The organism is Enterobacter sp. Bisph1 (assembly GCF_000814905.1).
Classification (GTDB): domain Bacteria; phylum Pseudomonadota; class Gammaproteobacteria; order Enterobacterales; family Enterobacteriaceae; genus Kosakonia.
On sequence record NZ_JXAG01000027.1, the window covers coordinates 1 to 94833 of the forward strand.

General features: G+C 53.7%; 93 protein-coding genes, 2 tRNA genes, 1 other RNA gene and 1 pseudogene. 40 read left to right on the plus strand and 57 right to left on the minus strand.

Translation table 11 applies throughout. The features are described 5' to 3' along the window. The first annotated feature begins 222 nt into the window (after positions 1-222). The 5 genes from RW65_RS03575 (at position 223) to arsA (RW65_RS03595) (ending at position 4031) form a co-directional block, all read left to right on the plus strand. The gene (locus RW65_RS03575) at positions 223-546 is read left to right on the plus strand and encodes an ArsR/SmtB family transcription factor (RefSeq protein WP_000423544.1); all 324 of its coding nucleotides are present in this window, start codon (positions 223-225) and stop codon (positions 544-546) included. Between the two features lies 1 nt (position 547). Next, complete coding sequence (arsH, locus tag RW65_RS03580; protein ID WP_000145398.1) at positions 548-1261, plus strand: arsenical resistance protein ArsH; 714 nt, start codon at positions 548-550, stop codon at positions 1259-1261. Positions 1262-1269: 8 nt separating this feature from the next. After that, positions 1270-1815 (plus strand): sigma-70 family RNA polymerase sigma factor, encoded by a 546-nt coding sequence (locus RW65_RS03585; protein ID WP_001286343.1) that lies wholly within the window; start codon positions 1270-1272, stop codon positions 1813-1815. Between the two features lie 75 nt (positions 1816-1890). After that, complete coding sequence (locus RW65_RS03590) at positions 1891-2253, plus strand: arsenic metallochaperone ArsD family protein (protein ID WP_000034287.1); 363 nt, start codon at positions 1891-1893, stop codon at positions 2251-2253. Between the two features lie 20 nt (positions 2254-2273). Continuing rightward, a complete protein-coding gene (arsA, locus tag RW65_RS03595) occupies positions 2274-4031 on the plus strand; it encodes an arsenical pump-driving ATPase (RefSeq protein WP_001057013.1) in 1758 nt (585 codons plus the stop codon). Positions 4032-4061: 30 nt separating this feature from the next. Here arsA (RW65_RS03595) and arsC read toward each other — a convergent pair whose 3' ends face one another. The 10 genes from arsC to actS form a co-directional block, all read right to left on the minus strand. Then, positions 4062-4487, minus strand: coding sequence for a glutaredoxin-dependent arsenate reductase (gene arsC / locus RW65_RS03600; RefSeq protein WP_000065761.1), 426 nt, complete (start codon positions 4485-4487; stop codon positions 4062-4064). A gap of 12 nt (positions 4488-4499) precedes the next feature. Continuing rightward, complete coding sequence (arsB, locus tag RW65_RS03605) at positions 4500-5789, minus strand: arsenite efflux transporter membrane subunit ArsB (RefSeq protein WP_016538086.1); 1290 nt, start codon at positions 5787-5789, stop codon at positions 4500-4502. A gap of 46 nt (positions 5790-5835) precedes the next feature. Beyond that, positions 5836-7587, minus strand: coding sequence for an arsenite efflux transporter ATPase subunit ArsA (gene arsA / locus RW65_RS03610; RefSeq protein ID WP_016538087.1), 1752 nt, complete (start codon positions 7585-7587; stop codon positions 5836-5838). 17 nt (positions 7588-7604) lie between these two features. Then, positions 7605-7967, minus strand: coding sequence for an arsenite efflux transporter metallochaperone ArsD (gene arsD, locus RW65_RS03615; RefSeq protein ID WP_000855179.1), 363 nt, complete (start codon positions 7965-7967; stop codon positions 7605-7607). 47 nt (positions 7968-8014) lie between these two features. Continuing rightward, positions 8015-8368, minus strand: coding sequence for an As(III)-sensing metalloregulatory transcriptional repressor ArsR (gene arsR / locus RW65_RS03620; RefSeq protein ID WP_001135895.1), 354 nt, complete (start codon positions 8366-8368; stop codon positions 8015-8017). Positions 8369-8560: 192 nt separating this feature from the next. Further along, on the minus strand, positions 8561-10336 hold the full coding sequence (locus RW65_RS03625) for an ATP-binding protein (protein ID WP_000022894.1): 1776 nt from the start codon (positions 10334-10336) through the stop codon (positions 8561-8563). Beyond that, positions 10333-11481, minus strand: a complete 1149-nt coding sequence (locus RW65_RS03630) for an SIR2 family protein (protein ID WP_000460992.1) — start codon at positions 11479-11481, stop codon at positions 10333-10335. Before RW65_RS03630 ends, RW65_RS03625 begins: the two co-directional genes overlap by 4 nt. A gap of 206 nt (positions 11482-11687) precedes the next feature. Next, positions 11688-12881, minus strand: coding sequence for a tyrosine-type recombinase/integrase (locus tag RW65_RS03635; protein ID WP_000778549.1), 1194 nt, complete (start codon positions 12879-12881; stop codon positions 11688-11690). 164 nt (positions 12882-13045) lie between these two features. Beyond that, positions 13046-13119: transfer RNA gene (locus RW65_RS03640), tRNA-Gly, on the minus strand. 168 nt (positions 13120-13287) lie between these two features. Next, entirely contained in the window at positions 13288-14037 is a 750-nt protein-coding gene (gene actS / locus RW65_RS03645; RefSeq protein WP_502685541.1) for an amidase activator ActS, read from the minus strand. 292 nt (positions 14038-14329) lie between these two features. On the opposite strand from actS, the gene idi reads away from it, so the two are divergent. Beyond that, positions 14330-14881: an isopentenyl-diphosphate Delta-isomerase gene (idi, locus tag RW65_RS03650; RefSeq protein WP_039055304.1), complete on the plus strand. Its 552-nt coding sequence runs from the start codon at positions 14330-14332 to the stop codon at positions 14879-14881. Between the two features lie 45 nt (positions 14882-14926). On the opposite strand, the gene lysS is transcribed toward idi, so the two are convergent. From lysS to xerD, 5 genes are all read right to left on the minus strand, one after another. Beyond that, a complete protein-coding gene (lysS, locus tag RW65_RS03655) occupies positions 14927-16444 on the minus strand; it encodes a lysine--tRNA ligase (protein ID WP_039055305.1) in 1518 nt (505 codons plus the stop codon). Positions 16445-16453: 9 nt separating this feature from the next. After that, a protein-coding gene (gene prfB / locus RW65_RS03660; protein WP_156123961.1) for a peptide chain release factor 2 occupies positions 16454-17552 on the minus strand; the annotation gives its coding sequence in 2 pieces (ribosomal slippage) (positions 16454-17476 and positions 17478-17552; 1098 coding nt in all). Between the two features lie 91 nt (positions 17553-17643). Then, positions 17644-19377, minus strand: a complete 1734-nt coding sequence (gene recJ / locus RW65_RS03665) for a single-stranded-DNA-specific exonuclease RecJ (protein WP_039055306.1) — start codon at positions 19375-19377, stop codon at positions 17644-17646. A 5-nt stretch (positions 19378-19382) separates the two neighbouring features. Beyond that, positions 19383-20096 (minus strand): bifunctional protein-disulfide isomerase/oxidoreductase DsbC, encoded by a 714-nt coding sequence (gene dsbC / locus RW65_RS03670; protein ID WP_039055307.1) that lies wholly within the window; start codon positions 20094-20096, stop codon positions 19383-19385. Positions 20097-20120: 24 nt separating this feature from the next. Further along, the gene (gene xerD / locus RW65_RS03675; RefSeq protein WP_039055308.1) at positions 20121-21017 is read right to left on the minus strand and encodes a site-specific tyrosine recombinase XerD; all 897 of its coding nucleotides are present in this window, start codon (positions 21015-21017) and stop codon (positions 20121-20123) included. Positions 21018-21116: 99 nt separating this feature from the next. Between xerD and fldB the strand changes: the two genes are divergently transcribed. Further along, positions 21117-21638, plus strand: a complete 522-nt coding sequence (fldB, locus tag RW65_RS03680; protein WP_039055309.1) for a flavodoxin FldB — start codon at positions 21117-21119, stop codon at positions 21636-21638. Between the two features lie 15 nt (positions 21639-21653). Here the strand turns inward: fldB and RW65_RS03685 are convergent, their stop codons facing one another. Next, positions 21654-22070: a protein YgfX gene (locus RW65_RS03685; RefSeq protein ID WP_039055310.1), complete on the minus strand. Its 417-nt coding sequence runs from the start codon at positions 22068-22070 to the stop codon at positions 21654-21656. Beyond that, entirely contained in the window at positions 22051-22317 is a 267-nt protein-coding gene (sdhE, locus tag RW65_RS03690) for an FAD assembly factor SdhE (RefSeq protein ID WP_039055311.1), read from the minus strand. Before sdhE ends, RW65_RS03685 begins: the two co-directional genes overlap by 20 nt. A gap of 236 nt (positions 22318-22553) precedes the next feature. On the opposite strand from sdhE, the gene ygfZ reads away from it, so the two are divergent. Next, complete coding sequence (gene ygfZ, locus RW65_RS03695) at positions 22554-23537, plus strand: tRNA-modifying protein YgfZ (RefSeq protein ID WP_039055312.1); 984 nt, start codon at positions 22554-22556, stop codon at positions 23535-23537. 50 nt (positions 23538-23587) lie between these two features. On the opposite strand, the gene trhA is transcribed toward ygfZ, so the two are convergent. Then, on the minus strand, positions 23588-24247 hold the full coding sequence (gene trhA, locus RW65_RS03700) for a PAQR family membrane homeostasis protein TrhA (protein ID WP_039055313.1): 660 nt from the start codon (positions 24245-24247) through the stop codon (positions 23588-23590). Positions 24248-24483: 236 nt separating this feature from the next. Between trhA and RW65_RS03705 the strand changes: the two genes are divergently transcribed. Together RW65_RS03705 and RW65_RS03710 are read left to right on the plus strand one after the other, a co-directional pair. After that, positions 24484-25212 carry a MurR/RpiR family transcriptional regulator gene (locus tag RW65_RS03705; protein WP_039055381.1) on the plus strand — a complete coding sequence of 243 codons (729 nt, stop codon included), beginning with the start codon at positions 24484-24486 and terminating at the stop codon, positions 25210-25212. 116 nt (positions 25213-25328) lie between these two features. Beyond that, positions 25329-26762, plus strand: a complete 1434-nt coding sequence (locus RW65_RS03710; RefSeq protein ID WP_039055314.1) for a 6-phospho-beta-glucosidase — start codon at positions 25329-25331, stop codon at positions 26760-26762. A 37-nt stretch (positions 26763-26799) separates the two neighbouring features. On the opposite strand, the pseudogene RW65_RS21580 reads toward RW65_RS03710, so the two are convergent. The 8 genes and pseudogenes from RW65_RS21580 to RW65_RS03745 all read right to left on the minus strand — a co-directional run. Continuing rightward, positions 26800-26958, minus strand: a pseudogene (locus tag RW65_RS21580) (SDR family oxidoreductase); the annotation flags it as partial. An 88-nt stretch (positions 26959-27046) separates the two neighbouring features. Beyond that, a complete protein-coding gene (gene gcvP / locus RW65_RS03715; protein ID WP_039055315.1) occupies positions 27047-29920 on the minus strand; it encodes an aminomethyl-transferring glycine dehydrogenase in 2874 nt (957 codons plus the stop codon). Positions 29921-30068: 148 nt separating this feature from the next. Then, positions 30069-30458 carry a glycine cleavage system protein GcvH gene (gene gcvH, locus RW65_RS03720; protein WP_039055316.1) on the minus strand — a complete coding sequence of 130 codons (390 nt, stop codon included), beginning with the start codon at positions 30456-30458 and terminating at the stop codon, positions 30069-30071. 22 nt (positions 30459-30480) lie between these two features. After that, complete coding sequence (gcvT, locus tag RW65_RS03725; protein ID WP_039055317.1) at positions 30481-31575, minus strand: glycine cleavage system aminomethyltransferase GcvT; 1095 nt, start codon at positions 31573-31575, stop codon at positions 30481-30483. Positions 31576-31997: 422 nt separating this feature from the next. After that, entirely contained in the window at positions 31998-33200 is a 1203-nt protein-coding gene (ubiI, locus tag RW65_RS03730; RefSeq protein ID WP_039055318.1) for an FAD-dependent 2-octaprenylphenol hydroxylase, read from the minus strand. An 18-nt stretch (positions 33201-33218) separates the two neighbouring features. Next, positions 33219-34397, minus strand: coding sequence for a 2-octaprenyl-6-methoxyphenyl hydroxylase (gene ubiH / locus RW65_RS03735; RefSeq protein ID WP_039055319.1), 1179 nt, complete (start codon positions 34395-34397; stop codon positions 33219-33221). Further along, positions 34394-35707, minus strand: a complete 1314-nt coding sequence (pepP, locus tag RW65_RS03740; protein ID WP_039055320.1) for a Xaa-Pro aminopeptidase — start codon at positions 35705-35707, stop codon at positions 34394-34396. The genes ubiH and pepP overlap by 4 nt, the downstream gene beginning before the upstream one ends. 24 nt (positions 35708-35731) lie before the next feature. Continuing rightward, positions 35732-36310: a YecA/YgfB family protein gene (locus RW65_RS03745; RefSeq protein ID WP_156123962.1), complete on the minus strand. Its 579-nt coding sequence runs from the start codon at positions 36308-36310 to the stop codon at positions 35732-35734. Between the two features lie 227 nt (positions 36311-36537). Here RW65_RS03745 and zapA point away from each other — a divergent pair, with 227 nt between their 5' ends. From zapA to RW65_RS03755, 3 genes are all read left to right on the plus strand, one after another. After that, positions 36538-36867 carry a cell division protein ZapA gene (zapA, locus tag RW65_RS03750; protein WP_039055322.1) on the plus strand — a complete coding sequence of 110 codons (330 nt, stop codon included), beginning with the start codon at positions 36538-36540 and terminating at the stop codon, positions 36865-36867. A 43-nt stretch (positions 36868-36910) separates the two neighbouring features. After that, a non-coding RNA gene (gene ssrS, locus RW65_RS21590) (6S RNA) lies at positions 36911-37094 on the plus strand. Positions 37095-37112: 18 nt separating this feature from the next. Then, the gene (locus RW65_RS03755; protein ID WP_039055323.1) at positions 37113-37709 is read left to right on the plus strand and encodes a 5-formyltetrahydrofolate cyclo-ligase; all 597 of its coding nucleotides are present in this window, start codon (positions 37113-37115) and stop codon (positions 37707-37709) included. 34 nt (positions 37710-37743) lie between these two features. On the opposite strand, the gene serA is transcribed toward RW65_RS03755, so the two are convergent. After that, positions 37744-38976, minus strand: coding sequence for a phosphoglycerate dehydrogenase (gene serA / locus RW65_RS03760; protein ID WP_039055324.1), 1233 nt, complete (start codon positions 38974-38976; stop codon positions 37744-37746). 267 nt (positions 38977-39243) lie between these two features. Beyond that, positions 39244-39903 carry a ribose-5-phosphate isomerase RpiA gene (gene rpiA / locus RW65_RS03765; RefSeq protein ID WP_039055325.1) on the minus strand — a complete coding sequence of 220 codons (660 nt, stop codon included), beginning with the start codon at positions 39901-39903 and terminating at the stop codon, positions 39244-39246. 164 nt (positions 39904-40067) lie between these two features. On the opposite strand from rpiA, the gene argP reads away from it, so the two are divergent. Continuing rightward, entirely contained in the window at positions 40068-40961 is an 894-nt protein-coding gene (gene argP, locus RW65_RS03770; protein WP_039055326.1) for a DNA-binding transcriptional regulator ArgP, read from the plus strand. Positions 40962-41002: 41 nt separating this feature from the next. On the opposite strand, the gene RW65_RS03775 is transcribed toward argP, so the two are convergent. The 8 genes from RW65_RS03775 to tkt form a co-directional block, all read right to left on the minus strand. After that, on the minus strand, positions 41003-41806 hold the full coding sequence (locus RW65_RS03775; RefSeq protein WP_052250267.1) for an oxidative stress defense protein: 804 nt from the start codon (positions 41804-41806) through the stop codon (positions 41003-41005). 97 nt (positions 41807-41903) lie between these two features. Next, positions 41904-42539: an arginine exporter ArgO gene (gene argO / locus RW65_RS03780; protein ID WP_039055327.1), complete on the minus strand. Its 636-nt coding sequence runs from the start codon at positions 42537-42539 to the stop codon at positions 41904-41906. A gap of 145 nt (positions 42540-42684) precedes the next feature. Beyond that, positions 42685-43545 (minus strand): small-conductance mechanosensitive channel MscS, encoded by an 861-nt coding sequence (mscS, locus tag RW65_RS03785; RefSeq protein WP_039055328.1) that lies wholly within the window; start codon positions 43543-43545, stop codon positions 42685-42687. A gap of 189 nt (positions 43546-43734) precedes the next feature. Next, the gene (gene fbaA, locus RW65_RS03790; RefSeq protein WP_039055330.1) at positions 43735-44814 is read right to left on the minus strand and encodes a class II fructose-bisphosphate aldolase; all 1080 of its coding nucleotides are present in this window, start codon (positions 44812-44814) and stop codon (positions 43735-43737) included. Between the two features lie 141 nt (positions 44815-44955). Continuing rightward, positions 44956-46119: a phosphoglycerate kinase gene (gene pgk / locus RW65_RS03795; protein ID WP_039055331.1), complete on the minus strand. Its 1164-nt coding sequence runs from the start codon at positions 46117-46119 to the stop codon at positions 44956-44958. 48 nt (positions 46120-46167) lie between these two features. Further along, a complete protein-coding gene (gene epd / locus RW65_RS03800; protein ID WP_039055332.1) occupies positions 46168-47187 on the minus strand; it encodes an erythrose-4-phosphate dehydrogenase in 1020 nt (339 codons plus the stop codon). Positions 47188-47531: 344 nt separating this feature from the next. Beyond that, positions 47532-48281, minus strand: a complete 750-nt coding sequence (locus tag RW65_RS03805) for a phage antirepressor KilAC domain-containing protein (RefSeq protein WP_039055333.1) — start codon at positions 48279-48281, stop codon at positions 47532-47534. 302 nt (positions 48282-48583) lie between these two features. Beyond that, on the minus strand, positions 48584-50575 hold the full coding sequence (gene tkt, locus RW65_RS03810; RefSeq protein WP_039055334.1) for a transketolase: 1992 nt from the start codon (positions 50573-50575) through the stop codon (positions 48584-48586). 279 nt (positions 50576-50854) lie between these two features. On the opposite strand from tkt, the gene loiP reads away from it, so the two are divergent. After that, positions 50855-51613 (plus strand): metalloprotease LoiP, encoded by a 759-nt coding sequence (gene loiP, locus RW65_RS03815; protein ID WP_039055335.1) that lies wholly within the window; start codon positions 50855-50857, stop codon positions 51611-51613. Between the two features lie 114 nt (positions 51614-51727). Here the strand turns inward: loiP and speA are convergent, their stop codons facing one another. The 3 genes from speA to yqgG form a co-directional block, all read right to left on the minus strand. Then, positions 51728-53704: a biosynthetic arginine decarboxylase gene (speA, locus tag RW65_RS03820; RefSeq protein ID WP_072037693.1), complete on the minus strand. Its 1977-nt coding sequence runs from the start codon at positions 53702-53704 to the stop codon at positions 51728-51730. Between the two features lie 8 nt (positions 53705-53712). Next, positions 53713-53895: an acid stress response protein YqgB gene (gene yqgB / locus RW65_RS23315; protein ID WP_156123963.1), complete on the minus strand. Its 183-nt coding sequence runs from the start codon at positions 53893-53895 to the stop codon at positions 53713-53715. 92 nt (positions 53896-53987) lie between these two features. Next, positions 53988-54131, minus strand: coding sequence for a small protein YqgG (yqgG, locus tag RW65_RS23320; RefSeq protein WP_502685540.1), 144 nt, complete (start codon positions 54129-54131; stop codon positions 53988-53990). A 437-nt stretch (positions 54132-54568) separates the two neighbouring features. Between yqgG and metK the strand changes: the two genes are divergently transcribed. From metK to ruvX, 8 genes are all read left to right on the plus strand, one after another. Continuing rightward, positions 54569-55723 (plus strand): methionine adenosyltransferase, encoded by a 1155-nt coding sequence (gene metK / locus RW65_RS03825; protein WP_039055337.1) that lies wholly within the window; start codon positions 54569-54571, stop codon positions 55721-55723. A gap of 404 nt (positions 55724-56127) precedes the next feature. Continuing rightward, complete coding sequence (locus RW65_RS03830) at positions 56128-57522, plus strand: sugar porter family MFS transporter (RefSeq protein WP_039055338.1); 1395 nt, start codon at positions 56128-56130, stop codon at positions 57520-57522. Between the two features lie 77 nt (positions 57523-57599). Next, positions 57600-58106, plus strand: coding sequence for a SprT family zinc-dependent metalloprotease (locus RW65_RS03835; protein ID WP_072037695.1), 507 nt, complete (start codon positions 57600-57602; stop codon positions 58104-58106). Positions 58107-58193: 87 nt separating this feature from the next. Continuing rightward, a complete protein-coding gene (endA, locus tag RW65_RS03840) occupies positions 58194-58892 on the plus strand; it encodes a deoxyribonuclease I (RefSeq protein WP_039055340.1) in 699 nt (232 codons plus the stop codon). Between the two features lie 81 nt (positions 58893-58973). Next, positions 58974-59705 (plus strand): 16S rRNA (uracil(1498)-N(3))-methyltransferase, encoded by a 732-nt coding sequence (gene rsmE / locus RW65_RS03845; RefSeq protein WP_039055341.1) that lies wholly within the window; start codon positions 58974-58976, stop codon positions 59703-59705. A gap of 13 nt (positions 59706-59718) precedes the next feature. Further along, positions 59719-60666 (plus strand): glutathione synthase, encoded by a 948-nt coding sequence (gene gshB / locus RW65_RS03850; RefSeq protein ID WP_039055342.1) that lies wholly within the window; start codon positions 59719-59721, stop codon positions 60664-60666. 121 nt (positions 60667-60787) lie between these two features. Next, complete coding sequence (locus RW65_RS03855) at positions 60788-61351, plus strand: YqgE/AlgH family protein (RefSeq protein ID WP_039055343.1); 564 nt, start codon at positions 60788-60790, stop codon at positions 61349-61351. Beyond that, on the plus strand, positions 61351-61767 hold the full coding sequence (gene ruvX / locus RW65_RS03860; protein WP_039055344.1) for a Holliday junction resolvase RuvX: 417 nt from the start codon (positions 61351-61353) through the stop codon (positions 61765-61767). Before RW65_RS03855 ends, ruvX begins: the two co-directional genes overlap by 1 nt. Positions 61768-61911: 144 nt before the next feature. Here ruvX and RW65_RS03865 read toward each other — a convergent pair whose 3' ends face one another. After that, positions 61912-62613 carry an IclR family transcriptional regulator gene (locus RW65_RS03865; RefSeq protein WP_039055345.1) on the minus strand — a complete coding sequence of 234 codons (702 nt, stop codon included), beginning with the start codon at positions 62611-62613 and terminating at the stop codon, positions 61912-61914. A gap of 67 nt (positions 62614-62680) precedes the next feature. On the opposite strand from RW65_RS03865, the gene RW65_RS03870 reads away from it, so the two are divergent. Next, the gene (locus tag RW65_RS03870; RefSeq protein WP_039055346.1) at positions 62681-64939 is read left to right on the plus strand and encodes an FAD-dependent oxidoreductase; all 2259 of its coding nucleotides are present in this window, start codon (positions 62681-62683) and stop codon (positions 64937-64939) included. Here RW65_RS03870 and RW65_RS03875 read toward each other — a convergent pair. Then, complete coding sequence (locus tag RW65_RS03875; protein ID WP_039055348.1) at positions 64936-65916, minus strand: type IV pilus twitching motility protein PilT; 981 nt, start codon at positions 65914-65916, stop codon at positions 64936-64938. The genes RW65_RS03870 and RW65_RS03875 overlap by 4 nt on opposite strands. A gap of 17 nt (positions 65917-65933) precedes the next feature. On the opposite strand from RW65_RS03875, the gene RW65_RS03880 reads away from it, so the two are divergent. From RW65_RS03880 to hemW, 5 genes are read left to right on the plus strand one after another with little or no spacing between them, the layout of a single operon-like run. Then, positions 65934-66638, plus strand: a complete 705-nt coding sequence (locus tag RW65_RS03880) for a YggS family pyridoxal phosphate-dependent enzyme (RefSeq protein ID WP_039055349.1) — start codon at positions 65934-65936, stop codon at positions 66636-66638. An 18-nt stretch (positions 66639-66656) separates the two neighbouring features. Next, positions 66657-67223, plus strand: coding sequence for a YggT family protein (locus tag RW65_RS03885; protein WP_039055350.1), 567 nt, complete (start codon positions 66657-66659; stop codon positions 67221-67223). After that, positions 67220-67510, plus strand: a complete 291-nt coding sequence (yggU, locus tag RW65_RS03890) for a DUF167 family protein YggU (RefSeq protein WP_039055351.1) — start codon at positions 67220-67222, stop codon at positions 67508-67510. The genes RW65_RS03885 and yggU overlap by 4 nt, the downstream gene beginning before the upstream one ends. A gap of 8 nt (positions 67511-67518) precedes the next feature. Then, positions 67519-68112, plus strand: a complete 594-nt coding sequence (locus tag RW65_RS03895) for an XTP/dITP diphosphatase (RefSeq protein WP_039055352.1) — start codon at positions 67519-67521, stop codon at positions 68110-68112. Then, positions 68105-69241 carry a radical SAM family heme chaperone HemW gene (gene hemW, locus RW65_RS03900; RefSeq protein ID WP_039055353.1) on the plus strand — a complete coding sequence of 379 codons (1137 nt, stop codon included), beginning with the start codon at positions 68105-68107 and terminating at the stop codon, positions 69239-69241. Before RW65_RS03895 ends, hemW begins: the two co-directional genes overlap by 8 nt. 88 nt (positions 69242-69329) lie before the next feature. Here hemW and RW65_RS03905 read toward each other — a convergent pair whose 3' ends face one another. Genes RW65_RS03905 through trmB form a run of 3 tightly spaced genes read right to left on the minus strand, consistent with a single transcriptional unit; the run spans position 69330 to position 71149 of the window. Further along, complete coding sequence (locus RW65_RS03905; RefSeq protein WP_039055354.1) at positions 69330-70049, minus strand: YggN family protein; 720 nt, start codon at positions 70047-70049, stop codon at positions 69330-69332. 54 nt (positions 70050-70103) lie between these two features. Continuing rightward, positions 70104-70430 carry a YggL family protein gene (locus RW65_RS03910; RefSeq protein WP_039055355.1) on the minus strand — a complete coding sequence of 109 codons (327 nt, stop codon included), beginning with the start codon at positions 70428-70430 and terminating at the stop codon, positions 70104-70106. Beyond that, positions 70430-71149, minus strand: coding sequence for a tRNA (guanosine(46)-N7)-methyltransferase TrmB (gene trmB, locus RW65_RS03915; RefSeq protein ID WP_039055356.1), 720 nt, complete (start codon positions 71147-71149; stop codon positions 70430-70432). Before trmB ends, RW65_RS03910 begins: the two co-directional genes overlap by 1 nt. Positions 71150-71291: 142 nt before the next feature. Here trmB and mutY point away from each other — a divergent pair, with 142 nt between their 5' ends. The 5 genes from mutY to RW65_RS03940 all read left to right on the plus strand — a co-directional run bounded on the left by mutY (position 71292) and on the right by RW65_RS03940 (position 76324). Beyond that, the gene (gene mutY, locus RW65_RS03920) at positions 71292-72341 is read left to right on the plus strand and encodes an A/G-specific adenine glycosylase (RefSeq protein WP_197058859.1); all 1050 of its coding nucleotides are present in this window, start codon (positions 71292-71294) and stop codon (positions 72339-72341) included. Between the two features lie 27 nt (positions 72342-72368). Next, positions 72369-72641: an oxidative damage protection protein gene (locus RW65_RS03925; RefSeq protein WP_039055357.1), complete on the plus strand. Its 273-nt coding sequence runs from the start codon at positions 72369-72371 to the stop codon at positions 72639-72641. A gap of 109 nt (positions 72642-72750) precedes the next feature. Further along, positions 72751-73833 (plus strand): membrane-bound lytic murein transglycosylase MltC, encoded by a 1083-nt coding sequence (mltC, locus tag RW65_RS03930; protein ID WP_039055358.1) that lies wholly within the window; start codon positions 72751-72753, stop codon positions 73831-73833. Positions 73834-74071: 238 nt separating this feature from the next. After that, positions 74072-75325, plus strand: coding sequence for a nucleoside permease (locus RW65_RS03935; RefSeq protein ID WP_039055359.1), 1254 nt, complete (start codon positions 74072-74074; stop codon positions 75323-75325). 555 nt (positions 75326-75880) lie between these two features. Then, on the plus strand, positions 75881-76324 hold the full coding sequence (locus RW65_RS03940; protein ID WP_039055360.1) for a lysozyme inhibitor LprI family protein: 444 nt from the start codon (positions 75881-75883) through the stop codon (positions 76322-76324). Positions 76325-76551: 227 nt separating this feature from the next. Here RW65_RS03940 and citG read toward each other — a convergent pair whose 3' ends face one another. From citG to RW65_RS03980, 8 genes are read right to left on the minus strand one after another with little or no spacing between them, the layout of a single operon-like run. Continuing rightward, entirely contained in the window at positions 76552-77379 is an 828-nt protein-coding gene (gene citG / locus RW65_RS03945) for a triphosphoribosyl-dephospho-CoA synthase CitG (RefSeq protein ID WP_039055361.1), read from the minus strand. Then, positions 77357-77896: a citrate lyase holo-[acyl-carrier protein] synthase gene (gene citX / locus RW65_RS03950; RefSeq protein ID WP_039055362.1), complete on the minus strand. Its 540-nt coding sequence runs from the start codon at positions 77894-77896 to the stop codon at positions 77357-77359. Before citX ends, citG begins: the two co-directional genes overlap by 23 nt. Beyond that, positions 77893-79419, minus strand: a complete 1527-nt coding sequence (citF, locus tag RW65_RS03955; protein ID WP_039055364.1) for a citrate lyase subunit alpha — start codon at positions 79417-79419, stop codon at positions 77893-77895. The genes citX and citF overlap by 4 nt, the downstream gene beginning before the upstream one ends. Before the next feature lie 10 nt (positions 79420-79429). Beyond that, a complete protein-coding gene (gene citE, locus RW65_RS03960; RefSeq protein WP_039055365.1) occupies positions 79430-80305 on the minus strand; it encodes a citrate (pro-3S)-lyase subunit beta in 876 nt (291 codons plus the stop codon). After that, positions 80302-80595, minus strand: a complete 294-nt coding sequence (gene citD / locus RW65_RS03965; RefSeq protein WP_039055366.1) for a citrate lyase acyl carrier protein — start codon at positions 80593-80595, stop codon at positions 80302-80304. The genes citE and citD overlap by 4 nt, the downstream gene beginning before the upstream one ends. Before the next feature lie 17 nt (positions 80596-80612). Next, entirely contained in the window at positions 80613-81632 is a 1020-nt protein-coding gene (citC, locus tag RW65_RS03970) for a [citrate (pro-3S)-lyase] ligase (protein WP_039055367.1), read from the minus strand. Positions 81633-81648: 16 nt separating this feature from the next. Next, complete coding sequence (locus RW65_RS03975; RefSeq protein WP_039055368.1) at positions 81649-82512, minus strand: fumarylacetoacetate hydrolase family protein; 864 nt, start codon at positions 82510-82512, stop codon at positions 81649-81651. A gap of 21 nt (positions 82513-82533) precedes the next feature. Continuing rightward, positions 82534-83898 carry a 2-hydroxycarboxylate transporter family protein gene (locus tag RW65_RS03980; RefSeq protein ID WP_039055369.1) on the minus strand — a complete coding sequence of 455 codons (1365 nt, stop codon included), beginning with the start codon at positions 83896-83898 and terminating at the stop codon, positions 82534-82536. 335 nt (positions 83899-84233) lie between these two features. Here RW65_RS03980 and RW65_RS03985 point away from each other — a divergent pair, with 335 nt between their 5' ends. Both RW65_RS03985 and RW65_RS03990 read left to right on the plus strand, forming a co-directional pair. Next, the gene (locus RW65_RS03985) at positions 84234-85871 is read left to right on the plus strand and encodes an ATP-binding protein (protein ID WP_039055370.1); all 1638 of its coding nucleotides are present in this window, start codon (positions 84234-84236) and stop codon (positions 85869-85871) included. Beyond that, entirely contained in the window at positions 85861-86550 is a 690-nt protein-coding gene (locus RW65_RS03990; protein ID WP_039055371.1) for a response regulator, read from the plus strand. The genes RW65_RS03985 and RW65_RS03990 overlap by 11 nt, the downstream gene beginning before the upstream one ends. 40 nt (positions 86551-86590) lie before the next feature. Here the strand turns inward: RW65_RS03990 and RW65_RS03995 are convergent, their stop codons facing one another. Then, positions 86591-88726 (minus strand): ornithine decarboxylase, encoded by a 2136-nt coding sequence (locus tag RW65_RS03995; RefSeq protein ID WP_039055372.1) that lies wholly within the window; start codon positions 88724-88726, stop codon positions 86591-86593. A gap of 394 nt (positions 88727-89120) precedes the next feature. On the opposite strand from RW65_RS03995, the gene RW65_RS04000 reads away from it, so the two are divergent. From RW65_RS04000 to RW65_RS04015, 4 genes are all read left to right on the plus strand, one after another. Continuing rightward, positions 89121-89837: a DUF554 domain-containing protein gene (locus RW65_RS04000; protein WP_039055373.1), complete on the plus strand. Its 717-nt coding sequence runs from the start codon at positions 89121-89123 to the stop codon at positions 89835-89837. A gap of 105 nt (positions 89838-89942) precedes the next feature. Further along, positions 89943-90018: transfer RNA gene (locus tag RW65_RS04005), tRNA-Phe, on the plus strand. A 261-nt stretch (positions 90019-90279) separates the two neighbouring features. Beyond that, on the plus strand, positions 90280-90681 hold the full coding sequence (locus tag RW65_RS04010; RefSeq protein WP_039055374.1) for a BPSL0067 family protein: 402 nt from the start codon (positions 90280-90282) through the stop codon (positions 90679-90681). Then, the gene (locus RW65_RS04015; RefSeq protein WP_039055375.1) at positions 90668-91036 is read left to right on the plus strand and encodes an STY0301 family protein; all 369 of its coding nucleotides are present in this window, start codon (positions 90668-90670) and stop codon (positions 91034-91036) included. The genes RW65_RS04010 and RW65_RS04015 overlap by 14 nt, the downstream gene beginning before the upstream one ends. Positions 91037-91146: 110 nt before the next feature. On the opposite strand, the gene RW65_RS04020 is transcribed toward RW65_RS04015, so the two are convergent. From RW65_RS04020 to RW65_RS22845, 4 genes are all read right to left on the minus strand, one after another. Beyond that, positions 91147-91704, minus strand: coding sequence for a hypothetical protein (locus tag RW65_RS04020; RefSeq protein ID WP_039055376.1), 558 nt, complete (start codon positions 91702-91704; stop codon positions 91147-91149). 188 nt (positions 91705-91892) lie between these two features. Then, positions 91893-93167 (minus strand): KPHS_23130 family T6SS system protein, encoded by a 1275-nt coding sequence (locus tag RW65_RS04025; protein WP_052250268.1) that lies wholly within the window; start codon positions 93165-93167, stop codon positions 91893-91895. Positions 93168-93169: 2 nt separating this feature from the next. Then, a complete protein-coding gene (locus tag RW65_RS04030) occupies positions 93170-93433 on the minus strand; it encodes a PAAR domain-containing protein (RefSeq protein ID WP_039055377.1) in 264 nt (87 codons plus the stop codon). Positions 93434-93675: 242 nt separating this feature from the next. Next, positions 93676-94833, minus strand: a 1158-nt coding sequence (locus tag RW65_RS22845) for an SEL1-like repeat protein (RefSeq protein WP_039055378.1), incomplete at its 5' end; no start/stop codon positions are given.

Genomic DNA, 94833 nt, shown 5'->3' on the forward strand with positions numbered 1-94833 from the left:
AATGATGGATGAATATCTGCTATTTACCGGCCACTAATATCAGTTCCGATCTGTGCCTAACCGTTTTACTCCTGGGAAAAAGAGCAGAGCTACTCCCCACTTTTTCTCAATGATGCTCCCCCTTTATCCAAAATGTTCAGGGGCAAGGCCCATTCACTATTGGTATTTATTGGAAGATACGATATTATTCTATAATTCCGGAAATATAGAAATGAGATATAAATGGAGCTTTCGAAAGCAGCAGAAACCCTGAAAGAGCTGGGTCATCCTACGCGCCTAAGCGTATACAGAGAGCTGGTTAAAGCCGGGCATGAAGGGCTACCGGTTGGCGAACTGCAGAAGCGGCTCGAAATCCCAGCGTCTACGTTGAGCCATCATCTTTCCTCGTTGATATCAGTTTCTTTGGTACGCCAGGAACGTCAGGGCAGAACGCTTTTTTGCCACGCTCGATATGAAAACCTTGAGGCTCTGATTGCCTTCCTGACAGAAGAATGCTGCTCAGGGACTAACGACTGCCTCCCCCTGCCCCAGAAGACGGAGAAGTAAAATGACAGGTGATCTTAAGAATGTTGATTCGGGTTTGTTCGACACCTCAATCACAGAGGCAAGATTCGGTGTTCCTGCCGTTCCCCATCCTCCACGTATCCTCATGTTGTACGGCTCTGTGCGCGAACGTTCCTACAGCCGACTGGCAACGGAAGAAGCGGCAAGGTTACTGACCGCCATGGGCGCAGAAGTGCGGATCTTCAATCCTTCTGGCTTGCCTCTTCCTGATGATGCGCCTGACTCGCATCCTAAAGTCATGGAACTGCGCGAGCTGGTTCGTTGGTCCGAAGGGATGGTGTGGTGTTCCCCTGAACGCCATGGTGCGATGACCGGCATCATGAAAGCCCAGATTGATTGGATACCGTTATCAGAAGGCGCTGTTCGCCCTTCGCAGGGTAAGACTCTGGCCGTTATGCAGGTCTGCGGTGGCTCTCAGTCTTTCAATGCCGTAAACCAGATGCGCATTCTTGGCCGCTGGATGCGGATGATCACCATCCCGAATCAGTCCTCTGTGGCAAAAGCCTGGCAGGAATTTGATGAAGATGGACGAATGAAACCGTCGTCTTATTACGACCGGATCGTGGATGTGATGGAAGAACTGGTGAAATTTACTCTGCTGACCCGAGGTAACTCAGCCTATCTCGTTGATCGCTACAGCGAACGAAAAGAGTCTGCAGAAGAACTTTCACGGCGGGTTAATCAGAGCAAAATTTGAGGGCTGGTATGAGTGATGTAACGGCATTCAACAACTGCATGAGCGTGTTCTGGCGGCAACATGAAGCCGAACTCTCTCGCTTTCTGACATCTAAGACAGGTGATAGCGAAAAAGCAGCAGACCTTCTGCAAGAGCTATTCCTGCGTGCCCGCGCTCATTCAGACAGTTTCTGCGAAATGGAGAATCCGCGAGCCTGGCTGTATCGGGCGGCGAGGAATCTGCTGATTGATGAGTACCGCACCACCAGGGAATTCGTTGAGCTGGAAGATGATGCCCCATTCACTGATGCATCCCCTGATGCAATCTCAACGCTGGATATTTGCCTGCCTGAAACATTGCAGGCATTACCTGAAGATGAGCGGTGGTTGATTGAAGAATCCGACCTTAACCGGCGTCCCCAGCAGTCCCTGGCCGATGAACTGGGAATCACGCTTACGGCGTTTAAATCCCGACTACTTCGGGCCAGAAAACACCTGAAAGAGACGATGACAGAACTTTGTCAGATTGAGGCGGATGACACGTCTTCCGTCTGCTGCCACAAAAAAATGAATTAATCGCGCATCTTTTCCCCACCACCTTCGTTTACCTCAGTGTAAAGCCAAATGACTAAACACTGAGGTAAACAGTCCATGTCAAAAATTGAGATCTTTGAAGCAGCAGGCTGCTGTGCAACCAGCAGCGTTGTAGTCAGTGACGAAGCCGTCAAATGGAACGCCAGCGCCGAATGGGCGAAAAAGAATGACGTTGATATACAGCGCTACAGCCTTGCGAAGAACCCGCAGCAGTTCCTGAATTCGCCGGTCATTAAAGAGTTTCTGAACACATCAGGGATGGAGTCTCTCCCTGTCACCTTGCTCGACGGCAAACTCGTGATGGCAGGCAAACTCCCGACTCGTGAAGATATCGCCCGTTGGGCAGGTATTCCGCTTAGTCAGGACTGGAGTGAAGACAGCACGCAACCACGCTGCTGCAGCATTCCACGTATGCCTTAATTCCAGAGGAGCAATCACTGATGAATATGCCATTTTTAAAAGACATTCCCCCGTTCATCTTCTTCACTGGCAAAGGTGGCGTGGGTAAAACATCCCTGGCCTGTGCTACTGCGGTATGGCTGGCCGATCAGGGTAAGAGAACGCTTCTGGTGAGTACCGATCCGGCTTCCAATGTCGGCCAAGTCTTTAGCCAGACTATCGGCCACCGAATCACAGATATCAGTACCGTAGAAAATCTTGCCGCGATGGAAGTTGATCCGATGGCTGCAGCACAGGCATATCGTGACCGAGTACTCGACCCGGTTCGCGGGCTGATGCCAGCCGATGTGGTCAGCAGCATTGAAGAACAGCTCTCCGGTTCATGCACTACGGAAATCGCGGCATTTGATGAGTTTACTGGTCTTCTTACCAACCATGAGTTGCGGGAAAAGTATGACCATATCGTATTTGATACTGCGCCAACCGGTCATACCATCCGTATGCTTGAGTTGCCGGGGGCCTGGAGCGGTTATCTCGAAGCGAACCCTGATGCCGCCGCTAACCTCGGGCCGCTGGTGGGGCTGGAGAAACAACAGCACCAGTACTCAGACGCGGTTAAGGCGCTGTCTGATGCAGCTCTCACGCGCTTGGTTCTGGTTGCCCGAGCCCAAGCTTCAACACTGAAAGAAGTCTCTCATACGCACGATGAGCTTTCTGCTATCGGTTTGCAGCATCAACACCTTGCCATTAATGGCGTGCTGCCGCCGTTTGCGGGTGAAAATGATCCACTGGCGCAAAGTATTCTGGCTCGAGAAGAAAAAGCATTACAGGCAATGCCAGAGAACCTGGCGAACCTTCCCCGCTCGCAGCTGTATCTGAAGCCATTTAATCTGGTCGGTCTGGAAGCGCTGCGTCAGTTATTTACGGAGAACAAAGCCTCGCTGCCGCTCCCTGCTACCACGCTGAATACTTTGGATTTACCGAAACTTGCCTCACTGGTAGATGAACTCAGCCTGACAGGTAAAGGTCTGGTAATGGCAATGGGTAAAGGTGGCGTGGGCAAAACGACTGTTGCAGCTTCGATCGCGGTATCGCTGGCAAAACGCGGTCATAAAGTCCATCTGACGACGTCCGATCCGGCAGCACATCTGTCTTATACGCTGGATGGCTCGCTGCCAAACCTTCAGGTCAGCCGTATCGATCCGAAGGTGGAGACAGAGCGCTATCGCCGCTTTGTGCTGGAAAATCAGGGCAAAGGATTAGACGCTGAGGGACTAGCAGTGCTGGAGGAAGATCTCCGCTCGCCATGTACTGAAGAGATCGCCGTGTTTCAGGCATTCTCGCGGATCATCAAAGAGGCAGACGATCATTTTGTTATTATGGACACCGCGCCAACAGGTCACACACTTCTGCTACTGGATGCAACAGGAGCCTATCACCGGGAAATGGTGCGTCAGATGGGGCAAACACATGACCATGTGATGACGCCAATGATGCAATTGCAGGACCCGGAGAAGACAAAGGTTATTATCGTGACGCTTGCCGAAACGACACCGGTACTTGAAGCGGCGAACCTACAGCAGGATTTACGTCGCGCTGGCATCGAGCCATGGGCATGGGTTGTGAATAACAGCCTGGCGGCAGCTGAACCGTCTTCACCTTTCCTGAAGACCAGGGCGAACCGCGAGTTGCCTCTCATCTCTGATGTGGAAGAGCAGTATGCAAAGCGTATTGCATTAACTGCGTTACAGAGCGAAGAGCCGGTAGGTATTGACCTACTGAAAGAAATGGCTAAGTAACCATGAAGGGGGCATTTGCCCCCTTCATTTTTATTTCAGTCTTTTACCTGCATCATTAACGACTTTTTCACCATCTTCTTTGGTGAAAGCCCCTTTCTGAGATTCTGGCAGGATATCCAGAACGACTTCAGAAGGACGGCAAAGTTTAGTTCCCAGTGGCGTCACTACAATCGGACGGTTAATCAGGATCGGATGTTGCAACATAAAATCGATTAGCTGGTCGTCAGTAAATTTATCATCTGCAAGACCCAGTTCCTCATACGGTTCGACGTTCTTACGCAGCAAAGCCCGGACGGAAATGCCCATATCTGCAATGAGTTTGACCAGCTCATCGCGTGAAGGTGGGGTCTCAAGGTAAAGAATAACAGTCGGCTCATTACCGCTGTTGCGGATCATCTCCAGCGTGTTACGCGACGTGCCGCAGGCCGGGTTGTGATAAATAGTGATGTTGCTCATATCAGTATCTCATTACAAAGTGAAAGAGAGACGTAGCGCCAGCGCTGCCAGCGTTACAAACAGCACAGGCAGAGTCATGACGATCCCGGTGCGGAAATAGTATCCCCAGGTGATGGTCATATTCTTCTGTGAAAGGACATGCAGCCAGAGCAGCGTTGCCAGGCTACCAATAGGTGTAATTTTCGGGCCCAGATCGCAGCCAATCACGTTGGCGTAGATCATCGCTTCTTTGATAACGCCTGTTGCAGTGCTGCCATCAATAGAGAGAGCGCCAACCAGCACGGTAGGCATGTTGTTCATGATGGAAGACAGGAAAGCCGTCAGGAAGCCAGTACCAAGCGTCGCAACCCAGAGTCCTTTATCCGCCAGTACGTTCAGCACACCTGAAAGGTATTCGGTTAGCCCAGCGTTGCGCAGACCGTAGACCACCAGGTACATCCCCAATGAGAAGATGACAATCTGCCATGGCGCACCGCGAAGCACTTTGCCAGTGTTAATGGCATGGCCTCGTTTCGCCACCGCAAACAGAATGACAGCTCCTACAGCAGCAATCGCGCTGACCGGGATACCCACCGGCTCAAGGACAAAAAAGCCAACCAGAAGAAGGATCAACACTATCCATCCGGTTCTGAAGGTTGCCAGATCTTTAATAGCTTTTGCAGGTGCTTTCAGGAGAGCCAGGTCGTAAGTCGGCGGAATATCTTTGCGGAAGAACAGATGCAGCATCACCAGCGTGGCGATAATAGCGGCAATATCCACCGGCACCATTACCGACGCATACTCAGTGAAGCCCAGCCCAAAGAAGTCTGCAGAAACGATGTTAACCAGGTTGGACACGATAAGCGGCAGACTGGCCGTATCGGCAATAAACCCGGCGGCCATGACAAATGCCAGCGTAGTACCTTTACTGAAACCTAATGCAAGCAGCATGGCGATGACAATTGGAGTAAGAATCAATGCCGCACCATCGTTGGCAAACAATGCCGCCACCGCTGCACCTAGCAGGACGATATACGTAAAGAGCAAACGGCCACGACCGTTACCCCAGCGTGAAACATGCAATGCCGCCCATTCGAAAAAGCCGGATTCATCGAGCAGCAGGCTGATGATAATCACCGCAATAAAGGTCGCTGTCGCGTTCCAGACGATATTCCACACCACCGGAATATCGCTTACATGCACAACGCCAGATATCAAAGCCAGTCCTGCGCCTAGCATTGCACTCCAGCCGATCCCTAATCCCTTCGGTTGCCAGATAACCAAAACAATGGTCAGGACAAAAATAGCGCCTGCCAGTAACATACATCCTCCTGACAGGGCGGTTCTACCGCCCTGTAAAAACAAAAAATTAACTCGCCAACTCTCTGAGTTTTTCAATACCGGCTGGCTCAGAAGCCAGTACCGGAACGAGCGCTATACGGTTAGCGTGCTGATTCTTAACAGCCTCAATCTGAGGCTGTTCCTGCTGGGCGCGCTGGCAAAGCAACGGAGAACTCGTATCCGCAATGGAAAGGCTGTTATTGATAATCCAGCCCCACGGATGAATCCCCGCACGCTCAAGATCGGACTGCAGGTTTGCCGCTTCCAGTACCGGTGTGGTTTCAGGCAGAGTGACCAGCAGGACTTTGGTGCGTTCCGGGTCCTGAAGCTGCATCATTGGGGTAGTAAAATGACCTTTACTCCCCATTTTTTTGGCAATCTCTCGGTGGTAAGCCCCGGTCGCATCAAGCAGTAATAGCGTATGCCCGGTAGGTGCCGTATCCATGACCACAAACCGTTTGCCTGCTTCACGGATTACGCGTGAGAACGCCTGGAACACCGCAATCTCTTCCGTGCAAGGAGAACGTAAATCCTCTTCGAGCAGCCGTTTCCCTGCCTCATCCAGATCCCTGCCTTTCGTCTCAAGAACATGCTGACGATAGCGTTCAGTTTCATCGTGAGGGTTGATTCGGCTGACCTGCAGATTTTTGTGGCTGCCATTCAACGTTGTACTCAGGTGTGCAGCAGGATCTGAGGTAGTGAGATGCACATCAAAACCCTTATCTGCCAAACTGACGGCGATAGCCGCAGCCATTGTGGTTTTACCCACACCGCCTTTACCCATCAGCATAATCAGACCGTGTTCACTGCGAGCGATATCATCAACCAGGCCAGAGAGCGATAAGTTTTCAGGCGTGTACTGGATGTTCGTTACCGGGAGCGGTAATGCCTCAGAACCGGTATCCAGAAGTCCCTTCAATGCTGAAACACCAACCATATTGACTGGCTGTAGTAATAGGGTATCTGTCGGTAGCCCAGATAAACCGGCAGGAAGATTTGCCAGTGCCTCCTGCTCACGTTGCCATATCGCAGCGGCCAGGGCGTCATGTTCAGCTTCGGCTTTAGGCAGCACACCATTAATCACCAGGTATTGGTTTTTCAGGCCAATTGCGGCGAGTTCTTCATGGGTGCGGGCGACTTCCTGCAGCGTAGATTTTTGCAGTCGCGCAACCAGAACCAGGCGGGTACGTTCAGGATCGGATAACGCCTCTACCGCATGAGCATACTGCTCACGCTGCTTTTCCAGCCCGGCCATTGGGCCAAGACAGGAAGCACCATCCGGGTTACTTTCAATGAAGCTACTCCAGGCACCGGGAAGCTGGAGAAGGCGAATCGTGTGGCCCGTCGGCGCTGTATCAAAAATGATGTGATCGAAGCGGGTCAGCAGGGAAGCGTCTGTCAATAAGCCGGTGAACTCATCAAACGCCGCAATCTCAGTGGTACAGGCTCCTGAAAGCTGCTCGCTGATACTGTTAACAACGTCATCAGGCAAAAGACCTTTGATAGGATCAACGATTCTGGAGCGGTATTGTTTGGCGGCTTCCTGCGGGTCGATTTCCAGAGCGGAAAGTCCAGGAACTGCTGCCACAGGGCGAATGGTATTACCGATAGCCTGATCGAACACCTGACCGACATTGGAGGCTGGGTCAGTACTGACCAGCAAAACCCGCTTACCCTGTTCAGCAAGGCGGATAGCCGTCGCGCAGGAAATAGAAGTTTTTCCTACACCACCCTTGCCGGTAAAAAACAGGTAAGGCGGGATATTCTGTAAGAATTTCATATGTCCTCCTGACATATTCAGCAACAGGAAGTATTACCACCACAGCAGCTGGTGGGAGCTAACCCTACCTTCTCCAGCGGAATACCGAACCAGCGAGCCAGCTCAGCGCGTTTTGGGTATCGCCCTGCCATCACCGTTTCACCGTCCAATAGCAGTAACGGAAGACCTTCTGCTCCAGATGCTTCGAGGAATGCTTTCGCTTTCTCATTCTGAACAAAGCTCATGGGCTGCTGCGCCAGGTTGTAACGTTCAACCTGTACACCACGTCCTTTCAGCCACTGCACATCAGCAGAAAAATCAACCAGAACCTGATCGACATCTGAGCCACATACGCCGGTACTGCAGCACATTGCCGGGTCAAACACCGTTAACGTCTTCATTCTGAATACCTCACATTTGGAAAAACATATATGTTCAGGCAAATTTTTTAGATGCAAACAGCCTTACCGCTACCAGAGCAGTTTGCCGATGCCAGCTTACGGGCGATGGCCTGTACATCGTCCTGTTGGCTTAACCAGGCCTGCTCAATCACCTGAGCAGCCCAGAATGGAATATGCGGGGATAAGCGATAATGAACCCATTTCCCCTGCTTGCGATCCAGCAATAGACCGCTTTCCCGGAGCATTGCCAGATGGCGGGAGATCTTGGGCTGCGACTGATCCAGCGCTGTACAGAGATCGCACACGCACAGCTCTCCCATCTCTCTGAGCAGCAACACGATGCCCAAACGGGTTTCATCGGAGAGGTTTTTGAAGAGTTGTAATGCTGATAATTGTGGCATAAGCCCTCCTGCTATTATCTCGCAGTTTCTCTCTATAACAGTGCAATGTCAAAAAATATATTTGAATTTCCATATATGAAAGAAGCAAAGCTTCTCTCTACGTCTAGTATGGACAGCGAGATAATCTAGAGTAACCTCTTATACTAGGAAGCCCTGAAGACATCCACAGGGCACATTCTGTTAGAGTTAATATTAAGCTGGAGGTAGCGCCCAAAGTTCTTCAAGGTTCACATCGTCGCTGCTGGGTCGATGCTGTTTCAGCAGCGGGTCAATTTTCAATATCATTGGAAGATCAAAAGCGGTTCCAGTGACTACGCAGCAGCCCTTGGCTAGAGTCGGTATGAGAGCCTTAGAACTGGAATCTAACGTGCTAATTGTATTGTCTAATAGCATAAGGTCGCGATCGTTAACCAATCGGTGTATGAAGAAATTGTGAATCTGGGAAACAATAGTAGGTGAAATATCTGCAGGCCGCTGACTAGATAGTGTGAGGTATACGCCATACTTGCGTCCCTCCTTAATTATTTCTTCAAAGAGTTCAAGCCGGTAGTCTTTCCAGATTTCATGCTCACGGGTGGACTGCTCTGACAAAATATTGTGTGCCTCATCAATGATAAGGTGCAGAGTCCGGCTTGGAGGGCTTTTAAGATTCTCTGCATCTTTATGATTTGTGTAGAAATTTTTGGCTACAAGCAGTGGCAAGATCTTTTTTATCTCATTCTTGCATTTCTTTAAAGAGATGACATGTAAGAGATGCGGAGGTTGTGGCACATCAACGATTTCAAGAACATTACGCAGAGCCGATATAGATGATTTGGCCCTAGCTAGCACCGGTTGAATGTGTTCGTATTGGGCATAGCCAAATACAACATCTGAACAGAGTTGGAGGTAGCACCGCAATATTAGTTCGTCGAATTGATCAATTCCATCTAAATTAACACTCTCATCAATAATGGGTTTGATATTCGCGTCAAATCCATTGCCATTTGAATTATAGTACGTGCCGCTGGCATGCTTAAAATACTTATCTTTATTGTAATAAATAATTCCTTTTAAATGTTCTTGAAGCAATTCGCAGTCAATCATGCGTGCAATTTCACGGCTCAAATCCAAAGCATCTGATTTCGCTTCACCTGTACTAAAAACTTTTTCAAAAACCTTTTCTACATACCTTTTGAGTGGCGTAGTTTTAAATTTTTCCTTACCAGATAGAACGCGACGCAGAAATGGCTGTTGTGTGTTCGTAGTTGCCTGAAACAAGAGGCTTAGGGTTTCGACATCCCAAAAATGAGCGCCTTCAATCTTGAATTTGTGCTTTGCTTTTTTAGAGTCCAGCACTGTGATTTGCTTATTCTTAGCTGGTAGTAGCTGATCTTCCGTGTATTCACCATTAAAATCTATGATAACGAACTGGCTCTTGTGCTGTAATGCTTGGAGCCGCTCATTAAAAAGTGTAGTATAAAGTTTAGCTAGCGTATTAGATTTACCACTCCCGGTGTTACCAAATATGCCCAAATGGCTGTTGAATAATCGCATCCATGGGAGGTTGATGGGTACATTCTCCTTGAGCATAGAGCCAATAGAAAAACCTGTTTTACCGTCCGCCCCATAAATTTTCCCTACCATAAGTTCGCTGAGTAGAGATGCCTTGTCTCGGATCATCGGCATGTACTTCACACCTTCAAAAAACTTATCATCTACTATATAACCAATGGGGCGAACATCCACTTTTCGTACATATTGGACCTTCTCGGCATCAGTCTCTAGCCTTTTCTCATCCAAAAATTCACCTTCAACAAGACAGACAATATCTATAAAGCCTCGCTGAATAGATACGTGCTCCCGAAGTGAAATACCTCTGTACTTAACTCCTCCGTAGAAAATAGTCTCATGATTGGAGTCTTCAAAAATTCGAAGGGAGATACGCACTCCACTCACTGCAATAACCTCACCTACGATGATACTCATATCAGATCCTCCTCTTCAGCTTTTAATGGAGGTTCATAAGTGTCTGGCGTGAGTGAGAAAACATATTTATTGAAATTGGTGAAGTCCATATTCATATCTTCAGCGGGCCCAATTACTTGGACGTTTTTCCAAGATTTGAATTCTTCCCGCATGCTATTTGCACTATTGTTGCTATAACAACAAATAAAAGTATGAAGTTGTGGGTTGGAGAGGGAGCGTTGGATAAGTCTGAGAATGTGTTCATCAGCAAACGAAAAGCCAAATGTTATGAGTATAGAATTTGGTTTTTCAAGCTCATAGCTTAATAGCCTGAGCATCTGGTAGTAGTGTTCTTCGAAGACAGTTTCGTAAAACTTCCACTTAGTGGGGTTGACAATAGGTAGCTTATTGTACTCCCCCCAGAAAATATCTATCTGGTCTTGACTGAATGCCAAGGATGGAATGCCTTCAGTTCTGTTGCCATCGACACCAAGAAATTCGGAATATCCATTTAAATTTCCGAGTGTCTCTTCTGTCAAAAGGTTACTAAAATCATTGCGGTAATTGACTTCAATCTTATCACCGCTTTTTGACCAGTAAACCGAACCGTGAAGATGGATAATGTTTAGCTGCGGGATGCCATAGTTGCTTCGTTCAAATACTCCAGTTTGACATTGAAACGTACTGAAGTTTTTGGAATGAAGATGCTTTGTGTGAAATCCGGAGGTACCATCATTCACCACAAAATCATGTGATCCCTTCATGAGAAGGCTGTCAGCTGTATGGGACAGGCATCCATCATAGTTTGTGGTAAAAATATTGATTTTGCGGTTGAGGTCTTTCCTTCTATCCAACAACCCCAAAAGGGTTGTTAAAAAAATCTCATAATTCTTGAGATTTTCTTTTCCTTTATTCGTTGTAACGAAACTTGGATTGAATGTCTGCACTGGAAAAATACATGTGTTGTAGTAGTGCATGAATAACGCGGTTCGCTTCTCTGGCGAGTTTTCAAACTGTGTGGCGAGCGTTTCGATCGTTTCTCGCCGTCCCTCTGCATTCTTGATGGCTAGGGACAGCGTCGGGAACAAGTCTGCTGAAGCGCCTGAGCCAATCAGTATGTTGATGTTCTTATTGTATATATCCAATGGCTGGATCGCCTCAAACATACTTACCTCCCTTATTTAGTTTTGTCTAAAATAGCATCAGTGTATAGGCAGACCAAGTTTTGACTTAGGCAAAAAATTTGTAGCAATAGCCACTATTTCTCTGGTTTTCAACTATTGCAGTTAGCAGCATATATTGAATTACATCCATCCAGACGTCTAGGTACCCAGACGAATGCAATTGCTTTTCGAGACTGCCTTTCAACATTTCAGCTTGTAATAATCCCTTCCTTGCCTAAATTACTAGTAAAATCACCATACCACTGCATCATCGCCCTCCTCCCCTCCAGATATTGAGCATGGTTATACGTTCCACGAATTGAGTTCTTATCGACGTGAGCCAGCTGTAGCTCGATCCAGGCCGAGTTAAATCCCTGCTCATGCAAAATGGTACTCATCGTGTGGCGGAATCCATGCCCTGTAACGCGTCCTGCATAGCCGATGCGCCTTACCAACACAGTCAATGCCATATCACTCATCGGTTTCTTAGGATTATTACGTCCTGGGAACAGCAACTCTCCTGCTCCCGTCATGGGTTTAAGCTGATTAAGCAGGTCAATTGCCTGGCTTGATAACGGAACCAGATGAGGTCGGCGCATTTTCATTCGCTCTGCTGGTACGTTCCAAACCTTCCGCTCAAAATCAAACTCCTGCCACTCCGCTTGCCTCAATTCCCCAGGCCTTACTCCAGTCAAAATAAGTAATTGCATCGCAATCTTAACAATCACACTACCGGCATAGGTGTTCAGAGTCCGAAGAAACTCAGGCAGTTCATCCTGGGTCAAAAAAGCATAGTGCTCTTTCTCATGGGGAGCTACGGCGCTGGCTAGATCGGGAGCTGGATTGTACTCAGCCCTGCCAGTCACAACCGCATACTTCCAGACCTCTCCACAACGCTGGCGAACCTTACGGACCTTCTCAGTTGCTCCTCGAGTTTCTATCTTTGAAAGAACAGCAAGCAACTCCATCGGTTTGATATCTTTGATTGGTCGGTGGCCGATATAAGGAAATACATCCTTCTCAAAGGTTCTCATCATCTCTTCACGATAGGAGACAGACCAGCGATCATAGCGACGCTGATACCACTCCCGAGTGATAGCCTCAAACGAGTTTTCAGCGTCCTGCTTGCGACTGAGCTTCTCCATTTTTCTTTCGAGAGAAGGATCGTTACCAGCTGCTAATGTTCTTTTAGCATCCTCACGCTTGCTTCGTGCTTCAGCTAAAGAAACAGCAGGATAAACACCAAGCGCAAGTACATTTTCCCCTCCAGGCGTACGATACTTCAGACGCCAGTATTTCTTACCGTTGGGGTTAACCAATAAGTAAAGACTCCCACCATCAGCCAATTTGTAGGGCTTCTCTTTCGGCTTTGCAGTTTCAACCTGACGAGCAGTTAACTTCATTGGGGGTACCTCTCAGCATGGGGTACAATTATACCCCCATCCATACCCCCACATTGAGCTTGACCCTGGGGGAGTATTATTGAGTTCAATAGACTAATAGAATGCTATAACTGCTGATTTATCAAGGAAAAATTGAGTTGGGTAGACTTCAGAAGACTTGAGTTTGGAGCGGGCGAAGGGAATCGAACCCTCGTATAGAGCTTGGGAAGCTCTCGTTCTACCATTGAACTACGCCCGCTTTGAGGTGCGACAGGCATTATAACCTCTTACGGTATGAGAGCAAGGCGAGTTTGCGGGTAACTGCTGGAGTTTTAAGCGATTAATCCACCCTTGCACGACAAGAGCGTATTACAGCGAATATAACCATAAAACGAACAAGCAGTTCCCCGCTTGTCCGTTTTACCCATCAACATTTCGGCGGGCTGCCCTGCGGCGGTAAATAGCGCAGCGGATCGATAGCCGTCGCTTTGTAGCGCAGCTGGAAATGCAGGCGCACCGAGTCCGCATCGCTGCTGCCCATGGTGGCAATTTTCTGCCCGGACTTCACGCTCTGCCCGTTGTTCACCAGCAGAGTGTCATTATGCGCATAAGCGGTGATGTACTCTTCACTGTGCTTAATCATGATCAGGTTGCCATAACCGCGCAGCTGATTGCCGACGTAAACCACCTTCCCTGCTCCGGCGGCGTAAATCGGCTGCCCGCGCGCGCCAGCGATATCAATACCTTTGTTGCCGCCATCCGTCGTCGAATAGGTCTCGATCACTTTTCCACTGGTTGGCCAACGCCAGCAGCGCTGCCCAACCGGCGGCCAGGAAGCGAGAGGAACCTGGGAAGAAGGCACCACTTTTGCCGTTCTGCTCGCGGATTTTGACGAGGAGGAACCCGATTTCGATGCGCCTTTCACTTTCAGCCGCTGCCCCACCTCGATGGTGTACGGCGGCGAAATGCCGTTCATGCTGGCCAGGTCTTTGACGCTGGTACCGGTCATACGGGAGATCCGGGACAGCGTATCGCCCCGCTTCACCGTATACACGGAACCGGAATAGTTGTCGTTATTGCCGGCACAACTCGCCAGTAGCAAACAGATTGCCAGGCTTATGAGAGTGCGAAACGGGCTTTTCGTCAGGCATCCTGCGTACAAAACAGATCCTCGGATAGAATAAATGGCGACATATCATACCAGTCACGTGCCGGTTGCCAAACCCTTGAAACTGGCAGGTATGTAATGGCATTGCCCGGCACCATGATCTCCCTCGCTCTACGGTGGCAGATATGCGACAGAGGCAGGCTTTGTGATGACCTTTCCGCTCTCCGGGACACATTTTTTGTCTGAGTCCTGGATATACTAACGTTTGTCCGATGGCGCTGTGGCTGGCAGGTTGGCATTGATAATTTTCCCGACCTGCCAGGCACAGCGCCACCGGACGTTGTTACGTTCGGGAGTCGTTATGGTAATAAATGAACATGTTATTTTAGTTAACGACCACGGAGAGGTACTCGGCACGCAGGATAAATACGCCGCACACACCACACAAACACCGCTGCATCTGGCTTTCTCTTGCTGGCTTTTCCGCCCGTCAGGCGAATGTCTGGTTACCCGCCGCGCAATGAGTAAAAAAGCCTGGCCGGGCGTCTGGACGAATTCCGTTTGTGGACATCCGCAAACAGGCGAGTCCGTCGAGCAGGCGATTATTCGCCGCTGTCGCTTCGAGATCGGCGCTGAAATCGAGAATATCACCGCCGTCGCACCGGGTTTTCGCTACCGCGAAACGGATCCTTCCGGCATTGTCGAAAATGAAATCTGCCCGGTTTTTGCCGCGCAGGTTGTCTCACCGTTAATGATTAATAGCGATGAGGTCATGGAATATAAGTGGGTTGAGCTGGGCGCACTGTTACGTGCTTTACAGGCAACGCCCTGGGCTTTTAGCCCGTGGATGGCGGCGGAAGCCACCAGCGCGCAGCCGCAGTTACAGCTGTTTGCCGCAGAATTAGCGCAATAAAAAAGCCCCGACGCGACAAAACGACGGGGCTATTTAGCGACGCGCTTATTTTACCGGACGCATCGCCGGGAACAGGATCACGTCGCGAATGGTGTGGCTGTTGGTGAACAGCATCACCATACGGTCGATACCAATGCCCAGACCGGCCGTCGGCGGTAAGCCGTGTTCCAGCGCGGTGACATAATCTTCGTCAAAGAACATCGCTTCATCGTCGCCCGCGTCTTTCGCCGCAACCTGGTCAGCAAAACGCTGCGCCTGATCTTCCGCGTCGTTCAGCTCGCTAAAGCCGTTACCGATTTCACGCCCACCGATAAAGAACTCGAAACGGTCGGTAATTTCCGGGTTCACATCATTGCGGCGCGCCAGCGGGGAAACTTCCGCCGGATATTCGGTAATAAAGGTCGGCTGGATCAGATGCGCTTCGGCCACTTCTTCGAAGATTTCCGTTACGATGCGGCCCAGGCCCCAGCTCTTCTCAACTTTGATACCGATGCTTTGCGCAATGGCTTTCGCCGAGTCGAAGTTATCCAGATCCGCCAGATTGGTCTCCGGACGGTATTTCATGATCGCTTCGCGCATGGTCAGTTTTTCGAACGGCTTGCCAAAGTCGAACACTTCGTCGCCGTAAGGTACTTCGGTTTTGCCCAGAATATCCTGCGCCAGGGTACGGAACAGGGATTCGGTCAGCTCAATCAGATCCTTGTAATCCGCATAGGCCATATAGAGTTCCATCATGGTGAACTCTGGGTTATGGCGAACGGAAATACCTTCGTTGCGGAAGTTACGGTTGATTTCGAACACGCGCTCGAAGCCGCCTACCACCAGACGCTTGAGGTAGAGCTCCGGTGCGATACGCAGGTACATGTCGAGATCCAGCGCATTATGATGGGTGATAAACGGGCGCGCCGCAGCGCCGCCTGGGATCACCTGCATCATCGGCGTTTCGACTTCCATAAAGCCACGACCCACCATGAACTGGCGGATACCGGCCATGATCTGCGAACGCACTTTAAAGGTGTTACGGGATTCATCGTTGGAGATGAGATCCAGGTAGCGCTGACGATAACGCGCTTCCTGATCCTGCAAACCGTGGAATTTATCCGGCAGCGGGCGCAGGGCTTTAGTCAGCAGACGCAGCTCGGTGCAGTGGATAGAGAGTTCACCGGTTTTGGTTTTGAACAGCTTGCCGCGTGCGCCGAGGATATCGCCGAGGTCCCATTTTTTGAACTGTTCGTTGTAGACGCCTTCCGGCAGATCGTCGCGTGCAACGTACAGCTGAATGCGCCCGCCCACGTCCTGCAGGGTCACGAAAGAGGCTTTACCCATAATGCGGCGGGTCATCATACGACCGGCAACGGCCACTTCGATACCGAGGGCTTCCAGCTCTTCGTTCTCTTTGGCATCGAACTCGGCGTGCAGCTTGTCAGAAGTCTGATCGCGACGGAAATCGTTCGGGAACGGCACGCCCTGCTCACGCAGCTGCGCCAGCTTCTCGCGGCGGGTTTTCAGTTCATTGTTAAGATCGACTGCCGCGTCAGCGCCTTGTGCTTGTTGTTCAGACATGTTGGTTCCTCATAACCCTGCTTTCAAACTTGCTTCGATAAATTGATCCAGGCTGCCGTCCAGCACCGCCTGCGTGTTACGGGTTTCAACCCCGGTGCGCAGATCTTTAATGCGGGAATCATCCAGCACATAAGAGCGGATCTGGCTACCCCAGCCGATATCGGACTTGGTGTCTTCCATCGCCTGCTTCTCAGCATTTTTCTTCTGCATCTCCAGTTCATAAAGCTTCGCTTTCATCTGCTTCATGGCCTGGTCTTTGTTCTTATGCTGGGAACGGTCGTTCTGGCACTGCGTCACCAGCCCGGTCGGAATGTGGGTAATACGCACCGCGGATTCCGTACGGTTAACGTGCTGACCGCCCGCGCCGGATGCGCGATAAACGTCGATACGCAGATCCGCCGGGTTGATATCGATATCGATATCGTCTTCCACTTCCGGGTAGACAAACGCAGAGCTAAAGGAGGTGTGACGGCGGCCGCCGGAGTCGAACGGGCTTTTACGCACCAGACGGTGAACGCCGGTTTCGGTACGCAGCCAGCCGTAAGCGTAATCGCCGATGATTTTAATGGTGACGGATTTGATGCCAGCCACTTCGCCTTCGGACTCTTCGATGATCTCGGTTTTGAAACCGCGCGCTTCAGCCCAACGCAGATACATGCGCGTTAACATGCTCGCCCAGTCTTGCGCTTCGGTACCGCCGGAGCCAGCCTGAATATCGAGATAGCAGTCAGCGCTGTCATACTCGCCAGAGAACATGCGGCGGAACTCCAGCTGTGCCAGTTTCTCTTCCAGCACGTCCAGTTCGGCGACCGCTTCGTTAAAGGTCTCTTCGTCATCGGCTTCAACCGCCAGATCGAGCAGGCCGTTGACATCTTCCAGGCCCTGACGCATTTGATCGAGCGTATCAACGATGGCTTCCAGTGAGGAACGCTCTTTGCCCAGCGCCTGTGCGCGCTCGGGTTCATTCCACACGTCCGGCTGTTCCAGCTCGGCGTTTACTTCTTCCAGACGCTCTTTCTTGGCGTCATAGTCAAAGATACCCCCTAAGAACGTCGGAGCGCTCCGTGAGGTCCTGAATACGATTTTTTACCGGGTTAATTTCAAACATGGTCTGATTTCTTTTAATTGACTTGTCAAAATGCGGTGATAAGGGCGGAAGTTTACCGGATTCCCGCCCTGTTTTATAGCGAATACTGGCGCTAAAGTGGCCAGAGATGTTCGATGATCAGCTGCAGGCTGCGATTGCCGCGAAACTCGTTTACATCAAGTTTATAAGCGATATTGACCTGCCGCACGCCGTTGTCCGGCCAGCAGGTGGTGTCGACGTTAAAGGCGATGCCGTCGAGCAGCGGGCCGCCGCCAACGGGCTCCAGCATCACTTTCAGATGACGTTCACCCACCAGCCGCTGCTGCAACAGGCGAAACTCGCCGTCGAACAGCGGTTCTGGAAACATTTGTCCCCAGGGACCGGCTTCGCGCAGCATTTCTGCCACGTCCAGCGTCATCTCCTGCGCCGTCAGCGGGCCATCGGAAAGAATTTCTCCCTGCAGCAGCGCCGGATCCAGCCATTCGGTGACAAGATCGCCAAACCGTTGCTGAAACGCATCGAAGCGGCTCTCTTCCAGAGTTAATCCTGCCGCCATCGCATGGCCGCCGAATTTGAGCATCATGCCGGGATAGAGCATATCCAGACGCTCCAGCGCATCGCGCATATGCAGCCCCTGAATAGAGCGCCCCGAACCTTTTAACACCCCTTCCCCGGCGGGGGCAAAGGCGATCACCGGGCGGTGAAAACGCTCTTTGATGCGCGAAGCAAGAATTCCCACCACCCCCTGATGCCATTCGGGATGATACATCGCAAGGCCGCCGGGCAGCGTTTCGCCGCTGCGTTCAAGCTGCTGGCATAAGGTCAGCGCTTCGGCCTGCATGCCTTGTTCAATCTCTTTACGCGTCTGATTCAGCGCATCCAGATCGCTGGCCAGCTGACGCGCTTCGCCGAGGTTATCGCACAGCAACAGCGCCACACCCACCGACATATCATCCAGCCTGCCCGCCGCGTTCAGGCGCGGCCCAAGGGCAAAGCCAAGATCGCTGGCGACCAGCTTTTGCGCATCGCGGTTAGCAATTTCAAGCAGGGCTTTGATGCCCGGACGGCAGCGTCCGGCGCGAATGCGGCTCAGCCCCTGCCAGGTTAAAATGCGGTTATTGGCATCCAGCGGCACCACATCCGCGACCGTACCCAGCGCCACCAGATCGAGCAGTTCCGCCAGATTGGGTATCGCCAGGCCGCGCGCCTCGAACCAGCCGTTGTCACGCAAAAATGCGCGCAGCGCCAGCATCAGATAGAAGGCAACGCCGACGCCCGCCAGGGATTTCGACGGAAACTCGCAGTCGCGCAGATTGGGATTCACAATCGCTTCAGCATCCGGCAGCGTATCGCCCGGTAAATGGTGATCCGTAACGACGACCGGGATACCCAGCTCATGAGCCCGCGCGACCCCGGCGTGGGAAGAGATGCCGTTATCCACGGTTAAAATAAGCTGCGCCCCGCGTGCATGGGCCTGATCGACCACTTCCGGGCTCAGGCCATAACCATCATCAAAGCGGTTTGGCACCAGATAGCCGACGTTCTCGCAGCCGAGCGCGCGCAGCGCCAGCACGCTAAGAGCGGTGCTGGTGGCGCCGTCGGCGTCAAAATCGCCTACCACGATAATGCGCAGCCCTTCACGCAGCGCGTTGAACAGCTGCGCTACCGCGTCATCAATGCCGGTGAGTTGCTGCCACGGCAGCATGCCTTTGACGCTGCGCTCCAGCTCGCTGGCAGAGCGCACACCGCGGCTGGCGTATAAGCGACGCAGCAGCGGCGGCAGATCGCCTGCCAGTTGGGTCATGTCAGCCACCTCACGGCGGCGAAGTTGTATCTTAGCTTTCACGCGCGTTATTTACCGCCGGTCGCTTTTTGATGTTGATCGAGGAAGGCTTTCATCTCTTTCGGTGCCTGATAACCCGGTACCAGGAAGCCGTCGTTCAGGACAATGGCCGGCGTACCGTTAACGCCGAACTGTACGCCCAGCGCGTAGTGGTTAGCGATGTTAATATCACACCGGGCGGGTTTTACCGCTTTCCCTTCCATCGCATCATCAAAGGCTTTTTTAGGATCTTTTGCACACCAGATGGCCTGCATTTGATTTTCGACTTCGCTCGGCACGCCCTGACGCGGGAAGGCCAGATAGCGCACCGTAATGCCCAGCGCGTTGTAATCCGCCATTTCGCTGTGCAGCTTCTGACAGTAGCCACAGGTGATGTCGGTGAAAATGGTGATGACATGTTTTTCCTGCGGCGCTTTGTAGACGATCATCTCTTTTTCCAGCGCGTTCAGATGTGGCAGCAGCATTTTGGTGGTTATGTTCACCGGCTGCGCGCCGCTGACATCGTACATCGGCCCCTGGATAATATGTTTGCCGTCTTCGGTGACATATAACACGCCGCTGTTGGTCAGCACGGCTTTCATCCCGGCGACAGGCGCGGGCAGCACTTCGCCACTCTGTACACCCAGTTTTGCCAGCGACTGTTTAATTGCCGCGTCATCAGCATGCGCCGCACCGGTGAATGCCGCTGCCAGCAGGGTGAACATCACTAAACCTTTTTTCATAACACATCCTTAAATTGTCAGCATTCACGCCCGCGGGTGATGCTGTTGATGAAGCTTGCGCAGTCGCTCGGTGGCCACATGCGTATAAATTTGCGTGGTCGAAAGATCCTGGTGGCCTAATAGCATCTGCACCACGCGCAGATCCGCGCCGTGATTAAGCAGATGGGTGGCAAACGCATGACGCAAAACGTGAGGCGACAGCTTTTCACTGTCGATGCCCGCAAGAATTGCGTAGTGCTTGATCCGGTGCCAGAAAGTCTGGCGCGTCATCTGCTGCGCCCGCTGGCTGGGGAAAAGCACATCTATCGATGAGCCGTTAAGTAACCAAGGGCGACCATATTCAAGATAGTTTTCCACCCAGTAAACCGCCTCTTCACCCAGCGGCACCAGACGCTCTTTGTTGCCTTTACCGATAACCCGTACCACACCCTGGCGCAGGCTGATATCGCTCATCGTCAGGCCAACCAGTTCAGAGACGCGAAGCCCGGTGGCATATAACACCTCAAGCATTGCTTTATCGCGTAACTCCAGCGGCTGGTCAACCGCCGGTGCCTGTAAAAGCCTGCCTACCTGGGTTTCGCTGAGATCTTTTGGCAGACGCTGCGGTAATTTTGGTGACGCCAGAAGCGCGCTGGGATCGTCGCTGCGTAATTTTTCGCGATAAAGGTACTGGAAAAATCGTCTGACGGCGCTAAGCAGACGCGCGGAACTGGTGGCTTTATATCCCCCGCTCAACCGTTCGGCCAGCAGGGCTTGCAGGTCATCGCTTTGCGCCTTTTCCAGGCTGCTGTCGTGATGGTGTAGCCACTCCACCACGCTTTTTAAATCACGGCGGTAAGCGTTAAGCGTGTTCTCCGCCAGATTGTTCTCAAGCCAGAGAGCATCGAGAAACTGTTCGATACGTACGAGATCCTGTTCCAATCGCTGTCTCCTTTACCCAATCGCTGCATTATGCCTGATTGCGGTATGATTCTGGTACACTGCCTGAAAAGAGACATTAAGAATCGAGAAGTTTACGTTATGAATATCGGTTTGTTTTACGGTTCCAGCACCTGCTATACGGAAATGGCGGCGGAAAAGATCCGCGATATTATCGGCCCGGAACTGGTAACGCTGCACAATCTGAAAGACGATTCCCCCACCCTGATGGAACAGTATGATGCGCTGATTCTGGGTATTCCGACCTGGGATTTCGGCGAACTGCAGGAAGACTGGGAAGCGATTTGGGATAGCCTTGATAACCTCAATCTCGACGGAAAAATCATTGCGCTGTACGGCATGGGCGACCAGCTCGGTTATGGCGAATGGTTCCTCGATGCCCTCGGTATGCTGCATGACAAACTGGCAGCGAAAAACGTCACCTTTATTGGCTACTGGCCGACAGAAGGCTACGAATTTACCAGCAAAAAACCGGTGATTGCCGACGGGCAACTGTTCGTTGGGCTGGCGCTCGATGAGACCAATCAGTACGATCTAAGCGACGCGCGCCTGGAAAGCTGGTGCGAGCAGATCCTGACGGAAATGGCAGAACGGCTCGTGTGAGCCATCGCCAATGATTTAGTGCAGCCCCTGCGCCGGGCTTTGAGTAATCATCCGGCGCAAATCACGCCACTCCTGCGCATCCATACTGTCTGCCGCCAGCCATAAGTGCTGACGCCGGCCATCTTCTGTGCGGCGTAAACGCAGCATCATGCCGCCGCGAATGGTCCATGGCGTGCCGAGAATCTCCCACTCATCGCCTTGCCAGCGCAGGCGAGAATCCATTAGCAACTTGATCTCGCCATGACAGGCGTTGATCCGCCGCTGGCTGCGTACGCAGTCGAAAACCACCAGCGATAGCAGCAAAAGCCACAGCGGCGTATAGCTCAACGGCCACGGCATAAACAGAATAAACGCCGCTACCAGTCCATGCAGCAATAACGATATCCACTGCGCGCGCCAGGAGACGCGTAACTCAGATTGCCACAGGACCACGATCCCGATTCCGTGTCTGGATTAACTGCACCATGCGCTGCAACTCCGCGTCCTGGGGTTTGCCATGATTCATCAACCAGTTGAATAAATCAGGATCGTCGCTCTCTAACAGACGCACAAACAGCTGCTTGTCCGCGTCGCTCAGCGTATCGTACTCGTATTCAAAAAAAGGCATGATGGAGATATCGAGTTCGCGCATTCCGCGGCGACAGGCCCAATGGATACGGGCTTTGTTGTTAATATCCATGTTTTTCTCCCTTCATAGACGTGAAGGCCTAGTGTAACGTGTTTTTAATATTCCTTTTGCGGAATATTTCGCTTCACGAGCCCGCTTCCAGATTAAATCGCATAGAGTGCAAAATTATCACTGTACTCACAGGCGGCCTCGCAAAGGCACAAATCGTCTGCTTTAACACTTGCAATGAACAATGGCTCTTTTACCATTAAGTACCCACACAGCGTTAAGCTAATCAGGACATTACTATGCCTTTTACTCCATTTCCTCCGCGCCAGCCGACCGCTTCAGCCCGTCTGCCGCTGACGCTTATGACGCTCGATGACTGGGCTATGGCAACCCTTACCGGCGCCGACAGCGAGAAATATCTGCAGGGGCAGGTCACCGCCGATGTGTCAAACATGGCACCAGATCAGCATCTGCTGGCGGCGCACTGTGATTCTAAAGGTAAAATGTGGAGCAATATGCGGTTGTTCCACTATCGGGACGGTTATGCCTGGATTTTGCGCCGCAGCGTACGTGAATTGCAGCTTCGCGAGCTGAAAAAATATGCCGTCTTCTCGAAAGTCGCTATTAACGCCGATGATGAACATGTGCTGCTGGGCGTCGCCGGTTTTCAGGCGCGCGCGGCGCTGGCCCCTCTTTTCGCTGAGCTGCCCGATAGCGACAAGCAGGTAGTGCAGCAGGGCGAAACCACGCTGTTATGGTTTGCCCATCCGGGCGAGCGCTTCCTGCTGGTTACCGATGCGGCAACGGCAGAACAGGTTACAGAACAATTGCGCGGCGAAGCGCAGTTTAACAATAGCCAGCAGTGGCTGGCGCTGAATATCGAAGCCGGTCTGCCGGTGATTGATGAGCCTAACAGCGCACAGTTTATTCCTCAGGCGACTAACCTGCAGGCGCTGGGCGGTATCAGCTTTAAAAAAGGGTGCTACACCGGGCAAGAGATGGTGGCGCGCGCTAAATTCCGCGGTGCCAACAAACGCGCGCTGTGGTACCTGGCAGGTGCCTCCAGCCGTGCGCCGCAGCCGGGTGAAGATCTTGAGATGCAGATGGGCGAAAACTGGCGACGCACCGGCACCGTGCTGGCTTCTGCACAGCTGGACGACGGGCGCGTTATCGTTCAAGTAGTGATGAACCGTGACATCGAACCGGGCAGCATTTTCCGCGTACGCGACGATGCCAATTCGTTGCGCATTGAGCCGCTGCCCTACTCGCTGGAAGAAGAGTAACTGCACAAACATTCGCGCCGGGCTGCGACAAATGCGCCCGGCGCGGAAGTTTAGATCTGACCGACGTAGAGATAGATGGCCAGGAAGTGGCAAACGCTGCCGCCCAGCACGAAGCCATGCCAGATAGCATGGTTGTAAGGTATGCGTTTGCAGACGTAGAAAATAACGCCTAACGAGTAGACCAGCCCGCCAACGGCCAGCAGCGTCACGCCGCCCACCGATAAGCGCATCGCCAGCTGATAAATCACAATCAGCGACAGCCAGCCCATTGCCAGGTAAGTCACCACCGACAGCACTTTAAAACGGTGCGCAATCGTCAGCTTAAACAGGATCCCCAACAGGGCGAGGCTCCAGATAACAATCATTAGCCCGCGCGCAAGCGGCGAGTCCAGCCCGACCAGCAGAAACGGGGTATAGGTTCCGGCAATCAACAGATAGATGGCGCAGTGGTCTAATTTCTTCAGCCAGAGTTTGGCGCGCCGGTGCGGAACGGCATGATAGAGCGTGGAGGCAAGAAACAGCAAAATCATACTGCTGCCATACAGCGTGTAGCTGGTAATGGCCGTCATGCTGGCATTGCTTTCGACGGCCTGCACCAGCAGCAGCACCAGGCCAACAATACCGAACACCAGCCCGATACCGTGGCTGATGCTATTGGCAATTTCCTCTGCCAGCGTGTATCCCTGTGTCATCAAGGGTTTTTTATCCATCGTTAACTCCGCGGGAACTCAATAAAACATGCACTACCAGAGTAACTGAGAATGATTCCAGTGCACACCTGTACGCTAAAATAAATATCGTTGATGAATGTTTCATGACGCAGGTGCTTATTCTGCCGGAGAAAACAGGAGAAACAGCGTCCAGGTTATGGCAGCATGTGGGCACGCAGCAGCCCGCCAGGTTGAAATGGCTACGTTAACAGCAAGCAAAGGACACCGCCGTGACGATGTTTACCCACTCCGCCATCGCCAGTCTGAATAATCTCGAGATGGTGGTTTACAACTTTGTCATCAAAAATCGCGACAAAGTGATGTACATGACCATTCGCGAGCTGGCCGATGCGGCAGGCGTCTCCACCACTACCGTGCTGCGTTTTTGCCGCAAGCTTAACTGCGAAGGTTATTCGGAATTTCGCGTGCGTTTTAAATTATATTTAGAACAAAACGAGCCGCCGCAGGCTAATTTTGGCGCCAGTGAAGTGATGAGCTTTTTTAAAAGCGTTAATAACGACGAATTTGATCGGTTATTAGATAACACCGTCGATATTATTTTGGCCTGCGAGCGTATTATCTTTGTTGGTGCGGGCACCTCCGGTGCGCTGGCGAAATATGGCGCACGGTTTTTCTCTAATATCGGCAAATTCAGTAACCATATCGACGATCCCTATTTTCCAGTGACCAATGATATGGCGAAAAACGCGCTGGCTATCGTCCTTTCCGTCTCCGGCGAAACGGAAGAGATCCTGCGTTTTGCCAGCCAGTTCAGCCTGCATCACTGTAAGGTGCTGTCGATCACCAGCCATGAGCACTCACGGCTCGCGAAACTGGCGGATTTTAATATCTCCTGGCACGTGCCGCAAATGCGCATCACCGGCGGCTATGATATTACGACACAAATTCCGGTTATCTATATTCTGGAGTCTCTGGGGCGTAAACTGGCGAAGAAAATAGCGTAAAAAAACAGATTGTTTTTTCAATGTGACAAGTTACCCGAGCGGCAATTTGTTATATCGTGACATTTAATCGGCCTTTGTTAGACTCGTTATTAGACAATATAACGGGAATAGCACTTATGAAAAAATTGACCTTACCGAAAGACTTTTTATGGGGCGGCGCGGTGGCCGCTCATCAGGTTGAAGGCGGCTGGAATAAAGGCGGCAAAGGCCCAAGCATTTGCGATGTCCTGACCGGCGGCGCCCACGGCGTTCCGCGCGAAATAACCCACGAGGTGGTGCCTGGTAAATACTACCCGAACCATGAAGCCGTTGATTTTCACGGTCATTACAAAGAAGACATTAAACTGTTCGCCGAGATGGGCTTCAAATGTTTCCGCACCTCTATCGCCTGGACCCGTATCTTCCCGCAGGGCGACGAGCAGCAGCCTAATGAAGAGGGGCTGAAATTTTACGACGACATGTTCGATGAATTGCTGAAGCACAATATCGAGCCGGTGATTACCCTTTCCCATTTTGAAATGCCGCTGCATCTGGTGCAGGCCTATGGCGGCTGGACCAACCGCAAAGTGGTCGATTTCTTTGTCCGCTTCGCCGAAGTCGTGTTCGAGCGCTACAAGCACAAGGTCAAATACTGGATGACCTTTAATGAGATCAACAACCAGCGTAACTGGCGCGCACCGCTGTTTGGTTACTGCTGCTCCGGGGTGGTGTATACCGAGCATGACAACCCGGAAGAGACCATGTATCAGGTGCTGCATCACCAGTTCGTCGCCAGCGCGATGGCGGTAAAAATCGGCCATCGTATCAACCCGCAAATGCAGATTGGCTGCATGCTGGCGATGGTGCCGCTCTACCCCTTCTCCTGTAAGCCAGAGGATGTGATGTACGCGCAGGAGTCGATGCGTGAGCGCTATGTCTTTACCGATGTGCAACTGCGCGGTTATTACCCCTCTTATGTGCTGAACGAGTGGCAACGACGCGGTTTTACTATCCAGATGGAAGACGGTGACGAGGCGATTCTGCGCGAAGGTTGCTGCGATTACCTCGGCTTTAGCTACTACATGACCAATGCGGTGAAAGCCGAAGGCGGCTCCGGCGATGCACTCTCAGGCTTCCAGGGCAGCGTGCCTAACCCGCACGTAAAAGCGTCGGACTGGGGCTGGCAGATTGACCCGGTTGGCCTGCGTTACGCGCTGTGTGAACTGTACGAGCGCTATCAGAAGCCGCTGTTTATCGTCGAGAACGGTTTTGGCGCCTACGATAAAGTCGAAGAGGATGGCAGCATTAACGACGATTATCGCATCGACTACCTGCGCGCCCACGTCAAAGAGATGATTGAAGCGGTCACCTACGACGGCGTCGATTTGATGGGCTATACGCCGTGGGGCTGTATCGACTGCGTCTCTTTTACCACCGGCCAGTACAGCAAACGCTACGGCTTTATCTACGTCAATAAACACGATGATGGCACCGGTGATATGTCGCGTTCACGTAAGAAGAGTTTTAACTGGTACAAAGAGGTAATTGCCAGCAACGGCGAAAACCTCTGACGGGCTTATCCTCCTCTCCCCTGTCGGGAGAGGAGGATTTATCGCCCGCCAAATCGAGAAAGCTTCCGATCACGTAAGAGGCCTTCTCGCTCAACAGCCAGACAATCCCCTGCGCCACTTCTTCCGGCTGGCCGCCGCGCCGCATCGGTACCGCGCTGCTGACCCTGTCGACCCGACCAGCCGATTCCCCTGCTGCTGCCGGTGACTAATGCAACTGCCATGACTTTCTCCTGTAAAAGTAAAAGGGCGCCGAAGCGCCCTTAAAAGGTAGTTGAATCAGCAGATTACTGATATTCGCTCATCGGTACACAGGAGCAGAACAGGTTGCGATCGCCGTAAACATCGTCAAGACGTTTTACCGTTGGCCAGTATTTGTTGCCAAATCCTGCCGGGAACACCGCCAGCTCGCGGCTGTAAGCATGATCCCACTCGGCAACCAACTCGTTTTGTGTATGCGGCGCATTCACCAGCGGGTTATCTTCCAGCGTCCACTCGCCCTGCTTCACGCGATCGATTTCCGCGCGAATAGCCAGCATGGCATCGATAAAGCGATCGAGTTCCACTTTGCTTTCCGATTCTGTCGGCTCGACCATCAGCGTACCGGCAACCGGGAAGGACATCGTTGGCGCATGGAAACCATAGTCGATCAGGCGCTTGGCAATATCGAGTTCGCTAATTCCGGTCTCTTCTTTCAGCGGACGAATATCGAGAATACATTCGTGGGCAACGCGACCGTCGCGGCCGGTGTAGAGCACCGGGAAAGCATCTTTCAGACGGCTGGCGATATAGTTGGCGTTTAGAATCGCCACCTGGCTCGCTTGTTTCAGCCCTTCTGCGCCCATCATGCGAATATACATCCAGCTGATCGGCAGGATTGACGCGCTGCCAAACGGCGCCGCAGAGACCGCGCCCTGACGGGTTAGCACGCCTTCAATCTGCACCACGCTGTGGCCTGGTACAAACGGCGCAAGGTGCGCTTTGACACCAATCGGTCCCATACCCGGACCGCCGCCGCCATGCGGGATGCAGAAGGTTTTATGCAGGTTAAGGTGCGAAACATCCGCGCCGATAAAGCCCGGCGAGGTGATACCAACCTGCGCGTTCATGTTCGCGCCATCCAGGTAAACCTGGCCACCGAACTGATGCACCACGGTACACACTTCACGAATCGTTTCTTCGTATACGCCGTGGGTGGACGGATAGGTCACCATGATGCAGGAGAGATTATCGCCCGCCTGTTCGGCTTTCACGCGCAGGTCAGCCAGATCGATGTTGCCATTCTTATCGCAGGCTACAACCACAACCTGCATACCGGCCATCTGCGCCGATGCCGGGTTGGTACCGTGGGCGGAGCTTGGGATCAGGCAGATATCGCGATGGCCTTCATTGCGGCTTTCGTGATAGTGACGAATCGCCAGCAGACCGGCGTATTCCCCCTGGGCACCAGAGTTCGGCTGCATGCAGAGCGCATCGTAACCCGTCAGTTTGACCAGCCAGTCAGAAAGCTGGGCGATCATCTGCTGATAACCTTCCGCCTGTTCCGGCGGGCAGAACGGGTGCAGCTCGGCAAATTCCGGCCAGGTGATGGGGATCATCTCCGCCGCCGCGTTCAGTTTCATGGTGCAGGAACCGAGCGGGATCATCGCCTGGTTCAGGGCCAGATCTTTACGCTCCAGCGAGTGCATATAGCGCATCATTTCCGTTTCGCTGTGATAGCGATTAAACACCGGATGGGTCAGGAAGGCGTCTTCACGCAGCATGCTCTGCGGGATTGAACGGCTATCGAGGGCGACATCTTTATCCAGCGCATCGATATCCAGACCGTGGTTATCACCCAGCAGCACATTAAACAGCACCTGCACATCTTCACGCGTAGTCGTTTCATCCAGGGTGATGCCAACGGCATTGAGGATATCGCTACGCAGGTTAATTTCGTGCGCTTCGGCGCGCGCCAGCACGGCGGCTTTATCCGCTACATCTACACACAACGTGTCGAAGTAGTGCGCGTGGCGCAGTTTCAGACCATTGCGCTGCAACCCGGCCGCCAGGATATCCGTCAGGCGATGAATACGCCCGGCGATACGTTTCAGGCCGGCCGGACCGTGGAACACCGCATAGAGGCTTGCGATATTTGCCAGCAGAACCTGTGAAGTACAGATATTGGAATTGGCTTTCTCGCGGCGGATATGCTGCTCGCGCGTTTGCATCGCCATGCGCAGCGCCGTGTTACCGGCGGCGTCTTTCGACACACCGATGATGCGGCCCGGCATCGAACGTTTGAATTCATCTTTTGCGGCAAAGAATGCCGCGTGCGGGCCGCCGTAGCCCATCGGCACGCCGAAACGCTGGGCGGAGCCAAAGACAATGTCGGCACCCTGTTTGCCCGGCGCGGTGAGCTGCACCAGGGTCATTAAATCGGCGGCAACGCTAATCACCACTTTGCGGGATTTCAGCTCAGCGATCAGCGCGCTGTAATCATGTACTTCACCGGTAGTGCCGACCTGCTGCAGCAGCACGCCGAACACATCCTGATGATCCAGCACTTTGGCGGCATCATCGACGATGACATCGAAACCGAAGGTTTCCGCGCGGGTGCGAACCACGTCAAGAGTTTGCGGATGCACATCGGCTGCGACGAAGAAGCGGTTAGCCCCTTTCAGTTTGCTGACGCGTTTGGCCATCGCCATCGCTTCCGCGGCGGCCGTCGCTTCATCCAGCAGAGAAGCGGAGGCGATATCCAGCCCGGTCAGATCCAGCGTCACCTGCTGGAAATTAAGCAGTGCTTCCAGGCGTCCTTGCGACACTTCCGGTTGATAAGGGGTGTAAGCGGTGTACCAGCCTGGGTTTTCCAGCATATTGCGCAGAATAACCGGCGGCAGCTGCACGGCGGTGTAGCCCATGCCAATGTAAGACTTAAAGCGCTTGTTACGGCTGGCAATGGCTTTCAGCTCGGCGAGCGCGGCAAATTCGGTGGTGGACTCCCCAATCTGCGGCGGCGTGGCGAGTTGAATATCCTTCGGCACAATAAGTGCCGTCAGCGCATTAAGCGACTCCGCGCCAACGGTATTCAGCATCTCCTGCTGTTGCAATGCGTCCGGTCCAATATGCCTGCCGATAAATGCGGCGTGGTTTTCAAGCTGACTTAACGTCTGAGTCATGAGCGAGGGTTCCTGAAACGTGCAGTGATTTTATAAAGCAGCGGGTTCGCTTTCCGGGCCGGATAACATCCCCGAATACGCCAAACGGTTCACGTTGCACGCACGCGGAAAAATCCAGCGCACCTGCAACGTGAAATTAGAAACGTATTTATTCGTCTTCGAGCAGCGCGGCGTAGGCCGTGGCATCCAGCAGCGCGGCAACTTCCGCTTCATCGCTGGCTTTGATTTTAAAGATCCAGCCTTCGCCGTACGGCTCGCTGTTAATAAGCTCCGGTGAATCGCCCAACTGGTCGTTGACCGCAACAATTTCGCCGCTAATCGGCGCGTAGATATCGGAGGCCGCTTTTACTGATTCGGCAACGGCGCAATCATCGCCAGCGCTCACGGTCGCGCCCGCTTCCGGCAGATCGACAAATACCATGTCACCCAGCAGTTCCTGGGCATGTTCGGTAATGCCAACGGTGTAAGTGCCGTCCGCTTCTTTGCGCAGCCACTCGTGTTCTTTACTGTATTTCAGGTCGCCTGGTACGTTGCTCATATCATTCTCTCCAGATAAAAGATTACGCGACGGCTTTGCCAGCGCGTACAAAAACGGGTTTAGTCACTTTGACCGGCATTTCACGGTTGCGGATCTGCACAATGGCGTTTTCGCCGATCCCGGCCGGAACGCGCGCCAGTGCAATACTGTAGCCAAGGGTTGGCGAGAACGTGCCGCTGGTGATCGCGCCGGTTTGTAAATTGCCCTGCGCATCGGTGAAGTGCACCGGCAGTTCATTGCGTAAGACGCCTTTTTCCGTCATCACCAGGCCGACCAGCTGTTCGGTGCCTTTTTCACGCTGCATCTCCAGCGCCTCGCGACCAATAAAGTCACGCTCCTGCGGCTCCCATGCAATCGTCCAGCCCATATTGGCCGCCAGCGGAGAAACGGATTCATCCATCTCCTGACCATACAAGTTCATGCCCGCTTCCAGACGCAGGGTATCGCGCGCGCCGAGGCCGCACGGTTTTACGCCAGCGTCGACTAATTTTTGCCAGAAGCTGGCCGCTTGTTCATTGGGAAGGGCTATTTCATATCCCGCTTCGCCGGTATAACCGGTGGTGGCGATAAAAAACTCACCCGCTTCTACGCCAAAGAACGGTTTCATACCGGCAACGGCGCTGCGCTGCTCATCAGTAAACAGGCTGGCGGCTTTAGCCTGCGCATTCGGACCCTGCACGGCAATCAGCGACAGATCGTCGCGAACGGTGATATCGATGGCAAAAGGTTCAGCGTGTTGGGAAATCCAGGAGAGGTCTTTTTCGCGGGTGGCGGAGTTAACAACGAGGCGGAAGAAATCTTCACTAAAGTAGTAAACGATCAGGTCATCAATCACGCCGCCTGAAGCGTTCAGCATACCGCTGTAGAGGGCTTTACCGGGTTTGGTGAGTTTGGCGACGTCGTTTGCCAGCAAATATCGCAGAAACTCCCGGGTCCGGCTGCCTTTGAGATCGACGATGGTCATATGAGACACATCGAACATCCCGGCATCGGTGCGCACCGCATGATGCTCGTCGATTTGTGAGCCGTAATGGAGCGGCATCATCCAGCCATGGAAATCGACCATGCGGGCACCGCAGAGGGTGTGTTGTTCGTATAAAGGGGTCTGCTGAGCCATCTTTTCCTCGTTGAATAAGCTGAGCTATCTCGTTTTTTGGCAACGGGAACTGCGCCAAAACACGCGGAGCCGACACTTTTTTTGGTATCGACGCAAACGTTCTCTTTTGCCTGAACTTAACACCGAAAGCAGCGCTTAACCATAAGGGAAAACGGGTCATCACATTAGCTTATGAGCTAATTCACTAAAACAGCCATCAGTGGTTTATGCTGGACATTAACGATTCACCCTGTATAAAACATCCCGCCAAAGCGGGTAGCTGCCAGAACAACAGGATTTGACTCGGTAAAAGAGCGCATTTTCCGGCATGGAAAAATTCACGACATGAATAAATCTAATCCGAAAAACAGCGTGAAATTAGAATATTTCAAATGAGGGAGGAGATACCCTTCCCGCGACCGGGAAGGGAAAGTGTGACGCAGTTAACGTAACCACTCAGGCAGATCGTTCAACCCCATCGCCTGACGCAATAAGCGCGTTTTGACGCCGGGAAGGGTATCGGCCAGTTTCAGACCAATATCACGTACCATTTTTTTCGCCGGGTTTGCCCCGGAGAAAAGTTCGCGGAAACCTTGCATACCGGCAAGCATCAGCGCCGCACTGTGTTTGCGGCTGCGCTCGTAGCGGCGCAGATAGAGATGCTGACCGATGTCTTTGCCTTCACGGTTCAGGCGCTTAAGCTCGGCGATCAGTTCCGCCACGTCCATAAAACCGAGGTTAACACCCTGCCCCGCCAGCGGATGAATGGTGTGCGCGGCGTCGCCGACCAGCGCCAGACGGTGCCCGGCAAACTGCCGTGCATAGCGACCGGTAAGCGGGAAAATCTGGCGCTCGCTCTCAACCCGGCACAGACCGAGGCGGTTATCAAATGCCACACACAGCGCTTGATTGAACTCTTCCTCGCTGGCCTGCTGCATGGCTTTTGCCTGCTCCGGCGACAGCGACCAGACAATCGAACATAAATGCGGGTCGTGAAGCGGCAGGAAAGCGAGAATGCCATCGGTATGGAACACCTGGCGCGCTACGGCCTGATGCGGCTCGTCCGTGCGAATAGTCGCCACCAGCGCATGGTGATGATAATCCCACCAGGTCAACGGAATATCGGCTTTGTTACGCAGCCATGAATTGGCTCCATCGGCCCCCACCACCAGCCGCGCCGTCAGCATCGAGCCGTCTTTTAAGGTCAGGAAGGCTTCGTTTTCACCCCACGCTACCTGCTGCAGCTCAGCGGGCGCAAAGGTAGTGATATCCTGGCACTGCTGCGCTTTTTCCCACAGCGCCTGATGGATCAGCGCATTTTCGACAATGTAACCCAGATGGCTGTAGCCCATACTCTGGTCATCAAAGGCAATGCGGCCAAAACTGTCTTTATCCCACACTTCCATGCCGTGATAACACCCGGCGCGCCCGGCCATAATGGATGACCAGACGCCAAGGTGGTTGAGAAGTTTTTCGCTGGCAGCGTTAATCGCCGATACACGAAGCGTAACGGGCGCATCCTCTGCAAGCGGCATCGGCACGTTCTGCTCGAGAACCGCCACGCGCAGCCCGCTGCCCTGTAAACCGCAGGCCAGCGCCAGCCCAACCATACCGCCGCCGACAATCGCAACATCAACACTCTGCACTCTTCGCTCCTTTTGTCTTCAACGGGCAACCCAACCAAGGGTACGCTGCGCCAGCGCATCACGCGCCGGTGTAAATAATTCCATCGCCATTAGCCCGGCATTACGCCCAACAATCAGCGGGATCCAGTGATTGGCAAACAGATGTACCAGCCCATCGGTTACGCCGATGGTAGCTTTTTTATCCCTTTCACGGCGGTGGCGATAAGCCGTTAAGACCGGGTAAGCGCCGACATCCTGCTGTGCCGCCCAGGCGTCTGCCAGGGTTTCCGCCAGCGTCATCACATCGCGCATGCCGAGATTAAACCCCTGTCCAGCGATAGGATGCAGCGTCTGTGCGGCATTACCCACCAGCACAGCGCGGTGGGAAACGGGCGATTCCGCCGTCGTTAACGAGAGGGGATAAACGGTGCGTTTACCGGCATGCAGGATACGCCCAAGCCGCCAGCCGAACGCTTTTTGCAGCTCAAGGCAGAAGCGTTCATCAGACCAGCCGGCAACCTGCTGCTGTTTTCCCAGCGGATGGCACCAGACCAGCGAGCATCGCCCCTGCGACATCGGCAACATCGCCAGCGGGCCATGTTCGGTAAAGCGTTCAAATGCCCGCCCCTGATGGGCTACAGCGGTGGTAACGTTCGCGATAACCGCCGCCTGCTGATAGGGCACCTGCTGTAAGTTGACGCCCAGCTGTGCACCAATGCGCGAGCGAGAGCCATCTGCCGCAACCAGCAACGCGCCGGTAATCACTTCGCCACTTTCCAGCGTGACGCGCACCTGCTGCGCATCGCGGGAAACGGCGCTGACTTTCGCCGGGCAATGTAGCGTTACGCCAGCGGCTTTTTGCAAAAGCGTAAACAGCCGCTGACCGACATCATACAGTTCGACCACCTGGCCCAGCGCGTCAAGATGATAGTTACGCGCCTGTAGCGTGACAAAACCTGCATGGCCGCGATCGCTTACGTGCACCGTTGAAATCGGCGTCGCACAGCCCGCAATAGCCTGCCAGATGCCGATGCGCGCCAGCTGTTGGCAGGTGCCTGCCGCAAGGGCGATGGCGCGGGCGTCGAAGCCCGGATGTGCATGTTCGCCCGGCACCGTCGCTTCCACCAGATGAACCGGTAATTTGCCCTGCGTGAGGTGGGAAATGGCCAGCGCAAGGGTTGCGCCCGTCATGCCTCCGCCAACGATAATCACGCTCATAGGCGTTGCGCCGCCATCAGGGCTTCAATCTCGTCAGCGCTTTTCACCACGCTGGCGGTGAGGTTTTCGTTACCGTCTTCGGTGATAACGATGTCATCTTCAATACGAATGCCGATCCCGCGGTACTGCTCGGGCACATCGGCATCCGGCGCAATATAGAGCCCGGGTTCAACGGTCAATACCATGCCGGGAGCCAGCTCTCGCGAGCGATCCTGACCGTAAACGCCGACATCATGTACATCCAGCCCCAGCCAGTGGCTTAAGCCGTGCATAAAGAACGGACGGTGGGCATTTTTTTCCACCAGCGCATCGACTTCGCCTTGCAGGATGCCGAGCTTAACCAGCCCGCTAATCATGATGCGCACCACTTCACCGGTCACTTCCTGAATGGATGTGCCAGGCCGGTAAAGTTCAAGCGCACGTTCGAGTGACGCCAGCACGATATCGTAGATTTCGCGCTGCGCTGGGGTGAATTTGCCATTCACCGGGAATGTGCGCGTGATATCCCCGGCGTACCCCTGGTATTCACAACCGGCATCAATCAGCACCAAATCGCCATCGCGCATCTGGCTCTCATTTTCGGTGTAGTGCAGGATGCAACCATTCTCCCCGGACCCGACAATGGTGTTGTAGGAGGGGAAACGTGCGCCGTGGCGGTTAAACTCGTGATGAATTTCGCCTTCAAGCTGATATTCGTACATCCCCGGCCGACACGTCTGCATTGCCCGGGTATGAGCCAGCGCGGAGATCTCCCCGGCGCGGCGCATTACGTCAATCTCTTCGGCGGATTTAAACAGGCGCATTTCATGCACAATCGGCCGCCAGTCAGTCAGCGTTGGCGGCGCCACCAGGTTCTGACGAGCGCCTTTACGCAGCTTCTCCAGCGCCGTGGTTAAAATGGTGTCGGCATAGGCGAACTCGCCCTGAGCGTGATAGACCGCGTCAAGGCCGTTGAGCAACTGGTAAAGGTGTTCGTTGATATCCGGGAAAGCCAGCGCACGATCGACGCCCAGCTTTGCGGGCGCAGCTTCCTGCCCGAGCCGGCGACCAAACCAGATCTCGGCGGTTTTATCGCGGATGCGGTTAAACAGCACGCTGTGGTTGTGAGTGTCATCGCTCTTTATCAACACCAGCACGGCTTCCGGCTCGTTAAAACCGGTGAAGTACCAAAAATCGCTGTTCTGGCGATACGGGTATTCACTGTCCGCGCTGCGGGTGGTTTCCGGGGCGGCGAAAATTAACGCCGCGCTGCCCGGAACCATCTGCGCCAGCAATGCCTGGCGGCGACGGAGAAACTCAAGCTGTGTCATGACACCGACTCCCTACAAAATAAATTAATGTAACGTGGGCTTACGCACTTCCGGCGCGGTAGGCTGCGGGCGAGTGAAGGTGTCGTGACACAACAGCGCCGCGACACGCACATACTCGACGATCTCTTCGAGCGACATTTCCAGCTCTTCCTGATCTTCGTCTTCGTCGTAACCCAGCTGTGCGATGTTGCGCAGATCGTCAATCGCTTCGCCCGTTTCGCCGGTGATTTTATCGAGCTTCGGCTGCGTCACGCCGAGCCCCAGCAGAAAATGGTTTACCCAACCCGCCAGCGCATCAGCGCGGTCGAAAACGCTGACATCGTCGCCATCCGGCAGATAGAGCTGGAACAGGAAACCGTCGTCTTCCAGCGAGTCGCTGGTTGCCGCATGCATATTGCGCAGCGCCTGCGCCAGTTCATGACCAAACGCCAGACCTTCATTGGTTAACTCATGCAGCAGCGGTTGCCAGGAGCTGTCTTTGTTACCGCCACAGATCATTCCCGCGATAAGCCCGTGCATTTCAGCAGGCAGTAAACCCACACCCTGTTGGTTGAGTAACCGGCCGACATCGTTGTAACCAGGTATTTCGTTCTGTATTGACATGCGCATTCGTCGTAGTTGGGGGGAATATTCATGATATGCTACCACTTTGGCCCCTGGTGATATACCCGTGATGCTTCACGTTCCATGCGTTTGCATGCACACCGAATCATTAAGGTATAGACGCAAAAAGCTTGAAAGCGCGCGCCGGGGTAGCTTATAGTGTCGCCCCTTCGCAGCCCAGGGCCCGAATGCGAAGGCAGAGCGCAGTCAAACAGCAGGAAGGTGGCATGTCTGCACAACCCGTCGATATCCAAATTTTTGGCCGTTCACTGCGAGTGAATTGCCCGCCTGAACAGAGAGATGCTCTGAATCAGGCCGCAGAGGATCTGAATCAGCGGTTGCAAGATCTGAAGGTTCGCACTAGAGTCACAAATACTGAGCAGTTGGTGTTTATCGCCGCGTTGAACATTAGTTACGAGCTGGCTCAGGAAAAGGCAAAAACCCGCGACTACGCCGCCAGCATGGAGCAGCGTATTCGGATGTTACAGCAGACCATCGAACAAGCATTGCTTGATCAAGGTCGCATAACAGAAAGATCGGGGCCGAAGTTTGAATAACGCTTCAAGGTCATCTGTGCTAGAGTGACCGGGAAGCTAAAAAATATCTCTGAGATGTTTGCAAGCGGGCCAGTCCCCTGAGCCGATATTTCATACCACAAGAATGTGGCGATCCATGGTTGGTGAGCATGCTCGGTCCGTCCGAGAAGCCTTAAAATCATGACGACGCATTCACCTTGAACCAAGGGTTCAAGGGTTACAGCCTGCGGCGGCATCTCGGAGATTCCCTTCTTTTCGCAACGACCATGACGCAACTTTCTGATTTCCCTTCGTCAAGACAGCAAATCCGCAAAACCATTCGCCAGCATCGGCGTGAACTTACCCTTGAGCAACAAACCCATTTCGCCCAACAGGCCTCTGCCCGCATGATGGCATATCCGCCCGTGGTAATGGCACATACCGTCGCGCTGTTTCTCTCTTTCGATGGTGAGCTCGATACCCGCCCACTGATCGATCAACTCTGGCGCAGCGGTAAACGGGTTTATCTGCCGGTATTGCACCCCTTCAGCCCAGGTAATTTGCTTTTTTTGCATTATCACCCCAACAGCGAACTGGTAATAAACCGGCTGAAAATTCAGGAACCTAAACTGGATGTGCGTGATGTGCTGCCCCTTAGCCAGCTTGATGTGCTGATTACGCCGCTGGTAGCCTTTGATAAACAAGGGCAACGCTTAGGCATGGGCGGAGGTTTTTACGATCGTACGCTGCAAAACTGGCACGATTTTGACCTGCAACCGGTGGGCTACGCGCACGATTGTCAATGTGTGGAGACATTACCGGTGGAAGAGTGGGATGTGCCGCTACCTGCGGTAGTCACGCCATCAAAATTGTGGCTGTGGTAATTCCCCTCCCTTGCGGGAGAGGAAATTACAGCATTTAGAACAGCAGACGCGAGCGAATAGTACCCGGGATCGCTTTCATGCTTTGCAACGCTTTCTGCGCGACATCTTCATCCGCTTCAATATCAATCACCACATAGCCCATGTACGGCGTGGTTTGCAGATACTGCGCCGCAATGTTGATATTCTGGCTGGCAAAAATCTGGTTGAGTGCCGTCAGCACGCCGGGACGGTTTTCATGAATGTGCAGCAAACGACGCCCACCGTGCAGCGGTAAAGAGACTTCCGGGAAGTTGACCGCCGACAGCGTCGAGCCGTTGTCAGAGTACTTAACCAGCTTACCAGCCACTTCGAGGCCAATATTCTCCTGCGCTTCCTGCGTGGAGCCGCCAATGTGCGGCGTCAGCAGTACGTTATCGAATTCGCACAGCGGAGAGTCAAAGGGATCGCTGTTGGTGGCCGGTTCCGTCGGGAAAACGTCAATGGCGGCACCGGCAAGGTGTTTGCGTTTCAGCGCATCGCACAGCGCCGGAATATCCACCACCGTACCGCGAGCGGCGTTAATCAGCAGCGCGCCCGGTTTCATCAGCGCCAGCTCTTCCGGACCGATCATATCTTTGGTAGAGGCATTTTCCGGCACATGCAGGCTCACCACATCGCTCATATTGAGTAAGTCGGAGAGATGTTGTACTTGGGTCGCATTTCCCAGCGGCAGCTTGTTCTCAATGTCATAGAAAAAGACATGCATCCCCAGCGATTCCGCAAGGATCCCAAGCTGCGTGCCAATGTGGCCATAGCCGATAATACCGAGCTTTTTACCGCGCGCTTCATAGGAGCCAACGGCCAGCTTATTCCAGATCCCGCGGTGGGCTTTGGCGTTTGCTTCCGGGATACCGCGCATCAGCAGTATCAGTTCGCCAATCACCAGCTCCGCCACCGAACGCGTATTGGAGAACGGCGCGTTAAAGACCGGAATACCGCGCTTCGCCGCCGCATCCAGGTTAACCTGGTTGGTGCCGATGCAGAAACAACCGATAGCCACCAGTTTTTCCGCCGCAGCGATAACATCCTCAGTCAGTTGGGTACGGGATCGCAGGCCAATAAAGTGAGCGTCACGGATCGACTCTTTCAGCTGCTCGCTATCCAGCGCGCCTTTGTGAAACTCGATGTTGGTATATCCCGCTGCGCGAAGGCTATCCAGTGCTTTCTGGTGCACCCCTTCGACGAGCAGAAATTTAATTTTGTCTTTCTCCAGTGATACCTTTGCCATTTACCCGACCCTGTTTTGTCTTGACTGTTATGTTGTGCAAACTGTGCTTCGCGTTAGTCAACATATCAAAAAAAACTATCGCGGCAATATGAACGTTTGCGCGGCGTATCTGAAGAAAAGTCATCCTGAGGGAAATGGTAGCGGAATATGCTAAGAAAAATGTCACTGGCGACAGGGAAGCGATAAGCAAGGGCAGAAACGTGACAGAAATCACCGAATTTACCCATTGCACTTTTTTTACAGGGCGGCCTGCGTCGCCCTGTCAGATCATTTTACGATGGTTTTCACGCCGTCGGCGGTACCAATCAATGCGACATCGGCACCACGGTTGGCAAATAACCCTACGGTAACGACGCCCGGCAGGGCGTTGATGCTGTTTTCCAGCGCAATCGGGTCGAGGATCTCAAGCCCGTACACGTCCAGAATCACGTTGCCGTTATCGGTCACGACGTTCTGGCGATACTCAGGACGTCCGCCGAGCTTCACCAGCTCACGGGCAACGGCGCTGCGGGCCATCGGGATCACTTCCACCGGGAGCGGGAATTTTCCGAGAATATCCACCTGCTTGGAAGCATCGGCGATACAGATAAACTTATCCGCCACCGAGGCGATAACCTTTTCTCGCGTTAGCGCCGCGCCGCCGCCTTTGATCATCTGCATCTGGCCGTTGATTTCATCTGCACCATCGACATAGATACCCAGGCGGTCCACTTGGTTAAGATCGAACACGGTGATACCAAGGCTTTTCAGTTTCTCGGTAGAGGCATCCGAGCTGGAAACCGCGCCTTCAATCTGGTTTTTCATGGTGCCCAGCGCATCAATAAAATGTGCGGCGGTAGAGCCGGTACCAACACCCACAATGGTGCCGGGTTCAACATACTTGAGCGCCGCCCAGCCCACTGCTTTTTTGAGTTCATCCTGCGTCATGATCGTTTGCCTGTGGTGTGAAATTTCAGGCGCATTATAGACCAGCGTTACCCTAAATGTCCCTGTGACCAGTGTCACATTACGCGACAGCCAATTTCGTCTGTACCGAATAAAAATTTATGTCATAGTGCTGGATATTATTTTGCCAGGAGAGTGCCCGAGCGATGAAACGTCCGGACTACAGAACATTACAGGCGCTTGATGCGGTCATTCGTGAGCGCGGTTTTGAACGTGCCGCACAAAAGCTGTGTATTACCCAGTCCGCCGTATCCCAGCGTATTAAGCAACTGGAAAATATGTTTGGTCAGCCGCTGCTGGTGCGTACCGTACCGCCGCGTCCCACCGAGCAAGGACAAAAGTTGCTGGCGCTGCTGCGTCAGGTTGAGCTACTCGAAGAGGAGTGGCTGGGAGATGAACAGATCGGTTCTACGCCGCTGCTGCTTTCGCTGGCGGTCAACGCCGACAGTCTGGCGACCTGGCTGCTTCCAGCGCTCGCACCGGTGCTGGCTGATTCGCCAATACGCCTGAACTTGCAGGTGGAAGATGAAACCCGCACCCAGGAGCGTCTGCGCCGTGGGGAAGTGGTTGGCGCGGTGAGTATTCAACCCCAGGCGCTGCCCAGTTGCCTGGTCGATCAGCTTGGTGCGCTGGATTATCTGTTTGTCGGTTCGAAAGCCTTCGCCGAGCGCTACTTTCCGAATGGCGTCACCCGTCAGGCATTGCTGAAAGCGCCCGCCGTGGCGTTTGACCACCTCGACGATATGCATCAGGCTTTTTTACAACAGTATTTCGATCTGCCGCCGGGCAGCGTGCCTTGTCATATTGTTAACTCATCGGAAGCGTTTGTGCAGCTGGCGCGTCAGGGAACGACCTGCTGTATGATCCCGCATCTGCAAATCGAAAAAGAGCTCAACAGCGGTGACCTGATCGATCTGACGCCGGGCCTGTTACAGCGACGAATGCTCTACTGGCACCGTTTTGCGCCGGAAAGCCGGATGATGCGCAACGTAACGGACGCCCTGCTGGAATATGGACATCGGGTATTACGTCAGGATTGAGAGAACGCCCTCTTCCCGCACGGGAGAGAGGGCGATAAGGCTTACTTAGCCGGTTCCGCTGGCTGCGGTTGACCCTGTGCAGGTTCCGCTTTCTGCGGCTGGCTTTGCGCGGGATCTGTTTTCTGCGTCTGGCTCTGAGTAGGTTCCATCTGGAACACCACATCTACCTGATCATCAAACTGAATTGTCGGTTGCTCGTAGGTTTCCTGTGCGGAAGCTGCCTCAGGCGCATCGGCTTTCATCATGCGTACCATCGGGCTCGGCTGATAGTTGGAAACATGATAGCGCACGCTGTAGATCGGGCCGAGTTTGGCATTAAAGCCCGCCGCCAGCTGCTGTGCCTGGTGCGTCGCGTTATCAATCGCCGCTTTACGCGCTTTATCTTTAAACGCGTCAGCTTGCGCAACGCCCAGCGAGACGGAACGGATTTCGTTCAGCCCGGCTTTTAACGCCCCATCAAGCAGCGAATTCAGCTTATCCAGCTCGCGCAGGGTCACTTCTACGGTGCGCACCGCACGGTAGCCTTTCAGAATGCTTTTACCATTCTGATAGTCATAATCGGGCTGGGTGCGCAGGTTCGCAGAGTTAATATCCTTGCGGGCAATGCCGTTTTGCTCGAGGAAGCTCAGGTATTGCGCAACGCGCTCATCGGCCTGTTTTTTGGCAGAGGCAGCGTCTTTAGCGGCGACATTCACCTCAATCGCCAGCGTGGCGATGTCCGGGGTCGCATCCACACTTGCCGTACCTGTGGTAACAATATGCGGACCATCCGGCAGTTCACTTGCCTGTACGGCCATCGCGCTAAAACCTACCGCTGCCGCCAGGGCCATCACTTTAAATTTCACGGTTGCTCCTCCATGGTGCTTTCATTACGCCCGGCTATACGGGACGCCTGCCAGCAAGCTTAGCGGCTCATAGCAACTTGTCCATCGGAGACTTACCTTAAATAACTAACGCCTGCATATGATTTACCCCTTCACGCGCCAGCTGCAAGGCGATAAACCACATCACCAAACCAACCAGCGCATTAATGACCCGCTGGGCTTTCGCCGTGCGCAAACGGGGAGCAAGCCATGCGGCAAGTAACGCCAGCGTGAAAAACCATACAAAGGAAGCACTCACCGTACCCAGCGCGAACCAGCGCTTTGGCTCGCTAGCCAGTTGGCCGCCGAGGCTGCCCAGCACCACAAAAGTATCGAGATAAACATGGGGATTGAGCCAGGTAACCGCCAACAGCGTGGCGATAATGCGCCCACGGCCCTGGCGCAGCGCGTCAGTCTCAGCCACATCAAGATTGCGGCTAAAGGCGGTTTTCAGCGCGCCAAAGCCGTACCACAGCAGAAAAGCGACGCCGCCCCATGTCACCAGCGCCAGCAGCCAGGGCGACTGCATCAACAGTGCGCTACCGCCGAACACGCCAGCACAAATCAGGATAACGTCGCTGAGAGTACAGAGCAGCGCGGTCATCAGGTGGTATTGGCGACGAATACCCTGATTCATCACGAACGCATTTTGCGGTCCGAGAGGAAGAATTAAGGCGGCACCAAGCATAAGGCCTTGAAAGTAATAAGATAGCACGTCGTTATTCCATCAATATAATTACAAAAATGGACTATAGCGCGGGATTATTATTAGATGAAATGGAAAAAACTAATCGTTAATTAGAGTAGCTAATAGCCACCTCGTTGCGAGGTGGCTTTTAGAAACCGAAGCATGGTATGGCTTACCGATCGGCAGGCTCTTTCACCCGTTTGAAGTTGACGTCCATTTGCGGGAACGGGAAGCTAATACCGTTCTCATCAAATCGGCGTTTAATCAGCTCCAGCACATCCCAGTACACATTCTGCAGATCGCTGCTTTTACTCCAGACGCGCACGACAAAATTGATCGACGACGGCCCTAACTCATGCAGACGCACCGTCAGTTCACGATCTTTAATAATGCGTTCATCCGCCTCGATAATCTCCGTCAGAATGCGTTTTACCAGGTCGATATCGGAATCGTACGCCACGCCAATCAGGAACTCGTTGCGGCGCACCGGTTCGCGGGAGAAGTTAACGATATTGCCGGCGATGATTTTGCCGTTCGGGATAACTACAATGCGTCCATCCACGGTGCGCAGAGTGGTGGAGAAAATCTGCACCTGCAGCACCGTACCTGCGACGCCGCCCAAATCAACGTATTCACCAGAGCGGAACGGACGAAACGTTACCAGCAGTACGCCTGCCGCGAGGTTCGAGAGCGAGCCCTGCAGCGCCAGACCGATGGCCAGACCGGCGGCACCGAGAACGGCGATCACCGAGGCGGTTTGCACACCCACGCGCCCCAACGCCGCAATCAGGGTAAAGGCGATAATAGCGTAGCGCACCAGCGCCGAGAGAAAGTCTGCGACGGTAGCGTCAATATGTCGCGCCAGCATCAGGCGATTAACGCCATTCGAGACAACCCGCGCCACAATCATCCCGATAATAATAATGGCGATGGCTGCCACGATATTAACGGCATAGCTCAACAGCAGCGCCTCGTTGTTCACCAGCCACGAGCCTGCATTATTGATGCTGTCGACAACGTTAAGATCTTCCATTCATGCTTCCTTATGTTGTTGCAAAACGGGGAAACGTCCCCCATTCCAGCAGGGAGAGATCCCTAAGGGTAAACAAAAAGCCGTCATTAAGCCAAATTGTTCACCGGTTCCGTTAGTAGACAGCCTTTTGAAAAGGCAATAAAAAAGGCCCGCATTTTGCGGGCCTTTTCAGACAAAAGCATAAAAAAATTACAGAACGTCGACCGCGTTCAGCTCTTTAAATGCCTGCTCCAGACGAGTCACCATGCTGGTCTGCGCGGCGCGCAGCCAGACACGCGGATCGTAGTATTTTTTGTTCGGCTGATCGGCGCCTTTCGGGTTACCCAGCTGGCCCTGCAGATAGCCTTCGTTTTCCTGATAGTACTTCAGGATACCTTCCCAGGTTGCCCATTGGGTGTCGGTATCGATGTTCATTTTGATTACGCCGTAGCTGACGGAATCTTTGATTTCCTGCGCGGTAGAACCGGAACCGCCGTGGAAGACGAAGTTCAGGCTGTTGTGCGGCAGGTTATGTTTTTTGCAAACATATTCCTGAGAATCGCGCAGAATAGTCGGGGTCAGCTTCACGTTGCCCGGTTTGTACACGCCGTGCACGTTACCGAAAGAGGCGGCAATGGTGAAACGCGGGCTGATTTTGCTCAGCTCGGTGTAAGCGTAATCAACGTCTTCCGGCTGGGTGTAGAGAGCGGATGCGTCCATATGGCTGTTGTCGACGCCATCTTCTTCACCACCGGTGCAGCCCAGTTCGATTTCCAGGGTCATGCCTATTTTGGCCATACGCGCCAGATATTTAGAGCTGATGGCGATGTTCTCTTCCAGAGACTCTTCAGACAGGTCGATCATGTGAGAAGAGAACAGCGGTTTACCGGTAGCGGCGAAATGTTTTTCACCAGCGTCCAGCAGGCCATCGATCCACGGCAGCAGTTTTTTCGCGCAGTGGTCGGTATGCAGAATAACCGGCACGCCGTAATGTTCTGCCATCTGGTGTACGTGATGGGCACCAGAGATTGCGCCAAGGATTGCCGCGCCCTGAGGAACGTCGGTTTTCACGCCTTTACCCGCGATGAATGCTGCGCCGCCGTTAGAGAACTGAACGATAACAGGCGCTTTAACTTTCGCTGCAGCTTCCAGAACGGCGTTGATGGAATCAGTACCCACGCAGTTAACCGCTGGCAGAGCGAAGTTGTTTTCTTTAGCTACCTGGAACACTTTCTGAACGTCATCACCAGTGATCACGCCAGGTTTTACGAAATCAAAAATTTTAGACATGTTACGTAGTCCTGTATCTTCGGCCGTTTATGCTCATCCTGATTCGCCTTGCCGGTGCGTTGAGCCTGGGCAACGCGAATTATTCAGAGCAACAATAAAATCGTTTTGAAAAACAGGCGGGATTTTCCCGCCTGAACAAACTTACTTCTTCGCGCGCTCTTCGAGCATAGCGACTGCCGGCAGTACTTTGCCTTCCACGAATTCGAGGAACGCGCCGCCGCCAGTGGAGATGTAAGAGATCTTGTCGGAGATACCAAACAGGTCAATCGCCGCCAGAGTGTCACCGCCGCCTGCGATGGAGAACGCGTCGCTGTCTGCAATCGCGTTAGCCACAATTTCGGTACCTTTACGGAAGTTCGGGAATTCGAACACGCCAACCGGACCGTTCCACAGAATAGTTTTGGCGTTTTTCAGGATTTCAGCCAGTTTTTGTGCAGACGCGTCGCCCAGATCCAGAATTTGCTCATCATCTTTGATGTCAGAGACGGATTTCAAGGTTGCCGGTGCAGTTTCGGAGAATTCGGTCGCAACGCGAACGTCCGTCGGGACCGGAATATCACAGGTGCTCAGCAGGCGTTTGGCTTCATCAACCAGATCCGCTTCGTACAGAGATTTACCCACGTTATGGCCCTGGGCCGCAACGAAGGTATTCGCGATACCGCCGCCAACGATCAGCTGGTCAGCAATTTTGGACAGAGAGTCCAGAACGGTCAGTTTGGTAGAAACTTTAGAACCACCAACGATAGCCACCATCGGGCGAGCCGGCTCTTTCAGTGCTTTACCCAGCGCGTCCAGCTCTTCAGCCAGCAGCGGACCTGCGCAAGCAACATCGGCAAATTTACCAATACCGTGGGTAGAAGCCTGAGCGCGGTGTGCGGTACCGAAGGCATCCATAACAAACACGTCGCACAGCGCAGCGTATTTTTTAGACAGCGCTTCGTCGTCTTTCTTCTCGCCTTTGTTAAAGCGGACGTTTTCCAGAACCACCAGTTCACCCGCAGCAACTTCTACGCCGTCGAGGTAATCTTTTACCAGGCGAACCGGGTTGGAAAGCTTGTCTTTCAGATAGTTAACAACCGGCAGCAGAGAGAATTCTTCATTGTACTCGCCTTCGGTCGGACGACCCAGGTGGGAAGTCACCATCACTTTCGCACCCTGCTTCAGCGCCAGTTCGATGGTCGGCAGAGAAGCACGAATACGCGCGTCGCTGGTCACTTTGCCATCTTTAACCGGCACGTTCAGATCAGCACGGATGAAAACGCGTTTACCAGCCAGATCCAGATCGGTCATCTTAATTACAGACATGGTGAATCCTCTCAATGATTCTTAAAGTTTTGCGAGCGCAGTTGCGCTCTACCTGAAACCAATAGCCGCCATTGCTAACGTCGTGTCGAGCATCCGGTTAGCAAAGCCCCATTCGTTATCGCACCAGACCAGGGTTTTAATCAGGTGCGCACCGCTGACCCGCGTCTGCGTGCCATCAACAATGGCGCTGTGCGGATCGTGGTTAAAATCGATAGAAACCAACGGTAATTCCGTATAGTCAACTATACCATGAAATGTCCCATGCGCTGCTTTTTGCAGCAACGTATTGACTTCAATAGCTTTTACCGGTTTTTTTACCGTGACACTCAGATCGATAGCGGTGACATTAATCGTCGGTACGCGTACCGCTATCGCTTCAAACCGGTCCTTGAACTGCGGGAAAATACGTGTGATGCCCGCCGCCAGTTTGGTATCCACCGGAATAATAGACTGGCTGGCCGCGCGTGTGCGCCGCAAATCGGGATGGTAGGCGTCGATCACTTGCTGGTCGTGCATCGCTGAGTGAATAGTCGTTACCGTTCCCGACTCAATGCCATAAGCATCGTCGAGCAGTTTTATCACCGGAATAATACAATTTGTTGTACAGGAGGCGTTAGAGACCAGCAGATCGTCGCTACGCAGCGCATTTTGGTTTACGCCGTAAACAACGGTGGCATCAAGATCGGCGCTGCCAGGGTGGGAAAAGAGCACTTTTTTCGCCCCCGCCGCCAGATGCGCTTCGCCATCTTCGCGGTTGCCGTACACGCCTGTGCAATCAAGCACCACATCCACGCCCAGTTCCCGCCATGGCAGGCCGGCTATCTCGCGCTGATGCAGAATCCGAATCGTATCGTCGCCGACCCTCAGCTGTTCTGGCTCCTGGCGAACATCCCATGCGAAACGACCGTGGCTGGTATCATATTTCAACAAATGCGCCATGCCTGCGGCATCCGCCAGTTCGTTGATTGCCACCACGGTGATTTCCGCCCGACGCCCGGATTCATATAAAGCCCGAACCACGTTGCGCCCGATGCGACCGAAACCATTAATCGATATGCGTACGGTCATAACTCTCCTGCAAGGCCAGCCGTCCTGAAGTGGATGACAGAGTAATCCAGCCACCACCGAAGGGGAATCTTCGCTTGCCTTAACAACGTCTGTTTGGTTATTTGTCGAACATTTAATCGACTGAAACGCTTCAGCTAGAATAAGCGAAACATGGAATAAAAGGAATGCATGTCCAGACGGTTTGGCTATTAATCTGATCTGAATCACATTTCCATTGGAATAATAACTGCGGCGAGAGGGTTCTTACGTGAGGTGAAAAAGTGAATAACGGGGAACAAACGCAACGAAGCATCCCTGCTGGCCCGGAGAGGGTTAATTCCGGCAAAATCCTGTGGAGAAGGTAATTAAAACCAGCTATTTTCCGGCACCGACGGTTCGGTATGGTCGGGGCGCGGCATCGCAATCGGCAGTGTAGCAAGCTGTTTCGCCCACAGATCGGCTACCCATTTCACGCCTTTCGCAGTAAAACGCGCTTGAGACCAGCTACGTTGGTTTTCACCGACTCCGCCATGAACGGTAAAGTAGCCCGCATCAATATGGTACTGCTGCGGCATCAGCGTACCGTCGACGCGCTGCATAATATTGCGCTCCAGCAAAAAGCTGCGAAACAGGGACTCTTTCACGCGCAGCATCTTACACAGCTGACGAAAGCCAAGGGACTCTTCAACCCTGACATAGCGGTCAAAAAACTCCGCCTTTGGCACGGAGACGGCAAGCATCGCTTCCGCACGCTGGCGTTTCTCGTACTCTTCAGCCCACGCGCGTGCCGCCGCCGCAGGGTTAGTAAAATCGGGCAGGCCGATCTGCTTCTCTTTCTCCTGCCAGCGATCGAGCATTTCTGCAGTAAAGCCCGGGGAGAGGCGCGCAACCGTCAGCACCGAGTCACGTTTATTAAGCAAAAACTCCAGGCGCGTCTCACCTTCTCGCTCGTACATGTGCTCGTTCACCGGCTGGGAGAGACGCTGTGCGGTTTCCAGGCTTTTCACCATCCGCTTCACTTCGCCATGCGTCACGCCCGTTAATTTTGCGATTTCCCGGCTGCTGATTGTCGCCAGAACATGCTGCGCACTGATATTTTCACCAGGGATTACCATAGGTTCACTCCTTACTCACATCACCTCGGATAATTTGTAGAATTATTATACAACACACTGTATGAATATCCAGTATATTTTTTACACGTAAATCAACGAGGTATTAGCAGCGCGATGAACGGGGCGATAAAACGGCAGGAACAAAGCCAGAAAGGAGAAAGAAAGCATCGTAAATAAAAGAAGGCGCCGTGCTTATCGAGCCTGCGAATTGAATAAATTCGTAGCGTTGATAAGCAACGGCGCCAGCAGAAATAAGCGGGTTGTGGATGCCCGGCAAGCGTTGCGCCGCCGGGCAAAACCGATTACAGCAGCGCTTTCGCTTTGGCGATAACGTTGTCGACGGTGAAACCAAACTCTTCGAACAGCAGTTCCGCCGGTGCGGATTCTCCGAAGGTGGTCATGCCGATAATGGCACCATTCAGACCAACGTATTTGTACCAGAAATCAGCAATACCGGCTTCAATCGCCACGCGCGCGGTAACGGCTTTCGGCAGTACAGACTCACGGTAAGCCGCATCCTGTTTATCGAACGCGTCGGTAGACGGCATGGAAACCACGCGCGCTTTCACGCCTTCGGCAGAGAGTTTTTCCCACGCCGATACCGCCAGTTCCACTTCTGAACCGGTCGCGATCAGGATCAGCTGCGGCTGACCGGCGCAATCTTTCAGCACGTAGCCACCGCGAGCGATGTCCGCCAGCTGCTGCGCGGTACGTTCCTGCTGCGCCAGGTTCTGGCGAGAGAGGATCAGCGCCGTCGGGCCGTCTTTACGCTCAACGCCATATTTCCACGCCACGGCGGATTCCACCTGGTCACACGGACGCCAGGTGCTGACGTTCGGCGTCAGACGCAGAGAAGCCACCTGCTCTACCGGCTGGTGCGTCGGGCCATCTTCACCCAGGCCAATGGAGTCGTGAGTGTAAACCAGTACCTGACGCTGTTTCATCAGCGCGGCCATACGCACCGCGTTACGAGCATATTCGACAAACATCAGGAAAGTGGAGGTATACGGCAGGAAACCGCCGTGCAGGGTGATGCCGTTAGCAATCGCGGTCATACCGAACTCGCGAACGCCGTAGTGAATGTAGTTACCGGCAGTATCTTCATTAATTGCTTTCGAACCCGACCACAGCGTCAAGTTAGAAGGTGCCAGGTCAGCGGAGCCACCGAGGAACTCAGGCAGCAGCGGGCCGAAGGCCTCAATGGCATTCTGCGACGCTTTGCGGCTGGCGATTTTAGCAGGATTTGCCTGCAGTTTTTCAACAAACGCCTGCGCTTTTGCATCGAAATCAGACGGCAGATCGCCGCTCATACGGCGGGTAAATTCAGCCGCTTCCTGCGGGAAAGCTTTGGCGTAGGCGGCGAACTTCTCGTTCCACGCGCTTTCTTTGGCGAGGCCGACTTCTTTCGCATCCCACTGGGCGTAAATTTCAGACGGGATTTCAAATGCCGGGTATTTCCAGCCCAGCGCTTCGCGGGTCAGCGCGATTTCCGCATCGCCCAGCGGCGCGCCGTGGGAATCGTGCGTACCGGCTTTGTTCGGTGAACCGAAACCGATAATGGTTTTGCACAGCAGCAGAGACGGTTTGTCCGTTACGCTGCGCGCTTCTTCAACGGCGCGTTTGATGGAATCTGCATCATGACCGTCAACGCCGCGCACTACGTGCCAGCCGTAAGCTTCAAAGCGTTTGGCGGTATCGTCAGTGAACCAGCCTTCGACGTGCCCATCAATGGAGATGCCGTTATCGTCATAGAAAGCGACCAGTTTACCCAGCTTCAGGGTACCGGCGAGGGAGCAGGCTTCGTGAGAAATGCCTTCCATCATGCAGCCGTCACCCATAAAGGCGTAGGTGAAGTGATCTACGATGTCGTGACCCGGGCGGTTAAACTGCGCAGCAAGCGTTTTCTCTGCAATCGCCATACCCACGGCGTTAGCAATGCCCTGGCCCAGCGGGCCGGTAGTGGTTTCAACACCGGCGGTGTAACCCACTTCCGGGTGCCCCGGGGTTTTTGAGTGCAGCTGACGGAAGTTCTGCAGTTCGGTGATCGGCAGATCGTAGCCGGTGAGGTGCAGCAGGCTATAGATAAGCATGGAGCCGTGGCCATTTGACAGCACAAAGCGGTCGCGGTCAGCCCAGGCCGGATTTGTCGGGTTATGGTTCAGAAAATCACGCCACAAGACTTCGGCGATATCGGCCATCCCCATCGGGGCTCCCGGGTGACCGGATTTGGCTTTCTGTACCGCGTCCATGCTCAGCGCACGAATAGCATTAGCAAGCTCTTTACGTGAGGACATTTTGACTCCAGATCGGACTGTTAGGGCTGTACCCGTAACGACTTGACGACAGCGCGTTTTGGGCTACGCCGGAAAAAAGTGCCAACAATGTAACCCAAGCGGCAAGTCATGTACATGGAGCATCCTTTTGCCTATTCAGAAATCTCTGGAAGCTGTTCGCATGTTGCGCAATCTCCTCGCCCGTCCGCCATTCTGTTCCTTATACTGAGGTTTACCACCGGTTCGCCAGAGCCGGTGAAGTCTACAGAATCACGTGCTAATCATTGCGGAAGAGAATAAATGAAAATTCGCCCAGCCTTGCTTGCCCTGGGAATGACCACCCTGCTTGCCGGGTGTCAGAACATGGATTCCAACGGTTTTCTCAGCTCGGGCGCGGAAGCGTTCCAGGCTTATACCCTAAGCGATGCGCAGGTTAAAGCGCTGAGTGATGACGCCTGTAAACAGATGGACAGTAAAGCGACCATCGCCCCGGCGAGCAGCGAATACAGCCAGCGCCTGGGTAAAATCGCCGCCGCCCTGGGCGACAATATCAATGGCCAGCCGGTGAACTACAAAGTCTATGTGGCGAAAGACGTGAACGCCTTCGCCATGGCTAACGGCTGTATCCGCGTCTACAGCGCGTTAATGGATATGATGACCGACAACGAAGTCGAAGCGGTGATTGGCCATGAAATGGGCCACGTCGCGCTGGGTCATGTGAAGAAAGGGATGCAGGTCGCCCTGGGCACTAACGCGGTACGCGCAGCGGCGGCGTCCGCGGGCGGAATTGTCGGCAGCCTGTCGCAGTCGCAGCTTGGCGCGCTGGGCGAGAAACTGGTCAATTCCCAGTTCTCCCAACGCCAGGAAGCCGAAGCGGATGACTACTCTTACGATCTGTTGCGTAAACGCGGCATCAGCCCGGCAGGCCTTGCGACCAGCTTCGAGAAACTGGCAAAAATGGAAGAGGGTCGACAGAGCACCATGTTTGACGATCACCCGGCCTCAGCTGAACGTGCGCAGCATATTCGCGATCGCATGGCGGCAGACGGCATCAAATAAGGATGCAGGAGGCCAGATAGCGCCTCCCCTTTTTAAGCCTAAAAAAAATCCCTTCCGCGCCGGGCTGGCAAGGAAGGGATTTATCGTGTTGCCCATCAGAAATTGCTAACGGCGTTACTCATCTTCCAGATAGGTATAGCCGTACAGGCCCGCCTCAAACTCTTCCAGGAACTGCTGTTGCAGCGTTTCATCCAGATCGGTTTGTTTAACCTGATCGCGGAACTGCGTCAGCAGCGTGGTGGGATCGAGCTGCACGTACTGCAACATATCCGCTACGGTGTCGCCTTCATCCGATAGCTCCACTTCGACGCTGCCATCCGGGAAGACAAAGACGTTTACCGCTTCCGTATCGCCGAACAGGTTATGCATATTGCCCAGAATTTCCTGGTACGCGCCGACCATAAAGAAGCCCAGAATCGGCGGGTTCTCCGGGTCGTACTCCGGCATCGGCATGGTGGTAGCAATCCCGTCGCCGTCCACGTAATGATCGATAGCACCGTCAGAATCACAGGTGATATCCAGCAGCACCGCACGGCGCTCCGGCGCGTGATTCAGCCCTTCCAGCGGCAGCACCGGGAATAACTGATCGATCCCCCAGGCATCCGGCATCGACTGGAACAGCGAGAAGTTGACGTACATTTTGTCCGCCATGCGCTCCTGCAGCTCATCGATAATGGGCCGATGGGCGCGGTTGCTCGGATCGAGCTGTTTCTGCACTTCATGGCACATATTCAGATACAGCTGCTCGGCCCATGCGCGCTCTTGCAGGCTGAAAGCGCCTGAGGAGTAGCCGACGTGGATATCGTGCAGATCCATCTGGCTATCATGCAGCCACTCGCGCAGGGAGCGACGCGTGCCCGGTTCGTGCATCTCTTGCCAGGTTTCCCACATGCTCTGCAGCGCGCGCGCCGCGTCTTCCGCCGGCGCGGTCGCTGGCGTGTATTCGTTACGCTCAACGCCAATAATATTGGAAACCAGTACGGTATGATGGGCGGTCACGGCGCGGCCGGATTCGGTAATTACCGTCGGATGCGGCAGGCCGTGCTCTTCGCAGGCGTCGCCAATCGCCCAGATAATGTTGTTGGCGTATTCGTTCAGGCCATAGTTAACCGAACAGTCTGACTGTGAACGCGTACCTTCATAATCCACGCCGAGGCCGCCGCCGACGTCAAAGCACTGAATATTGACGCCAAGCTTATGCAGTTCCACATAGAAACGCGCCGACTCGCGCACGCCGGTGGCGATATCGCGGATATTGGCCATCTGCGAGCCGAGGTGGAAATGCAGCAGTTGAATGCTGTCGAGACGACCGCGCTCGCGGAGAATTTCCACCAGCTGCAACACCTGGGTTGCCGCCAGACCAAATTTGGATTTCTCGCCGCCGGAGGATTGCCATTTTCCGGAACCTTGCGACGCCAGACGCGCACGCACGCCAAGACGCGGCACCACGTTCAGGCGTTCCGCTTCTTCCAGCACAATGGCGATTTCGGTCATCTTCTCGATCACCAGATAGACCTTATGGCCCATCTTTTCGCCAATCAGCGCGAGGCGAATATATTCGCGGTCTTTATAACCGTTACAAACAATCACCGAACGGGTCATGCCAGCATGGGCCAGCACCGCCATCAGCTCCGCTTTTGAACCCGCTTCGAGGCCCAGCGGTTCGCCGGAATTGATCAATGATTCGATCACGCGGCGGTGCTGATTCACCTTGATCGGGTAAACGAGGAAGTAGTCGCCGTTGTAGCCGTAGGATTCACGCGCGCGTTTAAAGGCGGCGTTAATCGAGCGCAGACGGTGTTGCAGAATCTGCGGGAAACAGAACAGCGCGGGCAGACGTTGCCCCTGCGCTTCACGCGCTTTTACCAGCTGCGCCAGATCGACGCTGGCATGGGGCACGTCCGGATCGGGGCAAACGCTGATATGACCCAGTTCGTTGACGTCGTAATAATTATTACCCCACCAGGCAATATTATAAGTACGTAGCATCTTGCTAGCTTCCTGGGAGCTCATCGCCACCTCCTGCATGGAACGTAGTACACCTTGTTCGCCCGCTGACGAAGGCGAAAATGAAGACATGTCGTCAGACATAGCGAACCTCAATAGATGAAAGTGTATACCCTGTGCACGTCACGACGCCCAACGGCGGCTGCGCGAAAATGCGTAAGAGTAAAATAGTTGACTACTATCGCAGTGACACATAGCGATAACAACCCATAAACAGTCTGAGTTTTCAGCGCAATATGCTGAAGCACCGACTGTGCGACCGGTTTCTTATTCATATCATTGTAAAACACGTATCGGGAGTCGAGTATGACAGCCCGGAGAAACCACGAGAAAACCCCTGATTACCAGGAGAGCCCTTGTTCAGTTGTCACAACGCCTTACCGGCCCTGGAGTCCTGAGAAGCGCCGAAATGGGTATAACATCGGCAGGTTTGCAGATTTGAAATGCAGGTTGCGGGGAATAAACGCACGGTCGAACGACGCGTCAGATTCTGTGGAAAACAGCGCTTCATTATCTCTTATCACCTCCACGCAAGCCGTTTCGACTCGCGACAAGCCAAAGCCATTAAATTCACTGCTTAACCCGGCTGGAAGTGGCGACACGGTGATTTGCCGTGCGCTTTTTTTAATGAGCCGCGCGCGGCGTTTTATACCGATAACGGGGTGAAAATGCAAAATAAAAAAGCTGTATTCGCCCCATTGCCAGGAAAAATTTCCGTCACTATTGATGACAGGTTGTAACAAGCAACAAAAATCGCTGGCAATAGGGTCGATAATTAACCTAGAATAGCCGTCCAGATGTTAATCCGTCCATACGTGAAAACGTCGTACAGTGGCGATTAACACGCAGACTTCATGTGTCACTTTCTGCAGTCCGCGTCCGCCTGACGCGAAGACCTCCGGACACAGAATTCGAGCTAACCGTATTACTCCAGGGTGAAAACTTATTATGGCAAAACACCTTTTTACGTCCGAGTCCGTCTCTGAAGGGCATCCTGACAAAATCGCTGACCAAATTTCCGATGCCGTGCTCGACGCGATCCTCGAACAGGATCCGAAAGCCCGCGTAGCCTGTGAAACCTACGTTAAAACCGGCATGGTGCTGGTCGGTGGTGAAATCACCACCAGCGCGTGGGTCGATATCGAAGAGATCACCCGTAAGACCGTCCGTGAAATCGGCTATGTCCATTCTGACATGGGCTTTGATGCCAACTCATGCGCCGTACTGAGCGCGATTGGTAAGCAGTCCCCGGATATTAACCAGGGCGTTGACCGTGCCGATCCGCTGGAACAGGGGGCGGGCGACCAGGGCCTGATGTTTGGCTATGCGACCAACGAAACTGACGTGCTGATGCCTGCGCCAATTACCTATGCTCACCGTCTGGTTGAGCGCCAGGCAGAAGTGCGTAAAAACGGTACGCTGCCGTGGCTGCGCCCGGACGCGAAAAGCCAGGTCACTTTCCAGTATGACGACGGCAAAATCGTCGGCATCGACGCGGTGGTTCTCTCTACGCAGCATTCAGAAGATATCGATCAGAAATCCCTGCAAGAAGCGGTGATGGAAGAGATTATCAAACCGATCCTGCCGACCGAGTGGCTGAACACCAGCACCAAATTCTTTATCAACCCGACTGGCCGTTTCGTTATCGGCGGCCCGATGGGTGATTGCGGTTTGACCGGACGTAAAATCATCGTTGATACCTACGGCGGCATGGCTCGCCACGGCGGCGGTGCTTTCTCCGGTAAGGATCCATCAAAAGTTGACCGTTCCGCTGCTTACGCGGCGCGCTACGTAGCGAAAAACATCGTTGCCGCAGGTCTTGCTGACCGCTGTGAAATCCAGGTTTCATACGCTATCGGCGTGGCAGAACCGACCTCCATCATGGTGGAAACGTTCGGTACCGAGAAACTCCCTACCGAACAGTTAACCCTGCTGGTTCGCGAGTTCTTCGACCTGCGTCCGTATGGCCTGATTCAGATGCTGGATCTGCTGCACCCGATCTACAAACAAACCGCCGCATACGGTCACTTTGGTCGCGAAACGTTCCCGTGGGAAAAAACCGACAAAGCCGCCCTGCTGCGTGAAGCTGCCGGCCTGAAATAATACGCTGTTAGCACCGCTTTGAAGGCCAGCCTCGTGCTGGCCTTTTGTGCTTTTTATCACCGTTCGTTCTGCCGCTTTCTTTTCTGCCGTCTATACTCTATACGCCACTTTCAACCTTTTCTGAAAGCGATTACACCGCTGCGCTTTGCTGTTCTTTTCAGAGTTTTCCTTTTGAAAAAAGTCCGCAGCAACATTGTTACATCCCGCTTCGGTTTAGTCTGAAACTCACCTCGGGTGCTCTCCTTTCCGCCCAAACAATTCTATAATAATTAACACTTTTATTTACATTGTTAGTCTTACTGCAATGTAACCGATTACACTCATGTGACATACATCACGTATTTTTACCGATGAGTGGCCTACCTTTTAACCCGAAAAAACCAATGACACCAATGGAGGGCATCATGCCTGACAATAAAAAAAAGGGGTATTCAAACAAGGCGATGACCTTCTTTGTTTGCTTCCTCGCTGCACTGGCAGGATTGCTTTTTGGCCTGGATATTGGGGTAATCGCTGGCGCGTTGCCCTTTATCACTAAAGATTTTCAAATTAGCTCACACACCCAGGAATGGGTGGTCAGTTCAATGATGTTTGGCGCCGCCGTCGGTGCCGTCGGCAGTGGCTGGCTCTCATGGCGTCTCGGACGTAAGAAAAGCCTGATGATTGGCGCAGTGCTGTTTGTTATCGGCTCGCTCTGTTCTGCGGCCGCACCAAACGTTGATGTGCTGATTATCTCTCGCGTGCTGCTCGGTCTGGCGGTAGGGATTGCCTCTTATACCGCTCCGCTCTATCTCTCAGAAATTGCACCGGAAAAGATTCGCGGCAGTATGATTTCGATGTATCAGTTAATGATTACCATCGGTATTCTGGGCGCCTATCTTTCAGACACCGCCTTTAGCTACAGCGGTGCATGGCGCTGGATGCTCGGCGTAATTATTATTCCGGCGATTTTGCTGCTGATTGGCGTGTTTTTCCTGCCGGACAGCCCGCGCTGGTTCGCCGCTAAACGCCGTTTCCATGACGCAGAACGCGTGTTATTGCGCCTGCGCGATACCAGCGCAGAAGCGAAAAATGAACTGGAAGAGATCCGCGAAAGTTTACAGGTGAAACAGTCCGGCTGGGCGTTGTTCAAAGAGAACAGCAACTTTCGCCGTGCGGTGTTCCTTGGCGTATTGCTGCAGGTGATGCAGCAGTTCACCGGGATGAACGTCATTATGTATTACGCGCCGAAGATTTTTGAACTGGCGGGTTATACCAATACTACCGAGCAGATGTGGGGAACGGTTATCGTTGGTCTGACTAACGTGCTGGCCACCTTTATCGCTATTGGTCTGGTGGATCGCTGGGGCCGTAAGCCGACGCTGGTACTGGGCTTTATGGTGATGGCAGCGGGCATGGGTATTCTGGGTACTATGCTGCATATGGGTATCCATTCGCCGTCGGCGCAATACTTTGCTGTCGCCATGCTGCTGATGTTTATTGTTGGCTTCGCTATGAGCGCCGGTCCGCTGATTTGGGTGCTGTGTTCCGAAATTCAGCCGCTGAAAGGCCGCGATTTCGGTATCACCTGCTCCACTGCGACCAACTGGATTGCCAATATGATCGTCGGCGCGACCTTCCTGACGATGCTGAACACGTTGGGCAACGCCAACACCTTCTGGGTTTACGGCGGTCTGAACGTGTTGTTCATCGTGCTGACGCTGTGGCTGGTGCCGGAAACCAAACACGTTTCTCTCGAGCATATCGAGCGCAACCTGATGCGTGGCCGCCCGCTACGCGAAATTGGTTCCCGCAACTAACCCGCAGGGCTTCCTCTTCGGAGGAAGCCTTTTTTGCCTGTTGCACTCAAAAGCCGTCCCACCTATTCTCTGCAGTTATGAAAACACCCCGTCTTCCAATCGCCCTCCAGCTCGCCGTGATGCGCAGCCTGCGGGATAAACTCGCCCTTGCGAACCAGAAACTGGACCGCAACTACCCGGAACCGAAACTGGTTTATCAGCAGCGTGGCACCGCTGCGGGCACCGCCTGGCTTGCGAAGTATGAAATCAGGCTGAATCCGATTCTGCTGCGGGAAAACGAACAAGCCTTTATCGACGAAGTCGTTCCTCATGAGCTGGCTCATTTGCTGGTGTGGAAGCACTTCGGTCGCGTTGCGCCCCACGGGAAAGAGTGGAAATGGATGATGGAGAGCGTTCTCGGCGTCCCCGCGCGCCGTACCCATCAATTCGAACTGGAATCCGTACAGCGCAATACGTTCCCATATCACTGTAAATGCCAGCAGCACCAGTTAACCCTTCGCCGTCACAACCGGGTGCTGCGCGGTGAGACGGTTTACCGCTGCGTACACTGCGGTGAAGCGCTTATTGCTGGCAGCACTAACTGAATCCATTAAGAACTTTTCCGCTCGAACTGATTGCATCAAACAGTGGCTTCCGCTACGTTGCGAACTCGTTTTGACAGGGAGTTCACTATGTTTCGTTTATTCACCCTCTTCTTCGCACTGATCGCTGCTCCCGCCTTCGCAGCGGACGGTATCAACAGTTTTGCCCAGGCCAAAGCGGCAGGCGTGAAAGTGCACGCCGATGTGCCGGGGGATTTCTACTGCGGCTGTAAAATCAACTGGCAGGGCAAAAAAGGGGTCATCGACCTCGCCTCTTGCGGTTATCAGGTGCGTAAAAATGAAAATCGCGCCAGCCGCGTCGAGTGGGAGCATGTGATGCCCGCCTGGCAATTTGGTCATTTACGTCAGTGCTGGCAGGATGGCGGGCGGAAAAACTGCGCCAAAGATCCGGTGTACCGCAAAATCGAAAGCGATATGCATAACCTGCAGCCCGCCGTCGGCGAAGTAAATGGCGATCGCGGCAACTTTATGTACAGCCAGTGGAACGGTGGCGAAGGCCAGTATGGCCAGTGCGCGATGAAAATTGATTTTAAAGAAAAGCTGGCCGAGCCGCCTGAACGCGCGCGCGGCGCGATTGCCCGCACCTACTTCTATATGCGCGACCAGTATCAATTGAGCCTTTCCCGTCAGCAAACGCAGCTGTTCACCGCGTGGGACAAACTCTATCCGGTTTCGGCCTGGGAGTGTAAACGCGATGAGCGCATCGCCAGCGTGCAGGGCAACCATAACCCTTACGTACAGCGCGCTTGCATGGCGCGAAAGAGCTAACCTACACTAGCGGCATTTGTTAAAGCCCGCCCCGCCCGCCCACTGCGGCCGGGGCTGCAACCTGAGCGGATCCCAAAAATCATGCGCATTCCCCGCATCCATCATCCAGAATTTATCCAGCCCGGCCATGATATTACTCTTAGCGAAGAGGCGGCCAATCACGTTGGGCGCGTGCTGCGCATGGGCGCAGGCCAGGCTATTCAGCTCTTTGATGGCTCGAATCAGGTGTTTGACGCCGAAATTATCCGCGCCGATAAAAAAAACGTGGTGGTAAAAATCCTTAGCGCTGAAGTCGACGATCGTGAATCGCCGCTGCATATTCACCTCGGCCAGGTGATGTCGCGCGGTGAAAAAATGGAATTTACTATCCAGAAATCGATCGAGCTTGGGGTATCCCTCATTACGCCACTTTTTTCTGAGCGCTGCGGCGTTAAACTGGATGCTGAACGGCTGAATAAAAAGCAGCAGCAGTGGCAAAAAATTGCTATTGCCGCCTGTGAACAGTGCGGTCGTAACCGGGTACCGGAAATTCGCCCGGCGATGGATCTTGAAGCCTGGTGCGCCGAAGAAGAAGCGGGTTTAAAGCTCAACCTGCATCCACGCGCCAGCCAGAGCATTAATACGCTGGGGCTGCCCGTTGAACGCGTACGTTTGCTGATTGGCCCGGAGGGCGGTTTATCCGCCGACGAGATTGCGATGACCGCGCGCTATCAGTTCACAGATATTTTGTTAGGTCCCCGCGTGCTACGCACAGAGACAACGGCGCTTACCGCCATCACCGCGCTTCAGGTACGCTTCGGCGACCTGGGTTGAAAGGAGAAGCAGAATGATCAAGCTCGGCATCGTGATGGATCCCATCGCGGACATTAACATCAAAAAAGACTCCAGCTTCGCCATGCTGCTGGAAGCCCAGCGCCGCGGCTACGAGCTGCACTATATGGAGATGGCGGACCTTTATCTGATCAACGGTGAAGCCCGCGCCCGTACCCGCACATTGTCCGTCGAACAAAATTATGACAAATGGTATGAGTTTGGCAGCGAGCAGGATATTGCCCTCGCCGATCTGCATACCATCCTGATGCGTAAAGATCCGCCCTTTGATACCGAGTATATCTATGCGACTTACATCCTTGAGCGCGCCGAAGAAAAAGGCACCCTGATCGTTAACAAACCGCAGAGTCTGCGCGACTGTAACGAAAAGCTGTTTACCGCCTGGTTCCCGGAACTGACGCCGGAAACCCTGGTTACGCGTAATAAAGCGCAGTTAAAAGCGTTCTGGCAGAAACATACCGACATTATTCTCAAGCCGCTGGACGGCATGGGCGGCGCCTCGATCTTCCGCGTAAAAGAGGGCGATCCGAACCTGGGCGTTATCGCTGAAACCCTGACGGAGCTGGGGAATCGTTACTGCATGGCGCAAAACTACCTGCCGGCTATTAAAGAGGGCGACAAACGCGTGCTGGTGGTGGATGGCGAACCGGTGCCTTACTGCCTTGCGCGTATCCCACAGGGCGGCGAAACGCGCGGTAATCTGGCGGCGGGCGGCCGCGGTGAACCGCGTCCATTAAGCGAAAGCGATTGGGCGATTGCGCGTAAAGTCGCGCCGGTGCTGAAAGCCAAAGGGTTGATTTTTGTCGGCCTGGATATCATCGGCGATCGCCTGACGGAAATTAACGTCACCAGCCCAACCTGCATACGTGAAATCGAAGCGGAGTTTCCCGTCTCCATTACCGGGATGCTGATGGACGCCATCGAAAAACGCCTGCAAAAATAGCGGCCGACTACACGGAGCGGGAAGGATCCCGCTTCTTGCCAGCATTGGCTAGTGACAGCACCGCGCTTTCCCCCCATACTGAGCTGTCGCTTTTTTGAACTTGGAAACAGAACCTCTGACAATGAATTTACAGCATCACTTTCTTATTGCCATGCCTGCTCTTCAGGATCCCCTCTTTCGTCGCTCCGTGGTTTACATTTGCGAGTACAACGATGAAGGCGCGATGGGGCTGATTATTAATAAGCCGCTGGAAAACCTGAAAGTTGAAGGCGTTCTGGAAAAACTCAAAATCCAGCCTGCAGAACGCGATCCGGCGATCCGCCTGGATAAACCGGTGCTGCTTGGCGGCCCGCTGGCTGAAGATCGCGGCTTTATTCTGCATACCCCGCCGGCAACATTCTCATCGAGCATTCGCGTGTCGGATAACACCGTTATCACCACCTCGCGCGATGTGCTGGAAACGCTGGGTACGGCTGAACAACCTGGCGACGTGCTGGTCGCGCTGGGCTACGCCTCGTGGGAAAAAGGGCAGCTTGAGCAGGAGATCCTCGATAATGCCTGGCTGACGGCGCCTGCGGATCTCAATATTCTGTTTAAAACGCCGATTGCCGATCGCTGGCGCGATGCGGCGAAACTTATCGGTATCGATATCTCCACAATGCCTGGTGTGGCGGGGCACGCCTGATGAGCGGCACCCTGTTAGCCTTCGATTTCGGCACTAAAAGCATTGGCGTGGCGATTGGGCAACGCATCACCGGTACGGCTCGCCCACTCAACGCGTTAAAAGCGCAGGACGGAACGCCGGACTGGACCCTTATCGAAAAGCTGTTAAAAGAGTGGCAGCCAGAGTCGGTGATTGTGGGGTTACCGTTGAATATGGACGGAACCGAGCAGCCGTTAACCGCCCGCGCCCGTAAATTCGCCAACAAAATTCATGGCCGTTTTGGCGTGCAGGTTACGCTGCATGATGAGCGTTTAAGTACTGTAGAAGCCCGCGCCGGGCTGTTCGAACGCGGCGGTTTTCGCGCCCTCGATAAAGGCAGCGTCGATTCCGCTTCTGCGGTGATTATCCTCGAGAGCTACTTCGAACAACATTTCTGATTTATCCCCTTTTCGCCTTGATCCTCAATCCCTGAATTAATGAAAGCCGCGACCTGTTCGCGGCTTTCTGCCGATCGCTCTCACAGTTTGAGACTCTGCTTTTTGCATTCCCATCAGTGTTTCTATAAAAGAAACATAATGACATCAGACAAGGTCCGGCTTCTCCGTCAGGCGATCGGCTAATGCATGGAGCCCCTGCAGTCGGGTTTCCACTACCGTGTCGTCGACCTGCCACATACCGGCATAGGCGAGAGCGGCCGAATGCGCGCCAAGGGGTTTCGCCATCGAGACTTCACCGTCGTCATGATGCCAGACCACATAGCCACGCTCGCGCTGCTGCGCAACGTGGGGAGCGAGCTGCCGCCACTGCTCTTCGCTAAAACGCGGCTGTAAGGCTTCATCACTTTCCGCTGCCAGCAGCGACATACCAATGACGGATTGCCAGGCCGGGAGCATATGAAAACCCGCCAGCGCCTGGGTGACCGGGTTACCGGGTTTCGAGTGATAGATGTAGATAACTTGATCCTCCCACAGTACGCCCATCGCCACCACGATATCTTTCGGGGCGTGACTTTCGAGCAGCGGCAGCGCCTGGGAGAAGAGTGCCGAACCGCGGATAGATTGCGCCGCCAGCGCGTGGATACCGGGACCGGGCAGATAGCGACGCTGCGCATCCTGCATCGTCAGACCGATGGAGGCCATGGTCATCAACAACCGATTTACTCGGGTGGTGTTAATGCCCATCAGGCGCGCCAGTTCGCGACAGCCAATGGCGCGATCGCTGGAAACCAGATACTGCAGACAGCGTATGCCGTCGATCAGACTTTGGTTGGGTTGTGAAGACATTGCCAGGTTCGCTTTTTAAGTTGCTGGAATTCACGATTTTACCGCCAGACAAGAAGGAAACAAGGTTATGAAAATCTTTCCGCAAACCGATGCCAGAACATTCCCAACCCGGACGCTGCATGCTGACCTGTTAGTCGCGGGCGGCGGGCTGGCTGGACTGTGCGCGGCGCTTGCGGCGGCGCGCGACGGTTTACGGGTGGTGCTGGTGCAGGACAGGCCGGTTCTCGGCGGAAATGCCTCCAGCGAAGTGCGTTTGTGGGCCAACGGCGCAACCTCACATATGGGCAACAATAACCGCTGGGCGCGCGAAGGCGGCATCATGGGCGAAATCATGGAAGAGAACCTCTGGCGTAACAAAGAGGGAAACCCGGTGATGTTCGATCTGCTGTTACTCGATCTGGCTAAAAGCCAGCCGGGGCTAACGCTGCTGCTGAATACCGCCGTATTTTCGCTGGATAAAGAAGGCGACCGCATTACGGCGGTGAAAGCCTTCAACCCGATAAACGAAACCTTTTACACCCTCAGCGCGACACAGTTCTGCGACGCCACCGGCGATGGTGTTCTCGGTTTTCTGGCGGGGGCGGAATTCCGTGAAGGGGCGGAAGACGAAGAAGAGCTGAACGAGAAGATGGCCCCCGGCGACAGTTTTGGCCATAAGCTCGGCCACTCCATTTACTTTTATACTCGCCACACCAGCGAACCCGTAAACTTTATTGCCCCCTCTTTTGCCCTGAAAGATATCACCGAGATCCCGCGTTATAAACGTCTGACATCGACGCTTAACGGCTGCGATTTGTGGTGGCTTGAGTGGGGAGGCCGCCTCGACACCGTACATGAGAGTGAAGAGATCAAATGGGAGCTGTGGAAAATCGTCTGGGGCGTCTGGGATCATATTAAAAACTCCGGTCAGTTCCCAGAGGCTGCCAGTATGACCATCGAGTGGGTCGGCGTGATACCCGGTAAGCGCGAAAGCCGCCGCTTTGTTGGCGATCATCTGCTGTGCCAGCAGGACATTATTGAGCAGCATGATCACTATGACGCGGTGGGCTACGGCGGTTGGTCGATAGATTTACATCCGGCGGACGGTGTTTACAGCACTCATGATGGCTGCCGGCAGTTTCACAGCAAAGGCACCTATACCATTCCGTTCCGCAGCCTCTACAGCCGCTCCCTCGATAACCTGCTGCTGACCGGACGGCTTATTTCTGCCTCGCACGTCGCTTTTGGCAGCGCGCGCGTAATGTGTACCTGCGGTTTGCTCGGCGAAGTGGTCGGCCACGCTGCCGCGCAGTGCAAGGCGCTGAATCTGCTGCCGCGTCAACTGGCCGAGCGGGAACATATCGGCCATCTGCAGCAGCATTTGCAGGCCAACGGCTGTTATATCCCGCGCCAGTGGCTGCACGATCCGGCGCGCGGCGCTGAGGTGAGCGCCAGCAGTGAATATCAGTTAAAAGAGTTGAAACCAAACGGCCGCTGGCAGCCGCTTGCGGAACGCATGGCGCTGCTGCTACCAATACAGGCAGGCCTTTGCCTCCCGGAAATCACGCTGCGTCTGCGCGCGGCAACGCCGCACTCGCTCACGGTTTCCCTCCTTGGCAGCGCCCGCGCAGGCAATTTTACGCCGGATTATCTCTATGATGAACGCGTGATTGCGGTACACGGTGAAGGGGATTACACCTTCGCGTTCGACTGGCAAAGCGATCGCGATCAGTACCTGTTTATCGCCTTCGACGCGCAGGAAAATATCGACATTGCGCTGACGGATCGGCGCTTGCCGGGGATCATGACGGTGTTTAATAGCCTTAATGCCCGGGTGGCGAAACATACGCGTCAGGTGGCCGATGGCGATTACGGCGTCGACGAGTTCGATTTCTGGCTGCCGCGTCGCCACCCGCAGCAAATATTGCCCGCCCTGCGTTTCAGCGAACCGCTGAACGCCTGGCACGCGCAACATGTGCTGAATGGCCGCTTGCGTCCGGAGCAGCAAATCAATGCCTGGACGCCCGCAGAAGAAGACAGCGCGCCGGAAATCGTCTGGCGCTGGGCCGAACCGCAAACGCTGCAGCAGCTGACGCTGGTGCAGGATAACGACTTTGATAACGCCATGGAGACGGTACAAATGGGCCACCACTTCGCCGTCACGCCACACTGCATTACGCACTATCGGCTGTGGGCCGACGAACAACTGCTGGCCGAAGTGGAAAACAATCACCATTCGGTGTGTCAGCACCGGCTGGATACGCCGGTAACGGCGCAGAGCGTCAGGCTGGAGATCGTGAAAACCGCCGGCGCGCTCCCTGCCGTCTACTCGCTTAACGTCAGCTAAAGCCAGCCCTGCAGCACCCGCTGCTGGCGACTTTGGGCGAAGGTTTGCATCCCCGCCTGCTGCCCGGTTTGCATCACGCCGGGCAGCTGGTGCGTTTTGCCTTCGCGAATCAGGCTCGCCACCGCCGGCGTGTTGATAAGCAGTTCGAACAGCGCCACGCGCCCTCCTCGCTTGTCCGCCTTAAGTTTTTGCGCCAGCACCGCCTGCAGGCTCCCTGCCAATTGGCTGCGCACCGGATCTTTCTCCTGTGCTGGAAAGGTATCGACCAGCCGCTCCACCGCCTGCGCCGCCCCGCGCGTATGCAGCGTCGCCAGCACCAGATGACCGGTCTCTGCCGCTGTCAGCGCCATGCGGATGGTTTCGCTATCGCGCAGTTCGCCAAGCAGGATAACGTCTGGATCCTCACGCAGCGCCGCGCGTAATCCGTCGGCAAAAGAGGCGCAGTGCAGGCCGATTTCCCGCTGTTGTATCAGCGCGTGATGACTGACGTGCACAAACTCAATCGGATCCTCCAGCGTCAGAATATGCGCGTCGCTATGCTGATTGAGATGATCAACCATTGCCGTCAGGGTAGTGGATTTACCGCTGCCCGTTGCGCCCGTCACCAGTATCAGACCGTTCTCGCGCCCCAATAACGCCCTTAGCGATTCAGGGGCATCCAGCTCGCTGAGCAGCGGGCAGCTTTGCGGCAGCACGCGCAGCGCCAGCGACATGCCGCCGTGGCGCATAAATGCCCCCGCGCGCAGCCGACGTCCCGTTGCGGTTGTGAGGGCAAAATCGACCTGCCCCTGCTCCTGCCACAGGCGCTGCTGGGTCGGGCTGAGATGTTTATCAAGAAGCGCGGCGATATCCGGTGTGGTAAACGGGGCCGGTTGCAGGCGTCCTTGTTGCCGCCAGCGCGGCGGAATGCCACGACACAGGTGTAGATCCGAGACATTATGCTTTAAACTAAGCGCCACTATTTCTTCTAAATCCATTAAGCCTCCCTGGAATCATGAACGATATTGCGCATAACCTGGCACAGGTCCGGGACAAAATCTCAGCCGCCGCCGCCCGCTGCGGCCGGGCTTCAGAAGAAATCACCTTGCTTGCAGTCAGCAAAACCAAACCTGCGAGCGCCATCGCAGAAGCGATTGATGCCGGGCAACGGGCGTTTGGTGAAAACTATGTTCAGGAAGGGGTGGATAAAATTCATCACTTTCAGCAACAGGGCATTTGTACTCTGCAGTGGCACTTTATCGGCCCGCTACAGTCCAACAAAAGCCGTTTAGTGGCGGAAAATTTTGACTGGTGCCATACGGTGGACAGGCTGCGTATCGCCAGCCGTTTGAGCGAGCAGCGCCCGGCACATTTACCGCCGCTGAATGTGCTAATCCAAATTAATATTAGCGATGAGCAGAGCAAATCCGGTATTGCGCTTGTTGATCTTGACGCGCTGGCGGCACAGGTCGCCGAGCTTCCGGGTCTTTGCCTGCGGGGCTTAATGGCAATACCCGCACCGCAAGCAGATTACGAAGGTCAGTTTGCCGTGGCACGGCAAATGGCTGTAGCATTTGAGGCGCTGAAAACACGCTATCCGACGGTGGATACCCTGTCCCTTGGGATGTCCGACGATATGTCCGCCGCGATTGCGGCGGGGAGTACGATGGTGCGCATCGGTACGGCCATTTTTGGTGCGCGCGATTACACAAAAAATTAAGGAATACTGAGGAACGCCATGAAGACGTTGACTTTCCTGCTCTCGACCGTGATTGAACTCTACACGATGGTTCTGCTGTTACGCGTCTGGATGCAGTGGGCTCGCTGCGATTTTTATAACCCCTTCTCGCAGTTCGTGGTGAAAGCCACGCAGCCGATTGTCGGGCCGCTACGCCGCGTATTGCCTCCGCTGGGGCCGCTGGATAGCGCCTCGCTGCTGATAGCCTTTGTGCTGTCGTTAATCAAAGCGATAGTGCTGTTTATGGTCATCACCTTCCAGCCGATTATCTGGATCTCGGCGGTGCTGATTTTGGTGAAAACCATCGGTCTGATGATTTTCTGGGTACTGTTGGTGATGGCTATTATGAGCTGGGTAAGCCAGGGGCGTAGCCCCGTAGAATACGTACTTATTCAGTTAACCGAGCCGCTGCTGCGCCCGATTCGCAGTCTGCTGCCGGCGATGGGCGGGATCGATTTTTCGCCGATGATTCTGGTACTGCTGCTGTATGTGCTGAATATGGGTATTGCTGAACTGCTGCAATCCACGGGCAATGTGCTGCTGCCGGGGCTGTGGATGGCACTATGAGTGCCGTTGTACGTCATCAAGACGGGCTGGTAATACGGCTCTATATTCAGCCGAAAGCCAGCCGTGATGCGATTATCGGGCTGCATGGCGATGAGTTGAAGGTCGCCATCACCGCCCCGCCAGTCGATGGCCAGGCCAATGCCCACCTGATTAAGTTTCTCGCTAAGCAGTTCCGGGTGGCGAAAAATCAGGTGGTGATTGAAAAAGGCGAACTGGGCCGCCACAAACAGATTACTATTTCACATCCGCAACTGATCCCGACGGAAGTCGCGGCGCTGATAAATTAGGATCCCCTATGCAAAAAGTTGTTCTCGCCACCGGTAACGCCGGAAAAGTTCGCGAGCTGGCCTCGCTACTGAATGATTTTGGCCTCGATGTCGTCGCGCAAACCGAACTGGGCGTCGAGTCCGCTGAAGAGACCGGGCTGACGTTTATTGAAAACGCGATCCTCAAGGCGCGCCATGCCGCACAGATAACCGGCCTACCGGCTATCGCCGATGATTCTGGCCTCGCCGTTGATGCCCTTGGCGGCGCACCGGGGATTTACTCCGCCCGTTATGCCGGTCTCGATGCCAGCGACCAGCAAAACCTTGAAAAGCTGCTCGAGGCGCTAAAAGAGGTGCCCGACGCTGAGCGCAAAGCGCGGTTCCACTGTGTGCTGGTCTATATGCGTCATGCGGACGATCCTACACCGCTGGTCTGTCACGGCAGCTGGCCCGGCGTGATTGCGCGCCAGGCGGCAGGTAGCGGCGGCTTTGGCTACGATCCCATTTTCTTTGTCCCTGCCGAAGGTAAAACCGCTGCGGAACTGACCCGCGAAGAAAAAAGCGCGATTTCCCATCGTGGGCAGGCGCTAAAACTGTTACTGGAAGCACTACGTAATGGCTGATTTGCCGCCCCTGAGTCTTTATATCCATATCCCGTGGTGCGTGCAGAAATGCCCGTACTGTGATTTCAATTCCCACGCGCTGAAAGGTGAAGTGCCGCATGATGACTATGTGCAGCATTTACTTGCCGATTTGGATGCCGATGTCGCCTGGGCACAGGGACGTGAGATAAAGACTATTTTTATCGGTGGCGGTACGCCAAGCCTGCTGTCGGGCCAGGCGATGCAGACCCTACTGGATGGGGTTCGCGCACGTTTACCCCTCGCCAGTGATGCGGAAATCACCATGGAAGCCAACCCCGGCACCGTGGAAGCCGACCGTTTTGTCGACTATCAGCGTGCTGGCGTAAACCGTATCTCCATTGGCGTACAAAGTTTTAGCGCGGCAAAATTGCAGCGCCTCGGGCGCATTCATGGCCCGGAAGAAGCCAAACGTGCAGCGCATCTGGCAGGCGGCCTTGGCCTGCGCAGCTTTAACCTCGATTTAATGCACGGGTTACCGGACCAATCCCTGGAGGAGGCGCTCGACGATCTGCGTCAGGCGATTGCCCTCAACCCGCCGCATTTGTCCTGGTATCAGTTGACTATCGAACCCAACACCTTGTTCGCCTCGCGCCCACCGGTGCTGCCGGATGACGATGCGCTGTGGGATATCTTTGAACAGGGCCATCAAATCCTCACCGCCGCCGGGTATCAACAATATGAAACCTCGGCTTACGCGAAACCGGGCTACCAGTGCCAGCATAATCTTAACTACTGGCGTTTTGGCGACTACCTGGGCATCGGTTGCGGCGCCCATGGAAAAGTGACGTTTGCCGATGGGCGTATTCTGCGTACGGCGAAAACCCGCCATCCACGCGGCTATATGCAGGGTAACTACCGGGATAAACAGCAGGAAGTGGAAATCGCCGATAAGCCGTTTGAATTCTTTATGAACCGTTTCCGACTACTTGAACCGGCCCCGCGCGCAGATTTTGCACGCTATACCGGGCTGGATGAGCGCGCAATTCGCCCGCAGATTGAAGAAGCCATCGCGCTAAATTATTTGACGGAGACCGAAGAGAGCTGGCAGATAACGGAGCACGGCAAGCTGTTTCTTAATTCCCTGCTGGAACTCTTTCTTGCGGAATAATCAATGTGCTGGCTGTTCAATTAATCAGAACAGCCAACCAGAGCACACTATCTTTTGGTCAAAACGATTAGCAACAAGGTCGGGTGATTTACTTGAGGTTAGCCGTCAGTGCTTTACGGCTCTCTTCAAGCGACACAACGCGCTGGCAAACTTGTTTACCAAACTGCTGAAAATCCGCTTCCTGGTTTTTCCACTCGTTCTGGATAGCCGTTTGTAAACCGCCAAGACTGCCCAGCACGTTCTGTAATGGATTTCCGCCGCTTTTCAGCACCGCTTTGGCACCCATTTCATTAATGCTGTCCTGCAGAATGCCGCCCATCGCCTGATTGACCAGTTGCTGGCCGTCAGCGCGCACCTGCTCAATAGCTTTATAGTGGAAGGTCAGGCCATCGCTACGGTGCTCAATAATACGGTTCATCTGCTCTTTTAGCTGCGCATCAAGCTTGGTCAGGCGGCTACGCATGCTGCTGTTTTCACCCACCTCTTTGACGATGATTTTATCCAGCGCGATGCGGTTTTTCTCCACGCGGCTGCGTGCGCCATCGTCAATCCACGGCAGCGCGCTGCGCAGCTCGGTCTGATAATCTTTCGCCTGTTCACGTTGCGCGGCGCTCAGGGGAGGCTGTTTGCCGTTGTACATCACGTTGCCCTGCGGGGTGATAACCAGGTTGCCATTTTCGCCTGTCACCTGCACGGTTTGCGGGCTGATAATCACATCGTCGCGCGGCGTGACGCTACATTGATAGTCCGCCTGGGCCGCGAATGCGGTCAGCGTCAGAGCCGCCGCCAGTAGCGTTTTGCGCATCATAAAAACTCCTGTAGAGACAAAACGGGCCAGCAAATGCTGGCCCCTTATGCTTTGTTAGTCCCACCAAACGTCGAAAAGTTCGCTAACGCGAACATCGGTCAGCTGGTGCTCTTCCAGCCATTTGCGCACAATGGCCTGATGTTCTTCGGTACATTTACCGATCTCTTGCAGGCAGATCAGGCCATCCCATAGCAGATAACCGCTGCCGTCAAATGCCAGCTTGTTTGGCTCAATCACTTGCTGAATAAAGTCATCAACGGTTTGATCAATCTGCTCTTCGCTGGTGCCTTCCGCGAAGCGCCACGCGACGGAAAAACCCACTTCCTGAAATTCGTCGATATGCATTTTCTTACGCAAGCGACGGCTGCGGTTCGTTGCCATTATTTGATCCTCTCGAACATTAAGTCCCATACGCCGTGGCCAAGCCGATGGCCACGCTGTTCAAATTTGGTTACCGGACGCGACTCAGGACGTGGGACAAAATCATTCGTCGCGGACAGGTTTTTATAACCGTCGATAGAAGACATCACTTCCAGCATGTGCTGCGCATAGGCTTCCCAGTCGGTTGCCATATGGAAAACGCCGCCCAGCTTGAGCTTACTTTTCACCAGCTCCGCAAAAGGTACCTGAACGATGCGACGTTTATTATGACGTGCTTTGTGCCACGGGTCAGGGAAAAAGAGTTGAACCATGTTGAGCGCGTTGTCAGGGATCATTTTATGCAGCACTTCTACCGCGTCATGACACATCACCCGCAGGTTTTCTACTCCCTCTTCGTGGGCCGATGAGAGACACGCGCCAACGCCTGGAGAGTGCACTTCGATACCGAGGAAATCCTGCTCCGGTCGCGTTTTCGCCATTTCAACGAGGGACGCGCCCATACCAAAACCAATCTCCAGCGTCACGGGTGAAGTACGGCCAAACAGCGCGGTGAAATCCAGCGGCTGCTCGGTGAATTCAACGCCCATCACCGGCCAGTAATTATCCAGCGCGTGCTGCTGCCCTTTGGTCAGGCGCCCCTGGCGGCGGACAAAGCTACGAATGCGGCGCAGCGGGCGACCGTTTTCATCAAATTCCGGTGAAATGACGTCGTTATTCATAAAGTTTTCTGCTTGTGAGAGTGTTCAGGAAACGGGCATTATCCAAAGTTCATCGCCCGATGCAAGCACCGGAAAGTTCCGGTTTACAGGCTACTGCCTCTGTGCTGCAATCGTCGCCCCTGATTACGTGATTCTGGTGACCATGCAAGCGTCTCAATTTTCAGCCCAGGTTCTGGACTGGTACGACAAATACGGGCGAAAAACCCTGCCCTGGCAAATTGAAAAAACGCCTTACAAAGTATGGCTGTCGGAAGTGATGTTGCAACAAACTCAAGTAGCAACCGTGATCCCCTACTTCCAGCGCTTTATGGCGCATTTCCCAACGGTCACCGCTCTTGCAGAGGCGCCGCTGGATGAAGTGCTTCATTTGTGGACCGGGCTTGGCTACTACGCCCGCGCGCGTAATCTGCACAAAGCCGCGCAGCAGGTGGCAAATCTACATGGCGGGCGGTTTCCAGAAACCTTTGACGAAGTCGCCGCACTGCCCGGCGTGGGCCGCTCCACCGCCGGCGCGATCCTCTCTTTATCTTTGGGGAAACACTTCCCTATTCTCGATGGCAACGTGAAACGCGTGCTGGCGCGCTGCTATTGCGTGGGCGGCTGGCCGGGTAAAAAAGAGGTGGAAAAGCGCCTGTGGGAGATAAGCACCGACGTTACGCCGGAAAACGGCGTTGAGCGCTTTAACCAGGCGATGATGGATTTGGGAGCGATCGTCTGCACCCGTTCAAAACCGAAATGCGAACTCTGTCCGCTGCAAACGGGCTGTGAAGCTTACGCCACGCACTCATGGGCGCAGTATCCGGGGAAAAAACCGAAGCAGATATTGCCCGAACGCACCGGCTATTTCCTGCTGATGCAGCACGAAGGCGAAGTGTTCCTGCAACAGCGTCCACCGAGCGGTCTGTGGGGCGGCCTGTTCTGCTTTCCGCAGTTCAATGATGAAGCCAGCCTGCGTGCCTGGCTGGCGAGCAGAAAGATTAGCGCTGATAATCTCAGCCAGCTTGTTGCGTTTCGTCATACCTTTAGCCATTTCCACCTGGATATTGTGCCTATGTGGCTTAGCGTGTCCTCGTTCTCGTCTTGCATGGATGAAGGCGCGGGTCTTTGGTATAACTTAGCGCAACCGCCATCCGTCGGTCTGGCGGCTCCCGTGGAGCGCCTGCTACAGCAATTACGTGCCGACGCTAACTAGCGCAGCGCGCAGCAAAGAGGATTATTTATGAGCAGAACTATTTTTTGTACCTTCCTGCAACGTGAAGCAGAAGGGCAAGACTTCCAGCTCTACCCGGGCGAACTCGGTAAGCGCATTTATAACGAGATCTCAAAAGAGGCCTGGAAGCAGTGGCAGCATAAGCAAACCATGCTGATAAATGAGAAGAAACTCAATATGATGAACGTCGAACACCGCAAACTGCTGGAACAGGAGATGGTTAACTTCCTGTTTGAAGGTAAAGACGTGCACATTGAAGGCTATACGCCGCCCGAAAAATAAGCCGCTGCTCGCACGCAATGACTGGCAATGTCGCTAAACGCAGGAAAGGCATTGTCAGCAGGCGCAGGAGATCGGTGCGAATACACCAACATAATTGCATCCCGGAATGATGAAAAAATATTTTGCGCTAGCCCTTATTGCGCCGTTGCTGATCTCCTGTTCCAGCTCGAATAAAACGGGCGAGGATTTTAACGAAGCCTGGATTAAGGACACCAACGGTTTTGACATTCTGATGGGTCAGTTTGCCCATAATATTGAGAACTTATGGGGGTTTAACGAAGTCCTGATCGCCGGTCCAAAGGACTACGTTAAATACACCGATCAGTACCAGACCCGCAGCCACATCAACTTTGATGAAGGCACGATTACCATCGAAACCATCGCGGGAACCGATCCCGCAGCGCATTTGCGTAAGGCGATTATTAAAACCTTGCTGATGGGCGATGACCCAGGCTCTATCGATCTCTATTCCGACGTCGACGATATTCAAATATCGAAAGAACCCTTCCTGTACGGTCAGGTGCTGGATAACAACGGCGAAGCGATTCGCTGGGAGTGGCGCGCCGTACGCTTCGCCGACTATCTGTTGCAAACGCGCCTGCAGAGCCGCAGCAGCGGCTTACGCAAGATCTACAGCGTGACCATTAACCTGGTGCCAAACCACCTGGATAAGCGTGCGCATAAATACATTGGGATGGTGCGCCAGGCCTCACATAAATACGGCATCGACGAGTCGTTGATCCTGGCAATTATGCAAACGGAATCCTCCTTTAACCCTTACGCCGTGAGCCGTTCCGATGCGTTGGGATTAATGCAGGTCGTGCAGCACAGCGCCGGTAAAGATGTATTCCGCTCGCAGGGCAAATCCGGTACGCCCGATCGCAGCTACCTTTTCGATCCGCAGAGCAATATTGATACCGGCACCGCCTATCTGGCAATGCTGAACAATGTTTACCTCGCTGGCATCAATAACCCCACGTCACGTCGCTATGCGGTCATCACCGCCTATAACGGCGGCGCGGGCAGCGTGCTGCGCGTCTTTTCCGTCGATAAAGTGCAGGCGGCGAATATCATCAATACCATGACGCCGGGGGATGTGTACGAAACCCTGACCACGCGTCACCCTTCTGCAGAATCCCGCCGTTATCTCTATAAAGTGAACGCCGCGCAGAAAACCTACCGCCGCAAATAACCGGCCGCCTCTTTCGTCTTTCGCGGCGAAAGAGGCATACGAAATGCTTGTGATGAATGCAAACGGTTGCGTGAAAACGTGAGATCCGTCAACATATGTAAATGCAATCAGAGAAAGTTTGCATTTTTATGTCGGGCATAACAAATTTGCCACCCCATAGATGGTAGAATCCTGACACATAACGAAAGTAATTGTTCTCATTCCAACATCCAACGCACTCCTTTGTGAGGAAATTAACATGAATCTTAAGCTGCAGCTGAAAGTGATTATCTTTCTGCAGTTCTGCCTATGGGGAAGCTGGCTGACAACGCTTGGCTCTTATATGTTCGTGACGCTGAAATTCCAGGGGGCGGAAATCGGCGCGGTATACAGCTCGTTGGGCATCGCTTCGCTGCTGATGCCGACGCTGTTGGGTATCGTTGCGGATAAGTGGCTGAGTGCGAAATGGGTTTATTCCCTCTGCCATTTAGTTGGTGCAATTACTCTATTTATCGCCGCGGGCGTCACTACGCCAGGTGCGATGTTCGCTATTATCCTGCTTAACTCACTGGCCTATATGCCAACGCTGGGTCTGGTGAACACCATCTCCTACTTCCGCCTGCAGTCCGCTGGCTACGATATCGTGAAAGAGTTTCCGCCTATCCGTATCTGGGGCACTATCGGCTTTATTCTGGCGATGTGGGCGGTGAGCTTCTCTGGTTTCGAACTGAGCCATATGCAGCTCTATATCGGCGCGGCGCTGTCGCTGGTGCTGAGCCTGATCTCTCTGACGCTGCCACATATGCCGGTCGCCAAAAGTAAAGGGAAGCAGACCTGGGTGGAGATGTTGGGTCTGAACGCTTTCGCGCTGTTCAAAAACAAGCGCATGGCCATCTTCTTTATCTTCTCGATGCTGCTGGGCGCCGAACTGCAGATAACCAATATGTTCGGCAACACCTTCCTGCACAGCTTCGATAGCAACCCGATGTTTGCTAACAGCTTTATCGTTACCCACGCCTCGGTGATGATGTCGATTTCGCAAATCTCCGAAACCGCCTTTATCCTGGCAATCCCGTTCTTTATGAGCCGTTACGGTATTAAGAACGTGATGATGATCAGTATCTTCGCCTGGGTGCTGCGTTTCGGTCTGTTCGCCTATGGCGATCCGACGCCGTTCGGCACCGTACTGCTGGTGCTGTCGATGATCGTCTACGGTTGCGCATTCGACTTCTTCAACATCTCTGGTTCCGTGTTCGTTGAAAAAGAGGTCAACCCGGCGATCCGCGCCAGTGCGCAGGGTATGCTGCTGATGATGACTAACGGTTTCGGCTGTATCCTCGGCGGTATGGTGAGCGGCAAAGTGGTGGAGATTTACACCACCGCAGGCATTACCGACTGGAAAACCGTCTGGCTGATTTTCGCCGGTTACTCGCTGGTGCTGGCCTTTGCCTTCATCACGCTGTTTAAATACAAACATGTTCGCGAACCGCAAGGTGTGGTGCAGAAAGCCTGAAAGCAGGCAAGCGATCATGAATAAGAACATGGGCAGGGCGGGATGCCCGCCCATGTCTCTGTTTCTGCCCATACGGTGAGACCGTCGCCAGGATCTTCATCCCACCGCTAAGACGTATGAATTCCGGATAAGCGCCACCGCCGCTGGTTATCTTTAACACGCCTCGAACGGTGTTGTACCGCAAGCCTTAGGGCTCGCCAGGGCGACATTCACTCCTCGATACATATTCACAAATCAGCTTATCTAAATTATGCAGGATTTAATGGACTCGCAGGAGCGCCAGGGCTATTCTTTCAGCCTTAAAACGGGTTGCTGACTTTTTGAGCCCCGGCGGAAATATTCTTCATTCATTGCTACCTGCTATGTCGAGATCTGAACCGACCAAATACGTGAGACCTTCGTTGATATCATATTTCAAGGTATACCCGGTCTTCGCCCATTGATCGAGTTGATTGCTCGCGGTGGGAGCAGAGAGGAGATAGCAGATAGTATCTCCAACGATCCAAATGAAAATCAATATCCACAACGTCTGAAAGCTCGCCTGAGGAATCTAAAATGACCCGTTTTTTAACCATAATAGTGGCTTTGCTTGCATCTGCATCAATAAATGCATCTGAAGTAAAAAATGTTAAATCAATAGGGCAAAACCAGTCAGTAAACGAATGTATAAAAAAATATAAAAGCAATAATATAGAGTGTCTGGATGATATCATCGATAAATCAGAATCATTATTAAATAAAACATATAACGACAAACTGAATGAAATAAAAAAATCTGATTTAAATACTGTATGGATGGGCGACGAAAAACAAAAAGAATACGCTATTGGTTTGTTTATTGAAAATCAAAAAAAATGGATTGATTACAGAGGTAACTATTGCACCGTCGCTCTGTGGAAAGTTCAAAATTCACAGCATTTAGGGGAAAACCAAACCAGCTGTAAGCTCAATATGAATAAACGGCGCATTGAAGAGATAAATTTAATAGGTTTCGAATGACTTCGCAGAACATAACGCAGCGATCAGGGCATTATCTTACATGTTTCAGCACAGCTTCGGTCTTACGGAGCCCCTGATGCTTATATATGAACGAAACTTAAAGCCACCGTATTCTCTTTTGCGTCGCAGGCGGATAATGCAGGCGTAAAGTAAATTCACCTTACATCACCTGTCCGCCTTCCGCCGTGGTTTATGTTTGCAAGCATTCGCCTGCCATTTTTTATTGGCTATACTCCGGCAAGGACCCAGGCGACAGCCAGCAGATCGGCACTGCCGCCGGGGCTTAAGCGTCTTGCAATTAATGCCTTATCCATCTGCCGCAGCGCCTCGCTGTCCCAGCCCTTTGCCAGTAATTTCGCCGCATAGGTCTGCACATACTGCAGCCCGTCGATGCCACCGCGCGACACCAGATTGCTATCACGATTAGCCGCCATCAGGCGCAACAAAGCGTTGTGTAAGCGACGCTCTCCTTGCTCCTGATACCAGAACGGCAATACAGCCTGCCGTACGGTGGCAAAACCCTGCTCTGCCTCGCCTCGCGCCCCCGTCAGACCATACTGGCGAAACTGTTTTTCACCCGCCGTTATCGCCTGTGGACGGGCAGCCAGTTCACGGGCCACCAGCCCACGGCACATTTCACTGACTTCCCGGCAAAGCGCGTCGGCGCTCACCGTGCGCCCTTGCCCCTGCAAACGCCCGGCGGCGAAACTGAGCAGCCCGAGCGAAAAAATCCCGCCTTTATGGGTATTCACGCCGCCGGTTGCCGTAAACATCGCCTGTTCGCAGGCGATACCCATTGGGCGTAGCAGCCGCAGCTGTTCTCTTGCGGGCCGCTGCGCATGGTTTTTTCCCGCAGCGGCAAATACGGCAAACCACGGCGTAATCGCCGCAATGCTGTTTAAAAATAGCCGGTGATCCATATCCTGATGCGAGCCGCTATTGTTTCTGTCTACCAGCCCCGGTTTCGGCGTTAAATCGAGTTCCAGACGCAGCGCCTGCGCCGCCAGTTCAGGCACATCAGCGCGGGTGAATTCAGTCGCGAGCAAACCAGCCATCAATTAATCTCTCCACGCGAGCCACGACTTCTTCGATAGGATGACGACGCGAACGCGCGCAGCCGTGTGCCGGTTCATCGCAGATCAGACAGCGGCGGGTATGCAAATCCAGCGAGTGTCGGCCAACCTGCCCCTGTTTCGGGCAAAAAAGGTCAAAATCCCACAGCCTGCCTAGAGGATGAGTTTGCTCCAGCTCGACGCACTGCGCTTTGATCTCCACCGCCGGATGGTCAACGCACCACAGCGCGTGCGCACCTGTTGGCAACCACAGCACTTGTCGATCCAACACGGGCCAGCGGTTTTGCCACAGCAGCTGGTCGCAGGCCTGCAGCGCCACGCCCATAGTATTGCGGTAACGGGGGGTGTCTTTTACCGCGCCGGGCGTAACCAGCGTCAGCGAAATAACCGGTTGTTGATAACGAGCAAGCCAGTCAGCCTGACGCGCCGCGCGACTCTCTTTCGCCGCCAGCAGTGCGTCGAGGCTGACGCCCGCTTTCACGGGCGTCAGGGTACTCATAAGCGCTCTTCCTGAACCTGGCGAACCACGTCAATCACGCTGCCGTCACGATAGCGGATCACCCCAACGATACGGTCCGTAAAGGCGATGGGTTTCGGGACGCCGGTGAGGGAAATGGCGCGCTGGTACAGGGTGTCGATATCGACAATTTTCAGCCCTGCCGCCAGTAAACGTTCGCGGATTTCCGGGCGCGCCGGATTGACGGCGATACCGTGATCGGTGACCAGCACGTCGATACTTTCCCCCGGCGTCAGCAAGGTGGTAACGCGTTTGACGACGGTGGGAATACGGCTGCGCAGCAGCGGAGCGACAACAATGGTGAGATTGGCCGCCGCCGCCACATCGCAGTGGCCACCGGATGCGCCGCGCATTACGCCGTCGGAACCGGTTATCACATTGACGTTGAAGTCGATATCGATCTCCAGCGCGCTGAGGATAACCACATCCAGCCGATCGCAGCTGGCGGCTTTTCCGCCCGGGTTGGCATAAACGTTGGTTGAGATCTCAATATGATTCGGATTGCGGCGCAGCGAGGCCGCCGCTTCACCATCGAAGCACTGAGTATCAAGCAGTTTCTCAATTAACCCTTTTTCATGCAGATCCACCAGGCTGCCGGTGATGCCGCCAAGAGCGAAGCGCGCTTTTATACCGTGGCGCTCCATCTTCTCTTCCATAAAACGCGTCGCCGCGGTCGCCGCCGCGCCGGATCCGGTCTGCATCGAGAAGCCGTCTTTGAAGTAGCCGGAATGCTCAATCACATCCGCGGCATAGCGCGCGATCATTAATTCACGCGGGTTGCTGGTAACGCGCGCCGCGCCGACGCTGATTTTTGCCGGATCGCCGACGCTCTCCACCTGCACGATAAGATCGACCTGATCCTGCCCCAGGCTGGCGGGCATATTCGGAAAGGGCACCAGCTCTTCGGTCAACAGCACCACTTTTTTGGCAAACTGCGCATCGACCATCGCATAACCCAGCGAACCGCAGCAGGATTTGCCTTGGGTGCCGTTGGCGTTGCCGAATTCATCACTGCACGGCACGCCAAGAAAAGCGACGTCAATATTGAGCTCGCCATCCTGCAGCAGTTTCACGCGCCCGCCGTGGGAGTGAATCTGCACCGGCTGTTCCATCAGGCCATGGGAAATCGCATCGGCAAGCTTGCCGCGCATCCCGGAGGTGTAAATACGCGCTATTACGCCGCTCTGAATATGTTCAATCAGCGCGTCGTTGCAGGTCATCAGCGAACTGGAGGCCAGCGTCAGGTTTTTAAAGCCGAGGCGTGCCAGCGTCGCCACCACGTGGTTAATCACGCGATCGCCTTCGCGAAAGGCATGGTGAAACGAAATGGTCATCCCATCCTGCAAGCCGCTGCGGCTAATCGCCTCTTCGAGGGTGGCGCAAAGTTTGCGCGTCTGTTTTTGCTGAACATCCGCCAGCCACGGCGTTGCCGCATGGGCGCTTTCGAACGGTTTTAAATCACGCAGTTCGGGAAAATTAATGTGAAGAAGCTCTGTCTGATTCATGGTTCTCTCCTTACTGACGCACGCCGGACGCCGCCGCACGTTCCAGCACCCTCTGCGCATGATTGATAATCGGGCCGTCGATCATTTTGCCATTCAGCGACACCACGCCCAGACCGTTGCGTTCGCCCTCTTCTGCCGCTTCGATAACGACTTTGGCGTGATCGACTTCCTGCTGCGTCGGCGCATAGGCGTTGTGCAGCAGATCGATTTGTCGGGGGTTGATCAGCGATTTGCCGTTGAAACCCATTTTGCGCACCAGTTCGACTTCGCGCAGGAATCCGGCTTCGTCATTGACGTCGGACCACACCACGTCGAAGGCGTCAATGCCGGCTGCACGCGCCGCATGGAGCACCGCGCAGCGGGCATAAAATAGCTCGGTGCCGTCGCCGCGTTCGGTTTGCATATCCATCACATAATCAAACGCCGCCAGCGCGATACCAATCAAACGGGTGGAACTGCGGGCAATGGCCACCGCGTTGATCACACCGATCGCCGACTCGATAGCCGCCATCACGCGGGTTGAACCCACTTCACGGCCACAGTCACGTTCAATACGCTCCAGATGGCCTTCCAGTTCAAAGATATCTTCCGGCGTGTCGGTTTTCGGCAACCGCACCACATCGACACCGGCGCGAACCACCGCTTCCAGATCCGCTAAGCCAAACGGCGTATTAAGCGGATTGATGCGTACCACCGTCTCGATATCCTGATACATCGGATGTTGCAGGGCATGGAATACCAGCAGGCGCGCGGTGTCTTTCTCACGCAACGCGACCGCATCTTCCAGATCGAACATGATGGAGTCGGGGCGATAGACAAAGGCGGTGGAGAGCATGGCGGCATTTGCGCCCGGCAGGAACAGCATGCTACGACGAAGTTTTTTCATTGCAGTTTCCCCCAGTCGATTTCCGGGCTTTCGGCGGCGCGTAAAATGGCGCTTTGCAACCGGGCGCGGATAACACAGTCCAGCGCGCCTTTGTCTTCAATGATAATTAAGCCCTGGCGCACCTCCATCGCATGCAGCGTGGCGGTGACCACCTGGCGAATTTGATCGCCGAACTGCTTCATCACTTCGCTGTGAATAACGATATCCAGTTCGCCTTCTGCGGGGGCGATTTTTACCATCAGGTCGCTGGACTCCATCGTCCCGGCCAGCGCCTGCCTTACAATTTTCATCATGATATTCCTGGTGTTTACGCCACTTCCGCGCGGTAAAGCGATTCAAGATGCGCGTAAGTAGTATCCGGTACCATTTCCCGAATACGGGAAAACTGGTGTGTTTTAAGTAAACGGCGAACTTCTGAGGCGGAAATCGCACTCCCGGTGGTTTTAATGCGCGGAACTTCCACCACCTCTATCGCACCCGCCAGCAGCTGATGCATGGTCTGGTTATACTGGCGCGTAACCTCGCAAAACGGTTCACTGCCGATAAAGCGGTGGGTAATACCGAGCGCCGGTGCGATATGGTTGCGGAAAATAAGCACATCGATTTCGCTCCACGCCTGCTGGACTTTTCCGGTCTCTTTCAGGAAATAGGCCGGAAAAGTGGCGCGGGAAATGATGTACTGCGAACCTTCATGCACGGTGACATTCGTCAGGTGCGCCACGCCCGCCTTCACCAACGTCAGCCGGGCGCTAAAGGGAAAAAACGAGGCATCTTCACGCACCACAAACAGGTGCAGCCAGTCGCAGGCTTTTGCCGCCTGCTCCACCAGATGTCGATGCCCGAGGGTGAAGGGGTTGGCATTCATCACAATCGCGCCAACGCGCTTTCCCGCCCGGTGCCGCGTCTGCAAACTGCGGCAGTAACGTTGAATACCCGACGGCGTATTTTCCATCAGGATGGCGTTATTGCCGCTCTGGGCCACCGGCCAAAAACCGCTGTGCTGGAAGCGCTCACGGTTGCAGGGGCGCGTGCAGAGAAAGAGATGAAAATGTCCGCGCGCCAGCGCCAGATGCTCGACTTCCGCCAGCAGTCGTGCGCTAAGGTTTTCTCCACGCAGTTGCTCATCAACCGCCACGCACTTAATAACGTTAGCCGCGAGGCCCGCACAACCCACCAGCCGGTTTCCCGACCAGGCTTCAACGAAGGTAGTAATGTCGCTGTCCATACCTAAACCACTGTCCGCCAGCAAGGTGCGGATGGCGGTTAGCCGTTGAGTCGTGCCGTTGACTTCCGCTATGCGAAAGTCGATGGAGGGTCGTGCTTGCATGGTGTTGCCTTCGTCCTTAGTGCGCTGCCGTCAGCTCATGGGCTGGTGCATCAATAATCATATTGCTGAGGTGACCGATATTTTCGATCTCCACTTCGATGCGATCCCCCGCTTGCATAAACAGCGGCGGGTTACGCTTCTTGCCCACGCCGCCCGGTGAACCGGTGATGATGACATCGCCCGGCGTCAGGCTGGTAAAGGTGCTGATGTACTCAATCAGTTCGGCAACCTTGTGGATCATGCTGGCAGTGTTGTCTTCCTGCACCATGCGGCCATTCAGCCAGGTGCGGATCGCGAGCTGATGCGGATCCGGGATCTCATCTGCGGTTGTCATCCACGGGCCGAAGGCACCGGTTTGCCGCCAGTTTTTGCCGGCGGTAAACCAGGTGTGCTGCCAGTCACGCGCCGAGCCATCCATATAGCAGCTGTAACCGGCGACATGGCTTAATGCCATTTCACGGGGGATATTTTCGCCGCCGGTCCCGATGATCACCGCCAGTTCGCCTTCATAGTCGAATTCGCTGGAGTGACGCGGTTTCAGCACCGGTGCTTTATGCCCGGTTTGCGAGTCGGCAAAGCGAACGAACAGCGTCGGGGCCGGGTTGTGTTGATCGAACTCCTGGCGTTTTTCGGCGTAGTTCATACCGACACAGAGAATTTTCCCTGGGTTATCAATCACCGGCAGAAAGTGAAGATCATCAAGAGGCAGATCCGGCGCTTCATTGCTCAACTGCTGCGCTGCACTTAGCGCGTTGGCGGCGAGCAGCGATTTCAAATCACCGTAACGATCGCCCAGACGCTGGCCGAGATTAATCACGCCATCCGCCTTGACGATGCCGTAGCTACGGATCCCCTGATGGACAAAGCTTGCGAGTTTCATATCAATTCCTGTAATGCGTAATCAGACGAGAAAATTGCCAAGAACCAACAGCGAGACCGAAACGTTGATCGCGCCGCCAATGCGCGTCGCAATCTGTGCGAACGGCATCAGGCTCATACGGTTGCCTGCGGTGAGGATGGCCACATCTCCGGTGCCGCCCTGGCCGCTCTGGCAGCAGGAAACGATGGCGACATCAATGGGATGCATACCGATCTTTTTGCCGACGAAGAAGCCGGTCGCCACCAGTGCGCAGACGGTACTGACGATCACCAGCAGGTTATTAAGGGTGAAGGCGTGAACCAGCTCTTCCCACGGCGTGATGGCCACGCCCACGGCGAAGAGGATCGGGTAAGTCACCGAGGTCTGGAAGAATTTGTACACCACCTGCGAGCCTTCCAGCAGACGCGGGGATACGCCATGGGCCAGTTTGACCAGCACGGCGGCAAACAGCATGCCGACCGGCGCAGGCAGGCCAATAAGTTTGTGACCGAGCATGCCAATCATATACAGCAGCACCGCCAGCAGCGCCCCTGCGGCAATGGTGGTGACATCGGTTTTGCCGGAAAACGCCGGTGCAGCCGGAGCTTGCTCATCGCCGTTGCTGCGGTTTGGCATCAGTTGGCCTTCGCCGGTCAGATGCGGGAAGCGTTTACCCAGCTGGTTCAGACAGCCGGAAATGACGATCGCCGTCAGTCCGCCCAGCATCACCATCGGCAGTACGCGGCCCAGCGCAACGCCTTGATCCATATGCAGCAGCGTGGCGTAGCCGATAGAGAGCGGAATAGCGCCTTCGCCCACGCCGCCCGCCATGATCGGTAGAATGATAAAGAAGAAGATCTGGAACGGTTCCATACCCAGCATCAGGCCAACGCCCATGCCAACCAGCATGCCGACAATTTCGCCGCACAGCATCGGGAAGAAAATACGCAGGAAACCCTGAATCAGGGTGGTACGGTTCATGCTCATGATACTGCCGACGATAATGCAGCAGATGTAGAGATAGAGAATGTTGGTGGATTTATAAAACTTGGTGGTGGATTCCACGACGACATCCGGCAGCAGACCGTAATAGACCAGCGCCGATGGAATAAAGGTGGCGCAAATAGCCGCCGCCCCCAGCTTGCCAACGATCGGCAAACGTTTACCGAATTCGCCGCAGGCAAAGCCAAAGAACGCCAGCGTAGCGACCATCACCACGATATCGCTCGGCAACTTACCGCCCAGACAATCAATGGCGATTAACGCACCGGCTAACAGAAAAAGTGGCAGCGGAATAATCCCCACTTTCCACGTATCCATAATGTGCCACCACTTATCTTTCAGTGATGTTTTTTGAATCGCTAGCGATTCAGAGGTAACAGAGAATGAATCGTCAGTTGTGCTCATCATTAAGCCCCTTCGTTATTTTGTGCTTAAAGCGTAAAGGGCTAAACGCCTACTTTATGTGAGGGATAGCATATTAAAACCAGAGTTTTAATGGCACCTATGGTTTTTATGGTTTCTTTTATTTTGTGTGATTTACCCCTTAATTATTAACGTGGTTTTTATGGTTTCTATTAATATAAAAACATATCAATAACATTTCCAAAAAAGAGTATTTAACAACGCTATTTTTCGCTTTGGTGCTTGCTGTGCAAGGGATCACAAGTTTCCAGTAAACTGCGTACGGGTGCTGCAAAAGATGCTACATTGGCGCTTTATTAGCTGCTGTGCGTACCGTCATGAAAGTCTCGTTTCAAATTAAACTTTTCGTTTCGCTGGTGCTTTTCTTCTCGGGCTTGTTCGTGCTGCTCGGGGTTTATTATTATAAGGACGTCGGACGCCAGCTATATCAGGAAATGAGCGGCAGAGCGAAAATACAGGCTGAAGAAATTGCAATCATTCCTAATTTACGCAAATCGGTTGCCGATCACGATATTCAGGCGATCGCGCAATTTATGCATAAAGTGGTGGCCCATAGCGATGCCAGCTTTATTGTTATTGGCGATGAAAACGGGCTGCATCTATTTCACTCGGTACATGCTGAGGTGGTCGGAAAAAAGCTGGTGGGGGATGATAATAACGAGGTATTGCAGGGTAAAAGTATTACCACTATCCGCAAGGGCGGGCTGGGTATTTCACTGCGCAGTAAAGCACCGATTTTTGACGACCACGGGCGCGTTATTGGCCTCGTCTCCGTGGGCTATTTGACCAGCTATCTCGATACCATTACGCTTGGGAAAGTGATTAATATTTTTATTGCCGCCATCCTGCTGCTGGCGGCGCTGTTTATCTTCTCCTGGTTCTTTACCCGCAGTATCAAGAAACAGATCTTCTCTCTCGAACCGCGGGAGATTGGCCTGCTGGTACGCCAGCAAAAAGCGATGATGGAGTCGATATACGAAGGGGTGATTGCTCTCGACAGCGAGCTGCGCATTGAAGTGATTAACCAGGCGGCGCGTAAATTACTCGGCTTAAGCCAGCCGACGCGCATGCTGCGCGGGCAGACCATCGCCCAGGTGATCGCCCCGGTGCCGTTTTTCGATCGCCATGTGATGCTGGAAAATAATACTCACGATGAGATTTGCCACTTCAACCAGCTAACGGTGATCGCCAGCCGGGTGCGCATTATGCTGGAAGATAAACTGCAGGGCTGGGTTATTACCTTTCGCGATCGCAACGAGATAGATACCCTCAGCGCGCAGCTCAGCCAGGTAAAGCGCTATGTTGATAACCTGCGCATTATGCGCCACGAGCAGCTAAACCGGATGACCACGCTCTCTGGCCTGCTGCATATGGAGCGCTACGATGAAGCGGTGCGCTACATTCAGGCACAGTCAGAACACGCGCAGGAGCTGCTGGACTTTATCTCTGCGCGCTTTCGCTCGCCGACACTATGCGGCTTGCTGCTGGGTAAAGCAGCCCGCGCCCGTGAAAAAGGGGTTGAACTGATCTTCGATCCCCTGTGCCAGATGGATCGCGCCTGCCGTTTACTCGGCGAAGCGGAGCTGATTTCGGTCATCGGCAATCTGCTGGACAACGCCATTGAAGCAACCCAGCGCGCGACGCTGCCGCACGATCCCGTTGAAGTGCTGATTTTACTGAATGAGCGGGAGCTGATTATTGAAGTGGCGGATCGCGGGATCGGTATCGATCCGGCTATTCGCGAGCGTATTTTTGAACGCGGGATGACCACCAAACGCCATGGCGATCACGGTATCGGCCTCTATTTGATCGCCAGCTATGTCACGCAGGCGGGCGGATCGATTGAGGTTTCCGCTAATGCCCCTCGCGGCACAATATTCTCTTTGTTTATTCCTGAAACGGGCAACGTCGCATGCACCAAAACGACCCTGGAAGATCAGAATTATGCAATATGACATGATAGACGTGCTGATAGTCGAAGATGAAGCGGCGCTGGCGCAGCTTAACGCTGAGCTGGTCAGTAAACATCCGCGCCTGCGTCTGGTCGGCGTGGCCTCGTCGCTGGCCGAAGCGCGGGAAATGCTGCACAGCACGCAGCCGCAGTTAGTGTTACTGGATAACTATTTGCCGGACGGCAAAGGCATTACCCTGCTTGGCGAAACGCCGCTTATTCGCGCCAACTGCTCGGTGATTTTTATTACCGCCGCCAGCGATATGGACACCTGTAGCCAGGCTATCCGCAACGGCGCGTTCGATTACATCCTTAAACCCGTCTCCTGGAAGCGGTTAAGCCAATCTTTAGAGCGTTTTGTACAGTTCGCCGAGCAGCAGCGGGTGTGGAAAATCGTCGACCAGCAGAACGTCGATTCGCTGTATCAGCTGCAAGCGAAAAACTTCCGCCAGGAAAACGGCAGTAAAGGGATTGAAGAAAACACCCTCGCGCTGATTCAAAAGCTGTTTGCCGACGCCCTTGAGCGCTGCTTCTCCGTCGATGAAGTGGTCAGCGAAACGGGGCTGAGTAAAACCACTACCCGCCGTTATCTGGAACACTGCGTGGAAGCGGGTTTTCTGGCGGTCGAAATGCAATACGGCAAAATTGGTCATCCACGACGTATGTACCGCCGCGTTGCTTGATAACAGCCGCCCTCACCGCCGAAACGGTGAGGGCGAACGCTTATTTCAGCACATAGCCATACAGCCGCTTGATGCCATCGGCGTCGGTTTCGGCGTAAACCCCCTGCAGTTCCGGCGAAAAGCCCGGCAGCAGATTCAGCCCCTCTTCCAGCGCGAGGAAATAGCGCTGCACCGCCCCGCCCCAGATTTCCCCTGGGACTACGCACAACACACCCGGCGGATACGGTAGCGCGCCTTCGGCGGCGATGCGCCCCTGAGCCTGGCTAATACGCACCAGTTCGACGTTGCCGCGAATAAACTCGCTGTTGGCATCCTGCGGATTCATTACCACCTGCGGCAGGCTGGCTTTGCGGAACATCGCTTTTTGCAGATCTTTGACATCGAAACTGACGTACAGCGCATGCATCTCCTGGCACAGCTCACGCAATGTATAGTCGCGGTAACGCACCGGATATTTGTTGAAAATGGTCGGCAGCACGTCGGCAAGGGGCGTGTCATCTTCAATATGCTGTTCGAACTGGGCGATCATCGCCACCAGCTGCGCCATCTTTTCGGCGCTTTCGGCCGGCGTCAGGAGAAACAGAATCGAATTGAGATCGCACTTCTCCGGCACAATGCCATTTTCACGCAGATAGTGGGCGAGAATAGTCGCCGGAATACCAAAGTCGGTATATTCGCCGGTTTCGGCGTCGATGCCCGGCGTGGTCAGCAGCAGCTTGCAGGGATCGACAAAGTATTGCTCCGGCGCATAACCTTCGAAGCCGTGCCATTTATCTCCCGGCACAAAGCTGAAGAAGCGCCGCTCGCGGGAAATCACCTCGGTGGGATGATCCTGCCATGGCCGCCCGGCGATCTCCGGCGGCACAAAAGGTTTGATCATTTTGCAGTTAGCGATGATCGCCTTGCGCGCTTCAATACCCAGCGCCACGCATTCTGCCCACAGGCGGCGACCGCTTTCGCCTTCATGAATCTTGGCGTTAACGTCGAGGGCGGCGAATAACGGATAAAACGGGCTGGTTGACGCATGCAGCATAAAGGCGTTATTCAGCCGCTTATGCGGGCAAAAACGCGCCTGCCCGCGCAGGTGGTTATCTTTTTTGTGGATCTGCGAGGTCTGTGAGAATCCGGCCTGCTGTTTATGCACCGACTGCGTAACAAAGATCCCCGGATCGTTCTCGTTGAGATCCAGCAGCAGCGGCGAACAATCGGCCATCATCGGGATAAATTGCTCGTAGCCAACCCAGGCAGAATCAAACAGGATGTAGTCGCACAGGCTGCCGATCTTGTCGATCACCTGCCGCGCGTTATAGATAGTGCCATCGTAGGTACCGAGCTGGATCACCGCCAGGCGAAACGGTCGCGGCAGGTCGGCTTTATCCGCTGCCACCTCACGGATCTGCTCGCGCAGCCAGGCCTCGTCGAAACAGCGATCGTCTATACCGCCAATAAAGCCAAACGGATTGCGCGCCGCTTCCATATATACCGGCGTTGCGCCAGCCTGAATCAATGCGCCATGGTGGTTGGATTTGTGGTTATTACGATCGAACAGCACCAGATCGCCGCGCGTCAGCAGCGCGTTGGTCACCACTTTATTGGCCGCCGATGTGCCGTTAAGCACAAAATAGGTTTTGTCGGCATTGAACACTTTGGCGGCAAATTTCTGCGCGTGTTTGGCAGAACCTTCGTGGATCAATAAGTCGCCGAGCTTAACGTCGGCATTGCACATGTCGGCACGAAAGACGTTTTCACCGAAGAAGTCAAAAAACTGGCGGCCCGCCGGATGCTTTTTAAAAAACGCGCCATGCTGGTGGCCGGGACAGGCAAAAGTGCTGTTGTTCATATCAACATACTGGCGCAGCGTATCGAAGAAAGGCGGCAGGAGGTTGGCTTCATAATCGCAAGCGGCGGTTTCCAGCTCCAGCCAGTCCTGATCTTTGCCGCTGATCACCGCCGTGACGCCCTGCGGTATGGCGTCTTGCTGCGGGGAGAATAAAAAGACCGGCAGGTTAAAACCCGTGCGTTTAAGCAGCGCAAGGATGCCGCTGCGACTCTCTGCCAGCGTCATGACGACTGCCGCCACATCCGTAAAATCGGTACTCTCCAGCGTCACCACGTCGCGGTGGGTGGAAAGCGTGGAAATCAGCGCGTGGCTGACGGCAATTTTCAATGATTTCATAAGCACGAATACCCGTTTCAGGGGAGTAAAAGACCCCAGGCAAAGCAGAGGCCTCGCCCAACGAACGTGTCTGACTGGAACCAGCTCCGACCGCCAGACATCAGTAAAAGCAGACCCTTTCCGATCTTACTGTTGTCCTGCAGTGAGCGTACGTTAACTTCACCGCATGGTGTGGAAAGTATGGGGTAAAACGACACGGGCGCCCGCATGCAGACGAGTGCACAACGCATGACAAACGGCGGTCAAATACGTCATTTGCGGCTCCCGTAAAATAGAAGAAAATTCGCGCAATGATGTCACTTTTCCAAAAATGGCGCAACCGGCTGACCTCTGGAGTGCATAAAACTGCTATTCTGAGCGGCGAAATATTCAGATCTAAAACCCAGGATTTTTTATGCTGACAGGCCCTTTTATTAATGCCGCTGCGGTACTGATTGGCGGCACCCTTGGCGCGCTGCTGAGTCACCGCCTACCCGAACGCGTACGCGCATCCATGCCGTCTATTTTCGGCCTCGCCTCCCTTGGCATCGGCGTTTTACTGGTGATCAAATGCGTGAACCTGCCGGTAATGGTGCTCGCCACGCTGGTGGGTACGCTGATTGGTGAACTCTGTTATGTCGAGCGCGGGATTAGCGGCGGCGTTAACGCATTGCGTAACCTGCTGCAAAAACGCAAAAGCGCGGAAGCAACCGGCGCCCACGAGTCGTTTATCCAAAGCCTGGTGGCGATCATTATTTTGTTTTGCGCCAGCGGTACCGGGATTTTTGGTGCCATGCGCGAGGGGATGACCGGCGATGCGAGCATTCTTATCGCCAAAGCGTTTCTCGATTTCTTTACTGCGGTCATTTTTGCCACATCCCTCGGTTTCGCAGTGGCGATGATCTCCGTACCGATGCTGGTTATTCAACTGTCGCTCGCCACCTGCGCAACGCTTATTCTGCCGCTGACTACGCCCGCGATGATGGGTGATTTCACCGCCGTGGGCGGCATTCTGCTGCTGGCGACGGGGCTGCGTATTTGCGGTATTAAGATGTTTGCGGTGGCAAATATGCTGCCCGCGCTGGTGATTGCGATGCCGATTTCCGCCCTGTGGACAGCGTTTTTTGCCTGACTGAACGTGCAATCGGCGCAAAGTGGTGATAGATTGTGCAGTCTTCAATGAATTGAAGAAATTTCGTTGACGCAGCGCAGTGAATCAGGTTTAATGCGCCCCGTTGCCCGGATAGCTCAGTCGGTAGAGCAGGGGATTGAAAATCCCCGTGTCCTTGGTTCGATTCCGAGTCCGGGCACCACTTATTCAGAGAACCCAGCCTATGGCTGGGTTTTTGCTTTTCTACGTCCGAACTCTCCATCGAACTGCGTTCGATTATTCGCCGCAGGCGGCTCACCCCTTCGGGGTCAGCGCGACAAGCGCTTTTCAACACCTCCTTGTACAGTCAAAACTTATCCTCCAGGAATTATCTTAATTCACATTAGTCCTTATTTTTTGTGTGTATTTACCGTTCCTCATGTTTAAAAATACAAAAGAAACAAAAATTTAGAGGAATAAAGGGATGTCTTACATAGCGGCAACACCTAAAGCTTTCATCGGTAAGTCAGTTGGCAGCGGACAGTGCGTGGCGTTTACTCAAAAGGCAGCAAATATGCCCCTAACGGTGGCCTGGCGGCGCGGCACATTGGTTAAGGGAAATACATCGATTCTCCCCGGTACAGCTATAGCAACGTTTGATTCCGATGGCAGATACGGGAATCATACCGATGGTCGTTCACATGTGGCGATTTACCTTGGACAAGATGCAAATGGAATACAAGTGTTGGATCAGTGGATGGGTCATAGTATTGATAAGCGTGGGGAAAAAGTTATAACTCCACACCCGGTAAGTCAGCGCACTATCCGGTTTGTTCGTCAGCCACGCCCTGAAAACGACGGAGGAAATTACTATGTCGTGGAGTAAAGTATTAATTTTAGGTAGTGCGGCTTTACTTTTTTCCGGTGCTGTCTATGCGGAAAAAATCACCTGCCCGACTGTTTTAAAAGAGGGTAATAAAACATACCGCATGAATTTGGTTGATGTGTTTGTCGGGCCGCCCGAAGAGTTGGCTTCATTATTGCCCGATACCGATGAAGAAATGGTATGGACACTCAAGGATTCACAGGATTATGCCAGGGAGCACAACACCGCTGTATTCCTTGTTTGCCAGTATAAGGGAACAAAAAAAACGGCCACGTTAAAAGTGCCGCAAACAGCACAAAAATGCTCAGCAGGGTATGGCAACAGTAAAGACGATTTTTACGCCTCCTGTGAATAAGCGATAAGAGCCGGTTTATTGATGTTGTGTGACTGCTATTACTTGATGTGACCGCCGTGGCGGTCACCGAGTTTGATAGAAAGAGAGCCCTGAAAGCAGAGTGAGAGGGATTACTTACAAGGCTGCGTGTTCAACTTCCCTGCGCTCTCATTCCAGCTATAGCAAGTTGCAACAAGCGTTGTCGGTTTGGCATCGTACAGGGCGAGTAAGCGTTGCCCTTTATCGCTGATTAGCCAGCCGATACTAGCGGCGTCTTTTTCAAACAGTTTTACCGGCTGCTTTTTATCATCCAGCCCGTAAACCGACAACTGGACTGCTGCGGCACCGAACTGCAGGGTAACAGCCGCTACCGCATGACCGTGCCATTGCCAGTCGGGAACTATTTGCAATGCTGGATTGTAAGCATCCTGCCACTGGGTGGACCAGATACTCTTTTTATCAGCAAAAAGCGCCAGATAAGAAGTGCGCGCATCACTACTTCCCTCTTCCCAGATACCCCATCGCATCCCATCCTCGACGCTAGCCTCTGCCATAGTGAAATTTCGCACATCCGTTGCAGATACTATTTTTAAAACCGCATCCGGCACGGTGTTGGCAAGGGTACAGGAGGACAAAAACAATAACGCCAGGGCGCTGCCCGAGCGACGCAAAAATTGGACAACTGTCATTTTTTTACCGGACCTGTCGGCGTGCCGGGTGGCACAATTAAAATGGATTGTAAATTAATAACCCCTGCCGTCTTATCAGTCACTGAATTTAGCGGCAAACCAGCGATATCGGAATAATAAAACTAAATCCCCCGTTGTAGGGTACGCTATTATTCATTACATCACTCGTTCCTCTCTGCTGTAGCTATTCAGATATATTGAACCACTCTGGTCTTCGGCGAGCGGCTATTCATTCCGGTCGCTTTTTGTGGCGGAGTGACCATCGTTACCCATAGCGGGGTATCATCCTGATAGTCTCCGCTTACAATTAGCTGCGAATCACTGTGCTGGCAAGCCTCAGCCGCACAAGCAATGGCAACCCATGGCGCAGCGGGTCCGGGATATCCCAGCGTAGCACCAAGATCATGCATGTCCTGACCAACATTGATCGGGCTTTGCACCGCCTGTAAGCCTTGTGCGATAGCCATATGCCATCCAGGGCTCACACCTACGATAAAACCATTTTTGACCGTATCAGCGACGACTGGCACCCACTCCATTGATTGTTTCAGAGCATAATGAAAATCGTCTGAGCTCGTGTGATACATCAACTCCGGACGATGTAGCCGGGCAAGCGGTACTAATAGTGGAGATAAAGCTTTATGACCAACCAGCAGGCCCACAATACTCTCAGCGGAGCCTTCAATCTCTTCGGGGGTAATCTGGAAAGCAATAATCATCAATAATGAACCTGCGTTACGCGGATCATCCAGCCATTTATCGACAGCAGCCAGACCGCTTTCGTCAATGCGCTCAAAAGATTGCCGGATATGGCTCGCTGTCCAACTGTTCTGCCAGATTTCCTCCACATCGCTTTCGGGCAGGCTGCTATTGCTTTCCAACAAAAGATCCAGTGGTGTTTCGTGAGGCAGGTAAGATAATGCGATACTGAGATCTTCAAGGGTTTTATTTAATCCACGGCTCAGTATCTGCCCGGCACTCTCTCCTTTCTTCTGGGTCAGCCGGCTATGACGAACACCCTCATGGCTTTTCCATGAAGGCTGCGTTTTCAATCCCCTGACCTTTCCCTGTATGTCATCCCACTGCTTTTTACCGTCAAGATCATCCGGCTCTCGCAAAGGGCTATGCAAACTCATCGCAAAGACATTTAAAAAACGCTGACCGCGCTGAAGTTCATGCCCAAGCCAGATATTACGATCATTATCAAGGCTTTTTGCTAACGTTAACTTCCCATGATACCAGGTAATGCGTGCTGCTAATAAGATTAACCACAACGTCAAAGGAACCCCTACTGACGAATCCCAGAACGCTTCTGAATTAATTTCTATAGCGGATATATTATTCCATATTGTATAGGCCATTCCTCCCAGTAACATGGCTATAAGTAACAACAACCAACGCCACCAGACAGGTGGTTGCGGCCTGTTTGCAAGTGCCGGGATACGCTTTAAATTAACAGGCATATTTAACTCGCTGTAGCCTGTGGCAGGCTTGAAATTAATTTACAACCACACGCACAACGATGACCGTCAAATGCGACCGGTACACCATTATCTTTAAACGTCGGGTGGCCTTCTGCAATAACGTTTTTTCCATGTCCTTTAACGGGACAACTGACGGGATCACCCAGCCGGGCAACACCTATACCGCCAAATTTCATTTTGCTGGAACCGCTTAATACGCAGCCATCGCCAGTGTTTTTATCACCTATACGAACAATACCTTTCATTTAATTTCCCATTGCAAAGAATATTAATATTAAAATTGCTTAACTCATCATAACGATCCGGTAATGTATTACTATCCCTTTACTCTTCCAAAAAAAAATGAGATAACATCAAATTAAATAGATGTTGTTTAGATTTAAAAAATTATAAGAAAACAATTTAAAATATCGCCCTTACTAAATCCTGTTTTTTCGCTAACGATTTAAACCAGCAATAATTATTAGATTGTCCTTATTACATGAAATTATGCATCCTCCATTAATCTCTTTTGCAGTTGGCGTTGCTGAGCCCATCTGTCCCGCAGCGGCCACGGACGTGTATCAATCCAGTCCACGGTGTCGGTGGGCATGATATCGCCCGCGTTAAAATGAAGGATCGCCTGTTTGCTTGTCCCGTACTGCGGCACCCACGCTATCTGCCAGTAGCCGCTTCTCGGGCAGGGTTCGCCGCTGTAACACTGCAGGTTTGCCACGTCATCTTTCTCAAAATCCGGGGAGGCGGGCAGCGGTCTGCCTGTTGCGGGGTTCAGCTGTTTTGCCCTGGCCAGTTCCGCAATCAGCGACTCGCCGGGTTTGGGTGGCGCGATATTGGCCTCGTACGCTTCCAGCCACTTGAGTTTGCCGTCCCATTCCGGCAGCGGAGCGGGCGGCAGCGGGACAATATCGTTGATTTCAGGTACGGTGGGATGGGCATACGAATAGCTACTCAGTACTTTGCCAATGGCTTCATAGCGCCTTGCGCGCTCGGGGTCTTTCTGTTGCCCCAGATAATAAAGCCTGTTCGTGGGTTCCGGTCCGTTAAAACCCTCTTCTAAAAAACTGGCAGAACTTTCATGGCCGGCAGCCGCCCCGAGTTGAAAAGCCTCAACTGCCTGCCGGTATTCCCCGCTATTTTTAAAATCAATACCCAGATACCCGGCAGCCTTGCCCTCTCCCTGCTCTGCGGCACACCGTTGCATTTTTCTGGCTATCACCGGGGCCATTTCAACCGGAGCGAGCTTATCCCCGACGTAAGCCTGCGCCTGCGGATTCCCTTCATCTGCCGCTTTTCGGTAGTAGCGCAATGCCATCCCGTCATCCTGTTTCAGACCGGCTGCGCCATACTGCAGATAAATCGCAATAAAGTAGTAGCCGCTGGCGACCTTCGCCTTAATCAGTTGCTGAGCGAAACGCAGCCGTTCACCGCCTGTTAACCCGAAGCGGCCCCGCAGTGAGCCATTCAGCAGGTTGATGGTGGCTTTCGTATGTGCATTTTCCGCCGCGATGCGGTACAGCCGCCCGACCTCGGTGTCCACCGACTTGTCGTCCTGTAACCGGTTATTGACCTGCAGCCAGCGGGCGTATTTAAACAGAACATCGGCCTCCGCCGCTGGCTCCGGCAGGGTTTCATACCGGCAGGTAAA

Bases quoted from the DNA above. Each gene is read 5' to 3' on its own strand.
- RW65_RS03575 (WP_000423544.1), top strand. From the start codon at position 223: ATGGAGCTTTCGAAAGCAGCAGAAACCCTGAAAGAGCTGGGTCATCCT.
- citC (WP_039055367.1), bottom strand. From the start codon at position 81,632: ATGCAAGCACGACCCTCCATCGACTTTCGCATAGCGGAAGTCAACGGC.
- citE (WP_039055365.1), bottom strand. From the start codon at position 80,305: ATGAAAAAACTTCGTCGTAGCATGCTGTTCCTGCCGGGCGCAAATGCC.
- arsH (WP_000145398.1), top strand. From the start codon at position 548: ATGACAGGTGATCTTAAGAATGTTGATTCGGGTTTGTTCGACACCTCA.
- arsA (WP_001057013.1), top strand. From the start codon at position 2,274: ATGAATATGCCATTTTTAAAAGACATTCCCCCGTTCATCTTCTTCACT.
- RW65_RS03895 (WP_039055352.1), top strand. From the start codon at position 67,519: ATGCAAAAAGTTGTTCTCGCCACCGGTAACGCCGGAAAAGTTCGCGAG.
- hemW (WP_039055353.1), top strand. From the start codon at position 68,105: ATGGCTGATTTGCCGCCCCTGAGTCTTTATATCCATATCCCGTGGTGC.
- RW65_RS03885 (WP_039055350.1), top strand. From the start codon at position 66,657: ATGAAGACGTTGACTTTCCTGCTCTCGACCGTGATTGAACTCTACACG.
- yqgB (WP_156123963.1), bottom strand. From the start codon at position 53,895: ATGAATAAGAAACCGGTCGCACAGTCGGTGCTTCAGCATATTGCGCTG.
- RW65_RS03855 (WP_039055343.1), top strand. From the start codon at position 60,788: ATGAATTTACAGCATCACTTTCTTATTGCCATGCCTGCTCTTCAGGAT.
- RW65_RS03980 (WP_039055369.1), bottom strand. From the start codon at position 83,898: ATGAGCACAACTGACGATTCATTCTCTGTTACCTCTGAATCGCTAGCG.
- RW65_RS03995 (WP_039055372.1), bottom strand. From the start codon at position 88,726: ATGAAATCATTGAAAATTGCCGTCAGCCACGCGCTGATTTCCACGCTT.
- serA (WP_039055324.1), bottom strand. From the start codon at position 38,976: ATGGCAAAGGTATCACTGGAGAAAGACAAAATTAAATTTCTGCTCGTC.
- loiP (WP_039055335.1), top strand. From the start codon at position 50,855: ATGAAAATTCGCCCAGCCTTGCTTGCCCTGGGAATGACCACCCTGCTT.
- RW65_RS03870 (WP_039055346.1), top strand. From the start codon at position 62,681: ATGAAAATCTTTCCGCAAACCGATGCCAGAACATTCCCAACCCGGACG.
- yggU (WP_039055351.1), top strand. From the start codon at position 67,220: ATGAGTGCCGTTGTACGTCATCAAGACGGGCTGGTAATACGGCTCTAT.
- fbaA (WP_039055330.1), bottom strand. From the start codon at position 44,814: ATGTCTAAAATTTTTGATTTCGTAAAACCTGGCGTGATCACTGGTGAT.
- gcvP (WP_039055315.1), bottom strand. From the start codon at position 29,920: ATGACTCAGACGTTAAGTCAGCTTGAAAACCACGCCGCATTTATCGGC.
- speA (WP_072037693.1), bottom strand. From the start codon at position 53,704: ATGTCTGACGACATGTCTTCATTTTCGCCTTCGTCAGCGGGCGAACAA.
- lysS (WP_039055305.1), bottom strand. From the start codon at position 16,444: ATGTCTGAACAACAAGCACAAGGCGCTGACGCGGCAGTCGATCTTAAC.
- pgk (WP_039055331.1), bottom strand. From the start codon at position 46,119: ATGTCTGTAATTAAGATGACCGATCTGGATCTGGCTGGTAAACGCGTT.
- citG (WP_039055361.1), bottom strand. From the start codon at position 77,379: ATGGCTGGTTTGCTCGCGACTGAATTCACCCGCGCTGATGTGCCTGAA.
- RW65_RS03590 (WP_000034287.1), top strand. From the start codon at position 1,891: ATGTCAAAAATTGAGATCTTTGAAGCAGCAGGCTGCTGTGCAACCAGC.
- RW65_RS03625 (WP_000022894.1), bottom strand. From the start codon at position 10,336: ATGAGTATCATCGTAGGTGAGGTTATTGCAGTGAGTGGAGTGCGTATC.
- RW65_RS03805 (WP_039055333.1), bottom strand. From the start codon at position 48,281: ATGGTAATCCCTGGTGAAAATATCAGTGCGCAGCATGTTCTGGCGACA.
- trmB (WP_039055356.1), bottom strand. From the start codon at position 71,149: ATGAATAACGACGTCATTTCACCGGAATTTGATGAAAACGGTCGCCCG.
- zapA (WP_039055322.1), top strand. From the start codon at position 36,538: ATGTCTGCACAACCCGTCGATATCCAAATTTTTGGCCGTTCACTGCGA.
- arsA (WP_016538087.1), bottom strand. From the start codon at position 7,587: ATGAAATTCTTACAGAATATCCCGCCTTACCTGTTTTTTACCGGCAAG.
- argP (WP_039055326.1), top strand. From the start codon at position 40,068: ATGAAACGTCCGGACTACAGAACATTACAGGCGCTTGATGCGGTCATT.
- arsC (WP_000065761.1), bottom strand. From the start codon at position 4,487: ATGAGCAACATCACTATTTATCACAACCCGGCCTGCGGCACGTCGCGT.
- fldB (WP_039055309.1), top strand. From the start codon at position 21,117: ATGAATATCGGTTTGTTTTACGGTTCCAGCACCTGCTATACGGAAATG.
- mscS (WP_039055328.1), bottom strand. From the start codon at position 43,545: ATGGAAGATCTTAACGTTGTCGACAGCATCAATAATGCAGGCTCGTGG.
- citD (WP_039055366.1), bottom strand. From the start codon at position 80,595: ATGAAAATTGTAAGGCAGGCGCTGGCCGGGACGATGGAGTCCAGCGAC.
- RW65_RS04015 (WP_039055375.1), top strand. From the start codon at position 90,668: ATGTCGTGGAGTAAAGTATTAATTTTAGGTAGTGCGGCTTTACTTTTT.
- citX (WP_039055362.1), bottom strand. From the start codon at position 77,896: ATGAGTACCCTGACGCCCGTGAAAGCGGGCGTCAGCCTCGACGCACTG.
- mutY (WP_197058859.1), top strand. From the start codon at position 71,292: ATGCAAGCGTCTCAATTTTCAGCCCAGGTTCTGGACTGGTACGACAAA.
- RW65_RS03705 (WP_039055381.1), top strand. From the start codon at position 24,484: ATGTTTACCCACTCCGCCATCGCCAGTCTGAATAATCTCGAGATGGTG.
- ygfZ (WP_039055312.1), top strand. From the start codon at position 22,554: ATGCCTTTTACTCCATTTCCTCCGCGCCAGCCGACCGCTTCAGCCCGT.
- rpiA (WP_039055325.1), bottom strand. From the start codon at position 39,903: ATGACGCAGGATGAACTCAAAAAAGCAGTGGGCTGGGCGGCGCTCAAG.
- RW65_RS03940 (WP_039055360.1), top strand. From the start codon at position 75,881: ATGACCCGTTTTTTAACCATAATAGTGGCTTTGCTTGCATCTGCATCA.
- RW65_RS04025 (WP_052250268.1), bottom strand. From the start codon at position 93,167: ATGCCTGTTAATTTAAAGCGTATCCCGGCACTTGCAAACAGGCCGCAA.
- ubiH (WP_039055319.1), bottom strand. From the start codon at position 34,397: ATGAGCGTGATTATCGTTGGCGGAGGCATGACGGGCGCAACCCTTGCG.
- rsmE (WP_039055341.1), top strand. From the start codon at position 58,974: ATGCGCATTCCCCGCATCCATCATCCAGAATTTATCCAGCCCGGCCAT.
- RW65_RS03865 (WP_039055345.1), bottom strand. From the start codon at position 62,613: ATGTCTTCACAACCCAACCAAAGTCTGATCGACGGCATACGCTGTCTG.
- RW65_RS03745 (WP_156123962.1), bottom strand. From the start codon at position 36,310: ATGTCAATACAGAACGAAATACCTGGTTACAACGATGTCGGCCGGTTA.
- arsD (WP_000855179.1), bottom strand. From the start codon at position 7,967: ATGAAGACGTTAACGGTGTTTGACCCGGCAATGTGCTGCAGTACCGGC.
- idi (WP_039055304.1), top strand. From the start codon at position 14,330: ATGGTAATAAATGAACATGTTATTTTAGTTAACGACCACGGAGAGGTA.
- mltC (WP_039055358.1), top strand. From the start codon at position 72,751: ATGAAAAAATATTTTGCGCTAGCCCTTATTGCGCCGTTGCTGATCTCC.
- gcvT (WP_039055317.1), bottom strand. From the start codon at position 31,575: ATGGCTCAGCAGACCCCTTTATACGAACAACACACCCTCTGCGGTGCC.
- trhA (WP_039055313.1), bottom strand. From the start codon at position 24,247: ATGGATAAAAAACCCTTGATGACACAGGGATACACGCTGGCAGAGGAA.
- RW65_RS03905 (WP_039055354.1), bottom strand. From the start codon at position 70,049: ATGATGCGCAAAACGCTACTGGCGGCGGCTCTGACGCTGACCGCATTC.
- RW65_RS03925 (WP_039055357.1), top strand. From the start codon at position 72,369: ATGAGCAGAACTATTTTTTGTACCTTCCTGCAACGTGAAGCAGAAGGG.
- endA (WP_039055340.1), top strand. From the start codon at position 58,194: ATGTTTCGTTTATTCACCCTCTTCTTCGCACTGATCGCTGCTCCCGCC.
- sdhE (WP_039055311.1), bottom strand. From the start codon at position 22,317: ATGGATATTAACAACAAAGCCCGTATCCATTGGGCCTGTCGCCGCGGA.
- RW65_RS03585 (WP_001286343.1), top strand. From the start codon at position 1,270: ATGAGTGATGTAACGGCATTCAACAACTGCATGAGCGTGTTCTGGCGG.
- RW65_RS03990 (WP_039055371.1), top strand. From the start codon at position 85,861: ATGCAATATGACATGATAGACGTGCTGATAGTCGAAGATGAAGCGGCG.
- tkt (WP_039055334.1), bottom strand. From the start codon at position 50,575: ATGTCCTCACGTAAAGAGCTTGCTAATGCTATTCGTGCGCTGAGCATG.
- RW65_RS04020 (WP_039055376.1), bottom strand. From the start codon at position 91,704: ATGACAGTTGTCCAATTTTTGCGTCGCTCGGGCAGCGCCCTGGCGTTA.
- RW65_RS03710 (WP_039055314.1), top strand. From the start codon at position 25,329: ATGAAAAAATTGACCTTACCGAAAGACTTTTTATGGGGCGGCGCGGTG.
- RW65_RS04010 (WP_039055374.1), top strand. From the start codon at position 90,280: ATGTCTTACATAGCGGCAACACCTAAAGCTTTCATCGGTAAGTCAGTT.
- epd (WP_039055332.1), bottom strand. From the start codon at position 47,187: ATGACCGTACGCATATCGATTAATGGTTTCGGTCGCATCGGGCGCAAC.
- RW65_RS03910 (WP_039055355.1), bottom strand. From the start codon at position 70,430: ATGGCAACGAACCGCAGCCGTCGCTTGCGTAAGAAAATGCATATCGAC.
- ruvX (WP_039055344.1), top strand. From the start codon at position 61,351: ATGAGCGGCACCCTGTTAGCCTTCGATTTCGGCACTAAAAGCATTGGC.
- RW65_RS03975 (WP_039055368.1), bottom strand. From the start codon at position 82,512: ATGAAACTCGCAAGCTTTGTCCATCAGGGGATCCGTAGCTACGGCATC.
- RW65_RS03875 (WP_039055348.1), bottom strand. From the start codon at position 65,916: ATGGATTTAGAAGAAATAGTGGCGCTTAGTTTAAAGCATAATGTCTCG.
- arsB (WP_016538086.1), bottom strand. From the start codon at position 5,789: ATGTTACTGGCAGGCGCTATTTTTGTCCTGACCATTGTTTTGGTTATC.
- RW65_RS03985 (WP_039055370.1), top strand. From the start codon at position 84,234: ATGAAAGTCTCGTTTCAAATTAAACTTTTCGTTTCGCTGGTGCTTTTC.
- arsR (WP_001135895.1), bottom strand. From the start codon at position 8,368: ATGCCACAATTATCAGCATTACAACTCTTCAAAAACCTCTCCGATGAA.
- metK (WP_039055337.1), top strand. From the start codon at position 54,569: ATGGCAAAACACCTTTTTACGTCCGAGTCCGTCTCTGAAGGGCATCCT.
- RW65_RS03880 (WP_039055349.1), top strand. From the start codon at position 65,934: ATGAACGATATTGCGCATAACCTGGCACAGGTCCGGGACAAAATCTCA.
- yqgG (WP_502685540.1), bottom strand. From the start codon at position 54,131: ATGAAGCGCTGTTTTCCACAGAATCTGACGCGTCGTTCGACCGTGCGT.
- gshB (WP_039055342.1), top strand. From the start codon at position 59,719: ATGATCAAGCTCGGCATCGTGATGGATCCCATCGCGGACATTAACATC.
- RW65_RS03630 (WP_000460992.1), bottom strand. From the start codon at position 11,481: ATGTTTGAGGCGATCCAGCCATTGGATATATACAATAAGAACATCAAC.
- RW65_RS03830 (WP_039055338.1), top strand. From the start codon at position 56,128: ATGCCTGACAATAAAAAAAAGGGGTATTCAAACAAGGCGATGACCTTC.
- RW65_RS03935 (WP_039055359.1), top strand. From the start codon at position 74,072: ATGAATCTTAAGCTGCAGCTGAAAGTGATTATCTTTCTGCAGTTCTGC.
- RW65_RS03755 (WP_039055323.1), top strand. From the start codon at position 37,113: ATGACGCAACTTTCTGATTTCCCTTCGTCAAGACAGCAAATCCGCAAA.
- RW65_RS04000 (WP_039055373.1), top strand. From the start codon at position 89,121: ATGCTGACAGGCCCTTTTATTAATGCCGCTGCGGTACTGATTGGCGGC.
- gcvH (WP_039055316.1), bottom strand. From the start codon at position 30,458: ATGAGCAACGTACCAGGCGACCTGAAATACAGTAAAGAACACGAGTGG.
- RW65_RS04030 (WP_039055377.1), bottom strand. From the start codon at position 93,433: ATGAAAGGTATTGTTCGTATAGGTGATAAAAACACTGGCGATGGCTGC.
- pepP (WP_039055320.1), bottom strand. From the start codon at position 35,707: ATGACACAGCTTGAGTTTCTCCGTCGCCGCCAGGCATTGCTGGCGCAG.
- dsbC (WP_039055307.1), bottom strand. From the start codon at position 20,096: ATGAAAAAAGGTTTAGTGATGTTCACCCTGCTGGCAGCGGCATTCACC.
- RW65_RS03635 (WP_000778549.1), bottom strand. From the start codon at position 12,881: ATGAAGTTAACTGCTCGTCAGGTTGAAACTGCAAAGCCGAAAGAGAAG.
- citF (WP_039055364.1), bottom strand. From the start codon at position 79,419: ATGAATCAGACAGAGCTTCTTCACATTAATTTTCCCGAACTGCGTGAT.
- RW65_RS03835 (WP_072037695.1), top strand. From the start codon at position 57,600: ATGAAAACACCCCGTCTTCCAATCGCCCTCCAGCTCGCCGTGATGCGC.